The sequence below is a fragment of the Arthrobacter sp. NPDC089319 genome (assembly GCF_040684925.1).
In the GTDB taxonomy this organism is placed as follows: Bacteria; Actinomycetota; Actinomycetes; order Actinomycetales; family Micrococcaceae; genus Crystallibacter.
In genome coordinates this window covers 170,995-258,890 of the sequence record NZ_JBFBGZ010000008.1, presented here as the reverse complement: position 1 = coordinate 258,890, position 87,896 = coordinate 170,995, and the positions used below count along the sequence as shown (strand labels likewise).

Below are 87,896 nucleotides of genomic sequence, written 5' to 3'. Positions count from 1 at the left end.
CCGGCCTCGGCCGCGACGTCGATCAGCTGCTTGGCAATCTCGATGTCGCCGTTGTGGTTGATCCCGATCTCGCCGATCACGTAGACCGGCTGCCCGGCACCGACCTGCACGTCACCGATAGCGACGGGAGCCGGCGCACCGGCGGGAACAGTATTGGAAGGCAATGCGTGGGTGGTCAATGTAGCTCTTTCTGTACCGCTGACTCGATGACCAGACCACGCTATGGTCAAACGGTAAAGCAACAGGGCCGGCCGGGTTGCCGCCCGGTGTACGGCAGGCGACGATCGGACAAAGCGGCTTTCGGCACCGGCGCCGAGATGCTAAAGGCCCGGTACGGGAACGATGTCCCCGTACCGGGCCTCAAATGGAGCGGGCGGCCCCGGAACTGGAGCCGCCCACACGCAGTCCGGAAAGACCGCGGACCTACGTATCAGTCGCGGGTCAGGCGTCGGTGCGTCACGCGGTGCGGCTTGGCCGCATCCGGTCCCAGCCGTTCCACCTTGTTCTGCTCGTAGGAATCGAAGTTGCCTTCGAACCAGTACCAGTTCGCCGGTTCTTCCTCGGTGCCCTCGTACGCGAGGATGTGGGTGGCCACCCGGTCCAGGAACCAGCGGTCGTGCGAGACCACCACGGCGCAGCCGGGGAATTCCAGCAGCGCGTTTTCCAGGCTGGACAGGGTTTCGACGTCCAGGTCGTTGGTCGGTTCGTCAAGCAGCAGCAGATTGCCGCCCTGCTTCAGGGTCATGGCCAGGTTCAGCCGGTTGCGTTCACCGCCGGAGAGCACACCGGCCTTCTTCTGCTGGTCCGGGCCCTTGAAGCCGAAGGCGGAGACATAGGCGCGGGACGGCATTTCGACCTGGCCCACCTGGATGTGGTCCAGCCCGTCGGAAACGACCTCCCACAGGGTCTTGTTCGGGTCGATGCCGCCGCGGGACTGGTCCACGTAGGAAATCTTCACCGAATCGCCGATCTTCAGCTCGCCGCCGTCGAGCGGTTCGAGGCCGACGATGGTCTTGAACAGCGTGGTCTTGCCGACGCCGTTGGGGCCGATCACGCCGACAATGCCGTTGCGCGGCAGCGAGAAGGACAGCCCGTTGATCAGCTCGCGGTCGCCGTACCCCTTGCGCAGGTCGCTCGCCTCGATGACCAGCTGGCCCAGCCGCGGTCCCGGCGGAATCTGGATTTCTTCGAAGTCAAGCTTCCGGGTGCGCTCGGCCTCGGCGGCCATTTCCTCGTAGCGCGCCAGACGGGCCTTGGACTTGGTCTGCCGGCCCTTGGCGTTGGAACGGACCCAGTCCAGTTCCTCGGACAGGCGCTTGGCCAGCTTTTGGTCTTTCTTGCCCTGGACTTCCAGCCGAGCCCGCTTCTTCTCCAGGTAGGTGGAGTAATTGCCCTCGTACGGGTACAGGTGGCCGCGGTCCACTTCGGCGATCCATTCGGCCACGTGGTCCAGGAAGTACCGGTCGTGGGTCACGGCCAGGACTGCTCCGGCGTACGACTTCAGGTGCTGTTCCAGCCACAGCACGCTTTCGGCGTCCAGGTGGTTGGTGGGCTCGTCGAGCAGCAGCAGGTCCGGCTTCTGCAGCAGCAGCTTGCACAGCGCCACCCGGCGCCGCTCGCCGCCGGAGAGCACGGTCACATCGGCGTCGCCCGGCGGGCAGCGCAGCGCATCCATGGCCTGCTCCAGCTGCGAGTCGATGTCCCAGGCATCGGCGGCGTCGATGGCCTCCTGCAGCTTGCCCATCTCCTCCAGCAGCGCATCGTAGTCGGCGTCCGGGCTGGCCATCTCTTCGGAGATCTCGTTGAAGCGCTGGATCTTCCCGTAAATCTCGCCGACGCCCTCCTGGACGTTACCCAGGACCGTCTTTTCCTCGTTCAGAGGCGGCTCCTGCAGCAGGATGCCCACGGTGTAGCCGGGGCTGAGCCTGGCCTCGCCGTTGGACGGGGTGTCCAGGCCGGCCATGATCTTCAGGATCGTGGACTTGCCCGCACCGTTGGGGCCGACGACGCCGATCTTGGCGCCGGGGAAGAACGACATGCTCACGTCGTCCAGAATGACTTTGTCGCCAACGGCCTTGCGAGCCTTGGTCATCGTGTAAATGAATTCCGCCATGCCCCCAAGGCTAGTCGCTGCACCCCGCGATCACACATTCAGCACAACTGCCATCCGGTGGCGGCCGGGCGCCGCCGCCCGCCACCGGAGGCTCAGCTGGCCAGCGGCAAGTCCGCCCCGCTTTCCCTGGCCTCGCCGGCGGGCTCGCCATCCGGCGGGACCATGGCCGGTTGGCCCGTTGCAAACGTGTCGCCGCCCGTCTCAGGATGAGCGTCCGCCGGCTGCGGATCCGCCAAGGCCATCGAGCGGTAGTCCGCACCCGAGCGCTGCCCGTCCTGGCCGTCCGGCAGGGCGGCGCTCACCGGCGCCGCGGTCCAGTTCTTGATGAACTCCGCGGTGCCCCGGCGCAGGTCGTGCCCGATCGAATCGGCGTCGATCTCCGGAGACGTGCCGCGGCGGCCGTCCTGCAGTTCCCACTGGCGCAGTTTCAGCTTGCCTGTCACCACCACCGGGTCGCCCTTGGACAAGCTCCGCCACAGGTTTTCGGCCAAGCCGCGGAAGGCCTGGACCGTGTACCAGTTGGTCATGCCCTTGACCCACTCGCCGGTGTCCCGGTTCAGCCAGTCCCCCGACGACGCCAGCCTGAACTCGGCCACCGCGTCGCCCTTCTTGGTCCGCTTCCGCTGCACCTCCGTGCCGAGCACGCCGCGGACCGTGATGTAGTCGCTCATCTCCTGCCTCCGATCTTCTCGAAGCCGGCGGTCCCGCCGGCAGCTGCCACTCTTCCGGCACCGGCCGCCCGGCGACAGCGCCGGCCGGCCGCCTGTGGACAGGATTCCGCTGCCGGGGGCGTGTGTAGGAAGGAACCCGCGCGCGCATCCAGGTGCCGGGTTGTCCACAGGAGGGCCGCCTCCGGCTCCGCCGCGCCGGCGGGCTCCTAGCCTTGGAGGCATGGACGCAGTCGAAGCGCGCGGGCACCGGCGGCGGGTGTACCGCGTGCCCGCCCGTGGCGGCGCCGCGGGGCGCGGGGCGACCAAGCGGGCAGGGACCGTGACCGTCGGCGAACTCTACGCCGACTGGATGCGCCTGCTGACCAGCCAGGGCCTCCGCGGCGGGCCGATCGCGGCAAGCACCGAGGCCAACTACCGGAAGAACTGGCATCGGCACATCGAGCCGCGCTGGGCGTCGACTCCTGTGGACTGTGTGCACTGGCGCGACGTCGGAGAGTGGATCGCAGGCCTTCGGGCCGGCAGCCGCGGCCAGTCCGGCAGCAACACCCGGCGGCGGGTGGCGCTGATGTTCATCCGGCTGATGCGCCACACCGTCTACCTGGAACTGCTGCCGGCCAACCCCGCCACCGATGCCACCGGCCGGGCCGGCTATGTGCCGAGGGCACCCGTGCAGAAGCACCGCGTGTACCTGTCCATGCCGCAGCTTCAAGCCCTGGCCGACCAATGCGCGCCCTGGACGGACCTGGTCATGCTGGCCGGCACCACCGGCCTGCGCTGGGGCGAGATCACGGCGCTCAGTGCCGCGGACTTCCGCCGCGCACCGGAAGGCTGGCTGCTGGCGGTGCGGCGCTCCTGGAAGGAGGGGGACGCCGGCACGCCGTCGCCGAACACCAAAAACGGCGGCACGCGCACCGTCCCGGTGCCGGACAAGGTCGCCGCCATGGTGCTCGCCGCCCGGCCCTCCGACGGGCTGCTGTTCCGCTCCCGCAGCCGCGGCGGCGGTCCCCCGGCCCGGCTGCACCACTCCAACTTCGCCTCCCGGGTGCTGCGTCCGGCCGCCGCCCGGGCCGGGCTCCGTCCGGCCCCCACCTTCCACGATCTGCGCCACACGGCGGTGAGCCTGATTCTGCATGTCACCAAGGACGTCAAGCTGGCGCAGCGGATCGCCGGCCACTCCTCTGCGCAGCTGACGCTGGACACCTACGCCGAGCTGTTCGAACAGACCCTTTTCACCGCCTCGCGGGCGCTCGACGGCTTGATAGAGTAAATGGTGGATTTGCCCCGAACCGCGCGCCGGCGCTGGCGGCTCGGGCCGAAGCCGCCAGCCTCGGTAGCTCAGCGGATAGAGCAGGAGCCTTCTAATCTCTTGGTCGCAGGTTCGATTCCTGTCCGGGGCACAACAAGAACCGGCCGTCCTCGCGCGGTGTCTGCCGGAATTCCGGCGCCAACAATCCCTGCGGTCTTCCGCGGCGTCATCGCTACCCGCTAGATCCGGAGACTCCACGCGTTACGGTCTCCACTTCTGAGGCGAAGTGCGCTGCCCGCTTGAGCGGCGCCGGGCGCCGAAATCAGCTGCCGAGCCGCCGGGTGAGCATCGTCTCAATTATTCATTGGCCGTACCGGGAACCGCCCGCGCGCAGGTATCGTTACCTATCCGTAATATTCTCTGATCGAATTAGGTATGACATATGGCTGACGACTCCGCTGCCAACGACAAGCCCAAGCCGTTTCTCGGACTCAGTGGCACCCAGACTATCGGCTCGGCGATGGCCGCGGTGACCTCCGCAGTAGTGGGGTCCTTTCTCGGCGTCGCCGGAACGCTGATCGGCGCGGCGCTTGGTTCCGTCATCGCCACCGTGGGCGCCGCGCTCTATACCCGGACGTTGAGCTCGGCCGCCACTGTGGCCCTGAAGAAAATCCCCAAGGCCCGGGTGGGAGCCCTCCGGGAGGTCGAAGAGGTGGCGGCCAGCGCCCCGTCAGAGGCGATCGAACAGCCGTCTAAACCTGCCAAAAAGCCCATCGCCCCGATGACGTGGGTCAAGGTCGGACTGGCCAGCGCCGCGGCCTTCGCCATCGCGATGGTCGGCATCACCGCTGTCGAATTCGGCACCAGCCAGCCGATCTCCAGCCTGGTCTCGTCGACTGCAGGCATCGACCGGGCCTCGAGCGCCCACAAGACCACCCTTGGCTTCTTGGGCGGCAGCCAGGAAGCCGCGGATCAGACGGACAAGCCGGCCAAGCAGGACGAGGACCCTGCGAAGACCGGAGATGGCGCGGCCGACGACGCGGCGACCAGCGAAGACCCCGCGGTCGGCGGGACAGGCCCAACCGAAGTAGAAGAGCCGGGAACTGGCGGATCGAACGGCACCGAACAAGGCCCTGCCCCCGCACCGGAAACGGGCCAGACCGTTGAGCCTGCTCCGGAAACGACCCAGGCCCCGGCACCGGACGAGAACCCGGAACCCGGTACATCCGGGCAGGGCGGCACGACTGATGGTGGCGGCGACGCCGAAACCGGCCAGTAGCACATCCCTTCCCGCGGCTGGGCGCCGGTCGCCCGCCGCGGGAGCTCCGCTGGCCCGGACGACGATGAAAAGCGCTGCCGCGGCCGCCATTGCACCATCGTTTCGTCGAGGGTGGAGTCCGGCGGGGCGGCTAATGCTAAGGGCGGGCTGCCGGGCAGCCCGCCCTTAGCCAAAGGAGGGTTCGACCACAGCCACGTCGCCATAGACGGTGATTCCATACAGGAATTTAGGAGGCAACTGCCGACTACCTGTATTGGCCGTTCATCCAGCTGATCCGGCTCTTCGTCCAACTGCGCAGGTAGCTGACTTCCTTTGACCAACTGCCCTTGACGATGTGGTAATTGCGCAGCTTCTCCTTGACGTTCCACTTCTTGAAGTTTGCCGCAGCGGATTTCGAGATCAGCTTGCTTTGCTTGGCCAGGTAAGAGTCGCTCTTCTTCAGCGCTGCGTGAACCTGTGTCCAGCGCTTGCTGACAGCCTTTTGGAAACCGGGATCGTCATTCAGCCTGTTGAACCAGGTGTCCGCTGACTGCCGTGTGGAGATCTTTAGCGGATCACGGAGGTACCAGGTGTTGGTGTTGTCCAGCCTTCCGGCTTTATTTGCGTTCCCGGCTGCGATATCAAAGTCCCATAGCGGTCCGAAATACAGCTTCCCGTTGGCCTTCTTGTACATGTAGACGCTTGCAAACATGTTGCCGTCGAGGGGCTTCATGAGTTCCATGGCGATGTAATAGTCGACGGCGGAGCGCTGGTCGATGTACTTTCGCCAGCCTTTCGTGGAGGACTTGAAATTCTTGCCGAACAGCGCCTTGTCCGCGGCATCAAGATACCCGTCGATGTACTTGATCTGTGCGGCTGTGATGCCCTTTCCGGTATCCTTGCCGGCTTCGTCATAGTCGTTTTCGGGTTCCTTGATCCCCACGTAGCCGTGTTTGCCAACTGTCACGTTGTGATCGGCCCCCTTGCGGAAATCCCACTCGAGCACATAGCCGCCGGTCTTGTTGGCGGAGCCCGAATCCAACTCCGGCACGCTGACCCGGACCGCTTCCCCCGGCTTCTTCTTGGCCGGATCTGTGACTGCAATCCGCTCGATCAGCAGGTACGAACCGCGGTATGAACCGTTGACATAGAGGTCCACCGGCTTGGATTTGGGGGTCCAGGCCAGCTTCGTCATCTTGGAGCCGATGAAGCCGGCGAGCGAGTTGCGCAGCAGCGACTTGTCATAGTGGTTCGCCACCAGAGCCCATTTCTTGCTGGCGCCCATCCCGCACAGGTCGACCTTCTTGTCGAGCTTGACCGTGTACGACTTTTTGGCGAACGTCCAGGATGAGTTGCCCCGCCCCTTGGCCGCCGCCAACTGTGATGAGACGGCCGAACAGCCAGTCCCGGCTTTGATGGCAAACCGGCCTTCGAAGTAGCGGCTGCGGGTGTTGATCGATTTGCCCTCGTTGGTGTTTAGGGACACCGCGGGAATCCCGGCCTTCTTGAACGGGGTCTTGGCCACGTATTTGACAGTACTGGAGACAACCTCGGTACTACCAGCGCCGGTCACCGCACGGTACTGGTGCTTGACCTCGAGCGGATTGGAGATGCTGAAGCTCGCCTTGCCACGGGCATCCTGCGTCCCAGTGGCAACAGTCCTCCACGTTGAAGAGGTCACTTCAGCGGTCATGGAGGTGACGATCGTTTTTGCCTGCAGTTTGACGGCCTGGCCCGAGACCGCCGGGCTGAACTGAGCGGTCGCCGTTGCGGCGGTCCCGGGTCCGCCGTCGGTAATCGCCATCGTTGCGGTAGCCGCGCTGGCCTGCGGCAGGGAGGGTGGTAACACCACCAAACCGAGCGACAGAGACAATATTGCGGCAGCAGAAAATAGGCTTTTCATGATTCCCCCGAATCAGCGCGCAACCCCAAGATGCGGTAGTGCCCGTACCCTACTCTTCCGCCCCCTATCGGACAACACCGCTCCCTAAATCAAGGGAGAATCTCCGCATACGCCGTGGGCTGGCTCTGGCCCCAGCTGCGGCAGGGCCGTTTTCGCGGAGGTGCTCATGGCGCGAAGGCAGGTCGTGCCATCGAAGAAGGCCCGGCCTGCCCGGAGCGCGGCGCCTCAATTCGGCTGCTTCGTATCGTCTACCTCTTGACCGACAGGATGCGGCGCTTGACCCGGCCGAGATCGCGACGGATCCGGCGCGCCAGACGCGGGCTTTTGCCGGCCACCCACGCTGCAGCGACGCTACCCGCGGGAACCGGGCTGCTGGACCGAAGACGGCATTCGACATCGTCCTTCGTGCCCGTGATGGTCAAGCGAAGACCGGCGGGATGCGAGGAGGCAATGGTGCCCGCCAACGCCGTGACATATACGTCGTATTCGCCGGGCATGGTGCGGTCCAGCACGAGGCCTTCGCCGGACCTTGTTCCGAAATTGGTGAATCGGTAGTCACCGAGCGGATCGCCCACCTTGTCGCCTGGGAAGGCCCTCCGGTTGGTCGCGAGAAGATGCGTGCCCACGACGGTGCGGGTGCCTGCTTCCGTCAAAACCAGATAGTAGCGGACGTCGTTGCGGCGTAGTGTCCGCACCGAGGGCAGGACATAGCGGCCACCTATGTGTACCTTGTTGCCGCGGGCCCAGGTCTTGCTAAGCCTAAAGTGGCTGCCCGGCATCTGATTAGTCAGCACCGGCCCCTTGAGGAGTTCCACGGCTGTTCCCGTCGATCGCAGGCGCACCAGATGCTGGCCCGTCACCAGGGCAGAATCACGTGGTTCGGCGGGAACCGCGTCCACCGTGGCTGACACGCCACCGTGTTCAAGCTCGAGGTTGAGGGAATACCGCCCTTCGGGGAGTTCCGAGAGGTCGATTCCGCCGCGCTGCTCAGTCGCGAATCTGCCGTAGGAATAGTCGCAGAATTCGTTTTCAAAATAGGAGCGGTTAAGGCGGTCGTCAAGCACGCTTTCCAAGGTGTAGCTCGTTCTGGCCGCGTCGGAGGCGAGGACTAATTTCCGGGACGGCTGGCCCGATCCTCTGGTGCCCACGCCCTTAATGAACAGGATCCCTTCCGGATAAAAGCGGTCTTCCTTAAGCGCCAGCGACGTCAGCCGGCAAACGGTTTCCTGGCGTTCGCGAACGGTTTCAATGGAAGGCGTTCCTACCGACGACTTAAAGGCATTCGTGCCGTTCCGCACCTGACCGAACCGCGGCACAGCGCCCTCACCGAGCGCAGCGATAGTGGCCAGCAGCAGGGGCACGTTATAGGAGCCGACGTCGCGGTGCCGCACGACAAGCGGGGAGTCAGTAACGATGAAGTTGAAATTATCGTACCGCTCATAGTCAGGGAGGAATGGGGCGATGTCGGTCTTATATTGAGGGTCTGCCTCCGACGAAAACAGATAGAGGTTGCGGTCCAGATTCTGGTCATTGGCCAGAAGCGAGGGCAGCAGGCTGTCCAACTCCGCTATCCCTTCGTCTGTCTCCGTTCCGATGAGTTGCTTGATGACGTGCGGCCTGAGCCGCCGGTTCGCGCTGCCGATTCGCATGCGCGGTACTACGGCTATGACATTCGGGTAGTCATTGACCAGAGCGTGATACAGGGCCCCGCTGGCGCCCTTAGAGAATCCGAGGAAAGTGCAGTGATGCTTCTCCAGGCCGCGATCGAGCCGGACCTTCTCAATCAGCGCGGCAACAGCATCGGCGACGACGGTCCCCCGTCGGTGCGTGCGGATGTAGTAGGAGAAATCACCGTCAAAGCGGTCTCGGATCCACAGAATGTCGGTGCGGATACCGTCCACGACCGATCCGTCGAGGTCGTAGCGTTTGTTTTCGCCGAAGCCCCCGGAGAAAACCACCAGCAGGTGCCGCCGGTCCTGCAGCGACCGCCGGAACTTATAGGTGACTGAGAGCCCTTGGAAGACGAATTCTTGGTCATCAGCGTGCATTGTCATCCTCGGGAATTGCGGAGTGGGGGCCTTCAACATCTTAGCCGTGCGCCCGCACGAACCTCGGAAGAGGCGCGCACGCTACAGAACTTGGCCTTGAGGAGATCCTGGAACCGCAGGGCCGTCGGCCTGAGCAGAAGTGCATCAGGCGAGCTGCGCGGAGAGACGTTAGACAAGCCTTCACGGGGCCGCCATGACCTTACGGGAGTTTGACCCTAGCGAGGACCATATTGTGGTCAGAGCCAGGGACCGAGCGGAGCCTCCCCTTCTTGTCGACGTCGACGACGTTTTCATAGGAAAGAGTGCCGTGGACGTTCTTGGTGAAGATGTAGTCGATTCGCGACCATGAGGTTTCCTGCTTCTTGTGATAGCCGTTGAAGGTCGAGTATCGATAGTTTTTCTTGGAGGCGCTTGAGGCAGCGTCCGTCCAGCCCAGATCCATCATTGTCTCGTGGGGTGTGTTGGAGGGCAGTTGGTAGTAGTCACTGTTCATGTCCCCCGCTATCAGCACGGGCAGGTGTTTCTTATTCCGGGCGCCGAGCTTCCGGTCAATCGTTTGCATTGTCTCGGCCTTGGAGCCCTTGCCGGACAGCGGGATCTTTGGGTCGACGTGGAAGGACAGGGCATAAAACTGCTTGCCGGTCTTCCTGGACTTCAGCAGCGCCCAGGCGGCCCCGCGCTTGTTCGCGCCCTTGGCCGTTGGCAGCGCAAACGTTCCCTTCTTGACCAGCTTGTATTTCTTGCTGTTATAGCCGATCCGGTTTGAATAGTGGGAACTGCCCAGCTTCTCCGGGGACCGGTCCATTGCGTAGCCGGCCTTCTTCAGCCTCTTCCGGAAATCGACCATCGACTGCGTCCTCTTAGTACCGGGGACCTTGTAGTTTGACGCTTCCTGAAGAAGGAGTATGTCCGGCTTCTTCGCCGAAATGGTCTTCATGATCGTATTAACCCGAGTAGTCCAGGCCGGCGGATTAACGCCCGGGTCTCCCTTGCAGAGTGCACACAAGAGGTTATAACTCGCCACCGACAGCTTCTCGGTGCCCGCTACCTTTGGCGCCGCGGCGTAAACGGTGTACCGCTTGGACTTCCGAGTCTTCGCTTCCTTGTTGTGCGCATAAAAGCGAATGAAATTCGGCATCGCCGATCGGGAGCCGTTGCTGAGATTGTCCACGGTATAGCTGGTGCCCTTGATGTTTCGGAAGGTGCGAACATTCCGCGTCATGGCCAGGTTGTCGGCGACCTTGACGCTGTAGTGCGTCGTGTGCGTGGTCTTGTTCCAGGACACCGTGATTTTGTCCTGACCCCGCTTGACCTTGATGGAGGTGAACTCTCCCGGGAAGAACGCCAGGGTGCGTGCCTTCAATGTTCCAGACCAGCCGCTGATCGATGCCCCCTCGCGGTTCAGGGCCCGGAACCTGATGTAATACGTGGTGGCGTCCTCGAGCCCCCGTAGATTCCATGTCTTGTACTTAGTCGCCTTTTTGGTGCCGTGGAAGTCGGCGCGGAGACTGTACTGGACCTCGTACCGATGGGCTTTTGCGACGGCAACGTACTTCAACCCAATGGAGCCCCGCGTAACGTTCACCGCTTTCGGGGCCAGCGGGGACGCGGAAATCTGCATTGCAGGCTGGAGTGCCGGGGCAGCCACCGCCAATCCCGGCACTGCGAGCGTGAAAGCGAGGACAGCGGCTAGACAGACGGCTGCCACTCTGGCGTAGAGCGATTTCTTCAAGTTTTCCCCCGGTGGAACCTTTAATCAGGCACGGTTTCGTCGGCGAGCCTAACACAGCGTGGGCCTGCCCCTTCAGCGGCCGGCGTCTCCGTTGTCCGTGGCAGGCAAAATTGGGCCGTACGGGGCCGCGGTGAACGCTAGAACCAGACCGGCGGCGGCCCAACAAGTGGAGTGCTGGTTGCAAAATGTGGCACCAGCAAGGTCAAGTCAGCAACGACCGGCCGATGGTCGGAAGAGTCAGTATCGATGACGCTGGCCCCATGTACCTGAAATCGGCCGCTGGCCAAGATGTAATCGATACGGCGGGACGGGTGCTCGGATGGGAAGCTATAGGCCGCATCTTGGCCACGCTCGGCGAAGGCGTCCAAGAACCTTGTCGTGACTTGATGCATTTCGGGCGTTCCGGGGATGGTATTGAAGTCCCCGGCCAGCACGGCGGGCAGGTCCGAAGCACCGGCAATTGCGACAACTTGCTTGATCTGCTGCCGACGTTGCTCCGCGCGCCGGTGGTCCAAGTGTGTGTTGTAGAAACGCAGTTGGACCCCTCCCAGGTCGATGACGGTTTCTAGCAGTCCACGTTGTTGCGAGGGGTCTTTGTCGTACCGAACGTTTCGTAGCAGGTAATTGCGCGAGCTGACGATCTTGTACTTACTGAGAACGGCCGTACCGTACTGACGGCGCTTTGTCTGACCCTTTTTCGGTGGTCGGTCCACGTTCGCGCCGTACGCAAAGTACATGCCGAGGTGACGGGCCAGCCACGCCGACTGGTCAACAAAATCGCTGCGCGGCTTATGTCTGTCGACCTCCTGGAGTCCGATGATGTCGGCCCCGCTGGCTCGGATGTCGCGGGCTATGGCCGCCAGGTCCAAATCGTCGTCGTCGTCAGCCCCGTGGTGGATGTTGAACGACATGACGCGGAGGTCAGCCCGGATGCCTGTCGCACCCACGGCAGGCAGGGCGCTGGTCGGCGGCGGATCTAGTCCCGAGAGGCGCCCGGGTCCAACGTCACCGCCCACGGGCGCCGGTCCCAGCACCAGAAGGGCCATGCTCAAGGCAGCCGCCGCCACGGCACGGTTGCGTGCGCCCATTTTCGCCACCCGCTGTCCCCAAGTCCCGCGCGGCTGGAGCTGCTTATATCTCGGTCGATTCCGCGCAGGTTGCAGCAGTTTGGACCCCCACGGATACCCGTGTCAACGGCACTTCTACCCTCTTTGCTCCCCTATCAAAGTGCGGCTGGCACGATGGCGGCCTCGGGGACATCTTCGGTCTTGCACTCTGAACATTGGAAAGCTTTTCATCCAACTGCTGGATAAATTTCCGGTTACTTTCGAATCGCACCGCAAGTCACTCTGGTCACTCTTTTAACCCCGGTGTTAGGGTGAAGCGTCTTTTGCCGTCAAAGGCCCTGCGAGCCAGGGTTAAAGGCCCTCCGTTATGAAGGGCTCAACCGGAGTTCTAAGCTATGAGCACTCGTCACCTGATGCCCCTTCGCCCCGCCCGTCATGGCGTCACCAAGTTCGCCGCCGGCCTGGCGGTCCTGTCGGTCGCTATCTCGGGGCTCATCACCGCGCCGCCGGCAACTGCAACCGGACTCGTTCCGTCTCAGGAAGCCGGCTCGCCCGCCCCAGCTGCGGATCCAATCTCCCCCGTGGACGAGAGTGCGCTTGAAACGCTCTCGACGCCGACACCCGCCTTGCCTGAAGAAGCCAACTCTGACAACACGGGGCAAGTAGTTCCGTCCACGCCCCCCTCGGAGCCGGCCCCGACGGTGCCTGCTCCAACCGAACCAGCACCAGCTGAACCCGCCCCCGCAGAGTCTGCCCCGATCGAGCCGACACCTGAACCGCTGCCAGAGTCCGCGCCGAAAGACCCGTCCACCTTGGAGAAGGAGGTGGAGGTCCCTGTCGATGAGATGTCCGAGGAACAGCTGCTGGCACTACTGGCTGCCTTGCAGGGCAGGCACGGCGCAGAAATGGGCCAAGGTTTGCAGCAGCGTGACGAGCGGCTCGAAGAGCTGCAGGAGCCGGAGGCCAAGGAAGAGCTGGAAGAGCAGCTGGAGGTCTTGGACATCGAACGGACCGGCTCCATGCAACCCGCCGCTGCACCCGCCGCACTGCCGGCCGATAAGCGGGACATGTGGAAGCCCCAGGGCGTCCAAGGTATTGACGTCAGCAGCCATCAAACCAGTGTGAACTGGCAGACCGAATGGAATTACGGAGCCCGGTTCGCCTATGTGAAGTCCACTGAAGCCCTAAGCTACATGAATCCTAGGTGGTCGTCCCAGTACACCGGCTCATACAAGGTCGGGATGATTCGTGGCTCCTACCACTTCGCCATCCCCAACGTCTCCTCCGGCACGCGGCAGGCTAACTACTTCGTGGACAACGGCGGCGGTTGGTCCGCCGACGGCAAAACGCTCCCCCCGCTGCTGGATATCGAGTACAACCCGTACCCGGAACTGGGCAACACCTGCTACAGCATGAGCGCCAGCAAAATGGTGGCTTGGATCAAAGACTTCTCCAACACCATCAAATTGCGGACTGGGCGGCTGCCCGCGATTTACACCACGGCAGACTGGTGGAACAAGTGCACCGGCAACAGCACCGCCTTCAAGAACCATCCCTTGCACGTTGCGCACTACCCCTACGCTGGATACACGCTGAACAAGCCCCTGCTGCCCGCGGGTTGGACCTCGTATGACATCTGGCAGTACAGCTCTACCGGACCATTCACCGGCGACTCCAACGTGTGGAACGGGTCCATGACGTCGCTGCGCAACTTTGCCTACAACATCGGGTCGAGCAGCAGCCAGAGCACCAACGTTAAGCAGGACTACGCGGCTCCAGGCGACCTCAACGGAGACGGCCGCGGAGACCTGCTCTCCCGCCGTACTGACGGCTCGCTCTGGTTCCACCCCGGCAACGGGTCCGGCGGCTACACCACCCCACGGAAGATCGGCGGAGGGTGGGAGATCTTCAACTCGCTGATTGGCGTGGGCGACCTGAACGGTGACGGGCGGGCAGACCTTGTGGCCCGGCAGACCAACGGTTCGCTGTGGTTCTATGCAGGAACCGGCACCGGCACTTTCAAGCCCCGCGTGCGCATCGGCAGCAGCACCGGCTGGACCCAGTATCCGGAGATGGTCGGGACCGGGGATATCAACGGTGATGGGCGTGCCGATCTGCTGGCAAAGCATTCCAACGGGTCGGTGTACTTCTACGCCGGCACCGGAACGGGAAATTTCGGCGGCCGGATCCTGGTGGCTTCCGGCTGGCAGATCTACAGCCAGCTGGTAGCACCCCGGGACTTCACCGGCGACGGGAAGAACGACCTTGTAGCCCGCAAACCGGACGGCACGTTGTGGCTGATGCGCGGTACCGCCAAGCAAGCAGCGGTTGGCAGCCTGTTCACTAGCGCGCAGAAGATCGGATCCTCCGGCTGGCAGACGTTCAGCACCGTGCTGGGCGTCTGGGACAACAACCGGGACCGCAAGAACGATCTGCTGGGGATTGGTGCAGACAAGTCCCTGAGTTTTTACGCCGGCACCCAGCTGAAAGACTCCTCGGGCATGAAGCCGCGGGTGGCCACCGGAACAGCCATCTGGGACAGCTACAGCGAGATCATCACTCCGGGTGACTTCAACGGGGACGGCAAGGCGGATCTGATCGGCCGCAAGTCGAACGGGCAGTTGTGGTTCGCGGCCGGCAACGGCAAGGGCGGCTACGGTGCCCGGGTCCGCATCGGCTACGGCTGGCACATCTACAGCACAGTGATTGGCGTCGGCGACTACAACCGGGACGGCAAGAACGACCTGGTTGCCCGGCAGAAGGACGGCACGCTCTGGTTCTACGCAGGAACCGGCAAGGTCAATGCCACAGACCATGGCTACAAGCGCCGCGTCAAGATCGGCAGCGGCGGCTGGAACCAGTTCTCCCGCATCCTGGGCGTTGGGGACGTGAACCGGGACGGCCGCAAGGATCTGCTGGCGGTCCGCCCGAACGGCTCGGTGCTGCTTTACGCAGGCCCGGGCAACGGACAGCACGGCAGGGCGTCCACCATCGCCACCGGGTGGCAGCGGTACAGCTACCTCACCGCGGTGGGCGATTACGACGGCGATGGCACCGCCGACCTGGTGGCCCGAAAGCCTGACGGCACGCTGTGGCTCCTCGCCGGGCGGAAGACCAACTCCTCCGGCTGGTTCGCCCCGGAACGGAAAATCGGCAGCAGTGGCTGGAACATCTACAACCGTATTCTTGGGCCCGGAGACTTCAATGCGGACCGGAAAGTAGACCTGCTCGGCACCACCAAGACCGGGACCATGTGGCGGTATGACGGCACCCGGTTCGTCAACGGCGGGTTGCTGCCCCGCAAGTCGGCCGGCCGGCTGTAACGGCAAACGCGGGGGCGACGGCGCATCGCCGTCGCCCCCGCGTTTTTCGTATTCGCCTAAAGGAGCTGGTCCACTACCCGGCGGGCCGCGTTGCCATCGTCCTTCGGAGCGAACTGTGCGGCGAAGGCCTCCAGCCTCTCCTGGCGTTGGGGATCGGGTGTCCGTGCTGCATCGATGGCAGCGAACAGCGCCTCTTCGGTCTGGACCACCGGGCCGGGAAGCTCCGTGTCGTAGTCCAGATAGAAGCCGCGCAAGGTGTCGCGGTACCGCTCAAGGTCGTACGCATAGAAGACGATCGGCCGCTGCAAAATGGCGAAGTCGAAGAACACCGAGGAGTAATCGGTGACCAGAACGTCGCTGGCCAAGTGCAGCTCCTGGATCTCCGGGTAGGCCGAAACGTCATAGACGCTCTCGCTGGCGCTCTCCGGAATTTCCAGGCTGCTGCTCACCAGCACATGCATGCGGAGCAACAACACCGTGTCCTCGCCGAAGCGCTTGTGGAAGTTTTCCAGGTCCAGTGGCAAATCAAAGCTGAAGCGCCCGGTCCCGGCGCTCTGGTCGTCCCGGAACGTTGGGGCGTACAGGACTACTGTCCGGTCGGCGGGGATGCCCAGTTTCTCGCGGATCGCCAGACCGGCGCCGGTGTCCTTCCCTACGGCCAGGACATCATTCCGCGGATAGCCCTCCTCCAGCACTCTCCCCTTGTAGCGGAAGGCGCTGCGGAACGCCGCGGTGGCGTACGGACTCGGCGACAGCAAAACGCTCCACTGCCTGACTGCTTGCGATACATGCTGGAGGTAGTCGTCTGCCCGCCCGTGGACCTCGTCCATGTCGTGGACCATGCGTTTCAGCGGGGTGCCGTGCCAGGTCTGGATAAACACCCCGTCCCTGCGACGGCGCAGGTAGTGCGGGAAATTCTGGTTGTTCACCCAGTACTTGGCCTTGGCCAAGTACCAGTAGTACTCCGGCGAGAGCCGCTTGACCACACGGGTGTGCGCATCCGCCGTCGGCAGCTTCTTGTCATACACCCAGACCTTTTGGCGCATATCGCCGCGGCGAAGGAGTTCCTCGTAAATGTACCGAGGGCTGTCCGCGTACTGCTTTCCCAACCCGCTTTCGAAGACGATCAGATCCTCGTCGACGGCGGTCCTGGACAGAACCCTGAACATCCGCTGCATGGCCGGGAAGTAGTACCGGCTACGGCGGAACCGCCCCATCGCCCGCTCGAAGATCTCCGGATCCACCATTCGGCGAACCCGCGGTTCCGCTGGCTTGGCGCTGCGGATGGCATCGAAAATCCGCCGGCAATTCTCCTGGTCGCGGTACTTGAGGAACCGCTGCGCACGCCGGACATACTCGGCAGGCATGACGCAGCCGGCGTCGAGCGCCTCTTCAAGCTGGGACAACAGCCGGCCACGGTCGAAGGCAACTCGGCCCGGCAGCTCCTCGTCCAAATCCAGATGCGAACCCCGTGGGCCAAGGAATCGTTCCCGGTCGAACTGGTAGTAGAGCACTGGCTTCTCCAGGAAGCTGAAGTCGAAGCCAACGCTGGAGTAGTCCGTCACCAGCAGCGCGCTCTCCTTGAGCAGATGCTGCACGTCCACTTCACCCTGTGAGATGACCCGGACCGGCGCGTCCTCGAAATGATGCCTGAACTTCTGCATGTTGGGGTGCAGCGAGAAAATGATCTCCGCGTTGTACTCCTCGGTCAGCTGGCGCAGCCGCGGATCGTTCAGGAGATCCTTCCAGGCATGGTAGTACTCTGATTCGGGAAAAAGCTCAGGATCCGCCAGCCAGTCCCGCCAGGTGGGGATCACCAGAATCTGGTTGCGCTTGACCTGGACATCGTCGGCGAACAAAGCATCAAAGCGTGACAGCCCGGTGACTTTCACATCCTTCGGTGCATATCCGAAGTCGCTGACGATGTATTCCTTCTCCCGCTCGGAACTGACCAGGAAGAGGTCCGTTTCGAATCCTCGGACTTTTTTGCCGTAGTTGGGCACCATCCATTTGGTCCCCATGACTCCGTGCTGCAGGAACACCTTGACGCCGCTTGCGGCGCGGCGGAACTGCGGCAGCCGTGTGGGATAAAGAAAGTCCGGATGGTGCGAGCCGATAAACCGCTCCGCCTTGAGCGCGACCTCGACATGCTGCTTGGAACGGTACGCCACCACATGGCCCAGCCCCTCCAAATTCCGGACCTCGGGAGACAACGGGTCAATGACGTAGTAGGCGTCGATCTCGGGATGGTGCTGCCTCAGGTAGCGGAAAAAGGCCAGCCCCGTATCCTGCGCTTTGTACGGCCGCTCCCCCACCAGCCACACCGGCTTGCCGACCAGGCCGCGGTGGTTGCGGAAAGGGATGCGAGTCTGCCGCTGCAGATAGTCGAAAGCCTCGGTGTCGAGGATCTCGATGCTCAACGAGGTGTTTTTGGCCTTGAACGTGTAGTAAGGCGTGACGCACAGGGTCTTCGCGCCGCGCCGTTGCCACCCGGCCCTGGTCAGCTTGCGCGTCACGAAGCGGGTCTTGCCGATCCGTGCCTTATGCGGCTGGACGTCCTCACCGTCCCAAACCTCCAACCAAAGGTCGAGGATATCGTCCTCTGCCAGATTTTCGGTGGAGATCTCGGCAAGCTCCAGCGTCGCTTTCAACTGATACTCACGCAGACCGTATTTCCGAGATGTAGCCTCGGCATCGAGAGCAATCTTCGCGGTGGCGGTGTAACGTCGTTCGCTCTGTCGTCCCAGCAGCACTAGCTGCGCCCTCGTGGCCTCGCCGTGCCGGGTAACCAATCGCCCGGTCAGTTCCACCACGCCGCCGGCCACGGACAGTTTCTTGACGTAAACGACGTTGTACGGCTTCAGCGGGCGGTTGACCGCGAGGCTGAGGAAACCCTGCCGATTTACGTAGGGTGAAAGCGTTGATTCTCCCGAAGTGACGGCATGGAGCTGCCCGACCGATGTCTGCAGGAACCTGCCGAACGGAATCTTGGCTCGATAGCGCAGCGCTGGCCCAATGAGCCCGGCTTCCACGGCGGCACGGAATTCTGCGAAACCCTCGCCGTGTCCACCATCCTGGGGACCGACGGCGGCACCGTGCTCCTTCCCGGCTTCTACGGCCTCCGCCGTGGGCCGAATGTCGCGACAATACCTGGGCAGATTCGCTGCCTCGGCCTCCACTTCGACGAACAGCCGAAGTACCGCACCCTCTTCCGCGTAGGAGGAGGCGGGCGCCTGGGCGGCCAGCGATTCAAGATCCAGCGAAGCCTGGTAGTCCCGTCCGTCCGTCGTCTCAGCGCCGGGAAGAGCTTCGACCGCGGCCAACCGCACCGCGTCGTCGCCGCTGCCCGCCCAGAGGGCGTCGGGCGTAAGCTCGGGCGCAAGCGTGAAAGCTACGCGCAGTCTCGGGCCGGCCTGGCCGACGGCCACGCGGTGCAGTTCGCGGCGTGCAGCGGAGGAACGCGGGTCGAGGATGCGCTCGGCCTTCGCCTTGGCCCGCATCAGGACCGACTGGGGATTCGGCATTACATTCCTACTTCAAAAGAGCTGGGCACCGGGTAATAGGACTGGAGGAAGCGCTGGACCATCTTTTCCTGATCTTCGGGGTGGACTGCGGCCTTGCCGACTTCGTTGAGACAGAAGACATCGGCTTCCCGGTCCCGCAGCAGCCGCAGCAACTTTGCCTGAGCGGTGGACTCACCGATGTCGCAATAGCGGTAGGCGATCTCCCCCGGCACAGCGGCCCCGATGCCGTAACCATAGTAATGCGCCAGCGATGAAGGTATGGAGATGTCCGCAGGAGTGCGGAAGCGCGCGTGAGCGGTCGCGGAGTGGGCGGATTGGAAGTCCTGTTCGAGCAGCCTCAGGGTGCTGACACGCTGCGCGTGGGCGGCGTGCTTGAACTTGTGGACGGGGCTCTTCCCGAACTTCTGCTCGATCAGTGCCCGGTTGCGTTTCGCGGCGCTGTCCACCGGCAGATCCCCGGCCCCAGCCGGACCGTCCGCGACGCGCTGCTCGGAGAAGAAGAACTTGGCGATGCCGTTGCCGTGAAAGAACAGTTCCGGCGCCACCGGCCGGCCGAAGAACACGTCGTCGTTCAGATACAGGAAATGTTCGCTCAGGCCAGGAATGCGGTGCAACTGCGCCTCGATGGCATGTGAGTTGAACGTGGGCAGGGCATCGGCATCGGCAAAGACATCCCTGTGGTCCACCACGGTGATCCGCGGGTTGGTCTTATCCAGCCATTCCGGCACCTGCCCCGCAGTGAGGAGGTAGATGTGGTTGGCCCAGGGCGCGAAATAGTCCACCGAGCGCAGCGAGTACCGCAGTTCGTCGTGGGTGCGGAACCGTTCCTCATTGCCAGCGAACTCGTTCAGTTCACCTGGGTGGATACGGGCCCAGGCAGCATCCCGCGCCCGTCGCCACTCGGCATCGGCCCCATCCACCCACGTATAAACCAGGTCCACCGGCTCCGTGAACTCCGTCATAGGGCGGCCGGCGCCACCAGCCGCCGGCAACGCAGACACGGTGCACCCCAAGCGCTCGTCGGCCAGCACCAGTCCGTCCACCGACGCGAACTCGAAGACGGTCACTTCCCGCGGTACATCGACGACGGCGTCGCGCGCAAGCTGCGGCCGGCCGCCGTCCACGCTGATGTAGACGGGCCGCCCGGATCCGGTCCGGCGCACGGCGTCGAGCAGGTCCGACAGGTCCCCCGGCGCCACGCTGATCCTCGTTCCGCCGTGCGGGCCGGAGGCTTCTTCGCCGAAGCCGATGCCGGCTCCACGCGCCGCGGACGCGACCAGCTGCCGGTTGGAAGCGGCAACGTCGCGCGCGCAGAATCGGCGAACAGGTTTGGTGAGGACCGTCCGCCCGCGGGAGGAGGCGGGAACGACGTCGGCGTCTACGCCGGCGCGAGCCGGACGGGTCTGCGCTGAGCGCCAGACATCGGCGGCGCGGCGCTGGAAGGACGTTCTGCCGTGGCGCAGGTCAAAGAGTCCTTGGACAGCTGGCTGCGGCAACACCCGAGCGAGAGTTCCGCGCAGTCCGGCGATCATCGGATCCTTTCATCCGGCAACATAAGCAGCCCCGCGGTTGGCAAACAGTGATTAGTCCCAGTCCCCGGGGCAAGAGTCGATACAGTTTAGCAACCCAAGCCTGACAAAATGCTGGATAACGGGCCGTGCCGCGCCCGGCGGTTTCGATAGGCTGTAAGCTCCCGACCCGCTACAGGAGTGCTTCGTGCCATTCACCGCCACCGCCCGCCGCGCGCTCAAGTTCGTCGGGAACCAGGCCGCCAACGCCGTGGTTGGGAGAACCGTCCGGGCGCAGTTGGATTCAGCGAACTCCGCCGGTCCCACGCGCTTCGATTGCGTGGTCTACTTTGCGGACGAGCCTTCCAGCGCCTACCAGCTCCGGCAATGGTTCGCTCCTCTGGCCCGGCTCGCCCGCACACACCGGGTGGCCTTGCTGGTGCACCGGCCCACTACGGCCGCCGAACTGCTCAAGGACTCACCGCTGCCGATCTTCCTGGCCCAGGGAATCGACCAAGTGGAGCAGTTCATCCAGGACAAAAGCGTGCGCTTGGTCTTTTACGTCAACAACAACAGAGACAACTTTACGGTCCTCCGCCTGACCGGGCAGGTCCACGTCCACCTCAGCCACGGCGAGAGTGACAAGATCTCCATGGCCTCCAACCAGCTCAAAGCCTACGACTATGCGTTCATCGCGGGCCAAGCCTCCCGCGACCGCATTATGGGCAGCGTCCGGCGGATGGACCCGGCCAAGCTCGTCGAGATCGGCCGGCCGCAACTGGACAACGCGGCCAACAAAACCGTGGACGGCGGCGGGCGCAACGGGACTGACGGCCGCGAACGCACCACGGTGCTCTACGCCCCCACGTGGGAAGGCGACCGGCCGGCCATGGCATACGGCTCGTTGGCATCGCACGGTGTCGGGATGGTGGAGGCCATTCTGGCCGACCCACGGTACCGGCTGATTTTCCGGCCGCATCCGCGCACCGGCGTCCGGATGCCGGCGCATCGGGCTGCGGCCAAGGAGATCAGCGCCCTGATCGAGGAAGCCGAGAAGCGGTCTCCGGGCGCCGGGCACTATGTGGACCGGCGGGCGGACTTCACCGTTGCTATGGCGCAGGCCGATGTATGCGTCTGTGACCTCTCTGCCATGGCAATGGACTGGCTGCCGCGGCGAAAGCCACTCCTGTTGACCCAGCCCGTGGATCCGGCCGCCGCCGTGGACAGCAATGGCATAGCCGGCGCCGTGCCACTTCTGAAGGCGGAAGACGCGCGACGTGCGCCACTCATTATGGCTGACCTGTTGTCCCAGCCGGTTGGCCAGGCTCAGCTTAATCTGATTCGTCATCACTTCGGGGACACCTCCCCCGGCGCCAGCACGCGCCGGTTCGTGGACGCCGTGGACCGCGCGTTGGAAGACTGAGCATACTTCCTACTCGGCTGGGCTCGCTGCCGCGGTCAGGCGGTTCCCGGAACCTGAGGCGCTGAGTACAATGGCCGGCAGACGGAAATTGGGGAATTTCTACCGTCAGGAGCCAGCACGCAAGTCCAGCCAGCCCCGCGCAGTACAGCACCGGATGCCACCGGATTCCGGCAGGACATCCAAGGACTGCGCGCCTTGGCGGTCTCGCTGGTCCTGATCTACCACCTTTGGCCCGGGCAGCTGACCGGCGGCTATATCGGCGTGGACGTCTTCTTCGTCATCTCCGGTTTCCTGATGACTGCCCATCTCATGGGCCGCCAGCCGCGGACGGTCCGGGATCTGGCTGAATTCTGGGGCCGTCGGATCCGGCGGCTGCTGCCGGCCTCGTTCTTGGTGCTCGCAGTAACCGCTGTAGCCGTCCGTCTGTTCGTGGTGCCCACACAATGGGAAGTGATCGCCCGGCAGATCATGGCGTCTGCCTTGTACATACAGAACTGGGTGCTCGCCGACAGCGCGGTGGACTATCTGGCGGCCGACAATGCGCCGACGCCCACGCAACATTTTTGGTCGCTCTCGCTTGAGGAACAGTTCTACCTTTTCTGGCCGCTGGTCATCTTGGCAGTCGTTTGGCTGGCCGGCGCATGGAAGCTCACCGTCAATCTCGTAGCCCGCGTTGCCATCACGGCCGTGATCGCGGTGTCGCTGGCCGTGTCTGTTCTTGCCACCGCAGACGACGCCGGCCGTGCCTATTTCATCACACCAACCCGGGTCTGGGAGCTCGCCGTGGGCGGCTTGATAGCCACCGTCGTGCCGTTGGCCGCCACCCGGCTGCCCGGCCCGGCAACGGCACTGCTTGCCTGGACTGGCATCGCCGCCGTCGTCACCGCCGGGCTGACGTTCACCCGGGAGACGCAGTTCCCCGGCTACACGGCGCTGCTGCCGGTGCTTGGGACGGCCCTGGTTATCCTCGCCGGCTCACGCCGGGCTTACTCCCCTACCGGAGTCCTGCGGCTGAAGCCCGTGCAGTGGCTCGGGGACGTCTCCTACTCTGTGTATCTTTGGCACTGGCCGCTCATCGTGCTGGTGCCGTTCATCACCGGGGCCGCGCTCGGCTGGTTCGACAGGATGACCATCTTGGTCCTCTCGCTCGGGCTGGCTGCGCTGACCAAGGTCTTCGTCGAGGACAGGTTCCGCTCCCGGCTGCCCGCCCGGCGTCTGCTGCCGACCTACCGCTTCGCTGCCGTCGGCATGGTGGCCGTCACGGCGCTGGGCGGCCTGCAGCTCGCCGAAGTCGGCCACCGCAATCAGCTGGCGCAGGAACAGCTGGCATCCATAGAGAACAGCGGCGACCCGTGCATCGGCGCCGCCGCCATGGCCCGCGGAACCGGCGAGTGCAAGCCGGAGTCGCCGCCGCGGATGGTCCCGGAGCCTGCGCTCGCCAAGGACGATCTTCCCGACGCCTACAAGGACGGCTGCTGGTCCTCTCGTGCTTTCACCGACCGGCCGGTGTGCACGTACGGTAACGGGAAAACCAAAGTTGCGCTGGTGGGCAACTCACACGCGGCCCAGTGGCTCCCCGCACTGCAGTTGCTGGCAAAAAAGAATGGCTGGACTCTATCCACCTACCTGATCACCCGCTGCAACCTGACTTCGATCCCACTCGATTTCAACAACGCTGAGCGGACGCGCAACTGTCTCGCGTACGGGCGATGGGTGATGGAGCAGACCAAGGGCGGGAAGTTCGACCTGGTGATCACCTCCGCACGCCAGTCCGTGACCGTCGACGGCGAGAGCTGGAAGACCACCGAGGAGCCCGCCGTCGAGGGCTACAAGACCTATCTGTCCGAGTGGGCGGCGTCCGGGACCAAGGTCCTGGCGCTCAAAGACTCTCCCTTCCCCGGCACCACCATCAGCTCGATCCCGGACTGCCTGGCCGCGCACCCCGACCAGCCCTCCGCTTGCGCGGGCACGCCGGAGAGCTGGTACTGGATGGACCCCTTGGACCGAGCGGTCCGAGAGCTGGGCGCCCCGGGCATCACCGCAGTCAATCTGGACCGGTACTTCTGTGCCGACGATGTGTGCCCTGCCGTGATCGGCTCCGTCGTCGCCTATCGCGACGGTTCGCACATCACCGCCACCTATGCCCGCACGTTGGCCCCATACCTCCGCGCGCCCATCCTCGCGGCGCTCCAGGAAGGTAAGGCACAGCCTGATGCCCGGGCGCACACCTTAGGAACACCCCCAGGACCCGCGGGCCGCCCGGCTTCGCCGTAACTCCCCGCTGGCCAGCCAGCGAGCGTTCAAGGGGCACGCGACCACGCCATCCGACCTCCCCGGTAGACTGGACTGCGTTTTGCCCCCGACCACACAAAGGACCGATCGCTTGAGCGCTGACATTGTCCTAGCCCCCGCCCAGCAGGGCGTCCGCCAGACCTGGATCGATCAGGCTCGCTGGGCCGCGATCATCCTGGTGGTCGTTGGCCATGGGGTTGGCATGCTGCGGGCCGAGAGCGGACTGGCACTGGTCGTCTCCAACTTCGTCTACATGTTCCATATCCCGGTCCTGATCCTGCTGGCCGGTTGGGGGGCCCGCAGGGCGCAAGCCGACGGAAAAACGTTGTCCAAGGTCTTTTGGCAGCTGCTGGTACCGTACGGGATTTTCCAGTTGATCGCTTTCCTGACCAACTACGTGCTGGACGGAGATCAGCCGAGCTGGAAGTTCACTTCCCAGACCTTCGGCCTCTGGTTCCTCGTGGCCCTGGCCGGCTGGCGCCTCCTGGCGCCCTGGTTCCGCGGACTGCGGTTCGCCGTCCCCATCGCCGTCGTCGTGGCGCTGCTGGCCGGGTTGAGCCCGGCCATCGACGGTTTCCTCTCGCTCTCGCGCATCTTGGTCTTCCTGCCGATCTTCCTGGCCGGCCCATGGATAGTGGACCGGGTCTCTGAGTGGCGCCAGGACTGGCGACTCAGGGCAGCGGGAGCGGCCGTCGTCGGGCTCGGGGCAGTCGCTGCTCTCTGGCTTAAGAAAGACTTCTGGCGGCCCCCTTTCCTCGGCAACAAGGGCTACGAGGCGCTTGACGGGGGCGACTTCGAGGGCATGCTGTGGCGCCTAGTCGTCCTAGCCGTGGGAACGGCGATGGCGACGGGTTTCATGCTGATGCTGCCCGGAAGGGTCGGGGCACCCACGCGAATGGGCGCCTGGACCGCCCGGGCTGGCCAGCACACCATGTACCCGTACCTGCTGCATCTGCCCCTGTTGACTGTGGTGGGGGCCTCCTCGTTGCTTGACGCTGGCAGCCCGACCGTTCGTGCCCTGTTGGTTATTGGCGCCGCGGTGCTGTTCAGCGCATTGGCGGTATCGCGGCCCGTGGTCCTGCTGATCCGTCCGCTGGTGGATCCGCGCGGCGCTTGGAACGCGCTGAGCTCATTTAAGTCCGGCCAGCGCTAAGCCCGGTGATGACCGACGGCGATGAGGCGCCCGGCGCTTAGGCGAACTGCAGGCTGAGCGAACCGTGCTGGGTCGCGTACGGCCGCCACGAGGACGCGCCCGGGTAGCCGATCCTGAACGTGCGCAGGACGTTGTTTCCTTCCACCTGCAAGAAGATGTCCAAGAAGCCATTCTCCTCGGAGACGCCCTCATCAAGCTGCCCGTCGGTTACCGACGCGTGCAGCCGCAGCCTGCCGGGCGCCCGTTCCGTCACCTCGGCAGGAACGAAGGCCGGGCCGCCCTCTGCACGGCGGCCAACCACCAGGTGCGCCCGCAGCAGCTGCTCGGCGGCGGGGCCGGAGCTCTGGCGCCAGGTGAGTTCGCCGTGGATTTCCAGTCCGCCGGTGGCGGGCAGGCCCAGCTCCTCGAGGGTGAACTCCATGCGGGACAGCGCCACGCGATCGGGCACCTGCCGCCACGCCTGTTCCAGTACGTCGGCCCACTGCCCGACCACCGCCGGATCCGAGAACTGCTCGCTGCTTTCCCAGGCGGCCTGGCCCATGGCGCGGGCCAGCTCAGGGTGGGTACAGAGCTTAACAACACGTTCCGCCGCGGCGGCAATATCCTGGGCAGGAACGAGGAAGCCGTTGACGCTGTCCTCGATCACGTCGCTGGGACCGTAGCGGATATCGTAGGACACCGGCGGACAGCCGCGGCCCAGGCTCTCCATCAGCGCCAGCGGCTGGCCCTCATTGCGGCTGGTCAGCAGGGAGAAACCGGCCGTCTCAAACTGCTCGGCGGCATTCGGCGTGTGCCCGTGGAGGCGGACGACGTCGGTCATCGCCAGGTCCGAGATCTTGGCCTGCACTTGATCCTGCAGCGAGCCGGTGCCGTAGACGTCCAGAATGACATCCGGCAACTCTTGGTGCACCAGCGCCATGACCTCTACTGCATGGGCCACGTTTTTCTGGTTTTCCAGGCGCACCACCATGACGCCGCGGTTTCGGTCCCGCCGCTCGAAAGGGGGCAGAACATCGGCGCGTGGCTTGGGGTTGGAGACGGTGTAGAGATTGGTCGCCCTGCCGAAGCGGGCCTCGTAATCCTGGCGGTGCTTCCGGGTGAGGAAGATCAGCCCATCCCACGCAGCGCTGTCTTCAAAGATCTGCTTGCGGCCCGGGGCTAATTTGCCGATGAACGGATCCCCGCCGGCGATGATGTGGCTGTTGTGGATGACCGCCATCTTGATGATGTTCTGCTCGTTCAGCGGAGCCACAACGCGGGCCGCAAAGCCGCTGTCCACGATGAACGCGGCACGATCCCCGGCTGCCAGCTCCTTCATCCAGTGGCGGTAGAAGTCGCCGGCCGAACGCCAGCGGCCGACGGCCTGGCCCAAGCGGTTGAGCAGCGTGATGAAGCGTCCGAGTGTCTTGCCGGCGGCGTCGACCGGGGCCTCGTCACGCAGGAACTCGGTCCCGTCCTCGCGGTAATACCGGCGGTTTGCCACCGTGGCTCCGTCCGGCCGCATGAAGGTGCGCATGAAGACCTGCCCGGACGGATCGAGCACCACGTCGGGGTCCCCGGCTGAGCCTTGGTCGGCAGGGACGGTCGGCGCGTCCAGAGCGGAAAGCGCCGAAAGATTGGCATGCCGGTAGTGCTGGAAGACGTTCAACACCTGGGTCTCCGGTGCGAGCTTCCCCTGCTCGCGGAGCCGGCCCGTCAGTGTCTCGTAGCTGGGCTCCGGCTCGAACGTAATGATCGAAGCCACCCGCCCGCCGAAACGGGTAAAGGCGCCCGCCCGGTGCAGACACATGGTGGTCATGCCGCCGAAGCTTTCCGGGAGGCCCCAAAGGACCATGAAATACCTGCCCGCGGGCAGCGGAGATTCCGCCGGGGCGACTGAGTCCATCGTGTTCACGGTGCTCACACAGCCTTCCGTTTGAAGCTGAGATTGCCGAATTTCGTTGGGTAGGGCAGCCAGCGCAGGGACTGCAGCTTCCAGCTCACCCGGGTCCGCACGGCACCGGAGCCATGGCGGGACTGGAAATAGAGGTCCACGGAATCGCCGGACGACGTATCCAGGTCCGCCAGAGGAACCGTGCAGCTCACCTGCTGAGTGCCGTCGGCCCCCTGCGAGGTCCGTGCCGTGTACTCGCGTTCGGCCTGGGCTCCGCGGGCGGCGAGGATGAAGGAATAGTCGCCGCGCTGCTGCTCCCGGTCCGGGCTCACCGTGCCGAACAGTGTCAACACGCCGTCCGCGGACACGCTGGCCTTGCTGGGTTCAAACGCTGCCGGCGGCTGCAACACGATGGCTCCCCCTCGCGGGATCAGGTGACATGCTCTCTAGGGCCCATCCGGCCCGCCACAACTCTATAGCTTCGGGCGGCTTCCGCCGGGCAGGACCGGGCACCGTGTCAAGTGCCGCTTTCGAATGCCAGTACACTGGAGGGCTCACGTTCCCTGATGCAGCCAAGGACCAGACTTTGACTAACCGAGACTCCCTTGCCGGCCGTGTCCTGCGCACCGGCAAACGCCACCTGAAGACGACCCTCCAGCCGGCCGCACGGGCCATCCTGCCCACGGTCGCGAATGTGGCGGGCAAGCCGGCAGCGCCGGCGCTGCCATTGACGGCGCCCGAGGCGTGGGCGAAAGCCAAGCAGCCGGCGGCGGCAGCATCGCCGTCGTTGATTGCGGCCGTCTCAGGCGGCGGCACTCTGGTGCCGGAATTCATCGCTGACGCCCGGCAGAACATTGCGGCGGGCAACAGCCAGTCTGTCCTCGCGGCGAGCTACAGCCTGCGCGACGCCGGCGCCAGCCACGAATTCGTGCATGCCCTGCAGGGCATGGCCTTGCTGGAGATCTCTGGACCCGAGATGTCGTGGGGACAGTTCGAGCTGCTCGGCGACGACCGGATCATCACCTTGTGCCCGGACGAGTACTTCGCGGCGGCCTTCTCGCAGGCACCGGAGACGGCAGCCAAGGTCCTGGACCGGCTGCTGGCGGACAATGCGCACGTGGAGTGGTCGGCTCTGGCCCTGCTGCACGTGGCGCAGAAGGCCTTCGCCCGCAGCGAACTGGACTCGGCGCGCACGCTGGCCGCCTTCGGCCTCAGTGACGCAGCACCATCCCACACTGCCCATATCCGCCGCGAGTTCGAGCGGCTGCAGACCTGGTTCCCGGAGGGCCTGCGGCGCCAGCCCATCGAGGTGCCGGCCGCGGACGCCACGTTCGGCGTACTCAGCTACCAGCAGCCGGACGCCTGGTCCCGCAATGTCGGAGACTACATCCAGACGCTGGCGTCCATGGGCCACCTGGTCCGCCACGCCAACCTCAACTTCGTTGGCGACCCGCAGCTAGTGGGCTTCCTGGAGGACATTCAGTCCCAGGTCAAGGACGAGCGGCGCATCGACGGACCGGCCGCGACCGTTGCCGTCGTCGAGACCCACCGGGACAGCAGCCCGCTGCAGGACATCCCCAAGAACACCTGGATGCTGGCCTTCGGCTGGTACATGCACCACACCTTCGGCCAGCACTTCAACTTCCCGTTCCACCCGAACATCCGGCCGATCTTCGTCTCCTTCCATGTGAACAAGCCCGCAATGCTCACCCCGGAAGCCATCGCCTATTTGAAGGAGCACGGCCCGGTGGGCTGCCGCGACTGGCAGACCGTGGCCCTGCTCCGCGCCGCGGGCGTCCCCGCGTTCTTCTCCGGCTGTATAACCACCACTGTGGACTCTGTTTTCCGGCGGGACGGCAGGGACGAGCGGTCCAAAACCGCGTTCGTGGACGCGCCGCAGACCGGTCCCGGCGACATCCTGCTGCAGACCCAGAAGGGCATGCGGGAAATGCCCTTCGCGCAGAAACTTGAAACGGCCCGGACCTGGATCAACGGGTACCACACGGACTACAAGAACATCAGCACCTCGCGACTGCACTGCTTCCTTCCGGCACGCTCCGTGGGCTGCGAGGTCGAGTTTAAGCCGAAGAACCGCTCCGACGTGCGCTTTGGCGGACTGATCGACACTTCCCAGGCTGACTTCGACGCCATCCGCACCGGCATCCTGGACAAGCTGGCAGTGGTCATGCCGCTGATCACCTCGGGAGCGGCCAAGGAGGACGTCTACCAGGCCTGGGCCGAAGTCTGCGCGCCGGCCATGGCGGAGGCGGACGCCTTCCTGGCCCGCGTCCCGGGGACCGTTGTGGATGACGACGACGTCGCGCGGCTTGTGGCGGTGGCCGTGCCGGCGAACGGCCCAGACCAGGACGACTGCACCGACGTTGTGCTGGACCATGGCAAGGCCAGCGCGCCCCACCTGCCCAAGCTGCTGCGCTCCATCATGGAACACACGGCCGGGAAGGTGCGCGTCTGGACGTTGGCGGACGACCTCACCGCTGAGATCCGCGCCGCCGCCGAAGCGCTGGATCCGCGCCTAGAAGTCGTGTGGTTGTCGGCCAAGGCACTGCGCGACGACCCCACGGTCCGAGCGAACTCGAGCCTGAAGCATCGGGAACTGCTGCTGGCCTTGGTCCCGGAGATCCTGACCAGTGCCAAGCGCGCGGTCTTCCTCAACGCCGCGACCCTGGTGCGCGGAGATCTGGCCAAGATGGCCGCCCTGCCGCTCAAGGACCGGCCGCTGGCGGCCCGGGACGAGCACCGCAAGGGCCGGCAAAGCGGCTTCGGGCTGCTGCGATCCATCTCGGGCAGGCACGGCGACGACCACCGGAAGGCCATGGAAATGATCGCGGTGACTCACGCCGCGCACCAGTTCGACTTCCGGGTCTTCGACGCTTCAGTCTTCGTGCTGGATCTGGAGGCCGCTCGGAACGCCGGGCTCGCTCGGCGCGTAACCACGCTGCTGCTCAACTATGAAATGGATTTCGGCGAGGCTCTCAACGCGGTGGTCGGCGCCGACCGCGCCGTACTGCCCGATGATTGGAACCACTCCGCGCTGATCGGCGAGAACCAGGACCCGAAAATCGTCAACTGGCGGGACACGGAAAAGCCGTGGGGCAACGGCTATGGTCCGTTCGTCCGGGACTGGCGGAGCCTGTAGCCCACAGCTTCGGTCTGCCGCGGGCCATCGGCGGCAGACCGAAGTTCGAACTCAGCAGGGCAGCTTCTGCGGCAGTTTCGCCGGACTGGTGATGATGGCGCCGCTGTTGTCCAGCCCGCGGTAGGCCCGGCAAACCCTCAGCCCGCGGTCCTCCAGCTTGGCCTTGATCTTGGCGATGGCGTCCGGATTGAAGGCTTTCCACCCCATGTGCATCAGGATGGTGGCTCCCGGCTTGGCCAGCTTCGCCGCGGCCGAGACCACCTGCGCCTTGGACTTCCCCTGCGCGTCCTTGGTGTAGCCGGTCCAGTTCCACGGCTTCATCCCAACTTTCTGGTAGCCGCAGCGGACCGATCCGCCCAGTTTGCCGTAGGGCGGGCGACCAAAATTGGTCACCACGCCGGGGGCCCTCAGCTCCCGAGCAACCGCGGTGCAGCTGAGCGTGTCGAAGTTCTTGGGGTGGGTGATGCTGTGATTAATCACATATTGCCCGTGTGCGCGCGCCAGCTTGGCCAGGTCCACTCCGTTCCGCTCCCGGTACTTCGCAAGGCAGTTCCCGGTGGGAGCCAAAACCAGACCGTCGTTCTTCTTTTTGGCGTACTTCAGCACCGTTTTGAAGGCTGTCAAGCTCGTTGGGCAGCCATCGTAGGTCAGGATGACCCGGCTGGTGTAGTTGGGCCCCCGCCGCTCATCGTAAGTCGCGGCAGCCGCAGCTTGTGCGCTGGAGACAAAGCTGCCGGCCACCAATGCAAGAGCGGCCAGCACAGCCAGAATAGGGCTAACCCTCACCGTTTCCCCCTTCGGTGCGAGGCTGCGCCCTTGTGGACTCTAGCTAACGAAGGGTGCGGCCCGCAGGAATGCTAGCTGAAGTGTACGGCAGACACGGCTGAATTGTCCCTACCCCCATTTTCGATTGCAAGCCAGCGGCGCTGAGAAATTCAGGCCAGCTCACGGAGGAGTCTGCAAACATGGCGCCGGCACTCCGCCACACTGCCTAATACTTGCTCAACCACTCTGGGGCTCAAGCAAAATCACGATGCAACTGATAACCCGTGTGGCCGTGTAGGACTACTCCTTCAAGGTCAAGGACCGATCAACCACTCCCGGATTAAAAGGCATATTCGTTTAGCACGGGAGTCTGTCTGGAAGTTTCACAGGACTGGAAATGATTTCGCCCCTATTGTCCGTTCCCCTGTACGCACGACACAGTTTCAGTCCGCGCTTCTCCAACTGCGCCTTAATTTTACTTATAGTTTCAGGGTTAAACCCTTTGTACTCCATATGCATCAGGATGGTAGCACCCGGCTTGGCGACCCTCGCAGCAGCCGAGACGATCTCCGATTTCGACTTGCCCATCCAGTCACCGGTGCTTCCGGTCCATAGCCAAGGCTTCATTCCTACCTTTTTGTAGCCGCATCTAACGGTGGAATCTATGCCTCCATAGGGAGGGCGGCCGAAATTTGTCACAACTCCTGGTGAACCCAATTCTCGCGCCACTGCATCACAGTTGAGCTTACGCAGGTCATTAGGGTGGTTGACGCTATGGTTGATCACGTATTGGCCATAAGCACGCGCAAGCTTGGCGAGGTCCACACCATGACTACTGCGAAACTTTTCAAGACATGCGCCCGTTGGGGCAAAGACGTGACCGTCGTTCTTTTTCTTCGCGTACTCGATGACCCGCCAATAATCGGTTAGATTCAGCGGGCAGTCGTCAAAGGTAAGTATCACGCGCGTCGAGTAGTTGGGCCCTCTCTTCTCGTCGTAAGAAGCCGCTGACGCGGTCTGGACGCCGGAAGCAAGGCCGGTGACCGCAAGGATGGTGGCGACAAGTCCTGCTAAGAAATGACCTACACGCATGACTCATTACCCCATTTCTCGTTCGACCGTACGGCTGGAACGTGGGTGATTCCCGAGCGACGCCGTGCGACTAAGGGCAGCATGGGGTAGCTACCCTAGGGAAACCTTATGGAAGTCTACGGAGCGCACAAACTTCACTCCGGTGTCCTACTCAGGGAGTTGGATTTTGAATGGTTCGCTCCCGCCTACCGCCTTAGCAGCGGAGGCATCAGTCTCCCCGTGACATGCTCAGAGGACATCAGTATCGCCGCTGGCTTTAAGATGCTCGACGGCGGACTTGACTTGCTGGGCGTGCTCCTTTGTGGTGACCAGCAGCGCGTCAGGGGTGTCCACCACGACGACATCGTCGATGCCGATCAGCGCGATCACGCGTTTGGTGTCGGAGACGACGATGCCGGAGGCGTGGTCGGAGTACACTCGGGCGCCTTCTCCCATCACCGTCAGGTTTGACATCTCGGCAGCCGCATTTAGCCGACCGATCGCGGCGAAGTCCCCTACGTCGTCCCAGCCGAAGGTGCCAGGGATCATGGCCACGTCGCCGGCTGCGGCGGCGGGCTCGGCCACCGCGTAATCGATCGCGATCTTAGGCAACGTCGGCCATACGCGACGCATCGTTTCGGCTCGTGCGGGTGTCCCCCACGCTGCGGCAATTTCCATTAAGCCTGCATGTAGCTCCGGTTGCTTCGAATCCAAGTGCTTGAGCAGAAGGTCTACCGGCGCCACGAACATGCCCGCGTTCCAGTGATAGCCGCCGGTCTCCAGATAGGAGGCTGCCGTGGCTTTGTCTGGCTTCTCGACGAAATCCGCCACCGAGAATGCGCTTGGTGCACTGGCGATCTCCAGCGGGTCTGCCGTCTTGATGTATCCGAACCCCGTAGATGCGTGCGTCGGTGTGATTCCAATAGTGACGATATAGCCCTCAGCGGCCGTGTACACCGCTTCTCGGACGGCGGCTTGGAAGGCCTCCACCGGATGGATAACTTGGTCCGCGGCGAAAGAGCCCATGATGATCGAGGGGTCCCGACGGTGCAGGATTGCCGCGGCCAGTCCAATCGCCGCAGCCGAGTCCTTCGGTTCCGGTTCTAGTACAAGGTTGGCATCCGTGAGTTCGGGCAACTGCTCCACTACCGCCCTGCGATGAGCGCGGCCGGTGACGACCATCGTTCGTCCATCGCTAAGTGGCGCCAGTCGCGCATAAGTCGCCCGGATCAGAGAGGACCCGGAGCCAGTCAAATCGTGTAGGAACTTCGGCGCGGCTGCCCGCGACAGCGGCCACAAACGGGTACCGACGCCACCCGCCGGAATCACGCTGTAGAAACGCCGAAGCATATCGTCATCACGCATCAGATTCCCTGCCGCACGAGCGTCAGGACCCGGTCGCGGATGTATGCCATGACAGTCTCCTCCTTGGCCTCACCGTTAAAGCGGAGGAACGGTTCCGTGTTGGACGGTCTAAGGTTGAACCACCAAGAACCGTCGACCTCGGAGACCGTGGTGCCGTCCAACGTATCGACACTCACTTGCTCCCCGCGGAAGGCCAACAACACGCGTTCGACCGCGGATTCCTTGTCTGTGACTTCGGAGTTAATTTCGCCAGAGGCGAAGTACGGGTCGTATTCGCGCACCAACTCCGAGAGCGGCCGATCTTGGCTGCCGAGGGCTGCCAGCACATGCATGGCCGCCAGCATCCCGGTGTCGGCGTTGAAGAAGTCCCGGAAGTAGTAGTGGGCCGAGTGCTCCCCACCGAAGACCGCGCCCTCGGTGGCCATCACGGCTTTGATGAACGAGTGACCCACGCGAGTGCGGACCGAGCGCCCTCCCTTGGCTGCCACCAGTTCGGGGACAGCGCGGGAGGTGATCAAGTTGTGAATGATGACCGGCTCCGACTCGCCCGCGGCCTGTGCGCGGGAAATCGCGCGGCTAGCTACCAGCGCGGTGATCGCGGACGGGGAGACCGGAGTTCCGCGCTCGTCCACGACGAAACAGCGATCAGCGTCGCCGTCGAAGGCCAGGCCGATGTCTGCGCCGTGTTCGACGACGGCGGCCTGCAGGTCGAGCAGGTTTTCCGGCTCAAGCGGATTCGCCGGGTGGTTAGGGAAAGTCCCATCGAGCTCAAAGTAGAGTGGCACGATCTCCAGCGGCAATGCCGGCAGCAACTCGTCCCCAAGAACGGCAGGCGTGGTTAGCCCCGCCATCCCATTACCGGCATCAACCACCACCTTCAGCGCCCGGATTCCGGCCAGATCAACAAGCGCGCGCAGGTGCTCCGCATAGCCGAGCAACATGTCCGCTGACGAAATGGTGCCCAGAACGACGCCGGCTGCCTCCGGGTCCGGGATTCCAGCAGCTAGGTACGCAGCGGCCGCATCCCGGACGGCATACAGTCCGGTCTCGGCCGAGACCGGGACCGCACCCGGACGGGCCAGCTTGATCCCGTTGTACTCCGCCGGATTGTGGCTTGCAGTGAAGACCGCCCCGGCCGCGGCCCGAACTCCGCAGGCATAGTACAACTGGTCCGTGGAGATCCGTCCAAGCATCACCGGGTTTGCCCCGCGCGCGGCCGCACCCGCCGCAAACGCCGCCTCAAGCCCTGGCGAGGATGGGCGCGCGTCCCCGCCCACCAAGACCTCGACCCCGGTCAGGCCCAGCACGTCCACAAAGGCGGCCCCGGCAGCTTCTGCCGATGCGGCGGTCAGGCCCTCGTCGACAATGCCGCGCACGTCATAGGCCTTGAAGGCCGACAGGAAGGAGGCCAATTGGCCGGCGCCGCCTGGGATACTGCACTGCATCGAGACATCCTCTTTCTCGGACCCGATCAACGTTCGGCCCGGTTCATTCGTGGCAGCCAATATCAACGGACCCCTGTTGCCGAGTCCGCCTGCAGGGAGAACTCCGCTGTGTAGCCGAGCTTCTGGAGCAGTTGCTGCCGGAAGCGCCGGTAAAAAAGTTTCTCGTAATGCACGCTGGCCGGCCCCCACGGATGATGCTTGTCGCTCTGCATAGCAGCAGTCATGGAGCTGAGGACAATAGGCTTGAAGATTCGGACAAAGATTTCTTCTAGCTGCTGCCAGTTCTCATTGAGCCGAACATTCCCCTCGCGCGCGAACCACGCTCGGCGACCCGAATCGTTGTACTCAAATACTGCGCGTGCCGAATTCAGCACGACCACGGTATGCGGGCTGTTCTGTTTCAGGAAATCCTGCAGGGCCAGACAGGCATTCTCAAAGTAGAACAGGAACTGGTCCCGGTCGTGTTCCAGGCCAACCCGCATTGTTGAGTCGAGGGAACTGTAGAACCCCGGCGCAGTGGGCAGCTTCCAGACATTGTCAGTTATGAAGCCGTCGAGGTACTGAATGCAGGAGAACCGTGCATCTGCGAACAGGTCCACGACCAGGACATCAGGTCGGGCTGTACTTATTTCGTCTTTGAAGACCTTGCTGAAATCGCGCTCGGTGACCTGACGGTCATGGTCATTCATCAGCGCGAAATCAGGGTGGTCAAACGCCATGGCCGGCGACATCAAGCTCACCAGGGACATCTGATAGTGGACCGGCCCAAGCTCGAAGAATGAACGCCAGTCAGGCATTATCCGGGAATTGAAATTGTCGCGGGAGACACATGATCCCAAAACGGAAACCGACGGACGGGACGCCGTTGCCCCGTCTTGACCCAAGGCGGCGTATACAGCTTGGGCCTCGATGTTCACATCAAGCGGTTCGGAGTAAACGAGTCCGTTCACGTATAGGCTGACGTGGGCGGTAAAAGTGGAGGCAGGCAAGCTGCCCAATTCCAGGCCAGACTCCGTTCCTGTTGAAAAACCCGCCCAGCCATAGTCACCTTGCCAGTCCTCCGGCTTGCCATTTTCTAGATGATGAGAAGCCAGTTCGTAGGAACTGGCAGTATCGCCGTCCTGCAAGGTCAGAATGTAGTGGTGATCTGTTTCGGATGTGAGCTGGATCCCCTCGACCGCAAAGGCTCCGCGTAGGACGAAGCGGTTGCCTCGGATCTCCGCTTCCTCAAGCCGGAACAGGGCAGCCCCGTGTCTGGCCCCGGGTAAGGACCGCTTTGTTAGCGTTGTCGACTGGTAATCGCCAACTAGCTGGTACAGATTCCCCTCATGTACTGAAAATCGGGAAAACGGTCTGCCAGAGCCAAGCCTGTCCTTCAGTTCCGTCCCGCTGTTGAGGACACTGAGTTCGAGTGTGTGTGCGGCATCGGGTAATTCTGCGAGAGAGATTCCTTCATGCCTGGCGGACGCGAAAGCCGTTGCGCTGTAGTCGATGAACAACTGCTTGTACAGCTTCTTGGACAGGTCCGCGCGTATGAGGGAACCCATTGGGTATTTGTGCGCATCATTCCCGTCGTGGAAATGCAGGGTCACATTTTGCGAGCCGTAGCCCTGCGCAGCGTACCCGCGGATCGCAGCATAACCTTGGGGATACAGCCGGTCATTCTTCAGCTCCGGCGGATGGAGGTCTGATATCAACGCCCGTGAAGACCGCTGCGCATTCAGGATTTGTTCTCGCTCCATCCAAGTATAGGGCCGGTCTCCGCTGCTGATGTAACCGATCCTGGGGGCAATTCCATGCGCCAGTGAATTCAGCAATGAGGCAACCATGCTGGTCTTGTACAAGCACAGATCTATCTCGTTCCGGATTCTTTCGGAGCTGGCCCTAATGATGTTCACGTTGTGCCGTGCGGCCAGCTGGTCGAGGATTTCGAGGGCTGGACTCGCTGGCTGGGCGGGATCGGCTTGGAAAACATAATAATTTCCGTGCTTCGAATTCCCGTTGGATATTAGCCGGCGAAGCCGGCTACCTTCGAAGTGCGCGATGTCTTCGGCGTGACCGTGGGGCATTCGAGGGGCAGGCGCCTTGAGCAGGCAGGCCGGACGACGGGACGGCTGCCAACTGCTTCCCAAACTAATAACCGCATGGAAATTATGTTGGGCCCCGTAAAGAACCGCGGTATAGGCCTCCTCGGCCATACCGATAACCACGGTATCCGCGTCGGATTGACCTTGGGCCGTCAGATGCTCCTGAATCAGCTCGTATATCTGGCCTTCAACAGAATAGTCGCTGGACTCGGCAAAACATGCGTCTAAAGCATCGGCATCCAAGACCATAAAGGAATAATCAGGACACAGCTGCGACAGGGAATCGGCCACGTCCGCGAGCTCGGCCCACCTGGGCAGGAAGATGACGGCAGTGCGCGAGGCCTTGGCGGATTCAATAATCCGCGGTTCAATCAATGCAGTTTTCAATTCAGTTCCACTCACGATTTGGCTGTCAGACGGCTTTCCACCGCGCGGATGCCGCTTTCCTCGATCCCGCTTAAGTGTGCCAACAGACGAGAAAGCAGGTTGTCCGTTGACAGCAGGTCGCGGATGTCCTTGATAGCCCCATAACTGGCGGGGGTCCAGGAGTTATGCAGTGAGATCATGCCTCCGACCACAGCGTCTAGTGCCTTCGGCACAGAAATATCGTGCTCACCGAAGTACAGCTTCAGGTAAGACTTTTCTGCCTGTCCTGGGACTAGCTCGAAATGTGATTCCAGGATATGCCCGGAAGTCGTGCGGTCAATGATGTGCATAAATTCACCGAAAGCAGGTTCGGCAACCATCTGGTTCAGAATCTGATTGGCGAGATAATCCCAGCCGCCATCTCCGTCGCCTGAGATGCGCTTGGCAGCCTCTGTCATCCACCTCACGGCAATAGGGTTGCCGGACTGGCCGGCATGCAAAACTGCAACGTGAAAGGAATTGCGGCTGGGAACACCGAAACCGATCATCTTCTCGCCAGGAACGCTGCGGAACGTATCGGTTGGGTCTTTGGTGATAATGGTATCCGCATCGACAAATGTACCGCCGAACTTAGCCAAGACTGCAGCAGATACGGCATCGGACTGCTTGGCTAGGGAAAACCGCTTCAGTCGTTCTATGTCATAAACGTCCCCCACGTACTTGAACAGGTTCCGGTGATTAATGACTGTCAGATGCAGATCCGGAATCTGGCGAAACCATGTACTGACGCATAGATCAATGTACTTTGGGCAGGAAGGGCCTTCCCAATACGTATAGAACCGTGTCACGCAGACTCTCTCATAGTGGTTTCTCGGCGGCCGACGATATTTGCCGGAGGGCTGCCGGACAACCCCGGTGTGTAGGAACTCCAGCCCATCCGCTGGAGCTATAGTGCCTGAACTTAACTGCCGGCACCGGCGCTAGCCCCACTTATGAAGCTCGGGATCGAACGCTTGTGAGGCCTTCTTGAAGCTCACTGCTTTGGAAGATTCCCGCATAGCGTTGTAGACGCGCAGGGAGTTGTTGCCGTCGCGAACCGGGAACGCTTCCCGAATTCGATCCAGATAGAACTCCGAAGGCCCGCCTTGTGCCGCTATCAGCGAAGTCTCCCGGACAACGCCTTCCACAGTTGCTTCCACAGGTCCGAAGCCGTCGTCCTGATAGGAGAAGTAGCCGGGGCGTTCTGTGTGGCCCCCGCCGAAGTATTCATCGCGATCGAACTGGAAGTAGATCACGGCGCTGTCGAGGTAGGCAATATTGAAGGCAATCGATGAGTAGTCGGTAATCATCACCGCAGTCTCGGCCATCACCTGCTGCACGTCGTCGACCCCGTATCGCTTGATCTCCACGTATTCGGGGACCTCGAAGCTGTCCATGTACGGCTGAGTATTGGGGTGCGGCATGAAGGCGATTGTAAGTCCGTGCTGCTCGGCCACTGCGCGGAACTCTGGCGAATGCAACAGCTCCTTGTAGTTCCTCACGTAGTCACTTCCGGTGAAAGCGTCGTTGCGCTCCCTTGCGGCAGACCCGGCCAGTGTCTGGCCCACCAAGTAGCTGCGCCAGGTAGGTGCGATAAGTATCAGGTTTGGACGCCCTACGACTTTGCGCTTGCGCAGCAACGAGTCATGACGGGGCAGGCCCGTAAGCCTGACTTCCTTGGAACTGAAACGGTAAGGCGATCCATCCCCGGCAATGCTGTTGTATTCATCCTTAGTGGACGTAATGAACAGGTCCACTGACTTTGGGTTCAGCCAACGGGACAGATCTCCCTTGATGATCCCGTGCTGGAGGAAGGTAAACCGCCACTGCCGGGATCCGTACTTCTGTGGCAGGGGCTTTACAACATAGTTGTCGATGTGCGAAGAAGCATAATGGTCGGCGGACAGCATCAGCAGCTTCCACTGAAACGAACCATATTCGACCAGCTTCACGCCAGCCTTCTCCAACCTGTCCCAGTCCGGAGCGTCGCGGCGCAACACGTACCAGGCATTAATCTTGGGTCGGTTAGCCTGCAGCCAGTGATACAGCTCCTCCGCACTGTCGTTGGCTTCATTGTCGCGGTCCATCAGCACCCAAGCGGACCCATACTTTGCCTTGACTGCGGGAGACCTCAGCAGCCAGGCGGTCCATACATCGAGAACGTTCTCCTTGGTCAGTGCCCGAGTGGTCCTGTTGGCTTGGGCCTTGGCCCAGCGCAGGAAGTACCGCTTTCGCGTGGATTCTTTCTTACGATATCGAACCGGAACTGCGCGAATCATCGACTGACGCATGGCGGATAACTTACTCATGTGAAGGGTAAAATCGGGACGGTTCGGTTCATTGTGAACGAACCGAATCAACCGCTCGTTGAGCAGTAGCTTGGCCGTGCCTTCGGCCGAGATCCAAAGCGTACGTTCCTTTAGAACCGTTCGCCTCAAGAAGTTCAGATGTTGAATTTTCGCGTGCCTTGCCTGAATTCGGCGGCCCTTGACGATGATTTCTTCTTTGGGCAGCTCCCCGGTGTACCGATACGTCAGCTTGACGAGGTTCTGGTGGGGGTCCAGCGGACGGACTATCGCATAGTCCGTAACAAACGGAGCGGTCTTGTAGCCCCAAATTAGAGCTTGCCGCATCCAGAGTGCGATCGGCATGGCATCGAATGCCATGACCGACTCTTCGTCGATATATCCGAGGATCTCCGTCAGCAGAGAGTGATACTCCTCAAAGACCTCATCGGGCAGGCCTGCGCTAGCCGAGAAGATCGCTCGGTCGCTCTTGAGGTACCAGAAGACATCGTAAAGCACCACGTTTTGTAGCCATTGAGGCACCGAGCCTTTAAGCTCCTTAGCCCGGCGGAGAATATCCAAGAGGCCAAACCGGGGTACATCGATGTAGCTACCAGGATTGCCGTGGCTGGTCTGCAGCGTGGAAGTGCCGTCCGATCTGCGGCGGTACAGATATTTGGACGAGGAAACAATGCCAATCAGTGGCAGTTCCGCCCGAAGCAGATAGTTCGAAACGAAGTGCGCGTCCTCGAACTTGGGACGGATCTGCTCGCCGAAGCGGATTTCATGCCTATTCAGCACCGATACCCGGAAGAATGCTGTTGTTGCCTGCATTTGAATCGAGTTGGGGTATCCGCGCAAATCGACGACGCGGTTGCCTCCGGTGAACCGGCCGCGCAGCGGGTGCCCGTCCCTGACTTCACCGGTGGTTTCCTCAAAGAAGATTGGGTTCGTGGCATACAGAGCTGCCTCGCGATGGTGCTTGCTAACCATGAACTTATACGATTCGGCAAAATAGTCCGCGTCCAGCATGTCGTCCGGGTCTACGAAACAGACCCATTCATGCTTGACCTCGGCGAGTCCGACGTTCCGAGCCGAAGCCTGTCCGCCGTTCTCCTTGTGCAGCACGGTGACGTTCTTGTGAAGGGCTGCCCAGGCATCGGCGATTGTCCCAGTATCGTCCGTCGAGCCGTCATTGACGAGGACAACATCGAGTTTCTCGAATCCATAGTGCTGTTGTTCCAGCGACCGGAAGAAATCGTCAAGATAGCGGCCGATGTTGTACATCGCTACCACCAGGGAAAATCCCCCGTGGTTCCCCCGGGCGGGATTGGTTGCAGACGTTTCTTGTGCGTCGTCTGGCGCCGCACTCAGATCAAGGCTAGTTGCCGTCATTGTCACTGATACTTTCGAATTTACTGGGCACGGGAAGGTAGGAGGCAAGGAAACGCCGAATTAGCTGGTCTGAAGCTTTGCGTTCCTCGTCTGTCTGCTCGGTGGCTCCATCATTTACGCAGAAGGCGTCATAGCCACGGCTTCGGTTGATGATGCTCATCCGCGTCAGACCGTCCTCGGTGGCGGGGTCCACGTATTCGTAGCGGAGCCTTCCAGGCACAGCTGCACCGCCGGCCAACGCGTAATTGAGATACAGCGAGCCTGCTGCCGCAATGTCGGAAGTTGTGCGGAATACCGCCCCCCGGGTTTCCTTAAAGGCTGCGGGATGGCGGCTTTCAAGGTCCTCCATGACGGACACCCGAAGCGCGGCTGCGGTGTGGAAGAATTTCTGCGTCTGGACCACTCCGAAATCCTGGATGAGGATTTCGCGTGCGTTCTTGGCCGCCGTGGATGAAGCGATTTCGCCCAGTTCCGGGGCCCGAAAGTCGACAAGCGCGCGGGACTGGAACACCTTGCCAACGCCATTGGGATGGAAGAAAAGCTCGGAGGCGACCGGCCGGCCCAGCAGCATGTCGTCATTCAAGTAGAGGAAGTACTCGGACAGTCCCGGAATACGGTGCAGGCAGGCTTCGATCGCGTGCGAGTTGAAGTTCGGCAATCCGGTTTCATCTGGCCAGATATCCTTGTGGTCCACTACGTGCACCTTGGGGTTCTCCGTGTTCAGCCAGGACGGCGTCTGCCCGGCCGTGACAATCCAAATGTTGTTTACCCACGGGGCAAACTGCTCCAGTGCCCTCAAGCTGTAGCGTAATTCGTCGTGATCAGCGAACCGGGCGTCGTGGTGGGCGCGTTCGGTAAAGGCAGCTACGTCCGCTACACCGGCTGCCGCTGCCTTCTTCTCCAACCAGACTGGATCTGTGCCGTCCACCCAGGTGTAGACGACGTCAACCTTGAGCTGTGTCCAGGCCAGGTGGTGATAGGCGGACCATACTCTAGGGATACCCTGGTTATCACAGTTCGCCGCCTCAACCAGGGAGAGGGAAGTAGCCCTTTCAGTCCACACCGGCGGCTGAAGAATGCCCTGCTCGTCCAGGTCCCAGAACTGCACGTCAACACCCTGCTGAGGGCCGGCCGTGAAAGTACTATCTACGTTGGCACGCACGTATTCCCAGATGCGAAGGGCCTGAGGCGAGCCAGCGGCACCGGAACTAACACGTTTCACCACTGGCGCCGCACGGTTCTTCTCCGAAACGGCCGCGCAGTACCATTGGCCCAGCTGCTCCGAGGACTGCAAGACACTCCAGACCCGGCCCCTGTCAGAAGCAGCGACGCCGATGGCGGAGGGCTGATTGCTTCGGCGGGGCACCACCCAGAATGGGATCCCGGCGCCTTGGAGAATGTCCCTGACCAGCGCAAAGGTCTGCAGCCGCTGCTCCGGCAGTCGGAGCTCCGGGTCGATCCGCCAGATCAACGGGACTCGGAAGTGGTTTAAAACGCGGTGATTCTCACTCAGTCCGGAACGGCGGGCGTGCCTGACAAAGGCCCTCGCCGAAACCTGCTTCGATGCCTCGGAATGAACCCTGCGCAGCACCCTCTGCACTGAATTCCTAACCATGGATGTCCCCTAAAATACTTCGCTCAACACAAGTTCGAGCAGCGCGTCGCGAATGCTTCACGTGCTCAGCTCAACTCTTTGACGATCTGGCTGATACTGTCCAAAGTCCGCTTCAGCTCTTCGACGTGGCGTTCGTCGAAGGCGCTCAGTACCCGCTTCATCTCCGTCGTGGAGATGCCGCTGGTCCTCGGCAGGTAGACGACCTCAACCTTATCCATCAGGTCGTCGAACTTTCCGCGCCAGTCTTCACCGATGCCAAAGATGTCGACGCCGTACTTCTCGATGTCCTGGCGTTTCTGCTCCCAGTTTTCCTCAGGGACCGCCAGATCAACGTAGCGGATGGCTCGCACGATCTCGATCCGCTGCTCAAAAGGGACGATGGGCTTCTTGCCCTTGACCGCGTTGAAGTCGTCGGTAGAAACACCGACGATCAGCCGGTCCCCGAGCTCACTCAAGCGCCTCAGGACGTTCAGATGACCAACATGGAACAGGTCGAACGTCCCGTATGTGAGGACTGTCTTGCCCACGCCTACACCTCGAACCTTGAATTAACCTTTAATTTGCCTGTTAAGAGTTTAGGCTAACGATTCGATGAACCGGACCCTTTACACAGCCGAGTTGCTTAGATCACTGGCCAGCGGCCCGATGCGCCCATCTTGAGGAGGGTGAACCACTTCAGCTTTCGCCTGTTCTCCCCCGGCCCCCAAGGGTTCTGCTGCCAACCGGCACGCCAGCCGGCGAACCACGGTTTGAGCTGGCCCATTTCTTTTCGGGAGCGGAGGATCTGGACCAGCGTCCAAGATGCTACATAGGCCCAACTGAAGGGCCAAGGCAGGTTGCGTCGGGCCAGCCACACCCGGTTGCGAGCGTTAAGCCGGAAAAATTCCTCGTGCCGGCGAGGATCGATCACCGGGTGTCCTGCGCGCAGGTCTCCGGCGTACCAGGTACGGAAACCGGTGTCCCAGACCCGCCAAGCGAATTCAATCCCCTCGTGCGCATACCAGAACGTAGACGGCCAGCCACCGGTGCGTTCGAACACGTCGCGGCGCATTGCAATGGCCATCTCGACAACAGAAAACACGTTGCTGGATTCAAAGGCGGTGCCCTTGCGCAGCCGCGGAATCCACCGCTGTGGAGCGTGGTGGTCCGTCGGGTCTTCGATCCTGGGCTGGATCATGCCGATGTCCGGCCGGTCCCGGAACAGACGAGCGCAGGAGGACAGGAAGTCCTCGTCCGGCAGCCAAGCGTCGTCGTCAAGGAAGAAGAGGTACTCCCCCGATACCTCCGGAACGCCCGCATTCCGCCCGGCCGGGATCCCCAGGTTTTCCTCTAGGTGAAGGGCCTTGAAGCCGGTGGGCAGTCCTTCGGGCTTCCAGCCGTTGCCGACCACGACCACATCCAGGCTGACCCCACGCTGGGCTTGCAGCGAGGCAAAGCCTCGCCGCAGATCCTCTGGCCGCGTGCCCTGAGTCAGGATGACGACGCCAAAGCTGGGCACTGCCGGGGAGTCGCCGGGCGCCGTCGCACGATTGTTCGGCATGGTGGAGCTCACTTCCGCAGCCTCGGCGACGCCATGATGGCCACGAAGTGGCCGATGTTGACGAGAAGCACGGCCGGCACCATCACGTAAAGCAGCCAGCGCTCCCCCAGCACGGCCTCGCCGGCAATCAAGGAAATTACTGAGGCGGCCAAGATGAGCAGGCTCATTTCCACCGAGTGAAGTACCCGGTGGAACGGCAGGAAACGCGCCAACCGGCGCAGCCGTCCGATCATGGTCGCCACGGGGACTTCCTTGGCCGCGGCTGTGTCCGGCAGTTTGTCCATTCCGGCCAGCGCCCGTGAGGCGTGGACCATTTCATTCTGGGCCTTGTTCAGCACGATCAGGAACGCCAGCAAGGCACCCAGGAAAAGAAGCATGTACGCCTGACCGGGATCAGTGCCAAACAGCCCGAAGCCCCCCAGGCAACGCAGTCCCAGCGCGATGGGGATCAAGCCCTCGGTGGTGTAGTGGCCGATCTTGTCCAGGAAGATGCCCTTGGGGCTCTGAGTCCCGCGCCAGCGCGCCACTTCGCCATCGCTGCAGTCGAAGTACAACTGCAGCTGCGAGAAGAACACCGCCAGCAGCGGACCCCAGATACCTGGGATGATCAGACAGGCGGAGATGGCCCAGCCTGACAGGATCATCAGACCGGTCACGCCGTTGGCGCTGATGGGGGTGCGGACCAGCACGCTGGTGAGGTAGATGGAGATGTGCCGCAGGTACAGCTCGGCCGTCCAGTGCTCGGCGTTCTTGCGGTTGCGCACCTCCGGCGGCTGGGCAACGGCGCGCAACTGCTCCAGCGTGGGGCGGGCCGGGCGGGTGGTGCCGGTCATGACTTCCTCCGGCTGGTGTCGACGGTGCCAGCGGCACCGAGGAGCCGGCCGCGAAGGTAGCCCAAGCCCCAGCTGACGTGGATGCCTGGCAGGACCACTAGCATACGAACGCGTTCCGGTTTGCCGAGTTCGCCTGCCATGGTGGCGGACGCGTAGGCGACGCCTGCACCGTAGAGGACGGGGACCAAACCGGCGGCGGCCGTCAGGTACTTCAACCAGGCAGGAGCGTGTCGAGTGGCCCCTGTTGCTGAGAGCACAACTCCGGAAGCCCCGCCTACCAGGCTCGCGACCAACAGAGGGGGCATAAAGTGCCGTACGGACTTGCCTTCCCGGTGCCGCCGGGCAAGCTCTGCACGCCAGATGCCGGCCGCGTAGAACTGCCGCACGAGCTTGCCAAAGCTGGCGCGCGGCCAGTAGGTGACCTTCAGTTCCGGGTCGAACCACACGTCGTAGCCAGCTTGGCGCAGCCGCAGACACATATCCCAGTCCTGTCCTCGCCAGAGGGATTCCTCGAACAGCCCCACTTCGTTAAAGACTTCGCGTCGAAAGACCCCAAGATAGGCGGACTCGGCCGGCCCCTCGGGCGCACCACTGTGGTATGCGGCACCTCCTAGCCCCAGCGGAGACACGTACGCTGCGGCTACGGCCCGTTGGAACGCGGTCTTTCCTTGGGCGTCCATCAGGCCGCCGACATCGGCGGCACCGGTGCGCCGTAACGTTTCTACTGCGCGAGCGGTGTAGTGCGGTTCTAGTTCGGTGTGGGCGTCCACCCTGACGATGACTGGATGCTTCGAGACCTGAAGAGCAAGATTGAGCCCGGCCGGTGTCCGGCCGGTAGGGCTGGTGACGCTGCGCAGTCGCGGCTCGTGCGCCTGAAGTTCGGCAACGATCCGATTGGTGCAATCCGTCGAGGGCCCGAGGGCCAGCACCACTTCTTTGGGCCCGTCGTACTCCTGACCGAGGACGCTAAGGACCGCGTCCTTGATGTGGGCTTCCTCATTGAGGACCGGCATGATGTATGACACGCCAGGGTGCTCATCCAAGGACGGCAAGGTGGATGCAGAAGCCACTATTTCCTGGACTCCCGGTAGGCCTTCACGACTTCCTTCGGATCGCCGTCCATCTCCAGTACGCCCTTGTTGATCCAGATCACCCGGCTGCAGGTGTCCAGAATGGATTTCATCGAGTGGGATACCAGGAACACGGTGCCGGCGTTCTCGCGGATCTCCCGGATTCGGGCCTCGCTGCGTTCGCGGAAGCGCTGATCCCCCACGGCGAGGGCTTCGTCGACGATCAGGATCTCGTGCTGCTTCGAGGCAGCAATGGCGAACTTCAGACGTGCCTGCATACCGGATGAATAGGTGCGCATCGGCAGGTCGATGAAGTCTTCCAGCTCGGCGAACTCCACAATTTTGTCCCGGAGCTCGTTGATCTCCTGCTTCGAAAAGCCGAGGGCCAAGCCGCCCAGCTGGATGTTCTTTTCTCCCGACAAGTCAGGGATCAGCGCGGCCCCCACGCCCAGCAGATTCGGACGGGACGTGGCGTAGACGGCGCCTTGTGCAGGCGGAGTGAGGCCGACCAGAGTCCGCATCAGGGTGGACTTTCCTGAACCGTTGGACCCGATAACTCCGATGGACTCATTCTCATAGGCAGTGAACGATATCCCCTTCAGGGCGTGAACTGTCCGCACTCGACCGGCGGCCCGCTGCAGCAGTGATCGTCCCGTTCCCTTGACTGGTTTGCCGCCGGCATGGACGTGGTACTTCACATGGAGGTCGTCGACAACAACCACGGGCTTACGTCCGTTGGCTGCCATATCTGAGCCGATCAACTCTTCTCCTGTCTTAGTCAACTCGGCCATACCGCTCCTCAGCTACCCAAAAGAACAGGACCCCAGCAAGGAAGACCGCCACCGACCAAACGGAAAAGTAGAGCCAGTACATCGGTTCGTAGTCCATCCCAGGCATGAGGATCCCCCGGGCAATGGAGAGGATCTCATGCAAAGGATGGAAGTCGAAAAGCCTGACCGCCCAAGGATGTGATTTCAGGATGCGGTCGATGGCAAACAGTACGCCGGAGGTGTAAAACAAGATTCGGGTGACGAGCGGAAGTATCTGGGTCAGGTCTCTGACATGGACCGTAAGTCGGGCGGCGATGAGTGCTACGCCCAAGTTGAAGACAGTGAAGATAACAACCAACGGAACAATGAGCAGCCACTCCACACTGATCGGCGCACCCAGGATCAGGATATAGATGAACATCACGGCGAGCATTGGCACGAGTGTCATCAACTGCTGGATCACAGTGGAGACCGGCAAGGTGATGCGTGGGAAGGCCAGGGACTGCACCAATGCGCCATTGCCTGTGATCGATTTGGCACCGTTGTTCATAGAACTGGCAAAAAACTCGAACAGGAAAACGCCGATCACCACATACATCGGAAAGTTTTCAGGCCGGTTGGCGCCTTGAAGGAGGCCGAAGATTGCCCCGTACATCAGCGCATTCAGCGTGGGTTTAATGAAGATCCAGAGCATGCCCAGCCGGTTGCGCTGGTTGGAGGCCTCTATTTTGCCCCTCGCCATGGCGATGGCGAAGTCACGTCGGGTCCAGGCTTCCGCTAGGTAGCGAAAGAGCGAGGGCCGGGCGCCGACTCGATGGAGGCGGTTCTCGCTCGCATATTCGGCAAGGCTCATGCCAGGTAGTTTCCCTTACTTACGCGTGGATGGCAGCGTCGCCATTCCGTAGGGGCCGGCGGTGCACCTACCGAGTTTAGTTGATTCAACTCCGAACCGGAGATTCGTCCTCGCGGAAGAACACCCGTAGCTCAAGGCTGTGCTGCCCAGCTGCGTCCTGGACGTAGATGGCTTTCCCCACAATTCCTTCGAGGGCGCCCGTGCCAGAGCCCGGGATGATGTGGCCGTCGCTGGCCGCGGCTTCGCCCTCCGCGAGGCCCCAGTGTTGAATCACCATGGTGCCTTCACGGCCGTCCACCGATCCGGTGAAGACCTCGGACGCGACGTACCCGGCGCCGGTTGCGTTGCCGGCCATGAGCAACTCGGCGCGGCTGGTTCCTGTGATTAACCCGTCAAAAACTTTGGTCACGAGTACCCGGCTCAGATCCGAGTTGGTCCCTTCGACTTCGTACGGTTCGGGAACCCAGTCGGTGACGTCAAAGTCTGCGGCGATGATGTGTTCGGCGTCGGTGGTCATGAGGCCTGCGGTCTCCTAGGTAGGTGCCGGACGCATTTGAGGGCCTCAGAAAAGGCGCTGGTCGTCTGCATCGGCGTATTTCTTGCGGAAGAGTTTGCGGGTTCTCGGGTCCAAGAACACCAGATACAAGGCGAAGGCGACCGCCACGATACCGGCAAGAAGCCGGGCTGTGTCCAGATCGAACTCGATGTACGGGAAGATATCCAACTGGTCTGTGATCGCGTAGATCATCAAGAACGACGTCACCGCATAGACGGTTCGAACCTGCCAGTCATTACGAATACCGGTAGCGGCGAAAAGCGGCAGCAGCCAAACGATGTACCAGGGCTGGATCATCGGGCCCAGCAGCACCACTGCGGCCAGTGCCAGCGCCAACCGCCGGACGATTCGATCGTAACTGCCGCGGAACATGGTGTAGAGCACTATGAGCACGGCCACGACCTTCCCGGCTGTGTACACGGACGCTTGCACGAAAGCGCCGTCGAACCCCAGTCCGCCGGAAATCAGCCCCAGCAAGATCCCGAGGAGTCCTACCGGTGCGTACCAGATCATCAGGCCGGCGCCTTGCTGGCTGAGCGCTCCAACCCAGCCGAAGCCGAGGCCGTTGATCACGCCCATGACCGCAAGCAGCCCGAGGGACAGGCCCGCGGTCATGGCCCAATAGCCGAACTTGCGCGGCCAACTGGCACCCTTGCCCGCCCACAGCAGCCCGACGAACGGCAGGAAAATCAGTGTGATCGGTTTGATGGCTATAGAGAGCGTTACCAGCAGAATGCCTAGCAGCACCCGCCGGGTGGCCGCGTAATAGAGGCCGGCCAAGGCAAGCCCAAGCATCAGGGCATCGTTGTGGATGCTGGCAATGAAGGTGGTCAGGAACAGCGGATTGGCGCAGGCCAGCCAGAGCGCGCGGTTCGGATTGATCCCGTGCAGTTCCGCGAGTTTCGGCCCGAAGTAGACGCACATCGCGGCGCCGGCGATGGCGAGGACCCGGAACATGACGATGGAGTATTCAGGGTGCCCGCCGCTGAGCCAGACGATGAACTCTTCCAGCCACAGGAAGATCGGGCCGTAGGGCGTTGGGCTGCGCGCCCAGAGATCGTCGGCGCCGGTCTGCAGGTAATTCTGTAGCTGGTCATACCCATCCACATAGGGGTTGAGGTTGTTGACCATGACCTTGCCCTGCGCGATGTAGGCGTAAACATCCCGGCTGAACAACGGGATGCTCAACGCCAGGGGCGCGCCCCAGGCGACAATCGCGGTGAGCGTGGCCCGGCGTGCCTCGGCACCCCAGACGGTGAACTGCTGCCCCAGCCGCAACCACGCGCGAACCAAGATCATGCCGCCCAAGGCCAGCAGGATCACCGAGAGGATAACGCCGACCAGTTCCACACGAAGGAAGATCAGCAGCGGCCAGCGGCGCAGTTCGGACACCGAGGCCAGCCAGCCGACCCCCAGCGAACCGAGGAACATCATCAGGGAACCGATGGTGCCTTCGACGATGCTCAGGCTGGACCGCTCCTTAACGTCGCTTCCATCCCGAGGGACGGCGGGCTCGGCCGTAGGTCTTTGGGCGGTCATCGTCTCGGCGATCCAATCACTCCGGGGTCGGTACACCTGGTCCGGTGCGGTCATCGTCTCGGCGGTGGTCCGCACGCCTCAGAACGGTCAGGCGGACACATCAGCAGGCGGCTGCTGATGGTGCTTTCTGCATGTTAGCACCGGGCACCTCGCCAGTCCGTGCGAACCGGTCCCGCGATGCAAGAGCAGGACGCGATACATTTGACGGGTGCCAATCTCTAACGAACATATTGTCTGGATCGACTGCGAAATGACCGGACTGGACCTCGAGGCGGATGCGCTCATCGAGGTTGCCGTCCTGGTCACCGACTCGGAACTCAACGTATTGGGCGAAGGAGTCGATGTTGTCATCAAGCCCAGCGCAGAGTCCCTGGCCCAGATGAACGACTTTGTTCGAACCATGCACACCACCTCCAAGCTGCTGGACGAGCTGCCGCACGGCATGACCATGGCGGAAGCCGAGGACAAGGTGATGGAATACATCACCCGGTGGGTTCCGGAGCCGCGCAAGGCACAGCTGGCGGGCAACTCCGTCGGCACGGACCGAACGTTCCTGGCCCGGGACATGCCCCGCGTCATCGACCACTTGCACTACCGAATCATCGACGTCTCCACCATCAAGGAGCTGTCGCGCCGCTGGTTTACCCGGGCCTATTTCCAATCCCCGGCCAAGAGCGGCGGACACCGCGCACTGGGAGACATCAAAGACTCCATCAACGAACTCCGGTACTACCGCGAAGCCGTCTTCGTCCCCTCCCCCGGCCCGGACTCCGCCACCGCCAAGAAGATCGCGGCCGGAATCAACACCACCCCTGCCGGCTAGATTGTTAGGTACGCCACTTTCCCCCGGGAATGGTCTAAAGTGGCAAAAGCCAGATGAAAAGCATGTAAACTAGTCTGCGTTGCCTTACTGGTTGGAGACCGGCAGGAACCGTTTGAGCGGGGCCCGTCGGGAGGAACAAGAGGGCACATGGTGGGTATAGCTCAGCTGGCAGAGCGCCTGGTTGTGGTCCAGGAGGTCGCGGGTTCAATCCCCGTTACTCACCCCGAAGGTCCGGCAGCAGCCGGCAAGCAGAGCCGTCCCGCACGTCGGGACGGCTCTTTGCATGTCCCGCTGTAGCGGCTGCGTTCCCACAGCACCGTCGAGGCGGCGGTGCCAAGGCACGCTGAAGCCATCCTGATTGAAGGAGAAAAATGACTGTCCGCCCCGTCACCGTCACCGGAGAACCGGTGCTGCACCGCCGCGCCGTCGAGGTAGAGACCTTTGACGATGAACTCCGGGCCTTGATAGCGGATATGTTCGAGACGATGGACGAAGCCAACGGGGTGGGCCTGGCTGCTCCCCAGGTGGGCATTGGTCTACGGATCTTCACCTACGAGTTTGCCAACGACGACGATGTCCCGCCGCGGGGCGTGCTGGTCAACCCGACGCTGGTGCTCGGCAAGGTTTCCGGCGCGGAACCTGACCCCGACGAGGAAAACGAGGGCTGCCTGTCCGTGCCCGGTCACAGCTACCCGCTGAAGCGGGCCGAGTGGGCCCGGGTCCGCGGGTTCGACGCGGACGGCAATCTGGTGGACTTCGAGGCAACAGGCTGGTTCGCCCGCGTGATGCAGCACGAATACGACCATTTGGACGGCAAGCTGTACATTGACCGGCTCAATGACCGGTGGAGCAAGCGCGCCCGCAAAAACATCCGGAAAGAAGGCTGGGGCATCCCCGGCAACACCTGGCTCCCGGGCGTCGATCCGGATCCGTTCGGCCACTGATCCCTTCGTCGCCGCACAGCCGTAGCCGACCCGCTACGGCAACCTCCTGCTCAGCCGCAGCCGGCCCGCGGCCTTTCAGCTGTCGGTAAGGCCCGACTTGTGGTCTTTCTCGCAGCGGCGCAGGTCCTCCAGCGTAATGTCGCGCAGCCGTTTGAGCTCATCGATGCGCTTCTCCGGTACGCTGCCGCGGGCATATGCATCCTCCGCCGCGTGCAGCAGCCGCTCGGCTTCCTTGTGATTGGCCTGTGCCTGTTCCCACCGCGTCATCTCAACCATGCCGCCATTGTAGGAACGCGGTCCGGCTAAAAGCCATAGCAAAGGCCGGCGGCATTCACTGCCGCCGGCCTCCGCCGTCGTTATTACTGGATGTGCTGGGTTAGACGGTTTCCGCCACCGGCTCCATCACTGCCGGGAAGATCTTCGGGTTGACCCCGGCGATCTCTTCCAGCACGCGGACCACCTGGCAGCTGTAACCGAACTCGTTGTCGTACCAGACGTAGAGCACGGCGTTCTTGCCGTTGGCGATGGTCGCCAGACCGTCCACCACGCCGGCGCGGCGCGAACCGACGAAATCGGTGGAGACGATTTCCGGCGAGTTGACGTAGTCAATCTGCTTGCGCAGATCCGAGTTCAGCGACATGCCGCGCAGGTACTCGTTCAGGCCTTCCTTGGTGGCGTCCTGCTCCAGGTTCAGGTTCAGGATGGCCATCGAAACATCCGGGGTGGGGACGCGGATGGCGTTGCCGGTCAGCTTGCCCTCGAGCTCCGGCAGGGCCTTGGCCACCGCCTTGGCGGCGCCGGTCTCTGTCAGCACCATGTTCAGTGCCGCCGAACGGCCGCGTCGCGTGCCCTTGTGGAAGTTGTCGATCAGGTTCTGGTCGTTGGTGTAGGAGTGGACCGTCTCCACGTGGCCGTGCGCGATGCCGTACTTGTCGTTCAGGGCCTTGAGCACCGGAGTGATGGCGTTGGTGGTGCACGACGCCGCGGAAACGATCTTGTCGTCGTCCGTGATGTCCGAGTGGTTCACGCCGTGCACGATGTTCTTCAGGCCGCCCTTGCCCGGTGCGGTCAGCACCACGCGCGAGACGCCCGGGCACTGCAGGTGCTGGGACAGGCCGGCTTCATCGCGCCACTTTCCGGTGTTGTCCACCACGATGGCGTCCTTGATGCCGTACTGGGTGTAGTCCACCGACGCCGGGTCATTGGAGTAGATGAACTGGATCAACGTGCCATTGGCCTGAATGGTGTTGTTCTCTTCGTCCACGGAGATGGTGCCGTCGAACGGTCCATGCACGGAGTCGCGGCGCAGCAGGCTGGCGCGCTTGATCAGGTCATCGTCGCTGCCCTTGCGGACCACTACCGCGCGCAAGCGCAACCCGTGGCCGCCACCGGAGTGTCCCACCAGGATGCGGGCCAGCAGGCGGCCGATCCGGCCGAAGCCGTAGAGCACCACATCGGTGCTGGTGCGCTCGTCCGCACCGTGCTTGCCGACGATATCCGCCAGTTCGGCGCGGACAAAGTCCTTCAGGTCCGTGCCGTCAGCCTCATTCTTGAACTTCACCAGCAGGCGGGCCAGGTCGACCGAGCCCGCGCCGAGTTCCAGCTCGCTCAGCGCCTGCACCACCGGGAAGGTTTCTTCCAGCGGCAGTTCGGCGTCGTCGATTTGGCGGGCGAAGCGGTGCGCCTTAAGGATGCCAACCACGGACTGGTTGATCAGGCTGCGCCCGTGGATGGAGGTGACCACGTTGTTTTCCCGGTACAACCGACCGATCATCGGGATCATCGCCTCGGCAAGGGCCTGGCGGTTGCTCCACGCATCTAGGGTCGACTCTGACATCTGGTTCACAGAATTACCTTCCTACATCAGCCGGGTTCTCCCTCGAGCCCGGTTGTCACCGCCGTGGATATTCACGACGACGCCGCTTTCGCCCGACCTTCTGTCCGGTTCCGGCGGCACGCCACCGCCAACTGCCGGCGGGAAGCTTCCAGGTCTGCACGGTTTGGCCGCTCGTTGCCAAGCGACGCCAGTCACGCCTACCTGCTATCCATTCTAGGGACTGCTTGAGGCACCGGCGTACGCCTGCGGGTGAACTGCCTCACCTTAACGGGCATCGACCCGTTGGCTGCTTGATGCCATCTGGAGGTGGAGACAGCGCTGCGGTGCTTCCCCAGCTGGGGGAAGCGCCGCCGTCACGGGCTGAAGCGGTCAGGCTTTGAAGATATCTTTACGGACGCCCATAATGATTCGGTCGCCGGGGTCTGCCGTCTTCAAGTAGCGGACAACGTTTTTCAGGTCCAGCGCGATGCAGCCGGCGGTCGGAACGGGGTTGGCATGCAGGAAGATGGCGAAGCCTGCGCCTTGCTTGATGTTTTCCCCCGGTCCCCTGTTGTAGTCGATCACCGCGCCTTGGCGGTAGTCGCCGGTGGGAAGCCGCATATAGAACCACATGTTCTCATCGGGCCACCGCTCGTATCCTACGGAGCCGGATTCGTAGTACTTGTTGTAGGAGGAACCACGAGTGCCCGACCATCTGGACTTCTTGTTCAGCTTCTTGTACTTGAGATCGGTGCCGGGATTTCCTTCACCGAAGGCTTCGTGGACCGTGAAACTGCCTTGCGGGGACCATCGGTACTGGGTGTGGCCGGATGCCACGCCAGGGCGCTTGAACCCCTTGAGTCCCACGGTGGCCTTGCCTGTCTTCCACTCCTGCTTGTAGATGGAACCGATCCGCACGCAATTAACGAAGCTCGCCTTGGCAGTGCCGTACTTCTCGGCGATGGTGAACGAGATGCGGTTGGCCCAGCCATGGGCATACCGGGTCTTGCCTGCACCGATCGCCCAGCATTCATTCTTTGGGTACATCACCGCACCCACGCGGGCCGCTACCAGAGAGCCGCCCTGGAAGACCTGGGTGGTCTTGCCGCTGCGTTTCACTGCATCCTGCATCGGGTAGCCCAGCTTGCCGTTCTGGCTGCCGCGGGCCGTCCAGCTGTGGTTCATCTGCGAAGTCAGAATCCGCGCGCCCGTGGAGGATGAGTACGCGACAGTTCCGTTTTGGAAAGTCTGGACGCATCCCTTGGCCTTAAGACCGCACTTCGGATCCGAGGTCGGGTAGCCCATGGTCCCGCGCTCGTATCCAGATGCCTTGAACTTCTTGTAAATCCGGTGCTGAAGGTCCGTGCTGCGTGCCCCGGTTTTGGCCGTCCAGTAGATGGCGACGCGCTTTGCGCTCGTGGTCGACGGCGCGTAGGTACGGACGCACCCATTGCCCACCAGCCGGCAGTTGAGATCTTTGACCGCAACCAGTTTCAGCTTTTTCGCCTTGGCATCGATGGCTTTCTTGCCAGCAACAATGTGCGCCGGCGTATAGCTGATGGTCCCGCCTTGGAACCGTTGAATGGCGCTCTTATCGGAGCGAACCGTCATGTCCGCGACGGGGTAGCCATATTTGCCATTTTCAAACTTCGCGTCGCGATAGGTTTTGTAGATGGAGTGTTTGAGGTCCACCGCATACGCCCCCGAGCCGGCGGTCCAGTAGATCGCCACTTTCGCTTTACTAGCCGCGTCGGTGAAGGTGCGGACGCAGCCGTTGTCCTTGAGCGTGCAGCGGAAGTCATTCAGCGGGCGGAGCTTCAGCGCGGTTGCCTTCTTGCCGATGGCGGCCTGCCCCGCGGCCACGTGCGGAGCTTCCGCCGCGGGGCTGCTCGTCTCCGGTGCTTCCTTGGTGGCACTTTTCCGCTTGGGCGAGGGCGAAGGATCTGCGTCCGTTGCATCCTTTGTCGCCTCGGGTGGTGAGGGCATTGCCGGCTGCCCTTGATCGGCGGGCGCTTCCGGCTGCGCGGGCGCTGCGGGCACCGCCGGCTCCTCTGACGCTTTGTTGGACGGCTCGGCAGGAGTCGGAGGCGCAGGGCTCGCGTCCGTCGCTGTCGGCTGAGGTTCAGGAGTTTCGACGGTCGGCGTCCCGGTAGGGACGGGGCTCCCGCTGGAGAGCGCACCGCTGTCCAGGGCGGAACCCGTCGGTGCGGGTAATTCGGTCGCTTGGGCGGACGGCGTAACTGGGTCGGAAGCGACAGCCGGCAGAGCAGAGGACAGCAGGGCGGTCAGCACGGCAGATGTCAGGCCGACGCGCAGCATGGGGCGCAAAATAGAGGGCGAAGGGCGATACATTTTTCCCCCGAGGAAAGAGAGATGCTGGTGGTGGAACCAGCGGAGACTGTATCCGCCACTGTCGTCCTCGGCGTGCGGAATGTTAGACACGTCGCTGGCACCATCGCGTCCTGCCACCGCTGAGCGGCGGATCTGGACCGACCAACTTTGGGGATACCTGCTGCTGCGGAGGACTGCGAGACTGTGCGGTAGCGGACCCTGCCACGGCCCCAACCCTGCGGCGGTGTTCGGCAGTCGAAGCGGCCCCGCCGGACTCCCCAACCTGGCGGGGCTGCTTCCTTGGGGTAACTTCTGCCCAGCCGGATTCTGGATGGTGGCGCAAGGAGTGGACTGGCTGACCTATGCGCCTGGTTCTGGCGATGCGATCTCCTGACCTGCAAACGCCCCTACGCTGCAAGTTTCGGGCCAGGATCTACAAAGTCAGTCCCGTGCGGTGCCTGTAAGTACCTTGGTCGGCACTGGGCCGCGGAACCAGCCCGGCGCCTCATACACGTAGCGCAGGAACGGCCCACGCAAAACAACCATGAACCCGAGTGAGAGGCAAACAGCACCAAGTGCAACCAACGGCGGAAGGATCAGCCGCGTGCCGACCGAAAGATCCCCTGCAAGGCTCAGCAATGTTGTTAGGAACGCAATGACGACGACGTGCGCAACATATATGGGCAACGTGTTGCGCCCCAGATATTCAAGAACAGCGCCGCCGGGCAGCGAAACCACATACGCCGCAAGCATGAACCCAAAGGCAACGGCCACGACGCGCACCAGAAAGGCGGATGGACCGGACCGACTCAGATCGAAGAAGGCAAGCGCCGCCGCCCCGGCAATGAACAGCGCCCCGATCAGCACCGCCCGCTTCCAATTCCGCTTCTGAACCCACTCGAAGGCAAGCTCACGCAGATAACAGCCGGCCAGGAAGAAGAAGAAGTACTTGCCCATGCCGTTCCAACTGATGTTCCAGGACGACATGGACAGGAACTGAACGGATATGACGGCTGATACCAGCAACTGGATGCGGTAGTCGACCCTTCCCTGCATCAGCTTGGCAGCGATGAAAAAGAACAGCAGCGCGTGGATAAACCACAACCCGGACGTCGGAAGCAGTGGGGCGGTCAGCAGCCTGGTGAGGTCTGTTTCCTGCGGCCTGGCTTCCATGGGAAGGACTGTGAAATAGAGGAACCTAATGACTGACCAGAGCAGGAACACCCATGCCAAGAGGCTCAACCTGCTGGACCAGAGGACCTTCCACGGACGACTTATGACCGACGCGGCAAAAAGGCCGGAGGCGGCGAAGAACAGTGGCATCCGAAATACCTGGAGGGTTCTGTTCACCTGCACCCAGGGGCCCGCGATGAGATCCATCTGGCCCAGCAAGATGACGGAGTGATGCAGCGCCACCAGCAGTATTGCCATTCCTTTGGCTGCATCCACCCATTGCACGCGCGATGATACCGCCATGTATTCCTTCTAAGCTGAAGCATTTGAACATCGTGGAGGCGCTACTTGACAGGTGGCTTTACGTTCCCGTCAAGTGCGTCCGCACCAAGGCCGGGGCGCTGGCATCGAGCCCGGCTTCAGGTTAAAGGCTAGTTCAAGACTTGGGCGGCTAAGACCAGCGACACCATGGCCTTAAACACTTCAGCGGAGCCCTTGCCGAATTCAAACCAGCGACCAAGGATTCCCACCTGTTCCCGGCTTAGCTCTGGCCAGTGGTTTGACTATCGATGCCTACAAATCCGTCCGACAGGCCTCTCCTCCAGTAAATATAAGGGAAGAGTGGGACGGGTTGGCCTATGAGCCGGGTTCTGTCACCTGCGGCAGTTGCCCGCCGCCGGGTGGCGATCATCCATCTAGGAGCACCGTTGCCGGTGCCCTCAAGCGGCCTACCCGGACACTCGGGCGAGCAGCCCTCAATCGTGCCCTGTCTGGCCTTGCTCCGGGTGGGGTTTACCTAGCCGCCCCGGTCGCCCGGCGCGCTGGTGGTCTCTTACACCACCGTTTCACCCTTACCAGGTGCTGCACGAGGCAGCCCTGGCGGTCTATTTTCTGTGGCACTTGCCTGCGGGTTTCCCCGAGTGGGCGTTACCCACCACCCTGCCCTGCGGAGCCCGGACTTTCCTCGGCAGACGGATCTTCGCAGACCCGTCCGACGCGATCGCCCAGCCAACCCGTCCCGCCTTCAGGATACGGCCTGCTCCCCCGCCGCCTGTAATCTGCTTCGCTTTAGACGGTTTCCCAGCATGACGACGGCGGCGCTCCCGCCTTTCTTTCGTGCGGCGGTGCGCTCCGACGGTAGGCTGCTACGGTGCTGATTCTGCTTCCGCCTTCCGAAGGAAAGACCGCTGCCGCCAAGGGACATCCCTTCGACCTGCACGAACTGCAGTTCCCGGAGCTGAATCCTGCCCGGGAGGAAGTATTGGCGGCCCTCGCCCACATCAGCCAGAGTCCGGATGCTTTAGCGCAACTGGGCGTCGGCGCATCGTTGGCTGCCGAAGTGGAGCGCAATACCCGGCTGCACGACGAACCTTCCGCCCCGGCTCACACGGTCTACTCCGGCGTGCTGTACGACGCCCTCGGCTACCGGACGATGACCGCCACGCAGAAGCGCAAGGCCGACGCCGCCGTCGTCGTGATTTCAGCGCTCTGGGGTGCTATTGGTTTCGCGGACAGCATTCCGGCCTACCGGCTGTCCATGTCCGTGGGGCTGCCGGAAACCGGGAAGCTGGCCTCCTACTGGAAGAAGCGGCTGCCCAAGACCCTGGACACGCACGCCGAGGGGCACCTGCTGGTCGACTGCCGCTCCAGCACTTACGCCGCGGCGTGGACGCCGGAGCCGGCCCGCACCGTGGTGATCAACGTGTTTCAGGAGCGCAACGGCAAGCGCACGGTGGTCTCCCACTTTGCCAAGCACACCCGTGGCGAGCTGGCCCGGCATCTGCTGACCCGGCGCGGCAAGGCGCCCGAGACGCCGGCCGCGCTGCTGAAGGCGGCACAGGAGGTCTGGCAAGCGGAACTGGTGGACGGCACCGCCCGCAAGGCGCACGCGCTGAACATTATTCTGGCCGAATAGATCTCCACGCGGGCCTGACGGCCCTTGGTCGATCACCGGATTACTTGGCAGGCGGCCCTTGGCCGGCCACCGGGCTACTTGGCTGGCGGCCCTTGGCCGATCACCAGGCAACTTGTCCCGCGACCCTTGGCCGATCACCCGGGGCGGCGTGGCCGGGTGGTGCCGCCGCGTGTTTGCCTGGCGTTCACCAACGCCACGTAGCTTCGGTGCGTCCGAGTACTTGATGCATTGATGGGGGCGTTGGGGCGCATGTCCGAACGAGAACTAGATTTTGTCCACAGCGGCGTGCTGGTGCAGTTCAAGCGGCGCGCCGCGAAGCTGGACCGGCGCCACCTGATTGTCATGTTTGCGGGCGTCGGACGGCTGGACAGCTTCGAGTTTGACGGCAGGGCTTCCAGCGATAGCCAGGCGCACTGGCTCTGGATCAAGGACAAGTTCGACGGGCAGCACGCGTATTACCTATGCCGGGATATGGACTTCTCCATTGAGCAGGCGGTGGTCGCACTCATCGATGCAGAGCTGGAGCGGCTGGGGCTGAGCCGAAAGGAATGCACACTGGCGGGTTTTTCCAAGGGCGGGTTCGCTGCGCTGTATCTGGGCATCAAGTACAACTTCGGCAATATCCTGGCCAGCGCCCCGCAGGTCTACGCCGGCACGCATACCCGCGGGAACCGGCCCAAGATCTTCGCGCATCTGACCGGCGGCGGAGGGCAGGCCGAGCTTGAGGCGCTGGACCGACTGCTGCCTGACGCGGTGGAAGCTGATGAACGGACGGATAAGAACATTTACCTGTTCAGCTCCCCGCGGGACCAGTTCCACGCGGCGCAGATAGTGCCAGCGCTGCCGATGTTCGCAAAGTACCCGAACTTTAACTACATCGAGACAGAGTCGGACCTGGTCAACGAGCACACTGATGTGACCCGTTACAACGTGCCACTAATCCTGGCCACGCTCTACGCGCTCGCAGAGAACGTTGCGCCGCGCTACGGCACGGTGCGCAACGGCAACCGGATGGAACCACAACAGCGCACCGAGGTGCTTTCACGGCAGCGGGAGGCCGGTGCCGCCGCCGCCGTCGCCAATCTCACCGGCGTGCGGCTGGCTGGTTCGGTATTCTTCCCGGAGGGCGTGGGGTTCCTGCGCGGACACGCCACCGAGGAGTGGACGGACTTGACCAGCACGCTGGTACTCACCGCGGAAGCTACCCGACGCGAGTTCTCGCTAGGTGCAAACGAGGACGCGCGCATCTCCTTCCGGTACTTCCAGCAGGCCTACTGCAATTACCGGCTGGCCCGGTTTTCCTCGCCCAAGCACCAGGGCATCGATCTGGCCGGCCTGCCGGCGGGTACGTACCAGGCACGGCTGCGGCTGGCCGTCCCCGGCCGGGACGCCGAGCTGCCGCTGGCCTCGGGCACACCGCTGAGCGCCGAATCGCAGCGGGACGGGCGGCTGTACCGTTTTCGCACCCGGCCCGGCGGCGTCGTGCTCGATGTGCGCCCGGTCCTCGGCACCGCACCGCGGGAAGCATACTTCCGGCTGCGCACCAGCTGGGCACGCGGGCCGCGCGTGCATCTGGACGGGGACTTCGCCGTCCGCGGCGTGGAGATCCCCGACAGCAAAGCCGCCCACTACTACCTGGTGCTGCACGGGCCGGCAAGCATCCACGCCTTCGCGCTGGCCGCCGGCGGCTTCCGCGCGAACGCAAACGTCTTCGGCGACGCGCTGAGCGACTACTCCGGCGCGCACTTCGGCACCCGCAAGGGCACCGGCGTGGACATCTCCGCGCTGCCGCCGGGAACCTACCACGCCGCCATCAGCCTCAGCTGCGCCGGCGGCCTCTACACCCTACCCACCGGCAAAACCGTACAAATCAGGACCACCGCTGGCACTACCGCCACCCTGCGTGACACCGCACCCGGACCGGCGTCGTTCCGGAGGAGGTTCGTCCGCTTGGCACCGTCGGCGCTCCGGCGCCGGATCAAACGCCGGCTGGCCCTGCGGTAACTTCGGCTCCGCACCCCGCGGTCGGCAGCTGTTTCCCCGGCGTTCACCCGCTCGCAGTAGCTTCGCAGGCATGCCCCAACGTGAACAGGACTTTCTGCACAACGGCGTCCTGGTGGAATACAAGACGCGCGAAGCCAAGCAGGACCGGCGCCACCTGATCGTGATGTTCACCGGGCTCCGGCCGCGGGACACCTACGACTTCGACGGCCAGTCCACGCAGGAGAACCAGGCCAACTGGCTGTGGATCAAGGACAAGTTCGGGCCGCAGCCCGCCTACACGCTGTGCCGGGACATGAACTTCGCCGTCGAACACGCAGTGATCGCGCTGATCGACGCGGAGCTGCAGCGGCTGGGCCTGAGCCGGAACGAATGCACGCTCGTGGGAATCTCCAAGGGCGGTTTCCCCGCGCTGTACTACGGGATCAGGTACAACTTCGGCAATATCGTCGCCTGCGCCCCGCAGGTCTACGTCGGCACGCACACCCGGCGGAACCGACCCAAGACCTTTGCGCACATGACCGGGGACGGCGGGGACCGGGAGCAGGAAGTGCTTGACGCGCTGATTCCGGACGCCGTTGCCGCGGACCAGGACACGAACAAGAACATTTACCTCTTCAGCTCCCTGCAGGACCAGTCCCACGCCGCCCAGACCGGCCGGGCGCTGCCGCTGTTCGCGAAGTACCCGAACTTCAACTACATCGAGACGGACTCCGATCTGGTGTGGGACCATGCCGGGGAAATCCGCTACAACCTGCCGCTGATGCTCTCCATCATGGCCGCAGTGGCCGACAACACCCCGCCGCGGTTCGGTACGGTGCGCAACGGGAACCGGATGCCGTCCCAGTTGCGCAGCGACGTGCTGACGCGTCAGCGGGAGGCCGGCGCCGCCGTCGCCGATCTCACCGGTGTGCGGCTGTCCGGCTCGGTATTCTTCCCGGAGGGCGTGGGCTTCCTGCGCGGGCACGCCATCAAGAGCCGCTCGCCGCTGGCCACCACACTTGTTCTGTCCGGCGGCGGGATCCGGCAGGAGCACGAGCTGGCCGGAGCCAGCGATCCGGCGATCTCTTTCAGGTACCACGAGGAAGCCGCCTGCGACTACAAACAGGCGAAATTCACGTCCCCGGACAGGCGGGGCATCGATCTGGCCGGCCTGCCGGCGGATACGTACCAGGCACGGCTGCGGCTGGCCGTCCCCGGCCGGGACGCCGAGCTGCCGCTGGCCTCGGGCACACCGCTGAGCGCCGAGTCACAGCGGGACGGGCGGCTGTACCGTTTTCGCACCCGGCCCGGCGGCGCCGTGCTCGATGTGCGCCCGGTCCTCGGCACCGCACCCCAGGAGGCATACTTCCGGCTGCGCACCAGCTGGGCACGCGGGCCGCGCGTGCATCTGGACGGGGACTTCGCCGTCCGCGGCGTGGAAATCCCCGACAGCAAAGCCGCCCACTACTACCTGGTGCTGCACGGGCCGGCCGGCACCCACGCCTTCGCGCTGGCCGCCGGCGGCTTCCGCGCGGACGCAAACGTCTTCGGCGACGCCCTGAGCGACTACTCCGGCGCACACTTCGGCACCCGCAAGGGCACCGGCGTGGACATCTCCGCGCTACCACCGGGAACCTACAATGCGTCCGTCAGCCTCAGCTGCGCCGGCGGCCTCTACACCCTACCCACCGGCAAAACCGTACAGATCCGGACCACCAACACCGGCACCACCGCCACCCTGCGTGACACCGCTCCCTTGCGGCGCCGAGGCTGGGGGTCGGTTCAGCCGAGGGAACTGCAGCGGAGGATCAGGCGCAAGATCAGACGCCGGCTGTCCCGACTAGTGGTGCGCTGACCAGCCCCTCCTGCGCCTTTATCCGCATGGTCTCTAGGGCTTATATTGGGCGTGCGCTCGAAGGCGCCATTCATCGGTGACCGGGGGCATGGCAACTGCTGGCGTGACCGTAGGGAGGCACAGTGTCCTCGATTCAGCGCCCCGTCCGGCGCCGAGCCGTTCTGGGCCTGGTACTGGCCGCGCTCCCCTGTGCAGTGGCCGCCGACCTCGCCGGCCATCCTGCGGCACCAATGACGGCCCGCCCGGCCGTCCCTGCCCGCCCCGGCGCGCCGGAGATGGCCTGCTGGGGTTCCTCTACCGCTGCAGGAATGTCCCCGGATCTGGCGCTCCTAGCCTCTGCGTACGGGATGACGTACTTCAACGGGGGCGCCGGCGGTCAGACCGCTGAACAGATCCTCGCCCGGCTCGGGTCCCGGCCGGCGCACGTTGACGCCGGCGTCATCCCGGCCTCCGGCTCCGTCCTCATCTCCTCACCGTCGATGAGCGCCAAGGATGCCGCATCGTTCAGCGCTCCGGGCGCCCTAGCCGGCATCCCGGGGAAACTTTCCAAGGCCCACGGCGCACAACCTGGCTACAGCTTCCGCCGCAGCCAGCCCGGCAATCGCATGCGGATCCCTGACGGAACCCCGTTTCTCTCCGCCGAGGGCAACGAGTTCAGGGCCGGCATCAGCCACCTGAGCATTGGGAAGAACAACCTCACCGGCAAACACCATGCAACGACCGACCCGGACACCATTATCGAGTGGACCCAGACGGCTGACGAGTGGCTTTCAGCCGCCGGCGGACACGTGCTCGTCTGGGGGCACTTCGTCAATACCGGAACGCACGCATCGTCGCCCGTGCGACGGCGCATCAACCGCGTGAATGATGCCCTGGCGGCGCAATACGGTCCGCGGTACGTGGATCTGGACCGGCTGCTGACACAGCGAGGTGTTTGGGAGATGGCCGGCGTCCGGCCGAGGCCGGAGGACCTGATGGAACAGACGCGGGGCAACAAGCCGCCCAGTCTCTCCAGCAACCGTGCGCACCTGAATACGGCGGGGTATGCGGTCCTGCGCCGCGTGATCGAGGGCAAGCTCGACAATCTGGGCTGGCTTCCGGCAAGCCGATAGCTGCCGCTTCCGGGCGGCACCCGACCCGAAAATGCGGGCTAGCTCTTCCACTCCTCCGAGCGGATGAGGATGCAGCCGGAGTCCGGGCAAAAGACGATGTCGTCGGCGGCGGCCTTGCGGATGTCGGAAAGATCGCCGGCGCTCAGCTGCATGCCGGAGCCTTCGGACTTGCCGTGGAACAGGCGGGCGGCGCCGATGCCGCGGTGGGCCAGGGTCTTTTCGTAAACGGCCAGGAGGGCCGGTTCGAAGCTGCCGGCCAGTTCCTTCCGGTCCGCCGACACCGCGCCGCGTTCGCTCTCGATCCCGGCGAGTTCATCGTCGCGGGTACGTTCCAGGCCGGACAATTCCTCGCGCAGCTGGTCGCTGGACTGCTGGTGCTCGGTGTGACGGGTCCGAAGCGTCTCCAGCCGCTCCATGACTTCCAGCTCCACGTCTTCCAGGTCGCTGCGGCGCTTGTTCAGCGAGACCAGTTCGTGCTGCAGCGCAGTGAGGTCCTTGGGTGTACCCGATCCGCTGTCCAGGCGCTTCTGGTCGCGTTCGATCCGCGATTGGACCGTCTCCACGTCCGCTTCGGCGCGCTTCAGTTCACGCTCGGTGTCCGCGATCTCGGTGTTCAGGGCGACCAGTGACGAGTCGGCAGCGGACAGCTTCTCCACCAGCGCATCGATCTCGGCGTTCTTGGCAGTGGCTGCAGCGCGGCGGCTCAGTTGAGTGAGCTTGCCATCGAGTGCCTGCAGGTCGAGCAGCCTCAGTTGCTCGGAAGCCGGTGCCTTCGCCATGTACGTCCTTTCAACACGCTGCAGAACCGTTGCGGTTCAGCTTCGTCCTAGCCTACCGTCCGGACGCGGCGCTGCTAGCCCGGCGTGAGGACGAAATCCCATGGGTCGGTGTTGGTGACGCTGACCTTGACGTCCACCGTGTAGCCCTGGTCGGTCAGGACGTTGTCCAGCGCCGCAGACGCGGGCGTCAGCCAGAGCCACTCGCTGCCAAAATGGGAGACATCGATCAGGTACGGCCGGCCGTCCACCGTTCCTTCGCGCGCCTCGGAGGCGGGATGATGGCGTAGATCTGCCGTGACGTAGACGTCCGCCCGGGACGCCCGGACCTGGTCGAACAGCGAGTCGCCTGCGCCGCCGCAGACGGCCACGCTGCGGATGATTCCGTTCCGGTCGCCGGCCACCTTCACTCCCCCGGCAACGGCCGGCAGGATGCTGAAGACTTGCTCGGCGAATTCGCCCAGGGTCCTGGCCTCGGCCAGCTCCCCGACCCGTCCGATGCCTTCTTCGGGCAGGCCGTTGTCGGCCGGCGACAGCGGCCGGACGTCCTGCAGGCCCAGGGCATCGGCCAGCACGTCGGAGACACCGCCCACGGCGCTGTCCCCGTTGGTATGGACGGTGACCAAGGCGCAGCCGTTCTCGATCAGCCGGTGCACGGCGTCGCCCTTGAAGCTGGAGGTTGCCACCGAGTTGACTGGCTTCAGCAGCAGCGGGTGGTGCGTGAGCAGCAGGTCGGCGCCCCATTCGATGGCTTCGGTGATCACGTCGGCGGTGGGATCCACGGCGAACATGATCTTCCGTACGTCGGCCGAGGGGCGTCCGACGACGGGGCCCACGGCGTCCCACTGCTCGGCCAGCGATTCGGGCCACAGTTCCTCGATGGCCAGCAGTACGTCGCCAAGGACCGGCGTCTTCGGCTGTGCTTCGTCCGTTGCGGCGGCGTCCGTGTCCGCGGGGTTTTCAGTTCCCGCTGGGGATGCGGTTCCTTCCGAGGCTTCGGTGCCCGCTGGGCTGTCTGTTCCCGCTGAAGTTGTGGATCCCGCGGGGGCTTCGGTGTCCCCGGTGCGGAGCAGTTCGTCGTCGACCATAGGTCCTTTTCTACCCCATCCGTCGCGGGCCCGCCCACACGCCCTCAGCGTAAGACTGGCGCCCGGGAACATTCGAGGGGTCCATGACATTGTTTAACCCATGAAGACTTTTGTGCTTGGCGGTGGCTGCTTCTGGTGCCTGGACGCGGTCTACAACATGACCCGTGGCGTGACGGAGGTGGTCTCCGGCTATACCGGCGGGGCTGTGAAGGACCCGTCCTATGAGGCGGTCTGCTCCGGAACCACCGGACATGCCGAGGTTGTTGCCGTCACGTTCGACGAGACGGTGGTGCCGGAGGAGGTCATCCTGGGCATGTTCTTCGCCTCGCACGACCCCACCACGCTGAACCGGCAGGGATACGACGTCGGCACGCAGTACCGCTCGTCGATGTTCTACATCGACGACGAGCAGAAACAGACCTTCGTTTCGGCGATCGAACGCGCGCAGGCCGACTGGCACGACCCGATCGTGACCGAGGTGGTCCGGCTGCCGGAGTTCTACCCGGCGGAGGAATACCACCAGAACTTCTATGCCAAGCATCCGCAGGTGGGCTACTGCCAGGTGATCATCAATCCCAAGCTGGCCAAAGCCCGTAAATATTACGCCGAATGGCTCATCGCATAGCAGGCCGATCAGCGCGCTGACTAGGCTGAAAGAAGTTTTGTTACTCCCATCTCTGTAGCGGCCTCCGGGCCAGAAGGCAGGAACACCCATGGCACCGATTTACGACGACGTCACCCAGGTTGTGGGACGCACCCCGCTGGTGCGCCTGAACCGGCTCACCGAAGGCCTGCCGGCCCAGGTTGCCGTGAAGCTGGAGTTCTACAACCCGGCCAACTCGGTGAAGGACCGGATCGGTGTGGCCATTGTTAACGCCGCCGAGAAGGCCGGAGCCCTGAAGCCGGGCGGCACCATCGTGGAGGGCACCTCCGGCAACACCGGCATCGCGCTGGCCATGGTGGGCGCGGCCCGCGGCTACAAGGTCATCCTGACCATGCCGGAGACCATGTCCACCGAACGCCGCGTGATGCTGCGCGCCTTCGGTGCCGAGATTGTGCTGACCCCTGGCTCCGAGGGCATGCGCGGTGCCGTGGAGAAGGCCAAGGAGATCGTGGCCAACACCGAGAACTCCATCTGGGCGCAGCAGTTCGCCAACGAGGCCAACCCGCTGATCCACCGCACCACCACCGGCGAGGAAATCTGGGCCGACACCGACGGCAAGGTGGACATCCTGGTGGCCGGCATCGGCACCGGCGGCACCATCACCGGCGCGGGCGGCCTGCTCAAGGAGCGCAAGCCCGGCGTCCAGATCATCGCCGTCGAGCCGGAAGACTCCGCCATCCTCACCGGCGGCAACCCCGGTCCGCACAAGATCCAGGGCCTGGGCGCCAACTTCATTCCGGAGGTGCTGGACACCAGCATCTACGACGAAGTGCTGGATGCCCCGACGTCGGCCTCGGTCGCCGTCGCGCGCGATCTGGGCATCAAGGAAGGCATCCTCGGCGGTATCTCCTCCGGTGCTGCAGTCTGGGCGGCGCTGGAAGTAGCCAAGCGGCCGGAGAACGCCGGTAAGCTGATCGTGGCCGTGGTGCCCGACTTCGGTGAGCGCTACATCTCCACGCTCCTCTACGACGACATCCGCGGCTAACCAGCTTCCCTGCGCCGTGCGGGCGGCGGCCGACCAGTTTCGGGCCCGCCCGCGGCGCAATGTCGATCAGAAAGAGCACATGGGTTTCCTAGCGCGACTGCGTGAAGACCTCGAGGCCGCCCGGTCGCACGACCCGGCGGCCCGGGGCCGCGTGGAGAATTTCCTGGCCTACTCCGGATTGCACGCCATCTGGATCCACCGGCTGACCCACAAAATGTGGGCCAACCCGTCGCTGCGGCTGCCCGCCCGGCTGATCTCTCAGGCCGGCCGTTTCCTGACCGGCATCGAGATCCACCCCGGCGCGACCATCGGCCGCCGGTTCTTCATTGACCACGGCATGGGTGTGGTGATCGGCGAGACCGCGGAGATCGGCGAGGACGTGATGATCTACCACGGCGTCACCCTCGGCGGCCGCTCGCTGGCCAAGGTCAAGCGCCATCCCACCATCGGCGACCGCGTGGTGATCGGCGCCGGCGCCAAGGTGCTGGGCCCCGTGGTCATCGGTGCGGACAGCGCCATCGGGGCCAACGCCGTGGTGGTCAAGGACGCGCCACCGGAATCCATTATCACCGGTATTCCGGCCACCTTCCGGCACCGGGATCCGCAGCGCGAAACCAAGCCCGCCGTGGACCCGGCCGAATACATCGATCCGGCGATGTGGATCTAACCCTCCGCTGCCTGAAACACCGTTGAACCTGACGATAGGACAGACCCTTGGGTGAATCGATTCGTGTCGGCATTGCCGGCTACGGAAACCTAGGCCGCGGCGTGGAGGCCGCGGTTGCCAAAAACCCGGACATGCAACTGGTCGGGGTATTCACCCGCCGGCATCCGGCAGACCTGGCTACCCTGCGCACCGAGACCGCCGTCTACGCCATGGACGACCTCGCCGGACACGAAGACCACATTGACGTGCTGATCCTGTGCGGCGGCTCCAAGGAGGACCTCCCGCAGCAAGGACCCGTCATGGCCGCCCGCTTCAACACGGTGGACAGCTTCGACACGCATGCCCGCATCCCGGAGTACTTCGAGACCGTCGACGCCCCGGCGCGCGCCGCTCGGAAGACCGCGCTGATTTCCGCCGGCTGGGATCCGGGCATGTTCTCGATCAACCGGGTCTACGGCGAAGCCCTGCTGCCCGACGGCGACACCTACACGTTTTGGGGCCGGGGCCTGAGCCAGGGCCACTCCGATGCCATCCGCCGGGTGCCGGGTGTGGCCGCCGGCGTCCAGTACACGCTGCCGTCGGAAGCTGCCATCGCACAGGTCCGCAACGGCAGCCGCCCGCAGCTGGAAACCCGGCAGAAACACACCCGCGAATGCTTCGTGGTGCTGGCCGATGGCGCCGACCCCGCCGCGATCCGCGAAGCCATTGTGACCATGCCGCACTACTTTGACCAGTACGACACCGAGGTCCACTTCATCACCGCCGAAGAATTGGCTCGCGACCACAGCGCCATGCCGCACGGCGGCATGACCATCCGCAGCGGCAACACCAGCGACGAGCACGCCCAGGTCATCGAATACGGCCTCACGTTGGAGAGCAACCCGGAATTCACCGCCAGCGTCCTGGTGGCCTACGCCCGCGCAGTTCACCGGCTGAACCAGCAGGGCCAATTCGGCGCCGTCACCGTCTTCGACGTCCCGCCGGGCCTGCTATCCCCCAAATCCCCCGCCGAACTGCGCGCCGAACTGCTGTAGTACTTCCGCCTCTGCCCCTGAGCTGAGATGGTGTGCTGGGGACATGTCCCCCATCGCTGCAGCATCCGCGCGCTCGCGTGACCTGACATACAATTGACCGGTCAAACTATTAACCGGGAACATGTCCCGGGGAAGTTGGGGAAATTGAAACTCGCATCGTTCATGCGGGGCGTCGCGGTCTCAGCAGCCGCAGTCTCGCTCCTCTTTGGTTCGGTTACCGCCGCCCACGCGGCACCGCTGCCGGCCACAACACCCGTATCTGATACGACCGTCGACGAATCGGTTCCGACGCCGGCGCCCGTTACGAGCCTGTCCATCAACAAGATCGCCACTCAGGTTGCGCCTGTCAATGGGTCGACAACCGTGAAACCGGCCGTTTCCGCGGCCGGCTGGGTCACCGTCACCTCAAAGGTCATGACGGTCAAGCAGGGCAACAAGACCGTGGTCAAGAACAAGACCAAGGCGAAGCTTAAAGCCGGTACGTACTCGGTGAAGACCACCGTGAAGTACAAGACCTACACGATGGAGGAAGGCCAGCGGGTCTATTCCTCTTCCAAGAGCACCAGGGAGACCCAAAAGCTGGTCGTTCGCAATGCCGTGGCAGTGAAGTCGATTGCCGGCAAGAAGGTTCCATACAACGGCAAGGCGACTATAAAACCGAACGTTTCGGCCGCCCAAGGTGTGAAGGTCATTTCCAAGACCTTGACGGTCAAGCTGGGCAACAAGACAGTGGCTAAGAACAAGAAGTCGGCGTCCTTGAAGGCCGGCAAGTACAAGGTCACGACAACCGTGAAATACCGTTTGCCGTCGTCGACGGCCACGCGTACTGCGACGAAGACCCAGTGGTTGACCATCAAGTCAGGCAAGAAGCCCACCAGCGTTGCCGGATACGGGAACAGCTGCCCCAGCGGATACCCGATCAAGGGGAACGCCAGCTCGATGATCTACCACGTTCCGGGTGGCGGCTTCTACAACCGGACCAATCCGGAAGAGTGCTTCGCCAGCCAGGGCGCAGCCATCAACGCCGGCTACCGTCCCTCAAAACGCTAACGGGAGTTCTTAGCGCAGGACAACGTTTTCCGGCTGGCCCCGGGACAACCGATGGTTGTCCCGGGGTCGGCTGTATCCCCGGTGATGTCACCGTTTTCTACACCCCCGTCTCCGGCAATATGTTTTCGACCTACTGCCGGTGTAGCGACCAACTCAGTGGACGTTTAAGCTATCCACGATTTAAACATGAGCGCGTCCCGCTGCATGATTGCGCAATGGCTTTTCGCAGACTGGGGGGCTTGTTGTTTAGGGGCAGTGCCTCGGGCTGAGAGCAGCCCCCTCGCCGGTAGGCGGTGACGTTGCAGGATCCACGCGCGATCCTCCGCTGGTCTTGATGACGGTGTTGACTGCTTAATGCCTGATTGTTGAGTATTATCCAGATAACTCCTTATTCATGACGTGGAGCTGCCTCTTCCATCTACTCTGTATTTCATTCTCGTTGGGGGAATATTCTTGAAAAGACTCCTTCAGCGCGCCACCACAATTTTGGTGGCCGCGCTTCTATTCGCTGCGCCGATTGCAGTTGCTCCAGCCAGCGCGAGCCCAATCACGCGTAGCGTCACTACAACGATCGCGGCCACTACGGCGGTCAGCAAAGCAAAAATCACGACCAGCCCGAAGTCTGCAACCGTTGCTAAGGGCAAAACTCACAGCTTCAAAGTCAAAGCAACTGGCAGCAAGCTCAAATATCAGTGGCAAGTGAAGAAGCCCAAGTCCAGTAAATGGGTCAAAGCGACGGGCTCTTCCGCGAAAACCAAAACTCTGAGGGTCATGGCCGTCGCGAGCCTCAACGGAGCACAGTACCGCGCCATCGTCTCAAATTCGCGCGGAAAGACTACTTCCAAGAGCGCCAAACTCAGCGTTGTCACCTCACCTAAGATCACTACTCAGCCCAAGAACCTGACCGCGGCTGCAAAATCGAAAGTAGCGCTTTCGGCCAAGGCCAACGGCGGGTCCGTGTCCTACCAATGGCAGCGTAAAGCCGGATCCAAATGGACGAATATTTCAAAGGCCACCAGGTCCACCCATTCCTTCACCGCTTCCACAGGGCAGTCAGTAAACGAGTACCGGGTCATAGCGAGCAATAAGGCTGGAAAAGCGACCTCCATCAGCGTGAAAGTGACCACTGTCGTCAAACCGACAGTGAAAATCCCGGTCTCAATTCAGACCACCGCTGGGAAGTCCGTCACCATCAAGAGCCAGGTCAGCGGAGGCTCCCTGTCCTACGCGTGGGAACGGGAGGTCCAAGGGGCTGACGGTAACGCTACTTGGAAGAGAATCGTTGGAGCCACTGGCGCGAACTACACCTTTACCGCACGGTCCACGAACGAACTGGACACCTACCGGGTGATAGTCACGAACAAGGCCGGAAAAGCCACATCAGCAGAAACGGTGCTTTTTGTAAGTTCAACTAGGCAAGATCCCTTCGCCATAGACAAAATCTTCAGCATGCCGGACTGGATGGTGACGTTCTTTGCACCAGGTCAATATCCAAGTGACAGGCCAGGAAAAGTGGATCTTTTTGTTGACCTGTTCCTAGGCAATATCAGCGAGTCCACTATAGATCCCGGTGAATGGATCGCAGTCGACTACATCGGAAGCGACGGCCTGATCTACAACGACTCCGAGTACACTGTGGAAGATTCCTACCTCGACATGGGGCCGTTGCTTCCCATGGACGTCGATCTTGCGTCCTCGATCGGCTATGGGGTTGTGTTTGCCGATGTCCCAGCCCACGCGGTCAAGGGAGGAATCTGGCGTATCACCGATCTCTACGATGGATCAGTCGAATACGTGAAGGGATTCTAAGGACGTACCGTCACCGAGGATATGGATGCACATGTGCTCGGGATTCATTGGAACCGCCTGCGTCAACGATGGCTCACCGGAAATGGGTTGTTGCCATTCAGCAACAACCCATTTCTCGGTAGGGCGCCTCCCTGCGGCGGCCCAGCGGATCGGAGCGGACGACCAATCGGTAACAGGAGCGCCAATTGTCCGGTTGCCCTGGCCCATCGACATAACGAATCAATCGGAACTGCCGATAGCAAGATACGGCATGGCTCCTAACTGGTACTCAATGTCGAGGGCGTTTTTAGAAGCTGGCCGGGTCGCCGCTGAACGGGCCGGAGGCCTGCACGTAGCGCAGAGGTAGTCCAATTGCACTCGCGCGGGTTCTCATCTCGCGATGGACGAGTCGCAATGACTGGGCACCTTCATCAAACTCTTGAGGATTCACATGTCGGGAACGTTGCGCAGATTGGTACCAGCTTGGGTCGTTGCGGTCGCAGCAATTTCGCTCCTAGCCGGGTCTGTCCTTCCGATTACTGCCGCATCCGCAGCGGACAGTCATCCCGAACTTCCGGATGACGGATCGCTTCAAGCGGCATCTATGGAGGCAGGCGGAGACCGGTTCATCGTCAAGTTCCGCGCAACCGCTGAGGCCAGTGCCGCCGAGCGGGACAGTTCCTATCGCGAAGTTGCCGCAGACGCCGGCGTCGCCCTTGAGGAACTGCACACCACGGCTGACGGCGCCGGGGTCATCGAGGCCGACCGGGAACTCACTGCCGTGGAAGCCAACGAGTTGCTCAAGACCTTATCCGCCCGCCCTGATGTTGAGTACGCGGAACAGGACGTCCTGATGTACCCTGCGTACAATCCCAACGATACGTACTACAAGCAACAATGGTCATTCGCTGACACTAAAGCCGGTCTGGCCCTCCCTGAAGCGTGGCACACGACGACCGGCAAGGGGTCTGTGGTTGCTGTGATCGACACCGGGCTGACCCGGCACAGCGATCTCGAAGCTAGTGTGTTGCCCGGCGCGGACCTCATCTCCGATCCCGACATATCGCGGGACGGCGACGGACGTGATCAGGATCCGCTGGACAATGGCGACTGGTGTGATGAATCTGGTTCCGACTCTTCGTGGCATGGAACTCATGTAGCAGGCATCGTTGCTGCCGTCGCGGGTAACGGTCGCGGAGTTGCAGGCGCGGCCCCCGGCGCAAAAATCGTCCCTGTTCGCGCGCTGGGCGCCTGCCTGGGCTGGATGTCGGACATTGCTGACGCTGTTATCTGGGCGGCCGGCGGAGGCGTGGACGGCATGAGTCCGAATCAGAACCCCGCAGATGTCATCAATTTAAGTCTTGGCGGCACGGGCGCCTGTGACTCCACCATGCAGGACGCCATCAACTTTGCGGTTAGCAAGGGGAGCACTGTCGTGGTCGCGGCAGGCAACGAAGCCGAGCCGGCCAAAAACTTTTCACCCGCCAGCTGCAACGCAGTTGTCACGGTAGCTGCCTCTGGTCCGACCGGTGACCGCGCCGACTACTCCAACTATGGAGCTGCCGTCGACGTAACGGCACCGGGTGGAGACACGAGGTTTGTCGCCGGCGGCATCCCATCAACAGTGAACACCGGAACTACGGTCCCCGCTGGAGAGGGCTACGCCATCCTGGAGGGCACTTCGATGGCTGCACCACACGTGGCCAGTGTTGCGGCCCTGCTAAAGTCCGCCAACCCGCTCCTATCCCCCGCCCAGATTGAGGCTGTCCTCAAGAATTCGGCGCGTCCAATCGCCCGCTGCTCAAGGGACTGCGGCGCTGGATTGGTGAGCGCTTTGGCGGCCGTCGGTTCCGTGCTGCCAAAGCTAATGTCCGAAACTCCCATCATCGTCGGAACAGGCGCGATAGGCAGCGTGCTGTACGTCACCCCAGGCACGTGGTCGCCTCAACCGGTTCTGATCTCATACCAGTGGTTCCGCGATGGATCAGCCATCCCCGGCGCAATTGGCGCCAGCTATCGGCTGTCCTCGCACGACCTAGGCTCCAAGGTTTCTGTACGAGTTACAGGGTCCAAGAGCGGGTACATGACCAGCGTCCGCCAATCCGCGGGAATTATGGCAGGCGTTCTCACCACGGCTGCTCCGAAGATCACGGGTAACGCTAAGGTCGGCAACTCGCTCAAAGCGACAGCCGGACCTTGGACCCTCGGCACTACTCTGAAGTACCAGTGGCTGCGCAACGGCTCCCCTATCTATCGAGCCACCGGAATTAATTACGCACTGACTGCTACCGACGTCGGTAAATCCATCAAGCTCCGGATATCTGGAGCCAAGAGCGGATACGCCACCGCCGCCCGTGAGTCGGCCGCCGTTAGTGTCGCCGCCGGCACCCTCGCCACCTCCACTCCGAAAATCACGGGCGCAGCCAAGGTCGGCAAGAAGCTGACAGCCAAGGCCGGCACTTGGACCTCCGGCACCCACCTGAAGTACCGGTGGTACCGATCCGGAAAAGCCATCAAGGGCGCGACGTCGCAAACCTACACGCTCGTCTCTGCAGACCGCTACGACCGGATCACGGTGAAGGTCACCGGTACCAAAGCCGGATACGCGGCCGCAGCGAAAACCTCGGCCAAGACAAGCAAAGTCGCTGCCGGAACCCTGAAATCTGTAAAGCCGAAAATCTCTGGCACAGCTAAGGTCGGGAAGAAGCTGACGGCCAAGGCCGGCACCTGGACCTCCGGCACCAAACTGAAGTACCAGTGGTACCGCTCCGCAAAAGCCATCAAGGGAGCCACGTCCAAGACCTACAAGCTCGTTTCCGCCGACCGCGGTGACCGGATCAGCGTGAAGGTTACCGGCACCAAGACCGGTTACAACACAACGTCGAAAGTTTCGGCTAATACGCGGAAAATCTGACTTCGGACAGCGAATAGCAGCGGCTGATATCCCTGCATGCCCAAGGCCCCGTTCAAAGAACTGTGTGCAATCGTGAGGGGCTCCGAAGATGCAGGCCCGCCGCACACGGCCCCTGCTACTGTGCGCCGAATATTCGTTGCCCAGGTTCCGCCGCTGGAAAATAGGTCGGGGCACCGACCACGGCAGCTATCGCTCCAACGGAGGAAGACTATTTAGCACCGGGGACACCGCTTCGAGAACGACGGCGGACGCATGACGCGGGAGGGCAAGGCACGGCGCGGCAGGCCTCTCCACAGGGACAGGCAGCTGTTCGATAGACTAGTCGCTTCAAAACCGACCTACCGCGTTACCCAGGAGCAAGCCCATCTCTGCAGTTGCACCTCCCCAAGCCACGACATCCGCGACCAAGGCCGGCACGAAAATTCGTCTGGATATCCAGGGCCTACGGGCGATAGCCGTAGCTTTGGTGGTCGTCTACCATCTGTGGCCGGAACGGTTGACCGGCGGGTTTGTCGGAGTGGACGTCTTCTTCGTCATTTCCGGCTTCTTGATCACCTCCCACTTGATCAAACGGCCGCCGGCGAACTGGCACGGTCTGACGGCGTTTTGGGGTCGTAGGATCCGGCGCCTCCTGCCGGTAGCATTCGTCGTCTTGGCCGCAACGGCTCTCGGTTCGCGGCTGTTGGCACCGCCCACGCAGTGGGGCACGATCGCCAAGGAGATCATTTCCTCGGCACTGTATATGCAGAACTGGGTGTTAGCCGGTAGTTCGGTGGACTATTTGGCGGCTGAGAATGCTCCCACTCCTACCCAGCATTTCTGGTCCTTGTCGCTAGAGGAACAGTTCTATCTCTTTTGGCCGCTCCTGGTATTCGCGGTGTTCTGGATAGCGGGCAAACGCGGGCTGAACGCACGGCGCCTGCTCTTCGGCGCGGTGGCCGCCGTCGTCGTCCTATCCCTGATGTTCTCCATCACCGCAACTGCTGCTGAACCCGGCAGTGCGTATTTCATCACGCCCACGCGCATGTGGGAGCTGGGGCTCGGCGGCCTCGTAGCTCTGGCTGCGCCCGCCTTGGCGCAGCGTCTGCCCCAGGCTGCGAGAGCAGCCTTGGCATGGGTCGGTGTTGCGGCAATCGTCAGTGCGGGCGCGCTCTACACGGGGTCCACTCCATTCCCGGGGTACACCGCGCTGCTGCCGGTGGTGGGGACGGCGCTGGTGATCTTTGCAAGTGCCGAGGGCAGGCTCTCCCCTACTGCGTTGATGCGGAACCGACCGGTTCAGTGGCTCGGCGCGGTGTCCTACTCGGTTTACCTCTGGCATTGGCCCTTGATCGTCCTCCTGCCTTATGTCACTGGCGGTGAACTGGGCTGGCTGGACAAATCGCTGATCCTGACGGCGACGCTGGTGTTGGCGGGGCTAAGCAAGACCTTCGTTGAGGACCGTTTCCGGTTCCCGTCCAGTCAGCAGGGACTTGCGCCCACTTTTCGGTTTGCCGCAGTGGGCATGGTGCTGCTCACGGCGGTGGGCGGAGTGCAGCTGATGGAGGTTAACCAGCGAACATCCCAAGGCCAGCAGCAGCTCGCTGCCATGGTGAGCAATGGCGATCCGTGCTTCGGTGCTGCCTCCCTCGCCAAGGGCTTTGACGAATGCGATCCGGACCCTCAGGGGCCGGTAGTGCCAGAGCCTGCACTGGCCAAGGACGACAAGTCCGATGCATACGCGGATGGCTGCTGGTCGAACCAACCGTTTACTGACCGCCCCGTGTGCATGTACGGGGACGGGCCGACCAAGGTGGCGCTCGTCGGAAACTCGCATGCCGGGCATTGGCTTCCGGCGCTGCAGGTACTGGCCGAACAAAACGATTGGACGATCTCGACGTATTTGGTCTCGATGTGCAATCCGACATCGGTGCCGCTGCAGTTCGACACCGAGGAGAAAACGGCCAATTGCACAGCCTATGGAGAGTGGGTGATGGATGAGACTTCCGGCGATGCGTTCGATCTGGTCATCACGTCGGAACGCCAGTCCGTTCCAGTCCAGGGAGAGTCGTGGGACAGCACCGAAGATGCTGCCATTGACGGCTACAGGGAATACCTGTCCCGCTGGTCGGACAGCGACGCCAACGTTCTGGTGATCAAGGATCCGCCTTACCCGGGCAACACCATCGATTCGATTCCGGACTGCCTTGCCGAGAACCCCGGCAATCCGCAGGAATGTTCGGGCACACCGGACGAGTGGGATTGGATGGACCCCCTTACTGCCGCAGCACTGGAAATGGACACGGCGAGGATCCAAACCGTGGACATGGACCAATATTTCTGCGCCGGAGGCTCGTGCCCTGCCGTTGTCGGATCAGTGGTCACCTATTTCGACGCCTCGCACATCACGGCTACGTATTCCGAAACTTTGGCTCCGTTCCTAGAACAGCCGATTCTCACGGCTTTGCATAACTGACAAGGCGGAGGTCGACGCCAGTACAGGGACCGCAGCGAGAGATGAAGCCGCGGTGATCCGGCGGAGTAGATCGACCCGGCAAGGTTGATCTAAGGGCCGTTTTCAGCTTATTGACCGGCTTTTTGCAGCGGAGGACAATTCAAAGAGGGGTGCCTCTTGAAGGGAGCCTCGAATGTCCTGGCACATCGAAGGTACATACTTCGAAAACTGCAATTGCGACATGATCTGCCCGTGTTCGACCTCGGGCATGATTGCGCCTGCGGATAACGAACGATGCAAGGTCGCATTGGCCTTCCACGTCGAAACAGGAGAAGTTGACCGAGTCGACGTTTCCGGCCTGACCGTCTGCATTGTGGCCGATACTCCGGCCGTGATGAGCGACGGGGGCTGGAAGGTTGGGGTGCTGATGGACGCCTCCGCCTCCGCAGACCAGGCCCAGGCACTCGGCGCTGTCTTCAGCGGACAGCGGGGCGGACCCATGGCTGGCGCGGCTCCGCTGATAGGCGAGATGGTGGGCATGGACAAGGTCGATATGAACTACTCCGACAATGGACGTCGGCATCAGGTCCGGGCCGGCGGCGGCGTCGACATCGCCGTTGAAGACTTCGTTTCGCGTCTAGACCCCACCGAGCAAGGCGTGAAGGTCAGCGGGGTGGGGTTCCCGTCCGATCCGCTGACCGTCGGCACGGCTACGGCCTCGCGCGTCGACGTTTTCGGGATGACTTGGGACAACGCGGGCAAGAGCTCCTTCTCAGCCCCGTTTGCCTGGTCAGCATAGGATGCAACGCCGCGTCGTTCCTGTTGTACGCTTCCGTCCGGGTCTGCTCGCCCTCATTGGCTGCGCCCTGCTGGCCTGGTACCTCACGGTGAAGTTGGCGGCCGGAATGCCGCCGGGCCCGGGCGCCATGGGGCTGGGACTGGCCGGTTTCCTAGCCGGCTGGGCGCTGATGATGACCGCAATGATGCTGCCGTCGCTGGCCCCGCTGCTGTCGGCTTACCTGAGGTCCATCCGCGCCGAGAACAACAGCCGGATCCGGGCCGCACGGACTACCGCCCTGGTGGGCGGATACCTGCTCACCTGGACCGGTTTCGGCATCCTGGCCTATGCCGCGTCCGTTCTCGGCGCCCGGCTGGCCGCCGATGTTCCGGTCACCGCGGCCTGGATCGGAGCCGGCCTTCTGGCGGCCGCGGGCATATACCAACTGACGCCGCTGAAGAATTTTTGCCTTCGACACTGCCGCTCGCCGGTGGCCTTCCTGCTGCACGTCTCCAGCTACCAGGGTGCGTTCCGCGACGTGCGGGTGGGCCTGTACCACGGGCTGTACTGCGTGGGCTGCTGCTGGGGGCTGATGCTGGTGCTGATCACCGTCGGCGTCATGAACCTGGCGTGGATGGCCGCCATTGCGGTCGCCGTCCTGCTGGAAAAGACTTGGCGTCACGGGATCGTTTTCAGCCGGTTGATCGGCGTCGCGCTGATTGTCTTTGCGTGCTTCGTGCCGGCCTATCCTTGGCTGCTGCCCGGGCTGTACATGGCCCCCGACATGATGATGTAGTCTGCGCGGGCGGCCCGGGACGTGCGGGGCCGGTCCGAACATATCCCAAATCGCGAACGCCCCGTAACTGCTTAAGCAGATCTGGGGCGTTCGGGGCTGAGGATCTCCACGCGAATGCGGAGCAACCCTGGTCGATCACCGATGAGAGGCAACCTTGGTCGGTTCCCCTTAGTGGGCGTCGACCGCTTCGGCCTCGGTATGGTAGCCGCTCCAGGGGTGCGGAATCCTAAGTCTGCCGAGCCTTCCGTAACGTCAATCGCGGAACTCGAACTCAACCTCAATGGTGGAGTCAATGCTTGTGATGATGCTCTTGTAGAAGGTCGTTGCTTGTTCTCTCAAAACCGCTTCGTTGGAGACAATGTACTGATCTTGTGCCTCGTCATCAAGAATATCGTTGATCATTTCAACCGGGTCAATTTCTGGCGTTACCCAGCTCAGGGCGCCATTGTTTTCAGTGACAAATTTAAAATCTACGTCGTCGTGTCCGATGAAAACGAATTCTGGGATAGAAACAAGATACTCGCCTTCCTTAGTTTGCGAGATTCGCACATCTTTTCCATCGATGCCCAGCTTGCCATTGAAGGTATACTCGATGAATGATGCCCTGTCGCTTCCCGGCACATCCACGCCAAGGAAACGCGCCGCGGGCACTTTTTCTTCACTTATGCCCTGAACACCCAAGCTCAGGAGAACGACCTGTTCTTGGCGGGTTATCGAGTTGATGACTTGTGTATTACGGGTCTCTGACGCGCCGAAGGCAAAGATGTTGAACTCGGCACGCATCGCCCACAGCGCGCCAACCGCAACAAGGCAGAGGATCACGAGCAAGATCGGCCACAAGAGCACTCTTTTAGAGAAGGACAGCATCAGGAATTTCCCCACTTTACACTTGCCCGATAGTCCGCTGCATTGGAGCAACGATGGTTGGGGCCACCATTAGCAGTCCAGCGGCTATGCGATAGCCAACTGGTTCTCTGCAATCAGCGTTCCCAGTATCTGGACGGCGTCCCTCTGTCGAGGGCGTGTGGGGCCGTTAATTATTGTAGGTCTCATTCCACCCGTCGGCCAAGTATTTGGCTTCGACTATCGTGTCCATATTCTCTCCGCCAAATAACTCTCTTCTGAACTGGGCGTTGAATGATGACGCGAACACGTTCTGACGCAGCGACCCCGAGTCCCTGGACGCGCTTTCCACGGTGGGGGTGGCGGACCAGATGATCGACGAGACAGCGGCGAATTACGGACCGATATCGCACATAGGGCGGCACCACGCCAGTTTCGGCGGCGATATCATTCGCGATCCCAGCCAGCTCTTACAGAACAACCCGCTGTAGCCGTAAGCAGTCGTGGTGCGCTTCGGTTGCTCAGGCCTGTTAGTGGGCTGTCGAGTGTGCGGATACTTCGGCATGTCGCCGCTGGACGACGCCCCGAACCGTGGAAGATCTGACTCGCAAAAGTTCACCTCCATAAAAGCGAACCGTTGACGTGGGATGACCGATAGTTCGGAGAACGGCGCAACAAAGCTTGCAGTTGGAGAGATCATCGCGCTCAGCAACCTGAACAAGAAAACTTGGAGGGCAAGAATGACAACGGATTCTCAGTCGGGGGTCAGCAGTAGCACTGGTGCCGATGAAAAGTTGGCCCAATCTACAGATCCAGAAATCGCTACGGACAACACGATCGATTTCGAACCTGAGGAGAAGCCGGCCACCACAGCGGAGAAAGCGTCTGGACAGCTCACCAAACTGGTCGGCAAAGTGATCGACACAGGTGTCGGTCCCCTGACAGGCTCGATTATGTGGGCCGAGGATCGTCTGGCGCGGGTCCAAGGAACCCGCTACGAGCCCAACGCCGACCCGACACGAAAAGTCAGGCCCTACGAGCACGACGATATCGAGAAGACCATCAAGCGGTTGATCGTCGAATCGGTCGAAGCAGCTGGCGTCAACGGCTTTGTGACCGGGCTAGGTGGGTTCATCGCGATGCCAGTAACCGTTCCCGCGAACATGGCGGGTGCACTCGTTATCAATGCCCGTCTTGCCGCAGCAATCGCCTACCTGCGAGGGTACGACCCGAAGGATCCCCACGTCCGTACGGTGGCCACGCTCATTGCAGTGGGCTCCAATGGACAGCAGATTGCGAAGGTAGTCGGAATCAAGGTTGGCGAGAAGGTGGCCATGGAGGCGATCAAAAAGCTCCCGATCGTCTTGATTCGCGAGATCAATAAGAAGGCCGGTTTCATGCTTCTGGCCAAGTACGGCACGAAGCGTTCTGTCGTTACTCTGGCAAAGGGTGTACCACTCGTCGGTGGAGTGATTGGCGGCGCGGTGGACGCAACCATGACCAGTGTCATTGGCCGCACCGCGAGAGGGATGTTCCCCCTCGACTGATCAATTCATTCCAGGCGTTCATCTCGTTCTGGAGATGGATGTGCTCACACTCACCGCCTGAAACACCGAACGCCCCGCAACTGCAACAGCAGGTGCGGGGCGTTCGGTGTTGTGCAGCCTAGTGGGTGTCGACAGCTTCTACTTCGGACTTGTCGCCGCTCCAGAGGGTGTGGAAGGTGCCTTCGGCGTCGGTGCGGCCGTAGGTGTGGGCACCGAACAGGTCGCGGAGGCCCTGGGTCAGGGCCGCGGGCAGGCGCTTGCGGCGCAGGCCGTCGTAGTAGGCCAGCGAAGAGGAGAAGACCGGTACAGGGATGCCCAGCTGGACGGCGGTGGCCACCACGCGGCGCCAGGCCGGGACAGCGGCACCGATGGCTTCGGCGAAGGCCGGGGCGAAGAGCAGGTTCTCAGGCTTGGAGTCGCCGGCGTAGGCCTTCATGATGTCATCCAGCAGTTCAGCGCGGATGATGCAGCCGGCTCGCCAGAGCGAGGCGATCTCGTCCAGCTTCAGCTCCCAGCCGTACTCGCCTGCGGCGGAGCCGAGCATGTCGATGCCCTGGGCATAGCTGACCAGCTTCGAGGCGAACAGCGCCTGGCGCACGTCCTCGACGAAGCTTTGCGGCACCTTGACGTCCTCTTCGTGCCCGGTCAGGACGTCCTGGGCGATGGCGCGCTGGCCGCGCTGCGAGGACAGGCCGCGGGCGAAGACGGATTCGGCGATGCCGGACACCGGCGAGCCGAGCTCCAGCGCCGAGACGACGGTCCAGCGGCCGGTGCCCTTCTGGCCGGCGGAGTCCACGACGACGTCGACGAACGGCTTTCCGGTCTTGGCGTCGGTATGGGCCAGCACCTCAGCGGTGATTTCGATCAGGAAGGACGAGAGCTCGGTTTTGTTCCACGCGGTGAAAATCTCGGCCTGCTGCTGCGGCTCCAGGCCGGCGCCGGTGCGAAGCAGGTCGTAGGCCTCGCCGATGACCTGCATGTCCGCGTATTCGATACCGTTGTGCACCATCTTCACGAAGTGGCCGGCGCCGTCGGTGCCGATCCAGCGGCAGCAGGGCTCGCCGTCGTACTTGGCGGAGATTTTTTCCAGCATGGGGCCGAGCGAATCATAGGACTGGCGGGATCCGCCGGGCATGATGGACGGGCCGAGCAGCGCGCCCTCCTCGCCGCCGGATACACCGATGCCCACGAAATGCAGGCCCTTCTCAGCCAGGGAAGCCTCGCGGCGGCGGGTGTCCTCGTAGTGCGAGTTGCCGGCGTCGATGACGATGTCGCCCTCTTCCAGCAGCGGGACCAGCTGCTCGATCACCGAATCCACCGGCTTGCCGGCCTTGACCATGATGAGCACGCGCCGCGGTTTCTGCAGGTTGTCCACCAGCTCCTGCAGCGATTCGGTGCGGATGAAGTCGCCCTCGTCGCCGTGCGCCTGCAGCAGCGCGTCCGTCTTTGCCACCGAGCGGTTGTGCAGGGCGACCGTGTAGCCGTTGCGGGCGAAATTCCGTGCCAGGTTGGCACCCATAACGGCCAGACCTGTCACACCGATGTGTGCGCTCATTGAATCTCCAAGTGTGGGCGGTCCCCGCGGGCAGGGACGTCAGCGAACAGCCCGAGCGGGCCGAGGTTCCTCAACAAGCCTAGTCGCGACCGGCCGCACCGGCTAAGCGGGCAGGCGTTACCTTGCGCTCATTCGCCTGATGCGGCGGAGGGGCGGAAGCGCAGCCAGACGTCAATGGTGTCATCGGCGGCAGCTTCCTCGGCGTGAGAACCGGGGGCGGCAGCGGCGCCAAGGCTATCCTCGCCCGCTTCGACGTCGAGCGGCTTGGCCGGAGGGGCCTCTGGGCTGAAGCCATTGCCCTGCGTTGTCGGGAGCAGTGCGCTTTCCTCGATCAGGTCCCGCCGCGTCATCTGCCCCGGGGCCGGCGCCGTCCACGGCCAGCGGTGGGTGCCGCAATAGGCACAGCGTCTGGACGTGACGGTGCGCGTGTGGATGAACGTGTGGCCTGCTCCGCGGCAGAATTTATCCAAGGTTGCCCCCAACGAAAACCAGCATGACCGGTACAGCTTTACAGACAGTCGTGTGGTTGTGGAGGGTTCGCAAGCTCCGTTGCTTAACCGTTATTGCATGACGCAGAGTCGGCTCAGCGTTGGCTTAGGGTCTGCGCAAAACAAGCCTTCGGGTGGCTCTTCGGGAGGGCAAAGCGCCTTCAGGGTGCCGCCATTTCGCGCGGAACCACGCCGCCAAAACGACACGTTGGGAAGTTCAATGATTGTGGTTGAGAAATGCCCATCGCCATGGCAGACTAGCCCGAGGCGGTTGCCTTTTGAAAGCCTTGGAGCCCCCATCTCCAAGCGCTGCGGCACCGATCCCCTGGCAGTCCCGTTGATCCCCCATCTAACGGCTGCCCGAAAGGCACTGTCCCTCCCCGGGACAGTGCCTTTCCCTTTAAAAACTTGCCGGTTCTGGCCAGCGGCGGGAACTGGGCCCTCGATGCGTCTGCTTCCCGGGCGCCTCTTGTCCGCCTGCGAGGAATCGTGCCTTTGCCTCGAAATAACGCGCCGGAAATGCCGCTGCAACACCGGGCCTGCAGGATGGGGAGAATCGCTCGATCCAAGGAGGATGCCATGTCACGTGAGCAGCAGCGGAACCAGGATCTTGGCGGCAGCCCAGTGTGGCTGGCGGATCTTTCCCACTTTCGTCGGGGAGACCAGGTGGAAGCCGGGCAAAACAACGTGGTCTACTACCGTGGCCGGGTAGAGGATACGGCCGCGGGGCTGGGAGTGGTCTGGATTCGCGAGAGCAGGCACAGCCGCCGCCGGATGCTTCACACGGACGAGTACTTCATCCGGCACATCCCAAAGCCTTGAAGAACGGCCCCGCCCCTCCCCCACAGAGGGCGGGGCCGTCACCTCATCAATCCGGTTTTCCCTACCCCCATGTAGTCGTCGCCGGGAGACATACGTTACACGTGAACGGGGAGGCTGCAGCCAAAGATCTGCTCAGGATTCAACGATCCGGCGTCCAGGGTCGACTGGGAGCATCGGAGCCGTGCTAATAGAGACGAAGAAACCCCGTGCTTTCCAAGCAGTCTCGCTGGGGAACACGGGGTTTCGGTGGTGGGTCCTACCGGGATCGAACCGATGACATCCACGGTGTAAACGTGGCGCTCTACCAGCTGAGCTAAAGACCCGTTGTAATGTCGAAAGCGGGACCGCGGAGCGTTATCCGCCGCAACATCACGAGGATTTACTCTACCGGATAAATGGCCGTGAACGCCAACTAAACTTCCGTGGCAATAAACACGATAGGACGATAAACCTGACTGGCTGCTCAGGTGCGCCAGGGCACACTCTTGCGGCACCGCCGTCGTCCGTTTCGGGAGTGGGCGCAGGCGGGCTGTCGTGCCGGTACGCGTGATCTAAAGGGCGGTTCAGGCGGGCTGCTGGAGCCGGCCGGGCAGCTCCGCGGCCAGGTAGCCCAGCGCCTCGGAGACGCCGGTTTCCAGCTTCACGTCGGCCAGATCGTCGCCGCGGGTGGCGCCGCGGTTGATGATGACCACCGGCTTGCCCTGCTTGGCGGCGTGCCGGACAAAGCGCAGGCCGCTCATCACCGTCAGCGAGGATCCGGCCACCAGCAGCGCATCGCCGTGGTCCACCATGGCATAGGCGGCCGCCACCCGGTCTTTGGGCACGTTTTCGCCGAAGTAGACGAAGTCCGGTTTGAGCATGCCGCCGCAGACCAGGCAGTCCGCCACCACGAAGTGGGCCGTGTGAGCGACGTCTGCGTCGGCATCCGGGGCCACGTCGCCGGCGTCCCCGGTGGCGGCGTAGGCGGGGTTGAGCTCCTCCAGCCGGCGCGCCAGCGAGGAGCGGGTGGTGACGTCGCCGCAGTTCAGGCAGATGACCTGGTCAAAACGGCCGTGCAGGTCGATCACCTTCACGCTGCCGGCGTCTTCGTGCAGCCGGTCCACGTTCTGCGTGATCAGGCCGCCCACCACGCCGTTGCTTTCCATCGCGGCCAGCGCGTAATGGCCGGGGTTGGGGGCGGCATGGTGCATGTGCCGCCAGCCCACGTGGTTGCGGGCCCAGTAGCGGCGGCGCAGTTCCTCGTCGCCGACGAACTGCTGGTAGGTCATCGGGGTGCGCGGCACCGAGGTGGGGCCGCGGTAGTCCGGAATGCCGGAATCGGTGCTGAGACCGGCGCCGGTCAAGACGGCCAGCCGGCGTCCGGCCAGTAACTCGAGCGCCGGCGCCAGCACCTCCATGGCGGCTAGAGCTCTTTCAGGACGCGGTGGTATTCCTGGATGTCGCGGGCCTGGCCGCGCGGATTCCGGATTTCGTGCCGCAGGATGCCCTCGGCGTCGATGATGAAGGTGCCTCGCAGGGCCATGCCGGATTCCTCGTCGAACACGCCGTAGGCCTTGGCCACCTCGCCGTGCGGCCAGAAGTCGGCCAGCAGGTCGAACTCGTAGCCTTCCTGCTCGGCGAAGGCGCGCAGCGCGAACTTGTGGTCCACCGAGACCGCAACCACGCGGGCGTTCTCGCTGCGGAACGCGGCCAGGTCGTCGCGCAGTTCGCACAGCTCGCCGGTGCAGATCCCGGAGAACGCGAAGGGGTAGAACACCACCACCACGTTGCCGCCGCGCAGCGCGGACAGCCGGATGGGTTCGCCGAACTGGTTAACCAGCTCGAAATCGGGCGCGGGCAGGCCCACTTGCGGTGCTGCCGCGCTCACTTGTTGGTCCGCTTGCTGACCAGCCGGTTCGCGGACCAGTCGCTGGACACACCGGCTGAGGTGGTCACGTGCAGGCCGGCGGTCGGTGCCGCTTCTTGGACATCCGATGCCGGCACGTAGCCGTCGCGGCCCGACTTCGGCGTCAGCAGCCACACCACGCCGCCCGGCGCGAGCGTGGTCTGCGCATCGACCAGTGTGTCCACCAAGTCGCCGTCGCCGTCGCGCCACCACAGGATCGCCGCGTCCACTACGTCGTGGTCGTCCTCGGTGAGCAGCTCGGAGCCGGTGAGGTCCTCGATGTCGTCGCGCAGATCGAAGTCCACGTCCTCGTCGTAGCCGAATTCCTGGATCAGGTCTCCGTCCTTGAAACCCAAATTGCCTGCCACATTCTCTACCGCGGCGGCTTCGGCCTCGCCCACTGTGCTCCTCCTGTTTAAAGCGTATTGATCCGCCCACCGGTCAACGGCGAGCGTGTTGCTAGTTACAAGCCAACACCCTAATCGCCATCGCTTCAAGCCACCCGCAAGACGGTGCGGAATTTTGTCACGGCGCGTCCCTCTTTTAAGCGGAGACAGGACAACTACGACGGCGGAGCGCCCGGCTTTGGCGCGGCGGCGCGGCTACCCTGCGCCGGGCCGTGGGAAGGGCGCTGCGGAGGCGGCCGACGGCGGCGCCCGCCCGCCGTCGTCGTAATAACTGGCATGCGGGGCTTCGGCTGCGCTGTAATGCGGTGAACAGTTAGAGTGGCAGTGAAGAATATCCTCCCGGCCGGACCTTGCGCCGGGTCGCTATGCCACGTAAAGCGCAGACACAATCTGCACGTATGAGAGGTTGGACGTGAGCGCAGGAGAAGATACCTCGCACATCCTGAGCGGGCTGACAAGCCAGCTGTCGGATCGCGATCCCGATGAAACCGCCGAATGGATTGAGTCCTTCGACGACCTGGTGGATTCCCGGGGCACCGAACGGGCCCAGTACATTGTCCGCTCCCTCCTGCAGCGCGCAGGTGCGCAGAGCGTTGGCGTGCCGATGGTCACCACCACCGACTACGTGAACACCATCCCGGTGGACCAGGAACCGGAATTCCCCGGCGACGAGGAAGTCGAGCGCCGCTACCGCGCGTGGATGCGCTGGAACGCTGCCATGCTGGTGCACCGCGCCCAGCGCCCCGACATCGGCGTGGGCGGGCACATCTCCACCTACGCCGGCGCAGCCACTCTCTACGAAGTGGGCTACAACCACTTCTTCCGCGGCAAGGACCACCCCGGCGGCGGCGACCAGGTCTTCTTCCAGGGCCACGCCTCCCCCGGCATGTACGCGCGCGCGTTCATGGAAGGCCGGCTGACCGAGGAGGACCTGGACGGCTTCCGGCAGGAGAAGTCCCGCGAGGGCCACGCGCTGCCGTCCTACCCGCACCCGCGGTCCATGCCCGAGTTCTGGGAATTCCCCACCGTCTCGATGGGCATCGGCCCGGCCAACGCCATTTACCAGGCGCAGCTGAACCGCTACGTGCACAACCGCGGCATCAAGGACACCTCGGACCAGCATGTCTGGGCGTTCCTGGGCGACGGCGAGATGGACGAGGCGGAGTCGCGCGGCTTCCTGCAGCTGGCAGCCAACGAAAAGCTGGACAACCTCACTTTCGTGATCAACTGCAACCTGCAGCGCCTGGACGGACCGGTGCGCGGCAACGGCAAGATCATGCAGGAACTGGAGGCCTTCTTCCGCGGCGCCGGCTGGCACGTGATCAAGGTGACCTGGGGCCGCGAGTGGGACGCGCTGCTGGACAAGGACCGCGACGGCGCGCTGGTGGACATCATGAACTCCACCCTCGACGGCGACTACCAGACCTACAAGGCCGAGTCCGGCGGGTTCGTCCGCGAGCACTTCTTCGGCAAGACTCCGCAGACCAAGGAAATGGTTGCGGACATGACCGACGAGCAGATCTGGAACCTCAAGCGCG

The 87,896-nt window shown here is 62.9% G+C and carries 64 protein-coding genes, 3 tRNA genes, 1 other RNA gene and 1 pseudogene (1 of these 69 running past the window's edge); 28 read left to right on the top strand and 41 right to left on the bottom strand.

The window, feature by feature from the left end:
• The 3 genes and pseudogenes from AB0N75_RS13745 to AB0N75_RS13735 form a co-directional block, all read right to left on the bottom strand.
• A pseudogene (locus tag AB0N75_RS13745) lies at positions 1-164 on the bottom strand (N-acetylneuraminate synthase); the annotation flags it as partial.
• A gap of 266 nt (positions 165-430) precedes the next feature.
• The gene (gene ettA, locus AB0N75_RS13740) at positions 431-2,113 is read right to left on the bottom strand and encodes an energy-dependent translational throttle protein EttA (RefSeq protein ID WP_364650739.1); all 1,683 of its coding nucleotides are present in this window, start codon (positions 2,111-2,113) and stop codon (positions 431-433) included.
• Between the two features lie 92 nt (positions 2,114-2,205).
• Positions 2,206-2,784, bottom strand: coding sequence for a single-stranded DNA-binding protein (locus AB0N75_RS13735; protein WP_364650735.1), 579 nt, complete (start codon positions 2,782-2,784; stop codon positions 2,206-2,208).
• A gap of 220 nt (positions 2,785-3,004) precedes the next feature.
• Between AB0N75_RS13735 and AB0N75_RS13730 the strand changes: the two genes are divergently transcribed.
• The 3 genes from AB0N75_RS13730 to AB0N75_RS13720 all read left to right on the top strand — a co-directional run bounded on the left by AB0N75_RS13730 (position 3,005) and on the right by AB0N75_RS13720 (position 5,309).
• A complete protein-coding gene (locus AB0N75_RS13730) occupies positions 3,005-4,051 on the top strand; it encodes a tyrosine-type recombinase/integrase (protein ID WP_364650732.1) in 1,047 nt (348 codons plus the stop codon).
• Positions 4,052-4,108: 57 nt separating this feature from the next.
• Positions 4,109-4,181, top strand: a tRNA-Arg gene (locus AB0N75_RS13725).
• 291 nt (positions 4,182-4,472) lie between these two features.
• Positions 4,473-5,309 (top strand): hypothetical protein, encoded by an 837-nt coding sequence (locus AB0N75_RS13720; protein ID WP_364650729.1) that lies wholly within the window; start codon positions 4,473-4,475, stop codon positions 5,307-5,309.
• A gap of 244 nt (positions 5,310-5,553) precedes the next feature.
• Here AB0N75_RS13720 and AB0N75_RS13715 read toward each other — a convergent pair whose 3' ends face one another.
• From AB0N75_RS13715 to AB0N75_RS13700, 4 genes are all read right to left on the bottom strand, one after another.
• Positions 5,554-7,140 (bottom strand): CotH kinase family protein, encoded by a 1,587-nt coding sequence (locus AB0N75_RS13715; protein WP_364650726.1) that lies wholly within the window; start codon positions 7,138-7,140, stop codon positions 5,554-5,556.
• Positions 7,141-7,439: 299 nt separating this feature from the next.
• Positions 7,440-9,239 (bottom strand): hypothetical protein, encoded by a 1,800-nt coding sequence (locus AB0N75_RS13710; RefSeq protein WP_364650723.1) that lies wholly within the window; start codon positions 9,237-9,239, stop codon positions 7,440-7,442.
• Positions 9,240-9,438: 199 nt separating this feature from the next.
• On the bottom strand, positions 9,439-10,971 hold the full coding sequence (locus tag AB0N75_RS13705; protein WP_364650720.1) for an endonuclease/exonuclease/phosphatase family protein: 1,533 nt from the start codon (positions 10,969-10,971) through the stop codon (positions 9,439-9,441).
• A gap of 137 nt (positions 10,972-11,108) precedes the next feature.
• The gene (locus AB0N75_RS13700; protein ID WP_364650717.1) at positions 11,109-11,882 is read right to left on the bottom strand and encodes an endonuclease/exonuclease/phosphatase family protein; all 774 of its coding nucleotides are present in this window, start codon (positions 11,880-11,882) and stop codon (positions 11,109-11,111) included.
• 980 nt (positions 11,883-12,862) lie between these two features.
• Between AB0N75_RS13700 and AB0N75_RS13695 the strand changes: the two genes are divergently transcribed.
• A complete protein-coding gene (locus AB0N75_RS13695; RefSeq protein ID WP_364650714.1) occupies positions 12,863-15,361 on the top strand; it encodes an FG-GAP-like repeat-containing protein in 2,499 nt (832 codons plus the stop codon).
• A 56-nt stretch (positions 15,362-15,417) separates the two neighbouring features.
• On the opposite strand, the gene AB0N75_RS13690 is transcribed toward AB0N75_RS13695, so the two are convergent.
• The gene (locus tag AB0N75_RS13690) at positions 15,418-18,885 is read right to left on the bottom strand and encodes a CDP-glycerol glycerophosphotransferase family protein (protein ID WP_364650711.1); all 3,468 of its coding nucleotides are present in this window, start codon (positions 18,883-18,885) and stop codon (positions 15,418-15,420) included.
• Positions 18,885-20,417 (bottom strand): stealth conserved region 3 domain-containing protein, encoded by a 1,533-nt coding sequence (locus AB0N75_RS13685; RefSeq protein ID WP_364650708.1) that lies wholly within the window; start codon positions 20,415-20,417, stop codon positions 18,885-18,887. Before AB0N75_RS13685 ends, AB0N75_RS13690 begins: the two co-directional genes overlap by 1 nt.
• A gap of 184 nt (positions 20,418-20,601) precedes the next feature.
• On the opposite strand from AB0N75_RS13685, the gene AB0N75_RS13680 reads away from it, so the two are divergent.
• From AB0N75_RS13680 to AB0N75_RS13670, 3 genes are all read left to right on the top strand, one after another.
• A complete protein-coding gene (locus AB0N75_RS13680) occupies positions 20,602-21,816 on the top strand; it encodes a CDP-glycerol glycerophosphotransferase family protein (RefSeq protein ID WP_364650705.1) in 1,215 nt (404 codons plus the stop codon).
• A gap of 87 nt (positions 21,817-21,903) precedes the next feature.
• A complete protein-coding gene (locus AB0N75_RS13675; protein ID WP_364650788.1) occupies positions 21,904-24,090 on the top strand; it encodes an acyltransferase family protein in 2,187 nt (728 codons plus the stop codon).
• Between the two features lie 109 nt (positions 24,091-24,199).
• Positions 24,200-25,261 (top strand): acyltransferase family protein, encoded by a 1,062-nt coding sequence (locus AB0N75_RS13670; RefSeq protein ID WP_364650702.1) that lies wholly within the window; start codon positions 24,200-24,202, stop codon positions 25,259-25,261.
• Between the two features lie 37 nt (positions 25,262-25,298).
• Here AB0N75_RS13670 and AB0N75_RS13665 read toward each other — a convergent pair whose 3' ends face one another.
• Positions 25,299-27,164 carry a glycosyltransferase gene (locus AB0N75_RS13665; protein WP_364650699.1) on the bottom strand — a complete coding sequence of 622 codons (1,866 nt, stop codon included), beginning with the start codon at positions 27,162-27,164 and terminating at the stop codon, positions 25,299-25,301.
• Positions 27,161-27,544 (bottom strand): hypothetical protein, encoded by a 384-nt coding sequence (locus AB0N75_RS13660; protein WP_364650696.1) that lies wholly within the window; start codon positions 27,542-27,544, stop codon positions 27,161-27,163. The genes AB0N75_RS13665 and AB0N75_RS13660 overlap by 4 nt, the downstream gene beginning before the upstream one ends.
• A gap of 176 nt (positions 27,545-27,720) precedes the next feature.
• On the opposite strand from AB0N75_RS13660, the gene AB0N75_RS13655 reads away from it, so the two are divergent.
• Entirely contained in the window at positions 27,721-30,291 is a 2,571-nt protein-coding gene (locus tag AB0N75_RS13655) for a hypothetical protein (RefSeq protein WP_364650693.1), read from the top strand.
• Positions 30,292-30,342: 51 nt separating this feature from the next.
• Here AB0N75_RS13655 and AB0N75_RS13650 read toward each other — a convergent pair whose 3' ends face one another.
• The 16 genes from AB0N75_RS13650 to mptB all read right to left on the bottom strand — a co-directional run bounded on the left by AB0N75_RS13650 (position 30,343) and on the right by mptB (position 49,885).
• Positions 30,343-31,077 carry a polysaccharide deacetylase family protein gene (locus AB0N75_RS13650; protein WP_364650690.1) on the bottom strand — a complete coding sequence of 245 codons (735 nt, stop codon included), beginning with the start codon at positions 31,075-31,077 and terminating at the stop codon, positions 30,343-30,345.
• Positions 31,078-31,413: 336 nt separating this feature from the next.
• Positions 31,414-32,148: a polysaccharide deacetylase family protein gene (locus AB0N75_RS13645; protein WP_364650687.1), complete on the bottom strand. Its 735-nt coding sequence runs from the start codon at positions 32,146-32,148 to the stop codon at positions 31,414-31,416.
• A gap of 228 nt (positions 32,149-32,376) precedes the next feature.
• Complete coding sequence (locus AB0N75_RS13640; protein WP_364650684.1) at positions 32,377-33,492, bottom strand: mannose-1-phosphate guanylyltransferase; 1,116 nt, start codon at positions 33,490-33,492, stop codon at positions 32,377-32,379.
• Entirely contained in the window at positions 33,492-34,937 is a 1,446-nt protein-coding gene (locus AB0N75_RS13635; RefSeq protein ID WP_364650681.1) for a phosphomannomutase/phosphoglucomutase, read from the bottom strand. Before AB0N75_RS13635 ends, AB0N75_RS13640 begins: the two co-directional genes overlap by 1 nt.
• 62 nt (positions 34,938-34,999) lie before the next feature.
• Complete coding sequence (locus tag AB0N75_RS13630) at positions 35,000-37,411, bottom strand: DUF6270 domain-containing protein (RefSeq protein WP_364650679.1); 2,412 nt, start codon at positions 37,409-37,411, stop codon at positions 35,000-35,002.
• An 11-nt stretch (positions 37,412-37,422) separates the two neighbouring features.
• The gene (locus AB0N75_RS13625) at positions 37,423-38,238 is read right to left on the bottom strand and encodes a capsular polysaccharide synthesis protein (protein ID WP_364650676.1); all 816 of its coding nucleotides are present in this window, start codon (positions 38,236-38,238) and stop codon (positions 37,423-37,425) included.
• A gap of 132 nt (positions 38,239-38,370) precedes the next feature.
• Positions 38,371-41,109: a CDP-glycerol glycerophosphotransferase family protein gene (locus AB0N75_RS13620; RefSeq protein WP_364650673.1), complete on the bottom strand. Its 2,739-nt coding sequence runs from the start codon at positions 41,107-41,109 to the stop codon at positions 38,371-38,373.
• Positions 41,096-42,403 (bottom strand): stealth family protein, encoded by a 1,308-nt coding sequence (locus AB0N75_RS13615; RefSeq protein ID WP_364650670.1) that lies wholly within the window; start codon positions 42,401-42,403, stop codon positions 41,096-41,098. The genes AB0N75_RS13620 and AB0N75_RS13615 overlap by 14 nt, the downstream gene beginning before the upstream one ends.
• A gap of 386 nt (positions 42,404-42,789) precedes the next feature.
• On the bottom strand, positions 42,790-43,251 hold the full coding sequence (locus AB0N75_RS13610) for an adenylyltransferase/cytidyltransferase family protein (protein ID WP_364650667.1): 462 nt from the start codon (positions 43,249-43,251) through the stop codon (positions 42,790-42,792).
• A 95-nt stretch (positions 43,252-43,346) separates the two neighbouring features.
• Positions 43,347-44,264, bottom strand: a complete 918-nt coding sequence (locus AB0N75_RS13605) for a glycosyltransferase (RefSeq protein ID WP_364650785.1) — start codon at positions 44,262-44,264, stop codon at positions 43,347-43,349.
• A gap of 8 nt (positions 44,265-44,272) precedes the next feature.
• Positions 44,273-45,097, bottom strand: a complete 825-nt coding sequence (locus AB0N75_RS13600; RefSeq protein ID WP_364650664.1) for a CDP-alcohol phosphatidyltransferase family protein — start codon at positions 45,095-45,097, stop codon at positions 44,273-44,275.
• Positions 45,094-46,167: a glycosyltransferase family 2 protein gene (locus AB0N75_RS13595; protein ID WP_364650662.1), complete on the bottom strand. Its 1,074-nt coding sequence runs from the start codon at positions 46,165-46,167 to the stop codon at positions 45,094-45,096. Before AB0N75_RS13595 ends, AB0N75_RS13600 begins: the two co-directional genes overlap by 4 nt.
• On the bottom strand, positions 46,167-46,958 hold the full coding sequence (locus AB0N75_RS13590) for an ABC transporter ATP-binding protein (protein ID WP_364650659.1): 792 nt from the start codon (positions 46,956-46,958) through the stop codon (positions 46,167-46,169). Before AB0N75_RS13590 ends, AB0N75_RS13595 begins: the two co-directional genes overlap by 1 nt.
• The gene (locus AB0N75_RS13585; RefSeq protein ID WP_364650656.1) at positions 46,942-47,790 is read right to left on the bottom strand and encodes an ABC transporter permease; all 849 of its coding nucleotides are present in this window, start codon (positions 47,788-47,790) and stop codon (positions 46,942-46,944) included. Before AB0N75_RS13585 ends, AB0N75_RS13590 begins: the two co-directional genes overlap by 17 nt.
• 85 nt (positions 47,791-47,875) lie before the next feature.
• Positions 47,876-48,307 (bottom strand): DUF3224 domain-containing protein, encoded by a 432-nt coding sequence (locus AB0N75_RS13580; RefSeq protein ID WP_364650653.1) that lies wholly within the window; start codon positions 48,305-48,307, stop codon positions 47,876-47,878.
• Between the two features lie 45 nt (positions 48,308-48,352).
• Positions 48,353-49,885: a polyprenol phosphomannose-dependent alpha 1,6 mannosyltransferase MptB gene (mptB, locus tag AB0N75_RS13575; RefSeq protein ID WP_364650650.1), complete on the bottom strand. Its 1,533-nt coding sequence runs from the start codon at positions 49,883-49,885 to the stop codon at positions 48,353-48,355.
• Positions 49,886-50,093: 208 nt separating this feature from the next.
• Between mptB and orn the strand changes: the two genes are divergently transcribed.
• From orn to def, 3 genes are all read left to right on the top strand, one after another.
• Positions 50,094-50,708, top strand: a complete 615-nt coding sequence (gene orn / locus AB0N75_RS13570) for an oligoribonuclease (protein ID WP_364650647.1) — start codon at positions 50,094-50,096, stop codon at positions 50,706-50,708.
• Positions 50,709-50,858: 150 nt separating this feature from the next.
• Positions 50,859-50,931: transfer RNA gene (locus AB0N75_RS13565), tRNA-His, on the top strand.
• 148 nt (positions 50,932-51,079) lie between these two features.
• Positions 51,080-51,652 carry a peptide deformylase gene (def, locus tag AB0N75_RS13560; RefSeq protein WP_364650644.1) on the top strand — a complete coding sequence of 191 codons (573 nt, stop codon included), beginning with the start codon at positions 51,080-51,082 and terminating at the stop codon, positions 51,650-51,652.
• Positions 51,653-51,727: 75 nt separating this feature from the next.
• Here the strand turns inward: def and AB0N75_RS13555 are convergent, their stop codons facing one another.
• The 5 genes from AB0N75_RS13555 to rnpB all read right to left on the bottom strand — a co-directional run bounded on the left by AB0N75_RS13555 (position 51,728) and on the right by rnpB (position 57,988).
• Complete coding sequence (locus AB0N75_RS13555) at positions 51,728-51,928, bottom strand: hypothetical protein (RefSeq protein WP_127514882.1); 201 nt, start codon at positions 51,926-51,928, stop codon at positions 51,728-51,730.
• Positions 51,929-52,028: 100 nt separating this feature from the next.
• Positions 52,029-53,489 (bottom strand): glyceraldehyde-3-phosphate dehydrogenase, encoded by a 1,461-nt coding sequence (locus tag AB0N75_RS13550; protein ID WP_364650782.1) that lies wholly within the window; start codon positions 53,487-53,489, stop codon positions 52,029-52,031.
• A 369-nt stretch (positions 53,490-53,858) separates the two neighbouring features.
• Positions 53,859-56,033 (bottom strand): L,D-transpeptidase family protein, encoded by a 2,175-nt coding sequence (locus tag AB0N75_RS13545; RefSeq protein WP_364650640.1) that lies wholly within the window; start codon positions 56,031-56,033, stop codon positions 53,859-53,861.
• Positions 56,034-56,240: 207 nt separating this feature from the next.
• Complete coding sequence (locus AB0N75_RS13540; RefSeq protein WP_364650637.1) at positions 56,241-57,275, bottom strand: acyltransferase family protein; 1,035 nt, start codon at positions 57,273-57,275, stop codon at positions 56,241-56,243.
• Positions 57,276-57,595: 320 nt separating this feature from the next.
• Positions 57,596-57,988, bottom strand: an RNA gene (rnpB, locus tag AB0N75_RS13535) — RNase P RNA component class A.
• 134 nt (positions 57,989-58,122) lie between these two features.
• On the opposite strand from rnpB, the gene AB0N75_RS13530 reads away from it, so the two are divergent.
• The 4 genes from AB0N75_RS13530 (at position 58,123) to AB0N75_RS13515 (ending at position 63,837) form a co-directional block, all read left to right on the top strand.
• On the top strand, positions 58,123-58,887 hold the full coding sequence (locus AB0N75_RS13530; protein WP_364650635.1) for a peroxide stress protein YaaA: 765 nt from the start codon (positions 58,123-58,125) through the stop codon (positions 58,885-58,887).
• Positions 58,888-59,136: 249 nt separating this feature from the next.
• Positions 59,137-60,891: a hypothetical protein gene (locus tag AB0N75_RS13525; RefSeq protein ID WP_364650633.1), complete on the top strand. Its 1,755-nt coding sequence runs from the start codon at positions 59,137-59,139 to the stop codon at positions 60,889-60,891.
• A gap of 70 nt (positions 60,892-60,961) precedes the next feature.
• Positions 60,962-62,725, top strand: coding sequence for an accessory Sec system protein Asp2 (locus AB0N75_RS13520; protein ID WP_364650630.1), 1,764 nt, complete (start codon positions 60,962-60,964; stop codon positions 62,723-62,725).
• A gap of 122 nt (positions 62,726-62,847) precedes the next feature.
• The gene (locus tag AB0N75_RS13515; protein ID WP_364650627.1) at positions 62,848-63,837 is read left to right on the top strand and encodes a hypothetical protein; all 990 of its coding nucleotides are present in this window, start codon (positions 62,848-62,850) and stop codon (positions 63,835-63,837) included.
• A gap of 38 nt (positions 63,838-63,875) precedes the next feature.
• Here AB0N75_RS13515 and AB0N75_RS13510 read toward each other — a convergent pair whose 3' ends face one another.
• Together AB0N75_RS13510 and AB0N75_RS13505 are read right to left on the bottom strand one after the other, a co-directional pair.
• A complete protein-coding gene (locus AB0N75_RS13510; protein ID WP_364650624.1) occupies positions 63,876-64,616 on the bottom strand; it encodes a C4-type zinc ribbon domain-containing protein in 741 nt (246 codons plus the stop codon).
• 74 nt (positions 64,617-64,690) lie between these two features.
• Positions 64,691-65,701, bottom strand: coding sequence for a Nif3-like dinuclear metal center hexameric protein (locus tag AB0N75_RS13505; protein ID WP_364650621.1), 1,011 nt, complete (start codon positions 65,699-65,701; stop codon positions 64,691-64,693).
• A 100-nt stretch (positions 65,702-65,801) separates the two neighbouring features.
• On the opposite strand from AB0N75_RS13505, the gene msrA reads away from it, so the two are divergent.
• The 10 genes from msrA (at position 65,802) to AB0N75_RS13455 (ending at position 78,811) form a co-directional block, all read left to right on the top strand.
• Positions 65,802-66,326, top strand: a complete 525-nt coding sequence (gene msrA, locus AB0N75_RS13500) for a peptide-methionine (S)-S-oxide reductase MsrA (protein ID WP_364650618.1) — start codon at positions 65,802-65,804, stop codon at positions 66,324-66,326.
• Between the two features lie 88 nt (positions 66,327-66,414).
• The gene (gene cysK, locus AB0N75_RS13495) at positions 66,415-67,350 is read left to right on the top strand and encodes a cysteine synthase A (protein ID WP_364650615.1); all 936 of its coding nucleotides are present in this window, start codon (positions 66,415-66,417) and stop codon (positions 67,348-67,350) included.
• A gap of 79 nt (positions 67,351-67,429) precedes the next feature.
• Positions 67,430-68,017 (top strand): serine O-acetyltransferase EpsC, encoded by a 588-nt coding sequence (gene epsC, locus AB0N75_RS13490; protein ID WP_136786967.1) that lies wholly within the window; start codon positions 67,430-67,432, stop codon positions 68,015-68,017.
• Positions 68,018-68,064: 47 nt separating this feature from the next.
• A complete protein-coding gene (locus AB0N75_RS13485; RefSeq protein ID WP_364650612.1) occupies positions 68,065-69,051 on the top strand; it encodes a diaminopimelate dehydrogenase in 987 nt (328 codons plus the stop codon).
• A 144-nt stretch (positions 69,052-69,195) separates the two neighbouring features.
• Positions 69,196-70,101, top strand: coding sequence for a hypothetical protein (locus tag AB0N75_RS13480; protein ID WP_364650609.1), 906 nt, complete (start codon positions 69,196-69,198; stop codon positions 70,099-70,101).
• Positions 70,102-70,500: 399 nt separating this feature from the next.
• On the top strand, positions 70,501-71,910 hold the full coding sequence (locus AB0N75_RS13475; RefSeq protein ID WP_364650606.1) for a hypothetical protein: 1,410 nt from the start codon (positions 70,501-70,503) through the stop codon (positions 71,908-71,910).
• A 583-nt stretch (positions 71,911-72,493) separates the two neighbouring features.
• Entirely contained in the window at positions 72,494-74,803 is a 2,310-nt protein-coding gene (locus tag AB0N75_RS13470) for a S8 family serine peptidase (RefSeq protein ID WP_364650603.1), read from the top strand.
• 364 nt (positions 74,804-75,167) lie between these two features.
• Positions 75,168-77,258, top strand: a complete 2,091-nt coding sequence (locus tag AB0N75_RS13465; RefSeq protein ID WP_364650780.1) for an acyltransferase family protein — start codon at positions 75,168-75,170, stop codon at positions 77,256-77,258.
• 172 nt (positions 77,259-77,430) lie between these two features.
• Positions 77,431-78,036: a DUF1326 domain-containing protein gene (locus tag AB0N75_RS13460; protein WP_364650600.1), complete on the top strand. Its 606-nt coding sequence runs from the start codon at positions 77,431-77,433 to the stop codon at positions 78,034-78,036.
• Position 78,037: 1 nt separating this feature from the next.
• Positions 78,038-78,811 carry a DUF2182 domain-containing protein gene (locus tag AB0N75_RS13455; RefSeq protein ID WP_364650597.1) on the top strand — a complete coding sequence of 258 codons (774 nt, stop codon included), beginning with the start codon at positions 78,038-78,040 and terminating at the stop codon, positions 78,809-78,811.
• A 252-nt stretch (positions 78,812-79,063) separates the two neighbouring features.
• Here AB0N75_RS13455 and AB0N75_RS13450 read toward each other — a convergent pair whose 3' ends face one another.
• Positions 79,064-79,693 carry a hypothetical protein gene (locus tag AB0N75_RS13450; RefSeq protein ID WP_364650595.1) on the bottom strand — a complete coding sequence of 210 codons (630 nt, stop codon included), beginning with the start codon at positions 79,691-79,693 and terminating at the stop codon, positions 79,064-79,066.
• Between the two features lie 608 nt (positions 79,694-80,301).
• On the opposite strand from AB0N75_RS13450, the gene AB0N75_RS13445 reads away from it, so the two are divergent.
• Positions 80,302-81,201 carry an EcsC family protein gene (locus AB0N75_RS13445; RefSeq protein WP_364650592.1) on the top strand — a complete coding sequence of 300 codons (900 nt, stop codon included), beginning with the start codon at positions 80,302-80,304 and terminating at the stop codon, positions 81,199-81,201.
• A gap of 118 nt (positions 81,202-81,319) precedes the next feature.
• Here AB0N75_RS13445 and gndA read toward each other — a convergent pair whose 3' ends face one another.
• Entirely contained in the window at positions 81,320-82,756 is a 1,437-nt protein-coding gene (gene gndA / locus AB0N75_RS13440; RefSeq protein ID WP_364650589.1) for an NADP-dependent phosphogluconate dehydrogenase, read from the bottom strand.
• 128 nt (positions 82,757-82,884) lie between these two features.
• On the bottom strand, positions 82,885-83,226 hold the full coding sequence (locus tag AB0N75_RS13435) for a hypothetical protein (RefSeq protein WP_364650586.1): 342 nt from the start codon (positions 83,224-83,226) through the stop codon (positions 82,885-82,887).
• Between the two features lie 597 nt (positions 83,227-83,823).
• Between AB0N75_RS13435 and AB0N75_RS13430 the strand changes: the two genes are divergently transcribed.
• On the top strand, positions 83,824-84,066 hold the full coding sequence (locus tag AB0N75_RS13430) for a hypothetical protein (protein WP_364650583.1): 243 nt from the start codon (positions 83,824-83,826) through the stop codon (positions 84,064-84,066).
• Positions 84,067-84,313: 247 nt separating this feature from the next.
• Here the strand turns inward: AB0N75_RS13430 and AB0N75_RS13425 are convergent.
• The 4 genes from AB0N75_RS13425 to AB0N75_RS13410 all read right to left on the bottom strand — a co-directional run bounded on the left by AB0N75_RS13425 (position 84,314) and on the right by AB0N75_RS13410 (position 86,352).
• A tRNA-Val gene (locus AB0N75_RS13425) sits at positions 84,314-84,389 on the bottom strand.
• Positions 84,390-84,629: 240 nt separating this feature from the next.
• Positions 84,630-85,463, bottom strand: a complete 834-nt coding sequence (locus tag AB0N75_RS13420) for an NAD-dependent protein deacetylase (protein ID WP_364650580.1) — start codon at positions 85,461-85,463, stop codon at positions 84,630-84,632.
• A gap of 5 nt (positions 85,464-85,468) precedes the next feature.
• The gene (locus AB0N75_RS13415) at positions 85,469-85,933 is read right to left on the bottom strand and encodes a peroxiredoxin (RefSeq protein ID WP_364650577.1); all 465 of its coding nucleotides are present in this window, start codon (positions 85,931-85,933) and stop codon (positions 85,469-85,471) included.
• The gene (locus AB0N75_RS13410; RefSeq protein WP_364650574.1) at positions 85,930-86,352 is read right to left on the bottom strand and encodes a DUF3052 domain-containing protein; all 423 of its coding nucleotides are present in this window, start codon (positions 86,350-86,352) and stop codon (positions 85,930-85,932) included. Before AB0N75_RS13410 ends, AB0N75_RS13415 begins: the two co-directional genes overlap by 4 nt.
• Before the next feature lie 418 nt (positions 86,353-86,770).
• On the opposite strand from AB0N75_RS13410, the gene aceE reads away from it, so the two are divergent.
• Positions 86,771-87,896 carry the 5' portion of a pyruvate dehydrogenase (acetyl-transferring), homodimeric type gene (aceE, locus tag AB0N75_RS13405; protein ID WP_364650571.1) on the top strand. 1,616 nt of this gene lie beyond the right edge of the window, so only the first 1,126 of its 2,742 coding nucleotides appear in the window; the start codon lies at positions 86,771-86,773; its stop codon lies beyond the right edge, outside the window.

Coding starts and splice junctions, on each gene's coding strand:
- gndA (WP_364650589.1), bottom strand. CDS start 82,756: ATGAGCGCACACATCGGTGTGACAGGTCTGGCCGTTATGGGTGCCAAC.
- AB0N75_RS13585 (WP_364650656.1), bottom strand. CDS start 47,790: ATGAGCCTTGCCGAATATGCGAGCGAGAACCGCCTCCATCGAGTCGGC.
- AB0N75_RS13505 (WP_364650621.1), bottom strand. CDS start 65,701: ATGGTCGACGACGAACTGCTCCGCACCGGGGACACCGAAGCCCCCGCG.
- def (WP_364650644.1), top strand. CDS start 51,080: ATGACTGTCCGCCCCGTCACCGTCACCGGAGAACCGGTGCTGCACCGC.
- AB0N75_RS13620 (WP_364650673.1), bottom strand. CDS start 41,109: ATGACGGCAACTAGCCTTGATCTGAGTGCGGCGCCAGACGACGCACAA.
- AB0N75_RS13645 (WP_364650687.1), bottom strand. CDS start 32,148: ATGCGTGTAGGTCATTTCTTAGCAGGACTTGTCGCCACCATCCTTGCG.
- AB0N75_RS13420 (WP_364650580.1), bottom strand. CDS start 85,463: ATGGAGGTGCTGGCGCCGGCGCTCGAGTTACTGGCCGGACGCCGGCTG.
- AB0N75_RS13460 (WP_364650600.1), top strand. CDS start 77,431: ATGTCCTGGCACATCGAAGGTACATACTTCGAAAACTGCAATTGCGAC.
- AB0N75_RS13700 (WP_364650717.1), bottom strand. CDS start 11,882: ATGTCGTTCAACATCCACCACGGGGCTGACGACGACGACGATTTGGAC.
- AB0N75_RS13640 (WP_364650684.1), bottom strand. CDS start 33,492: ATGCGTGATGACGATATGCTTCGGCGTTTCTACAGCGTGATTCCGGCG.
- AB0N75_RS13730 (WP_364650732.1), top strand. CDS start 3,005: ATGGACGCAGTCGAAGCGCGCGGGCACCGGCGGCGGGTGTACCGCGTG.
- AB0N75_RS13605 (WP_364650785.1), bottom strand. CDS start 44,264: ATGCCGAACAATCGTGCGACGGCGCCCGGCGACTCCCCGGCAGTGCCC.
- cysK (WP_364650615.1), top strand. CDS start 66,415: ATGGCACCGATTTACGACGACGTCACCCAGGTTGTGGGACGCACCCCG.
- AB0N75_RS13525 (WP_364650633.1), top strand. CDS start 59,137: ATGTCCGAACGAGAACTAGATTTTGTCCACAGCGGCGTGCTGGTGCAG.
- AB0N75_RS13520 (WP_364650630.1), top strand. CDS start 60,962: ATGCCCCAACGTGAACAGGACTTTCTGCACAACGGCGTCCTGGTGGAA.
- AB0N75_RS13735 (WP_364650735.1), bottom strand. CDS start 2,784: ATGAGCGACTACATCACGGTCCGCGGCGTGCTCGGCACGGAGGTGCAG.
- AB0N75_RS13430 (WP_364650583.1), top strand. CDS start 83,824: ATGTCACGTGAGCAGCAGCGGAACCAGGATCTTGGCGGCAGCCCAGTG.
- AB0N75_RS13580 (WP_364650653.1), bottom strand. CDS start 48,307: ATGACCACCGACGCCGAACACATCATCGCCGCAGACTTTGACGTCACC.
- AB0N75_RS13600 (WP_364650664.1), bottom strand. CDS start 45,097: ATGACCGGCACCACCCGCCCGGCCCGCCCCACGCTGGAGCAGTTGCGC.
- mptB (WP_364650650.1), bottom strand. CDS start 49,885: ATGACCGCCCAAAGACCTACGGCCGAGCCCGCCGTCCCTCGGGATGGA.
- ettA (WP_364650739.1), bottom strand. CDS start 2,113: ATGGCGGAATTCATTTACACGATGACCAAGGCTCGCAAGGCCGTTGGC.
- msrA (WP_364650618.1), top strand. CDS start 65,802: ATGAAGACTTTTGTGCTTGGCGGTGGCTGCTTCTGGTGCCTGGACGCG.
- AB0N75_RS13690 (WP_364650711.1), bottom strand. CDS start 18,885: ATGCCGAATCCCCAGTCGGTCCTGATGCGGGCCAAGGCGAAGGCCGAG.
- AB0N75_RS13550 (WP_364650782.1), bottom strand. CDS start 53,489: ATGTCAGAGTCGACCCTAGATGCGTGGAGCAACCGCCAGGCCCTTGCC.
- AB0N75_RS13540 (WP_364650637.1), bottom strand. CDS start 57,275: ATGGCGGTATCATCGCGCGTGCAATGGGTGGATGCAGCCAAAGGAATG.
- AB0N75_RS13510 (WP_364650624.1), bottom strand. CDS start 64,616: ATGGCGAAGGCACCGGCTTCCGAGCAACTGAGGCTGCTCGACCTGCAG.
- AB0N75_RS13710 (WP_364650723.1), bottom strand. CDS start 9,239: ATGCACGCTGATGACCAAGAATTCGTCTTCCAAGGGCTCTCAGTCACC.
- AB0N75_RS13635 (WP_364650681.1), bottom strand. CDS start 34,937: ATGCAGTGCAGTATCCCAGGCGGCGCCGGCCAATTGGCCTCCTTCCTG.
- AB0N75_RS13685 (WP_364650708.1), bottom strand. CDS start 20,417: ATGATCGCCGGACTGCGCGGAACTCTCGCTCGGGTGTTGCCGCAGCCA.
- AB0N75_RS13555 (WP_127514882.1), bottom strand. CDS start 51,928: ATGGTTGAGATGACGCGGTGGGAACAGGCACAGGCCAATCACAAGGAA.
- AB0N75_RS13445 (WP_364650592.1), top strand. CDS start 80,302: ATGACCGATAGTTCGGAGAACGGCGCAACAAAGCTTGCAGTTGGAGAG.
- AB0N75_RS13470 (WP_364650603.1), top strand. CDS start 72,494: ATGGAGGCAGGCGGAGACCGGTTCATCGTCAAGTTCCGCGCAACCGCT.
- AB0N75_RS13590 (WP_364650659.1), bottom strand. CDS start 46,958: ATGGCCGAGTTGACTAAGACAGGAGAAGAGTTGATCGGCTCAGATATG.
- AB0N75_RS13720 (WP_364650729.1), top strand. CDS start 4,473: ATGGCTGACGACTCCGCTGCCAACGACAAGCCCAAGCCGTTTCTCGGA.
- AB0N75_RS13455 (WP_364650597.1), top strand. CDS start 78,038: ATGCAACGCCGCGTCGTTCCTGTTGTACGCTTCCGTCCGGGTCTGCTC.
- epsC (WP_136786967.1), top strand. CDS start 67,430: ATGGGTTTCCTAGCGCGACTGCGTGAAGACCTCGAGGCCGCCCGGTCG.